110 protein-coding genes, 1 tRNA gene and 2 pseudogenes (2 of these 113 only partly in view) are annotated in these 115343 nt (G+C 37.2%); 60 read left to right on the top strand and 53 right to left on the bottom strand.

Annotated features, from left to right (window positions below):
* Nucleotides 1-477, bottom strand: the 5' portion of a protein-coding gene (locus FORMB_RS03995; RefSeq protein WP_069676225.1) for a hypothetical protein. Its footprint begins 279 nt before the window's first position; the window shows 477 of its 756 coding nt (coding positions 1-477); its start codon is at nucleotides 475-477; the stop codon falls past the left edge of the window.
* 81 nt (nucleotides 478-558) lie between these two features.
* On the opposite strand from FORMB_RS03995, the gene FORMB_RS13330 reads away from it, so the two are divergent.
* The 3 genes from FORMB_RS13330 to FORMB_RS03985 are packed head-to-tail and all read left to right on the top strand — an operon-like array spanning nucleotide 559 to nucleotide 1430.
* The gene (locus tag FORMB_RS13330) at nucleotides 559-690 is read left to right on the top strand and encodes a plasmid mobilization protein (RefSeq protein ID WP_442856529.1); all 132 of its coding nucleotides are present in this window, start codon (nucleotides 559-561) and stop codon (nucleotides 688-690) included.
* Nucleotides 683-883, top strand: coding sequence for a hypothetical protein (locus tag FORMB_RS03990; RefSeq protein WP_069676224.1), 201 nt, complete (start codon nucleotides 683-685; stop codon nucleotides 881-883). The genes FORMB_RS13330 and FORMB_RS03990 overlap by 8 nt, the downstream gene beginning before the upstream one ends.
* A 1-nt stretch (nucleotide 884) precedes the next feature.
* Nucleotides 885-1430, top strand: a complete 546-nt coding sequence (locus tag FORMB_RS03985; RefSeq protein ID WP_069676223.1) for a hypothetical protein — start codon at nucleotides 885-887, stop codon at nucleotides 1428-1430.
* A 1-nt stretch (nucleotide 1431) separates the two neighbouring features.
* Here FORMB_RS03985 and FORMB_RS03980 read toward each other — a convergent pair whose 3' ends face one another.
* On the bottom strand, nucleotides 1432-1707 hold the full coding sequence (locus tag FORMB_RS03980; protein ID WP_069676222.1) for a hypothetical protein: 276 nt from the start codon (nucleotides 1705-1707) through the stop codon (nucleotides 1432-1434).
* A gap of 54 nt (nucleotides 1708-1761) precedes the next feature.
* Between FORMB_RS03980 and FORMB_RS03975 the strand changes: the two genes are divergently transcribed.
* Complete coding sequence (locus tag FORMB_RS03975) at nucleotides 1762-2097, top strand: hypothetical protein (RefSeq protein ID WP_069676221.1); 336 nt, start codon at nucleotides 1762-1764, stop codon at nucleotides 2095-2097.
* A gap of 156 nt (nucleotides 2098-2253) precedes the next feature.
* Here FORMB_RS03975 and FORMB_RS03970 read toward each other — a convergent pair.
* Nucleotides 2254-2335 (bottom strand) — tRNA-Leu (locus FORMB_RS03970).
* Nucleotides 2336-2577: 242 nt separating this feature from the next.
* Between FORMB_RS03970 and FORMB_RS03965 the strand changes: the two genes are divergently transcribed.
* From FORMB_RS03965 to FORMB_RS03900, 14 genes are all read left to right on the top strand, one after another.
* On the top strand, nucleotides 2578-3519 hold the full coding sequence (locus tag FORMB_RS03965) for a ribose-phosphate pyrophosphokinase (protein WP_069676220.1): 942 nt from the start codon (nucleotides 2578-2580) through the stop codon (nucleotides 3517-3519).
* A gap of 24 nt (nucleotides 3520-3543) precedes the next feature.
* Nucleotides 3544-4179 (top strand): 50S ribosomal protein L25/general stress protein Ctc, encoded by a 636-nt coding sequence (locus FORMB_RS03960; protein WP_069676219.1) that lies wholly within the window; start codon nucleotides 3544-3546, stop codon nucleotides 4177-4179.
* A gap of 72 nt (nucleotides 4180-4251) precedes the next feature.
* Nucleotides 4252-4878, top strand: a complete 627-nt coding sequence (gene pth / locus FORMB_RS03955) for an aminoacyl-tRNA hydrolase (RefSeq protein WP_083243972.1) — start codon at nucleotides 4252-4254, stop codon at nucleotides 4876-4878.
* A 147-nt stretch (nucleotides 4879-5025) separates the two neighbouring features.
* Nucleotides 5026-7029 (top strand): T9SS type A sorting domain-containing protein, encoded by a 2004-nt coding sequence (locus FORMB_RS03950; protein ID WP_069676218.1) that lies wholly within the window; start codon nucleotides 5026-5028, stop codon nucleotides 7027-7029.
* A gap of 254 nt (nucleotides 7030-7283) precedes the next feature.
* The gene (locus tag FORMB_RS03945) at nucleotides 7284-8222 is read left to right on the top strand and encodes a bifunctional riboflavin kinase/FAD synthetase (RefSeq protein ID WP_335583327.1); all 939 of its coding nucleotides are present in this window, start codon (nucleotides 7284-7286) and stop codon (nucleotides 8220-8222) included.
* A gap of 70 nt (nucleotides 8223-8292) precedes the next feature.
* Nucleotides 8293-9564 carry a serine--tRNA ligase gene (gene serS, locus FORMB_RS03940; RefSeq protein ID WP_069676216.1) on the top strand — a complete coding sequence of 424 codons (1272 nt, stop codon included), beginning with the start codon at nucleotides 8293-8295 and terminating at the stop codon, nucleotides 9562-9564.
* A 53-nt stretch (nucleotides 9565-9617) separates the two neighbouring features.
* On the top strand, nucleotides 9618-11399 hold the full coding sequence (locus tag FORMB_RS03935; RefSeq protein WP_069677887.1) for a tetratricopeptide repeat protein: 1782 nt from the start codon (nucleotides 9618-9620) through the stop codon (nucleotides 11397-11399).
* 17 nt (nucleotides 11400-11416) lie between these two features.
* Complete coding sequence (locus tag FORMB_RS03930; RefSeq protein ID WP_069676215.1) at nucleotides 11417-11740, top strand: DUF4286 family protein; 324 nt, start codon at nucleotides 11417-11419, stop codon at nucleotides 11738-11740.
* The gene (gene rsmA, locus FORMB_RS03925; protein ID WP_069676214.1) at nucleotides 11741-12523 is read left to right on the top strand and encodes a 16S rRNA (adenine(1518)-N(6)/adenine(1519)-N(6))-dimethyltransferase RsmA; all 783 of its coding nucleotides are present in this window, start codon (nucleotides 11741-11743) and stop codon (nucleotides 12521-12523) included.
* A 2-nt stretch (nucleotides 12524-12525) separates the two neighbouring features.
* Nucleotides 12526-13896, top strand: coding sequence for a magnesium transporter (gene mgtE / locus FORMB_RS03920; protein WP_231925565.1), 1371 nt, complete (start codon nucleotides 12526-12528; stop codon nucleotides 13894-13896).
* Between the two features lies 1 nt (nucleotide 13897).
* Entirely contained in the window at nucleotides 13898-14833 is a 936-nt protein-coding gene (locus FORMB_RS03915) for a 2-hydroxyacid dehydrogenase (protein WP_069676213.1), read from the top strand.
* A gap of 26 nt (nucleotides 14834-14859) precedes the next feature.
* The gene (locus tag FORMB_RS03910; RefSeq protein ID WP_069676212.1) at nucleotides 14860-15321 is read left to right on the top strand and encodes a DUF1801 domain-containing protein; all 462 of its coding nucleotides are present in this window, start codon (nucleotides 14860-14862) and stop codon (nucleotides 15319-15321) included.
* A gap of 2 nt (nucleotides 15322-15323) precedes the next feature.
* Nucleotides 15324-15707, top strand: a complete 384-nt coding sequence (locus tag FORMB_RS03905; protein WP_069676211.1) for a VOC family protein — start codon at nucleotides 15324-15326, stop codon at nucleotides 15705-15707.
* Between the two features lie 18 nt (nucleotides 15708-15725).
* Nucleotides 15726-16142 carry an arsenate reductase ArsC gene (locus FORMB_RS03900; RefSeq protein WP_069676210.1) on the top strand — a complete coding sequence of 139 codons (417 nt, stop codon included), beginning with the start codon at nucleotides 15726-15728 and terminating at the stop codon, nucleotides 16140-16142.
* Here the strand turns inward: FORMB_RS03900 and FORMB_RS03895 are convergent.
* Nucleotides 16139-17218 (bottom strand): Fic family protein, encoded by a 1080-nt coding sequence (locus FORMB_RS03895; RefSeq protein WP_069676209.1) that lies wholly within the window; start codon nucleotides 17216-17218, stop codon nucleotides 16139-16141. The genes FORMB_RS03900 and FORMB_RS03895 overlap by 4 nt on opposite strands.
* A 95-nt stretch (nucleotides 17219-17313) precedes the next feature.
* Nucleotides 17314-19467: a peptidase domain-containing ABC transporter gene (locus FORMB_RS03890; protein ID WP_069677885.1), complete on the bottom strand. Its 2154-nt coding sequence runs from the start codon at nucleotides 19465-19467 to the stop codon at nucleotides 17314-17316.
* Nucleotides 19468-19731: 264 nt separating this feature from the next.
* Between FORMB_RS03890 and FORMB_RS03885 the strand changes: the two genes are divergently transcribed.
* Nucleotides 19732-21051 carry an ATP-binding protein gene (locus FORMB_RS03885; protein ID WP_069676208.1) on the top strand — a complete coding sequence of 440 codons (1320 nt, stop codon included), beginning with the start codon at nucleotides 19732-19734 and terminating at the stop codon, nucleotides 21049-21051.
* Nucleotides 21052-21453: 402 nt separating this feature from the next.
* Here FORMB_RS03885 and FORMB_RS03880 read toward each other — a convergent pair whose 3' ends face one another.
* From FORMB_RS03880 to FORMB_RS03850, 9 genes and pseudogenes are all read right to left on the bottom strand, one after another.
* The gene (locus tag FORMB_RS03880; RefSeq protein WP_069676207.1) at nucleotides 21454-21756 is read right to left on the bottom strand and encodes a hypothetical protein; all 303 of its coding nucleotides are present in this window, start codon (nucleotides 21754-21756) and stop codon (nucleotides 21454-21456) included.
* A 128-nt stretch (nucleotides 21757-21884) separates the two neighbouring features.
* Nucleotides 21885-22202, bottom strand: a pseudogene (locus tag FORMB_RS13325) (CPBP family glutamic-type intramembrane protease); the annotation flags it as partial.
* 209 nt (nucleotides 22203-22411) lie between these two features.
* Nucleotides 22412-22576, bottom strand: a complete 165-nt coding sequence (locus tag FORMB_RS12970) for a hypothetical protein (RefSeq protein ID WP_157498071.1) — start codon at nucleotides 22574-22576, stop codon at nucleotides 22412-22414.
* Nucleotides 22577-22698: 122 nt separating this feature from the next.
* Entirely contained in the window at nucleotides 22699-22884 is a 186-nt protein-coding gene (locus FORMB_RS03875; protein WP_069676206.1) for a hypothetical protein, read from the bottom strand.
* Nucleotides 22885-22999: 115 nt separating this feature from the next.
* The gene (locus FORMB_RS03870; RefSeq protein ID WP_069676205.1) at nucleotides 23000-23317 is read right to left on the bottom strand and encodes a DNA-binding protein; all 318 of its coding nucleotides are present in this window, start codon (nucleotides 23315-23317) and stop codon (nucleotides 23000-23002) included.
* 12 nt (nucleotides 23318-23329) lie between these two features.
* On the bottom strand, nucleotides 23330-24493 hold the full coding sequence (locus FORMB_RS03865) for an HlyD family secretion protein (RefSeq protein WP_069676204.1): 1164 nt from the start codon (nucleotides 24491-24493) through the stop codon (nucleotides 23330-23332).
* A gap of 71 nt (nucleotides 24494-24564) precedes the next feature.
* A complete protein-coding gene (locus FORMB_RS03860; RefSeq protein WP_069676203.1) occupies nucleotides 24565-26373 on the bottom strand; it encodes a GNAT family N-acyltransferase in 1809 nt (602 codons plus the stop codon).
* A 50-nt stretch (nucleotides 26374-26423) separates the two neighbouring features.
* On the bottom strand, nucleotides 26424-27674 hold the full coding sequence (locus tag FORMB_RS03855; protein ID WP_069676202.1) for an aspartate kinase: 1251 nt from the start codon (nucleotides 27672-27674) through the stop codon (nucleotides 26424-26426).
* On the bottom strand, nucleotides 27674-28156 hold the full coding sequence (locus tag FORMB_RS03850; RefSeq protein WP_069676201.1) for a GNAT family N-acetyltransferase: 483 nt from the start codon (nucleotides 28154-28156) through the stop codon (nucleotides 27674-27676). Before FORMB_RS03850 ends, FORMB_RS03855 begins: the two co-directional genes overlap by 1 nt.
* Before the next feature lie 118 nt (nucleotides 28157-28274).
* Between FORMB_RS03850 and fbp the strand changes: the two genes are divergently transcribed.
* Both fbp and era read left to right on the top strand, forming a co-directional pair.
* Nucleotides 28275-29288 (top strand): class 1 fructose-bisphosphatase, encoded by a 1014-nt coding sequence (fbp, locus tag FORMB_RS03845; protein WP_069676200.1) that lies wholly within the window; start codon nucleotides 28275-28277, stop codon nucleotides 29286-29288.
* A 60-nt stretch (nucleotides 29289-29348) separates the two neighbouring features.
* Nucleotides 29349-30230 carry a GTPase Era gene (gene era, locus FORMB_RS03840; RefSeq protein WP_069676199.1) on the top strand — a complete coding sequence of 294 codons (882 nt, stop codon included), beginning with the start codon at nucleotides 29349-29351 and terminating at the stop codon, nucleotides 30228-30230.
* 26 nt (nucleotides 30231-30256) lie between these two features.
* Here era and FORMB_RS03835 read toward each other — a convergent pair whose 3' ends face one another.
* The 13 genes from FORMB_RS03835 to FORMB_RS03780 all read right to left on the bottom strand — a co-directional run bounded on the left by FORMB_RS03835 (nucleotide 30257) and on the right by FORMB_RS03780 (nucleotide 41463).
* Complete coding sequence (locus FORMB_RS03835) at nucleotides 30257-30673, bottom strand: type II toxin-antitoxin system VapC family toxin (RefSeq protein WP_069676198.1); 417 nt, start codon at nucleotides 30671-30673, stop codon at nucleotides 30257-30259.
* Nucleotides 30670-30915: a DUF6364 family protein gene (locus FORMB_RS03830; protein WP_069676197.1), complete on the bottom strand. Its 246-nt coding sequence runs from the start codon at nucleotides 30913-30915 to the stop codon at nucleotides 30670-30672. Before FORMB_RS03830 ends, FORMB_RS03835 begins: the two co-directional genes overlap by 4 nt.
* A gap of 88 nt (nucleotides 30916-31003) precedes the next feature.
* Nucleotides 31004-31864 (bottom strand): hypothetical protein, encoded by an 861-nt coding sequence (locus FORMB_RS03825; RefSeq protein ID WP_069676196.1) that lies wholly within the window; start codon nucleotides 31862-31864, stop codon nucleotides 31004-31006.
* A gap of 53 nt (nucleotides 31865-31917) precedes the next feature.
* The gene (locus tag FORMB_RS03820) at nucleotides 31918-32340 is read right to left on the bottom strand and encodes a hypothetical protein (protein WP_069676195.1); all 423 of its coding nucleotides are present in this window, start codon (nucleotides 32338-32340) and stop codon (nucleotides 31918-31920) included.
* 184 nt (nucleotides 32341-32524) lie between these two features.
* Nucleotides 32525-35017, bottom strand: coding sequence for a GEVED domain-containing protein (locus FORMB_RS03815; RefSeq protein ID WP_083243903.1), 2493 nt, complete (start codon nucleotides 35015-35017; stop codon nucleotides 32525-32527).
* 746 nt (nucleotides 35018-35763) lie between these two features.
* Entirely contained in the window at nucleotides 35764-36612 is an 849-nt protein-coding gene (locus FORMB_RS03810; RefSeq protein ID WP_069676193.1) for a head GIN domain-containing protein, read from the bottom strand.
* Nucleotides 36613-36689: 77 nt separating this feature from the next.
* Entirely contained in the window at nucleotides 36690-37496 is an 807-nt protein-coding gene (locus tag FORMB_RS03805; RefSeq protein ID WP_069676192.1) for a hypothetical protein, read from the bottom strand.
* Between the two features lie 241 nt (nucleotides 37497-37737).
* Nucleotides 37738-37890: a hypothetical protein gene (locus tag FORMB_RS13105; protein ID WP_197493492.1), complete on the bottom strand. Its 153-nt coding sequence runs from the start codon at nucleotides 37888-37890 to the stop codon at nucleotides 37738-37740.
* Nucleotides 37874-38461, bottom strand: coding sequence for a zeta toxin family protein (locus FORMB_RS03800; RefSeq protein ID WP_069676191.1), 588 nt, complete (start codon nucleotides 38459-38461; stop codon nucleotides 37874-37876). The genes FORMB_RS13105 and FORMB_RS03800 overlap by 17 nt, the downstream gene beginning before the upstream one ends.
* Before the next feature lie 364 nt (nucleotides 38462-38825).
* Nucleotides 38826-39368, bottom strand: a complete 543-nt coding sequence (locus FORMB_RS03795) for an SRPBCC family protein (RefSeq protein WP_069676190.1) — start codon at nucleotides 39366-39368, stop codon at nucleotides 38826-38828.
* A 36-nt stretch (nucleotides 39369-39404) separates the two neighbouring features.
* Nucleotides 39405-39905, bottom strand: a complete 501-nt coding sequence (locus FORMB_RS03790) for a hypothetical protein (RefSeq protein WP_069676189.1) — start codon at nucleotides 39903-39905, stop codon at nucleotides 39405-39407.
* Nucleotides 39906-40139: 234 nt separating this feature from the next.
* The gene (locus tag FORMB_RS03785; protein ID WP_069676188.1) at nucleotides 40140-40781 is read right to left on the bottom strand and encodes a TRADD-N-associated membrane domain-containing protein; all 642 of its coding nucleotides are present in this window, start codon (nucleotides 40779-40781) and stop codon (nucleotides 40140-40142) included.
* Nucleotides 40782-40962: 181 nt separating this feature from the next.
* Nucleotides 40963-41463 carry a GTP-binding protein gene (locus FORMB_RS03780; RefSeq protein WP_083243902.1) on the bottom strand — a complete coding sequence of 167 codons (501 nt, stop codon included), beginning with the start codon at nucleotides 41461-41463 and terminating at the stop codon, nucleotides 40963-40965.
* Between the two features lie 116 nt (nucleotides 41464-41579).
* Here FORMB_RS03780 and der point away from each other — a divergent pair, with 116 nt between their 5' ends.
* The gene (gene der, locus FORMB_RS03775) at nucleotides 41580-42884 is read left to right on the top strand and encodes a ribosome biogenesis GTPase Der (RefSeq protein ID WP_069676186.1); all 1305 of its coding nucleotides are present in this window, start codon (nucleotides 41580-41582) and stop codon (nucleotides 42882-42884) included.
* A 2-nt stretch (nucleotides 42885-42886) separates the two neighbouring features.
* Here der and FORMB_RS03770 read toward each other — a convergent pair whose 3' ends face one another.
* From FORMB_RS03770 to FORMB_RS03750, 5 genes are read right to left on the bottom strand one after another with little or no spacing between them, the layout of a single operon-like run.
* Nucleotides 42887-43684, bottom strand: coding sequence for a TPM domain-containing protein (locus FORMB_RS03770; RefSeq protein ID WP_069676185.1), 798 nt, complete (start codon nucleotides 43682-43684; stop codon nucleotides 42887-42889).
* Nucleotides 43681-44127: a TPM domain-containing protein gene (locus tag FORMB_RS03765; RefSeq protein WP_069676184.1), complete on the bottom strand. Its 447-nt coding sequence runs from the start codon at nucleotides 44125-44127 to the stop codon at nucleotides 43681-43683. The genes FORMB_RS03770 and FORMB_RS03765 overlap by 4 nt, the downstream gene beginning before the upstream one ends.
* On the bottom strand, nucleotides 44127-44726 hold the full coding sequence (locus tag FORMB_RS03760; RefSeq protein WP_069676183.1) for a LemA family protein: 600 nt from the start codon (nucleotides 44724-44726) through the stop codon (nucleotides 44127-44129). Before FORMB_RS03760 ends, FORMB_RS03765 begins: the two co-directional genes overlap by 1 nt.
* Before the next feature lie 13 nt (nucleotides 44727-44739).
* Nucleotides 44740-45069, bottom strand: a complete 330-nt coding sequence (locus tag FORMB_RS03755; protein WP_069676182.1) for a MerR family transcriptional regulator — start codon at nucleotides 45067-45069, stop codon at nucleotides 44740-44742.
* Nucleotides 45069-46040: a M23 family metallopeptidase gene (locus FORMB_RS03750; RefSeq protein WP_069676181.1), complete on the bottom strand. Its 972-nt coding sequence runs from the start codon at nucleotides 46038-46040 to the stop codon at nucleotides 45069-45071. The genes FORMB_RS03755 and FORMB_RS03750 overlap by 1 nt, the downstream gene beginning before the upstream one ends.
* Before the next feature lie 128 nt (nucleotides 46041-46168).
* On the opposite strand from FORMB_RS03750, the gene alaS reads away from it, so the two are divergent.
* From alaS to FORMB_RS03730, 4 genes are read left to right on the top strand one after another with little or no spacing between them, the layout of a single operon-like run.
* Complete coding sequence (gene alaS, locus FORMB_RS03745) at nucleotides 46169-48781, top strand: alanine--tRNA ligase (protein WP_069676180.1); 2613 nt, start codon at nucleotides 46169-46171, stop codon at nucleotides 48779-48781.
* A 9-nt stretch (nucleotides 48782-48790) separates the two neighbouring features.
* Entirely contained in the window at nucleotides 48791-49738 is a 948-nt protein-coding gene (locus tag FORMB_RS03740; protein WP_069676179.1) for a GSCFA domain-containing protein, read from the top strand.
* 56 nt (nucleotides 49739-49794) lie between these two features.
* Complete coding sequence (locus FORMB_RS03735) at nucleotides 49795-50547, top strand: enoyl-CoA hydratase/isomerase family protein (RefSeq protein WP_069676178.1); 753 nt, start codon at nucleotides 49795-49797, stop codon at nucleotides 50545-50547.
* Nucleotides 50548-50585: 38 nt separating this feature from the next.
* Nucleotides 50586-51644, top strand: coding sequence for a branched-chain amino acid aminotransferase (locus tag FORMB_RS03730; protein WP_069676177.1), 1059 nt, complete (start codon nucleotides 50586-50588; stop codon nucleotides 51642-51644).
* Here FORMB_RS03730 and FORMB_RS03725 read toward each other — a convergent pair.
* The 4 genes from FORMB_RS03725 to gcvP are packed head-to-tail and all read right to left on the bottom strand — an operon-like array spanning nucleotide 51628 to nucleotide 56926.
* Nucleotides 51628-52485 carry a glycosyltransferase family 2 protein gene (locus FORMB_RS03725; RefSeq protein ID WP_069676176.1) on the bottom strand — a complete coding sequence of 286 codons (858 nt, stop codon included), beginning with the start codon at nucleotides 52483-52485 and terminating at the stop codon, nucleotides 51628-51630. The two genes, FORMB_RS03730 and FORMB_RS03725, sit on opposite strands and share 17 nt — an antisense overlap.
* Nucleotides 52482-53003, bottom strand: a complete 522-nt coding sequence (locus FORMB_RS03720; RefSeq protein ID WP_069676175.1) for a methyltransferase — start codon at nucleotides 53001-53003, stop codon at nucleotides 52482-52484. The genes FORMB_RS03725 and FORMB_RS03720 overlap by 4 nt, the downstream gene beginning before the upstream one ends.
* Before the next feature lies 1 nt (nucleotide 53004).
* Nucleotides 53005-54063 carry a 3-oxoacyl-ACP synthase III family protein gene (locus tag FORMB_RS03715; protein WP_069677884.1) on the bottom strand — a complete coding sequence of 353 codons (1059 nt, stop codon included), beginning with the start codon at nucleotides 54061-54063 and terminating at the stop codon, nucleotides 53005-53007.
* Between the two features lie 10 nt (nucleotides 54064-54073).
* On the bottom strand, nucleotides 54074-56926 hold the full coding sequence (gene gcvP / locus FORMB_RS03710) for an aminomethyl-transferring glycine dehydrogenase (RefSeq protein ID WP_069676174.1): 2853 nt from the start codon (nucleotides 56924-56926) through the stop codon (nucleotides 54074-54076).
* A gap of 118 nt (nucleotides 56927-57044) precedes the next feature.
* Between gcvP and FORMB_RS03705 the strand changes: the two genes are divergently transcribed.
* On the top strand, nucleotides 57045-57878 hold the full coding sequence (locus FORMB_RS03705; RefSeq protein ID WP_069676173.1) for a hypothetical protein: 834 nt from the start codon (nucleotides 57045-57047) through the stop codon (nucleotides 57876-57878).
* Here the strand turns inward: FORMB_RS03705 and FORMB_RS03700 are convergent.
* Genes FORMB_RS03700 through FORMB_RS03690 form a run of 3 tightly spaced genes read right to left on the bottom strand, consistent with a single transcriptional unit; the run spans nucleotide 57861 to nucleotide 61553 of the window.
* Nucleotides 57861-59891, bottom strand: a complete 2031-nt coding sequence (locus FORMB_RS03700; RefSeq protein ID WP_069676172.1) for a M3 family metallopeptidase — start codon at nucleotides 59889-59891, stop codon at nucleotides 57861-57863. The two genes, FORMB_RS03705 and FORMB_RS03700, sit on opposite strands and share 18 nt — an antisense overlap.
* Nucleotides 59892-59911: 20 nt before the next feature.
* Entirely contained in the window at nucleotides 59912-60397 is a 486-nt protein-coding gene (purE, locus tag FORMB_RS03695; protein WP_069676171.1) for a 5-(carboxyamino)imidazole ribonucleotide mutase, read from the bottom strand.
* Between the two features lies 1 nt (nucleotide 60398).
* Nucleotides 60399-61553, bottom strand: coding sequence for a 5-(carboxyamino)imidazole ribonucleotide synthase (locus tag FORMB_RS03690; protein WP_069676170.1), 1155 nt, complete (start codon nucleotides 61551-61553; stop codon nucleotides 60399-60401).
* A 182-nt stretch (nucleotides 61554-61735) separates the two neighbouring features.
* On the opposite strand from FORMB_RS03690, the pseudogene FORMB_RS03685 reads away from it, so the two are divergent.
* The 10 genes and pseudogenes from FORMB_RS03685 to FORMB_RS03640 all read left to right on the top strand — a co-directional run.
* Nucleotides 61736-62308: pseudogene (locus tag FORMB_RS03685) on the top strand (adenylate kinase); the annotation flags it as partial.
* Nucleotides 62309-62323: 15 nt separating this feature from the next.
* A complete protein-coding gene (gene obgE, locus FORMB_RS03680) occupies nucleotides 62324-63322 on the top strand; it encodes a GTPase ObgE (protein WP_069676168.1) in 999 nt (332 codons plus the stop codon).
* Between the two features lie 12 nt (nucleotides 63323-63334).
* Nucleotides 63335-64249: a hypothetical protein gene (locus FORMB_RS03675; protein ID WP_069676167.1), complete on the top strand. Its 915-nt coding sequence runs from the start codon at nucleotides 63335-63337 to the stop codon at nucleotides 64247-64249.
* 47 nt (nucleotides 64250-64296) lie between these two features.
* Nucleotides 64297-65661 carry a UDP-N-acetylmuramate--L-alanine ligase gene (locus FORMB_RS03670; protein ID WP_069676166.1) on the top strand — a complete coding sequence of 455 codons (1365 nt, stop codon included), beginning with the start codon at nucleotides 64297-64299 and terminating at the stop codon, nucleotides 65659-65661.
* Between the two features lie 35 nt (nucleotides 65662-65696).
* Entirely contained in the window at nucleotides 65697-66395 is a 699-nt protein-coding gene (gene radC / locus FORMB_RS03665) for a RadC family protein (RefSeq protein ID WP_069676165.1), read from the top strand.
* A complete protein-coding gene (locus tag FORMB_RS03660; protein WP_069676164.1) occupies nucleotides 66395-67702 on the top strand; it encodes a polysaccharide deacetylase family protein in 1308 nt (435 codons plus the stop codon). Before radC ends, FORMB_RS03660 begins: the two co-directional genes overlap by 1 nt.
* Nucleotides 67686-68375, top strand: coding sequence for a YjjG family noncanonical pyrimidine nucleotidase (locus FORMB_RS03655; protein WP_069676163.1), 690 nt, complete (start codon nucleotides 67686-67688; stop codon nucleotides 68373-68375). The genes FORMB_RS03660 and FORMB_RS03655 overlap by 17 nt, the downstream gene beginning before the upstream one ends.
* A gap of 54 nt (nucleotides 68376-68429) precedes the next feature.
* A complete protein-coding gene (locus tag FORMB_RS03650; protein ID WP_069676162.1) occupies nucleotides 68430-69002 on the top strand; it encodes a hypothetical protein in 573 nt (190 codons plus the stop codon).
* The gene (locus FORMB_RS03645) at nucleotides 68999-70402 is read left to right on the top strand and encodes a DUF5723 family protein (protein ID WP_069676161.1); all 1404 of its coding nucleotides are present in this window, start codon (nucleotides 68999-69001) and stop codon (nucleotides 70400-70402) included. The genes FORMB_RS03650 and FORMB_RS03645 overlap by 4 nt, the downstream gene beginning before the upstream one ends.
* Nucleotides 70392-71186, top strand: coding sequence for a hypothetical protein (locus FORMB_RS03640; RefSeq protein ID WP_069676160.1), 795 nt, complete (start codon nucleotides 70392-70394; stop codon nucleotides 71184-71186). Before FORMB_RS03645 ends, FORMB_RS03640 begins: the two co-directional genes overlap by 11 nt.
* On the opposite strand, the gene FORMB_RS03635 is transcribed toward FORMB_RS03640, so the two are convergent.
* Nucleotides 71183-72460 carry a replication-associated recombination protein A gene (locus tag FORMB_RS03635; RefSeq protein WP_069676159.1) on the bottom strand — a complete coding sequence of 426 codons (1278 nt, stop codon included), beginning with the start codon at nucleotides 72458-72460 and terminating at the stop codon, nucleotides 71183-71185. The genes FORMB_RS03640 and FORMB_RS03635 overlap by 4 nt on opposite strands.
* 97 nt (nucleotides 72461-72557) lie before the next feature.
* Between FORMB_RS03635 and FORMB_RS03630 the strand changes: the two genes are divergently transcribed.
* A complete protein-coding gene (locus tag FORMB_RS03630) occupies nucleotides 72558-73286 on the top strand; it encodes a rhomboid family intramembrane serine protease (RefSeq protein ID WP_069676158.1) in 729 nt (242 codons plus the stop codon).
* Here the strand turns inward: FORMB_RS03630 and rlmB are convergent.
* The 13 genes from rlmB to FORMB_RS03565 all read right to left on the bottom strand — a co-directional run bounded on the left by rlmB (nucleotide 73283) and on the right by FORMB_RS03565 (nucleotide 96606).
* Nucleotides 73283-74017, bottom strand: a complete 735-nt coding sequence (rlmB, locus tag FORMB_RS03625; RefSeq protein WP_069676157.1) for a 23S rRNA (guanosine(2251)-2'-O)-methyltransferase RlmB — start codon at nucleotides 74015-74017, stop codon at nucleotides 73283-73285. The genes FORMB_RS03630 and rlmB overlap by 4 nt on opposite strands.
* A 201-nt stretch (nucleotides 74018-74218) precedes the next feature.
* Nucleotides 74219-76171 (bottom strand): S8 family serine peptidase, encoded by a 1953-nt coding sequence (locus FORMB_RS03620; RefSeq protein ID WP_069676156.1) that lies wholly within the window; start codon nucleotides 76169-76171, stop codon nucleotides 74219-74221.
* Nucleotides 76172-76256: 85 nt separating this feature from the next.
* Nucleotides 76257-77168, bottom strand: a complete 912-nt coding sequence (locus FORMB_RS03615; protein ID WP_069676155.1) for a hypothetical protein — start codon at nucleotides 77166-77168, stop codon at nucleotides 76257-76259.
* 23 nt (nucleotides 77169-77191) lie between these two features.
* Nucleotides 77192-77947 (bottom strand): hypothetical protein, encoded by a 756-nt coding sequence (locus tag FORMB_RS03610; RefSeq protein WP_157498070.1) that lies wholly within the window; start codon nucleotides 77945-77947, stop codon nucleotides 77192-77194.
* Nucleotides 77948-77964: 17 nt separating this feature from the next.
* Complete coding sequence (locus tag FORMB_RS03605) at nucleotides 77965-79437, bottom strand: RagB/SusD family nutrient uptake outer membrane protein (protein ID WP_069676153.1); 1473 nt, start codon at nucleotides 79435-79437, stop codon at nucleotides 77965-77967.
* A gap of 25 nt (nucleotides 79438-79462) precedes the next feature.
* Nucleotides 79463-82495 carry a SusC/RagA family TonB-linked outer membrane protein gene (locus FORMB_RS03600; RefSeq protein ID WP_069676152.1) on the bottom strand — a complete coding sequence of 1011 codons (3033 nt, stop codon included), beginning with the start codon at nucleotides 82493-82495 and terminating at the stop codon, nucleotides 79463-79465.
* A 744-nt stretch (nucleotides 82496-83239) separates the two neighbouring features.
* A complete protein-coding gene (locus FORMB_RS03595) occupies nucleotides 83240-84121 on the bottom strand; it encodes a hypothetical protein (protein ID WP_069676151.1) in 882 nt (293 codons plus the stop codon).
* 20 nt (nucleotides 84122-84141) lie between these two features.
* On the bottom strand, nucleotides 84142-85068 hold the full coding sequence (locus FORMB_RS03590) for a hypothetical protein (RefSeq protein WP_069676150.1): 927 nt from the start codon (nucleotides 85066-85068) through the stop codon (nucleotides 84142-84144).
* Nucleotides 85069-85093: 25 nt separating this feature from the next.
* Nucleotides 85094-86536, bottom strand: a complete 1443-nt coding sequence (locus FORMB_RS03585) for a SusD/RagB family nutrient-binding outer membrane lipoprotein (protein WP_069676149.1) — start codon at nucleotides 86534-86536, stop codon at nucleotides 85094-85096.
* Nucleotides 86537-86547: 11 nt separating this feature from the next.
* The gene (locus FORMB_RS03580; RefSeq protein WP_069676148.1) at nucleotides 86548-89670 is read right to left on the bottom strand and encodes a SusC/RagA family TonB-linked outer membrane protein; all 3123 of its coding nucleotides are present in this window, start codon (nucleotides 89668-89670) and stop codon (nucleotides 86548-86550) included.
* Between the two features lie 303 nt (nucleotides 89671-89973).
* Nucleotides 89974-91389, bottom strand: coding sequence for a SusD/RagB family nutrient-binding outer membrane lipoprotein (locus tag FORMB_RS03575; RefSeq protein WP_069677883.1), 1416 nt, complete (start codon nucleotides 91387-91389; stop codon nucleotides 89974-89976).
* A gap of 20 nt (nucleotides 91390-91409) precedes the next feature.
* Nucleotides 91410-94667, bottom strand: coding sequence for a SusC/RagA family TonB-linked outer membrane protein (locus FORMB_RS03570; RefSeq protein ID WP_069676147.1), 3258 nt, complete (start codon nucleotides 94665-94667; stop codon nucleotides 91410-91412).
* Between the two features lie 262 nt (nucleotides 94668-94929).
* Entirely contained in the window at nucleotides 94930-96606 is a 1677-nt protein-coding gene (locus FORMB_RS03565; protein WP_157498069.1) for a ShlB/FhaC/HecB family hemolysin secretion/activation protein, read from the bottom strand.
* Between the two features lie 181 nt (nucleotides 96607-96787).
* Between FORMB_RS03565 and rpsL the strand changes: the two genes are divergently transcribed.
* The 22 genes from rpsL to rpsH all read left to right on the top strand — a co-directional run.
* On the top strand, nucleotides 96788-97162 hold the full coding sequence (rpsL, locus tag FORMB_RS03560) for a 30S ribosomal protein S12 (protein WP_069676145.1): 375 nt from the start codon (nucleotides 96788-96790) through the stop codon (nucleotides 97160-97162).
* Nucleotides 97163-97182: 20 nt separating this feature from the next.
* Nucleotides 97183-97659: a 30S ribosomal protein S7 gene (gene rpsG / locus FORMB_RS03555; protein WP_069676144.1), complete on the top strand. Its 477-nt coding sequence runs from the start codon at nucleotides 97183-97185 to the stop codon at nucleotides 97657-97659.
* A gap of 6 nt (nucleotides 97660-97665) precedes the next feature.
* Complete coding sequence (fusA, locus tag FORMB_RS03550) at nucleotides 97666-99792, top strand: elongation factor G (protein WP_069676143.1); 2127 nt, start codon at nucleotides 97666-97668, stop codon at nucleotides 99790-99792.
* Nucleotides 99793-99803: 11 nt separating this feature from the next.
* Nucleotides 99804-100109, top strand: a complete 306-nt coding sequence (gene rpsJ, locus FORMB_RS03545) for a 30S ribosomal protein S10 (protein WP_069676142.1) — start codon at nucleotides 99804-99806, stop codon at nucleotides 100107-100109.
* A gap of 145 nt (nucleotides 100110-100254) precedes the next feature.
* The gene (locus tag FORMB_RS03540; RefSeq protein WP_069676141.1) at nucleotides 100255-101358 is read left to right on the top strand and encodes a glycoside hydrolase family 18 protein; all 1104 of its coding nucleotides are present in this window, start codon (nucleotides 100255-100257) and stop codon (nucleotides 101356-101358) included.
* Complete coding sequence (locus tag FORMB_RS03535) at nucleotides 101324-104713, top strand: glycosyl hydrolase family 18 protein (protein ID WP_083243900.1); 3390 nt, start codon at nucleotides 101324-101326, stop codon at nucleotides 104711-104713. The genes FORMB_RS03540 and FORMB_RS03535 overlap by 35 nt, the downstream gene beginning before the upstream one ends.
* A gap of 30 nt (nucleotides 104714-104743) precedes the next feature.
* A complete protein-coding gene (locus tag FORMB_RS03530; protein WP_069676139.1) occupies nucleotides 104744-108562 on the top strand; it encodes a hypothetical protein in 3819 nt (1272 codons plus the stop codon).
* Nucleotides 108563-108769: 207 nt separating this feature from the next.
* On the top strand, nucleotides 108770-109387 hold the full coding sequence (gene rplC / locus FORMB_RS03525) for a 50S ribosomal protein L3 (RefSeq protein WP_069676138.1): 618 nt from the start codon (nucleotides 108770-108772) through the stop codon (nucleotides 109385-109387).
* Nucleotides 109387-110016 carry a 50S ribosomal protein L4 gene (gene rplD, locus FORMB_RS03520; RefSeq protein ID WP_069676137.1) on the top strand — a complete coding sequence of 210 codons (630 nt, stop codon included), beginning with the start codon at nucleotides 109387-109389 and terminating at the stop codon, nucleotides 110014-110016. Before rplC ends, rplD begins: the two co-directional genes overlap by 1 nt.
* Nucleotides 110017-110023: 7 nt before the next feature.
* Nucleotides 110024-110314, top strand: a complete 291-nt coding sequence (gene rplW, locus FORMB_RS03515; RefSeq protein ID WP_069676136.1) for a 50S ribosomal protein L23 — start codon at nucleotides 110024-110026, stop codon at nucleotides 110312-110314.
* 10 nt (nucleotides 110315-110324) lie between these two features.
* The gene (rplB, locus tag FORMB_RS03510) at nucleotides 110325-111149 is read left to right on the top strand and encodes a 50S ribosomal protein L2 (RefSeq protein WP_069676135.1); all 825 of its coding nucleotides are present in this window, start codon (nucleotides 110325-110327) and stop codon (nucleotides 111147-111149) included.
* Between the two features lie 6 nt (nucleotides 111150-111155).
* Nucleotides 111156-111434: a 30S ribosomal protein S19 gene (rpsS, locus tag FORMB_RS03505; RefSeq protein ID WP_069676134.1), complete on the top strand. Its 279-nt coding sequence runs from the start codon at nucleotides 111156-111158 to the stop codon at nucleotides 111432-111434.
* 5 nt (nucleotides 111435-111439) lie between these two features.
* A complete protein-coding gene (rplV, locus tag FORMB_RS03500) occupies nucleotides 111440-111850 on the top strand; it encodes a 50S ribosomal protein L22 (RefSeq protein ID WP_069676133.1) in 411 nt (136 codons plus the stop codon).
* A gap of 3 nt (nucleotides 111851-111853) precedes the next feature.
* On the top strand, nucleotides 111854-112567 hold the full coding sequence (gene rpsC / locus FORMB_RS03495; protein WP_069676132.1) for a 30S ribosomal protein S3: 714 nt from the start codon (nucleotides 111854-111856) through the stop codon (nucleotides 112565-112567).
* 21 nt (nucleotides 112568-112588) lie between these two features.
* Nucleotides 112589-113008 carry a 50S ribosomal protein L16 gene (gene rplP / locus FORMB_RS03490; protein WP_069676131.1) on the top strand — a complete coding sequence of 140 codons (420 nt, stop codon included), beginning with the start codon at nucleotides 112589-112591 and terminating at the stop codon, nucleotides 113006-113008.
* 13 nt (nucleotides 113009-113021) lie between these two features.
* Complete coding sequence (rpmC, locus tag FORMB_RS03485) at nucleotides 113022-113213, top strand: 50S ribosomal protein L29 (RefSeq protein WP_069676130.1); 192 nt, start codon at nucleotides 113022-113024, stop codon at nucleotides 113211-113213.
* A 17-nt stretch (nucleotides 113214-113230) separates the two neighbouring features.
* A complete protein-coding gene (gene rpsQ, locus FORMB_RS03480; RefSeq protein WP_069676129.1) occupies nucleotides 113231-113488 on the top strand; it encodes a 30S ribosomal protein S17 in 258 nt (85 codons plus the stop codon).
* A gap of 2 nt (nucleotides 113489-113490) precedes the next feature.
* Nucleotides 113491-113859, top strand: a complete 369-nt coding sequence (gene rplN / locus FORMB_RS03475) for a 50S ribosomal protein L14 (protein WP_069676128.1) — start codon at nucleotides 113491-113493, stop codon at nucleotides 113857-113859.
* A gap of 10 nt (nucleotides 113860-113869) precedes the next feature.
* A complete protein-coding gene (gene rplX, locus FORMB_RS03470) occupies nucleotides 113870-114181 on the top strand; it encodes a 50S ribosomal protein L24 (protein WP_069676127.1) in 312 nt (103 codons plus the stop codon).
* A gap of 5 nt (nucleotides 114182-114186) precedes the next feature.
* Nucleotides 114187-114738 carry a 50S ribosomal protein L5 gene (gene rplE / locus FORMB_RS03465; protein WP_069676126.1) on the top strand — a complete coding sequence of 184 codons (552 nt, stop codon included), beginning with the start codon at nucleotides 114187-114189 and terminating at the stop codon, nucleotides 114736-114738.
* A 3-nt stretch (nucleotides 114739-114741) separates the two neighbouring features.
* Complete coding sequence (rpsN, locus tag FORMB_RS03460; RefSeq protein ID WP_069676125.1) at nucleotides 114742-115011, top strand: 30S ribosomal protein S14; 270 nt, start codon at nucleotides 114742-114744, stop codon at nucleotides 115009-115011.
* A 59-nt stretch (nucleotides 115012-115070) separates the two neighbouring features.
* Nucleotides 115071-115343, top strand: the 5' portion of a protein-coding gene (gene rpsH, locus FORMB_RS03455; RefSeq protein ID WP_069676124.1) for a 30S ribosomal protein S8. The gene runs 126 nt beyond the window's last position; the window shows 273 of its 399 coding nt (coding positions 1-273); the start codon lies at nucleotides 115071-115073; its stop codon lies off the right edge, out of view.

The raw sequence follows: 115343 nt of genomic DNA, 5'->3' as shown, positions 1-115343 counted from the left end.
ATCAACAGTTAAAATGTCAGTGCAATTTTCATCATCACTAAAAATATGTATTTCATTTTCTTGAGGATAATCTATGGAAAATGTTTCTATTGAAGAACTTTCATCACTGTAATTTTCTTGATACGAAATAATCTCAACCAACACGTTTGAACTATTATAAATATAATCGAATTTAAATGTACCAACTAGTTCTTGATTATAATATTCATCAATCTCTATCTTATTAATCATACCCTCTTCGTTATAGGAGTAATTAACCCCAGAATTGGATTCATCATCTGAACCAGTTATAGAAATTAAGTTATTCTCATTATATAAATAATTAGATTGGGATGTTAACTCACCGTTAGAATAGAGATTTATAGTTTTAGGGATTAAACCATAGTTTGTAGAGGTATTGTCATTTGTATCAGAGCTATCGTCATCGCTGCAAGAAAATAGTGCAAAAGCTAAAAATAAGTAAAGTATGTTTTTCATAGTTAAATTGGTTTATACTTCAAAAATACAAAATAATATTACATTCTTTATATATTAATATACTAATGTAAACTTTAATATATGAATGAAATAGTGCCAATTAGAATGTCAACAAAGGACAAAGCCAAACTTCAAGAAAAGGCTAAACAAAACCGATTAAAACTATCTTCTTACTTGCGATACGAATTAACAAAAAATCTTTCAAATGAGTAGAAAACATTACTACACACAATTATCTAATTCACACCCAGAAATGATTGAGGTAAAACTTAAACTAACCCCAGATGAATTAATAACACTTAGAAAATTAACTGATAGTAGAGCATCGGACACATTTGCGCAGATTATTAGAAATTTAATAAATCAGAAAGCTGGGAAGTCAACAGTAAAAGTAATAAAAGGATAATATGGCATTTAAAAAGAAAGTAATAACGATTAGCAACGAAGGGTTAAAGCAAGCTGAAAAGGTCGCAGAGGCTAAAATCACTTTACTACAAACAGCAATAGATGAGGCTAAAAAACACGTCACTATTGATGATTTAAAAGCGTTTAGCGAGGACTTCATCTCTTACACTACTAAGAAGATAATAGATAAAAATAAAAGCCTTAAATCGCTGAATTTGTCACCAAATAAAATATTGAATTTACTTGAGATTGACCTCAATAAATTATATAATATTCAAGTCGAGTTTGAAGAGAACAAAACTCAATTATTATTTGATAAGGAAGGCTCTCCTTTTACTAAAGTAGATAAAGAACAATTCATTAAATACACCAAGAATGAAGAAGAAAACAAGCGTTTAGAAGCGTTTCAGTATCTCATCGTTAGTCTTGAAAAAATAGAAAAGCACACCCACGTTTACAAGGGCGAAGTAGCAAGATTAACCTCTAATGCAGTAGCGTATGATTTACGATTGAACAAGTGGCGTATTAACCCAATATATTTTAGGTAAGTCATTTTACTTCTACCATTATTGTGTAACTCTTCGCTTTTATATCTTCAACTTCTCCTTTTTTATTTAATTCAATGAATTGACCGTCATATTTTCTAACTTCTCCACTTACCTTGTTAAATAAATAAGTGCCATTGCCATTAAACATTTCCCAAACGTGACTTTCGGGGGTAGTGGGGTTTGGTGAAGTTGACTGATTTGAAGCTGAAATAAATAACGATGCAGTTCCAATTATTGCAAGTGAATAGAGTAAAATGTCTTTTAGTTTAGTTGTCATAATATTTGATTTAAAAGTTAAGCATCTAAAATAATAAAATAACGTAAAATAACGATGAGATTTGATAGTAAAAGTGGTAAAGAGGCTGGCAAGATATCTAAAAGGGGGACTGCAATTGGCGTGGAATTGCGTGGTAGCCTGCACGAATTAGTGGATAAAATTTTAAATGACTTAAACTATGAGAGCCTAAACGCATCACAGAAAATTAAACTTTTAGATTTGGCTCTTAAATATTCTTTACCTCGTTTATCAATCGAAAAATCAATAGAACAAATCGAAGAGCCTAGAAAATTTGAAATAACTGTAATAGATGATAACGGTAATTCAGAAATACACTCAACTTTACTAGACGAAAACTTCACTTTAAAAAAAGCCTTTGGTTGTGAATAGAAGCGATTTAAATATTGATTGAAATCAAAAGAAACAATAAGCTAATAACTACAGTAAATTAATACATAAAATAGTAAATTCGTACAAAATTCGTACAAATATTAAACTAAAAAATCCGTAACACTCTATAAATAAAGTAATTACGGATAAATTTTGTACTCAAGGCGGGAATCGAACCCGCACGTCTTGCGACATTGGATTTTGAATCCAACGTGTCTACCAATTCCACCACTTGAGCAATTTATTTGGAGTCGCGCAAATATCGTAATTTTTCTTTACCTATACCCGATTTCCAATAGTTTTCTCTATTTCTTGCTTCTAGTCTGCCTTTTTAGTTTTTAATGGATTTCAGAACAATATAATTATTTCTTTAATCCTATTAAAAATAGTTACTTATATCCTTTAAGAGTTCAAATAAATTTCTAAATTTGCAGCTCGTTTAAAAAAACAGTTTAAAGCTCTCAAAAACAGAACGCTATCATGTCTAACGTCATTCCAGAACCAAAAATATTCGCCTGTACCAATACCATGGTACTCGGTAAAAAAATAGCGGCTTCCTACGGAATCCCTCTGGGAAATGTCATTACATCCACCTATAGTGATGGTGAATTTCAACCCTCTTTTGAAGAATCTATCCGTGGAACACGGGTGTTCTTGATTGGTTCTACCAATCCAGGACCAGAGAATTTAATGGAGTTATTGTTGATGCTGGATGCCGCCAAACGCGCGTCTGCCAGACATATTACGGCTGTCATCCCGTACTTTGGATGGGCACGACAAGACCGAAAAGACAAACCAAGAGTGCCCATTGCGGCTAAATTAGTCGCTAAAATGCTGGAAACAGCCGGAGCCACTCGTATTATAACCATGGACCTACATGCCGATCAAATTCAAGGATTTTTTGAAAAACCGGTCGATCATATGTTTGCATCCACCATATTTTTACCGTACTTAAGAAATTTAAACTTAGACAACCTCACCATAGCATCTCCCGATATGGGCGGTTCTAAACGTGCCTATGCCTATTCAAAAGCATTGGGAAGCGATGTTGTCATCTGTTATAAGCAACGTGCCAAGGCCAATATCATTTCGCATATGGAACTCATTGGCGATGTGACCGGTAAAAATGTAGTATTGGTCGATGATATGGTTGACACTGCTGGAACCCTCACAAAAGCTGCCGACCTGATGATGGAACGTGGGGCTTTGAGTGTAAGAGCCATTTGTACGCACCCTATTTTATCTGGGAATGCTTACGAACGTCTTGAAAACTCAAAACTAGAAGAACTCATCGTTACAGATTCTATTCCGGTGTCTCAAGAGAGCCCGAAAATTAGAGTCTTGAGCTGTGCAGATTTATTTGCCGATGTGATGACTAAAGTGCATCAAAATGAGTCTATTAGCTCAAAATTTATAATGTAATCAATTAAATAACAAATAAATAAAATGAAATCAATTACAATTAACGGATCGAAAAGAGAAAGCGTAGGCAAGAAACCAACTCAAGCCTTACGTAATGCTGGACACGTGCCTTGCGTATTATACGGAGGAGACAACCCAGTACACTTCTCAGCAGAAGAATTGGCATTCTCTAAACTAGTATACACACCAAATGCACATACAGTTGTGATTGCTTTAGGAAGTGAGACTTTAAATGCAGTGCTACAGGACATTCAATTTCACCCTGTAACAGACCGCATTTTACACATCGATTTTTATCAATTATTTGACGATAAAGAAATCGCTATGGACATTCCAGTACATATCTTAGGAAAATCTTTAGGGGTTGCCAATGGTGGATCTTTACGAAGAAACAAACGTAAACTAAGAGTGAAAGCGTTGCCAACAAACTTGCCAGATTTTATTGAGGCCGACATAACGCCACTTAAAATTGGTGGAAAGCTTACGGTTGCCGAATTAGCAAACGATGCTTATAAATTTTTACACCCAGACAACACTGTTGTTTGTCAAGTGAAACGTTCTAGAGTTTCTATCGATGAAGAAGAAGAAGAAGAAGAAGGAGGAGAAGAAGGTGCGGAAGCAGCTGCTCCAGCGGAAGGTGCTGCACCAGCAGACGCTTAAATCGTTTCCTTTTAAATCATTATTTACAAAAGCATTCTGTTATTCAGAATGCTTTTTTTATTTTTACACACTATGAACGTATTTAAATGGTTCTTTAAAAATAAAACCAATACAAACACTGCTGCAGAGATGTCAAAAAAATATTTGATTGTTGGATTGGGAAATATTGGTGCCGACTATGTCAACACCCGTCACAACATTGGGTTTAAGGTTGTTGAAAAATTTGCGCAGCTCAATGACGCTATTTTTGAAACCAAAAAACTTGGCGACTTGGCAAGCTTTAAATTTAAAGGCCGCACCTTTTTACTTCTAAAACCAAACACCTATATGAACCTAAGCGGCAAAGCCGTAAAGTATTGGTTAGAAAAAGAATCCATTCCACCCGAAAACCTATTGGTCATTACAGACGATTTAAACTTACCGTTTGGAACCCTTCGTCTTAAAATGAAAGGCAGTGCTGGCGGACATAATGGGCTCAAAGATTTACAAGACAAGCTGAATACCTCCCAGTACAACAGACTTCGTTTTGGGATCAGTGATGAATTTGCAAAGGGAAGACAAGTAGATTATGTACTTGGAAACTGGACGGACGAAGAGGCTGACAAACTGAAAGAACGTTTGGAACACTGCAGCGAATTTATCAAAAGTTTTGTGATGGCTGGTGTACAAAATGCCATGAATACCTTTAACGGCACCTAATCTTTAAGTCCGTTTTATGACTTGCTATTAACTTCTAATTCTCCATAATCAGATGCTAAGAGCAACTAAGGTGGTTAATTATTGCCTGTTTCATTTTATTGAATTGTTTTTTGTAGTTTTACAAGAACCAATTTAACAAAATTAATAATGAAAAAAATCACTTTAAAAGTCATTTTAATGGCTTTAATGTCTACAACCGCTATTTCTTTTGCTCAAACAAGTACAAACACCCAGACTTTATTTGGTCAGGAACTCACCGATGCCAACATTAAAAGTCTTGACGAATCGGGCGTTATTCGATGTGCATCCGTTGAGTACGAACAATACCTTAAAGCATTATATCCAGAACGGGCTACAAACGCAGAATTTGAAAGCTGGTTAGCACCAAAGGTTGAAGCGGTTAAAGCGCAAAGATCCAATGGTGTTTCTATTATAACGACACTACCAGTGGTATTTCATATTTTAACCGATGAAGTTGGGAATGAGAACCTGTCCGAGGCTGTCATTCAAGCACAAATAGATCAATTAAATTTAGATTTTGGCAATGGTGCAGGCAGTTCTTACACAGTCGCTACAGATACAGAGGTACGGTTTTGCTTAGCACAACAAAACGAGACCGAAGTGACCATGTTTGAACCAGGAATCAATAGAATTACAGATTATGATGACGGACCTTTCTCAATGTCAGATTTCGAAAACACAATAAAACCAGCAACGCAATGGGATCCAACCCGTTATTTGAATATTTGGTTGGCTAACTTAGAAAGTCCTCTTTTAGGGTATGCTCAATTCCCTGTTAGCTCAGGGTTGTCAGGCCTAAACTTCCCCCCTGAACCAGCAAACACAGATGGAGTAGTTATTTTGTCCTCCTCAGTAGGTTCTGTTGCGAGTCCAAATCCCCTAGGTGGTAGTTATGGATTAGGAAGAACCTTGACACACGAACTAGGGCACTGGTTCGGCTTGAGACATATTTGGGGCGATTCTGGAAACTGTTCCAATGACGATTTTTGTGCAGATACCCCAGATGCTACAACTTCTAATGGGGGATGTCCAACGGTAGACTCTTGTCCTTCGGATGGTTTGGGAGCTGATATGGTTGAAAACTATATGGACTACACAAATGATGCTTGTATGGACACCTTTACGGCAGACCAAAAAACAAGGATTCAAGCCGTTTTAGCCAACTCGCCAAGACGTATGGAACTCGGCGCTTCAACAGTCTGTTCGCCAGCCATTGTATATGAGATTGATGGGGCCATAGAACTAGACAATTTAAACCTTGTGGACTGCGCAACAACATTTGCGCCAACAGTGGTTGTGACTAATAATGGAACTACAACCTTAACCTCTGCTGTGATCAGTTACGCAATAGACGAGGACACTGCAGCCACACAGTCTTGGAGTGGATTTCTATTCCAAAACCAAAGTGATACCGTCACGCTTCCTACGATGAATGTTTCTGGAGGCAGTCATACATTAGTAGTAGAATTATTAAGTCCAAATGGATTCACAGATGAAAACACAGTTGATAATACAGTGGTCTCTACTGCATTCACTGTCTTTGTTGACACGGCTACTGTGAACCTGACATTATTGACCGATGAATATGGAGACGAAACATCGTGGGATTTTAAAGACAGTAATGATACCATTTTATACTCAGGAGAAATAAATGTATATGGTAATGAAACCACTTACAATCACACCTTTGATGTCCCTACAGGAGGATGTTACTCTTTTACAATTTATGATTCTGAGGGTGATGGTATATGTTGTGGTTGGGGAGCGGGCAGCTACACACTAACAGACAGTAATTCAAATGTCATTGCGACCGGTGGAGAATTTGGAGCTCAAGAAAGTGTTTCCTTCACAACCGTAAACACACTGGGTACTGAAAATTATTTATTGGACCGCAAAATTACGCTCTATCCAAATCCAGCAACAAACGTGCTTTACATCAAAGTAGGCGCTTCAAACAGCTTACCTGATACGTATAAGGTTTATAATATGTTAGGTCAAATTGTTCTTCAACAATCTATTGGAGAACTCAACGATTTAGCTGTGAATACTTCTAGCCTAAGTAAGGGGATGTATTTCATTAAAATAGCAACAGACAATGCATCCATTTCTTTGCCATTTATTAAGAACTAAATCACTTAAAATAACATCATAAAAAAAGGAGTCATTTGGCTCCTTTTTTATGTTTAATAGATATTGGTATGAGAAATCTGTTTCTTGTCAAGCTGAACTCGTTTCAGCTTCTCAAAATAGTAATTTTCAATATTTAACGAATATGAAAAATACCAGAAAACAATTCACACTTAAAAAAAACAAAAGTGAATGCGCTTAAAATGACGTCCTTTTTTTATCTTCGTACTTTATTTTTCCAATTCAAAAACTAGCTGTTGAAAATTAAATCTGCCGCCGATTACGATCAAATAAAAGACTCTGTTGTCACTATTGGCACATTTGACGGCGTGCACATTGGGCATCAAAAAATCATCAAACGCCTCGTTGCTATTGCCCAAACCGAACAATTGCAAGCGTTGGTATTGACCTTTTTTCCGCACCCTCGAATGGTGGTTCAAAAAGATACCTCCATAAAACTCATCAATACGATTGACGAGAAAGCTGATTTAATTCAAGATTTAGGTGTCGATCATTTAGTCGTCAAAGCCTTCACAAAAGATTTTTCAAGATTAACTTCTCTTGAATATGTACGCGATGTGTTGGTCAATAAGCTGCATGTAAAACACATTATTGTGGGATACGACCATCATTTTGGTCGAAACCGCACCGCCAATATCAAAGACCTCAAAGAATTTGGGGCCTTTTACGGATTCAAAGTCACCGAAATTAGTGCACAAGAAGTCGGAGATGTGGCAGTCAGCTCCACCAAAATAAGAACCGCATTAGACCAAGGTGCGATTAAAGTTGCCAATCAATTTTTGGGGTATAACTTCATGCTCAACGGAACGGTGATTAAAGGAAAAGGCTTGGGGAAAACCATTCAGTTTCCGACCGCCAATTTAAAAATAGAAGAATCCTATAAACTCATTCCCAAAAAAGGAGTGTATCTCGTACAATCCATCATTGACACCAAATTGGTCTATGGAATGCTCAACATCGGAACCAACCCGACAGTCAGTGATGCCAACGAACTTTCTGTAGAAGTCTTCTTTTTTAATTTCAATCAAACCCTCTACGGAACATCTCTTAACATTCAGTTTCTAGATCGGATTAGAGATGAAATTAAATTCTCTGGACTGGAGGCTTTAAAAGCACAATTGGAACAAGATCAACAGGCTGCTTTTGCCAAAATCGCCCTGCTCACAAAAAACTAATTCAATTTAGACCTAAAACCAATTCTTGTTTTATTCTAAATGATTAAATTTGCTTCTTAAAATATGAGCCATGTTACAAGTATCCTATATAAGAGAGCACCAAGCGGAAGTCATCGAACGTTTAAGCAAACGTACAAATGAGGCCAAGTCGCTCATCGATGAAGTGATCAAATTGGACGAATCTCGTAGAGGGCTTCAAACACAAGTGGATACAATTTCTTCGGAGCTGAACGTCCTTTCCAAAGAAATAGGGGAGTTGTTTAAATCTGGACAAGCCCAAAAGGCAAACGAGTCCAAACAGAAAACAGCAGAACTAAAAGACGCCAAAGTTGTACTTTCTGAGGAGTTGAATACCACAGCCGAAGCGCTCCAAACCCTGTTATATAAAATACCCAACCTTCCAAATCCGATTGTTCCTGTGGGAACTACTGAGGAGGATAACGAAGAAATATTTCAGGCAGGTACCATCCCAACCCTCTCTGAAAATGCAGTGCCCCATTGGGAACTGGCAAAAAAATACGACATTATTGATTTTGAATTGGGAAACAAAATCACGGGGGCTGGCTTTCCTGTTTATAAAGGAAAAGGCGCCCGTTTACAACGTGCTTTAATTAATTATTTTTTAGATAAAAACACCGCAGCTGGTTATGACGAAATTCAAGTGCCGCACTTGGTCAACGAAGCCTCTGGCTTTGGAACCGGTCAATTGCCAGATAAAGAAGGGCAAATGTACCATGTGACCGCCGATGATTTATATTTGATTCCAACCGCCGAAGTACCAGCCACCAATATTTTTAGAGATGTTTTATTGCAAGAAAGCGATCTCCCAAAAACATTGACCGCCTATACCCCTTGTTTTCGTAGAGAAGCAGGAAGTTATGGCGCCCACGTTCGAGGATTGAATCGTTTGCACCAATTTGATAAAGTAGAGATCCTTCGTGTGGAACACCCTTCTAAATCCTATGAAGCCCTTGATGGAATGGTGGAACATGTCAAGTCTATTTTAGAAGAATTAAAATTACCTTACCGTATTTTGAAACTTTGTGCAGGCGATTTAGGATTTACCGCCGCATTGACCTATGATTTTGAAGTCTTTTCAACCGCTCAAGACCGTTGGTTGGAAATTTCTTCCATCTCAAATTTTGAAACCTTTCAGGCAAATCGATTGAAATTGCGTTTCAAAAACAGCGAAGGAAAATCGGAATTAGCACACACATTGAACGGAAGTTCGTTAGCATTGCCGCGTGTATTGGCGGGTATATTGGAAAATTACCAAACCGATGCAGGCATTCAAATCCCTGAGGCTTTAATACCTTACACAGGGTTTGCGATGATTGATTAGTGACCGCCTCGATTCAGTTCTGGGCATTTAATTACAGTTACAAAAACACCTTGATGAAATCGATAAGAATTCTTTTTTTTAGTATGTTTTGCTTCCTCGCATCGGCTCAGGTCGACCCGGGATTGGCCAAAGATTACTTTGAAAAAGGAGACTTTGAAAAGGCAGTATCGCTGTACCAAAAACTACTCGTTAATCAACGTACCAATTCCTATTATGCCCTTAAAGTGATTGAATGCCATCAGCAACTCAGTCAGTACACAGCCGCTCAAAAAGAGATTGAAATCCAAATAAAACGTTCTAACAACCCACAGTATTTTGTGGAGTTGGGGTACAATTATCAACTTCAGAATCAATTGACAGAGGCGGAAGTATATTATGAAAAAGCAGTGCAGAGCATTGAAATCCAACCCAATTATGTCTATGTCGTTGCCCAGCGTTTTGAAATCCATTCATTGATTGATTATGCAATTCAGGCGTATGAACTCGGATTAAAAAACGTGCCCAATACGGCTTTTTATTACCAATTGGCAGGCTTATACGCCACCCAACAAAACATTGAAAAAATGATGGAGCGGTATCTGGACTATGTCGAAACAAGCCCGCCCTACATCAACCAAGTCATGCGCTTGCTCACAGAATACATTTCAGAAGATGCCACTCAGCCCTACAATCAACTGTTTAAAAATGTATTACTTAAAAAATTACAATCCAAACCCAACCCGCTTTGGAACCAATGGTTGAGTTGGCTGTATGTACAACAAAAAGATTTTAAAAAAGCATTTACTCAGGAGAAAGCCGTCTATAGACGTACGCCAGAATCTTTACAAGGATTGATCAATTTGGCACTTGCAGCACAAGAAGCACAGTCAAATGAAGTCGCACTGGGTATTTTTGAGTTTATCATTCAAAATGCGAAAGACACACGCTTGCGTATTCAAGCCAATTGCAGCCGTTTGGAGCTTCAATTGCAATTGTCTCAACCCAGTGATTATAAGGCGATCAAAGAGGGGTATGAAGCCTTGTTAGAAACCTATAAATTAGGCGTTGAAACAGTCCAATTGCAATTGTCTTACGCAGAGTTTTTAGCCTTTTACGATCAAAATTCGGAGGCTGCAATCGCATTTTTAAAAACAGCTTTAAAAGCAAATTTAACAGACCTGGCGTCTTCAGAATTAAAAATGAAACTCGCAGATATTTTAGTGACGCAAAACAAATTCAACCAAGCACTGATTTATTATACCCAAATTCAGATGCGGGTTAAAAACAGCATATTGTCTCAGGAAGCCCGTTTTAAAGCCGCTAAAACAAGTTATTATAAAGGCGATTTTGACTGGGCAGAAACACAACTAAAAGTACTAAAATCGTCTACCTCTCAACTGACGGCAAACGATGCTTTGGATCTGCAACTTTTGATTTCTGACCACAAAGGGAGCGACTCGCTTCATACCGCCTTAAAGCTCTATGCCAAAGCAGAATTGTTAAGGATTCAAAAGAAACCAACTGAAGCCCTTGAGGTTTTAGAGTCCATTCTTGAGAATCATAAAACAGATCCTATTATCGATCAAACTTTATTAGTACAAGCGCAATTATACGAGGCGCAAAAAGAGTTTGCCAAAGCAGAGGTAAATTACTTGAGAATTATAACAGATTACAAAGACGATATTCTGGTGGACGACGCTTATTTTTTCCTTGCGGAATTATACAGAACGAAGCTCCTGCAAACAGAGAAAGCAAAGCTTAATTATGAAACCATTATCTTTAACCACGAAGATAGTATTCATTTTGTAGAAGCTCGAAAGCAGTACCGCATCCTAAGAGGGGATACACTCAATTAATGACAACAAATTAACCAATGATAATTTACAACGTAACCGCCAATATTGAGGACAGCATTCATGAAGAATGGTTGTTGTGGATCAAGGAACACATTCCAAAAGTACTGGCGACTGGATTCTTTTTAAAAGCAACGTTTACAAAAGTTTTGGTCGAAGAATCTATGGGGGGATTGACCTATTCAATTCAGTATTTAGCCCACTCAAAAGAAGCTTTGGAATCGTATCACGAACAGTATGCAGCTGATTTTCAAGCGGAAGGATTGCAGAAGTTTGGAGATAAAATGTTAGCCTTTAGAACGGAATTAGAATGGATTGATGAATATACTGTAAGCACGCACTAAATGATCGTAAAACCAAAAAAACACTTAGGACAACACTTTCTTAACGATGAAATGATCGCGCAGCAAATTGCCGATGCTTTAACGTTGGAGGGGTATAAAGATGTTTTGGAAATAGGGCCTGGAATGGGCGTCTTGACCAAGTATATTTTAAAGAAACCAATCACCACCTATGCGATTGAAATTGATCCAGAATCGGTAGAATACCTACAAGCAAATTTCTTGAATTTAGCCCCTCGAATCATTCAAGAAAATGTTTTGAAGTACGATTTTAGCAGTGTTTTTGGAACGCGTCCTTTTGCGATTATTGGAAATTTCCCCTATAATATTTCGACACAAATTGTGTTCAAAACTTTAGAGAATAGAGATCAAGTTCCTGAATTTGCAGGGATGTTTCAAAAAGAAGTGGCACAGCGCATTTGCGAAAAAGAAGGCAGTAAAGTATATGGCATCTTATCCGTATTGGTACAGGCATTTTACGAAGCAGAATATTTATTTACGGTGCCGCCATCGGTGTTTGTTCCCCCACCAAAAGTGGAGTCTGGAGTTTTAAGATTGACAAGAAAAGCAGACTATTCTTTGCCTTGTGACGAGAAATTATTTTTTAGAGTGGTCAAATCTGCGTTTCAACAACGTCGTAAAACCTTGAGAAATAGTTTAAAAACCTATAATTTATCGGATAATTTAAAAGCAAATACTATCTTTGACAAGCGTCCTGAACAACTGAGTGTACAGGCGTTTATAGAATTGACATTAGCAATAGAAACCGATCAACAACCCATTTAATTTTGGAAGAAAACAAGGAACATATCCCTTTTGAGATCACCGAGGCCTTAATCGATGTCCTTAATGGACTCATTGATTCGAAGGATGATAAAGCCATTTTGGAGCAATTACAAGATGTACATTATGCGGATATTGCTGAAATTCTAGACGATCTAAATTTAGATCAAGCCACCTATATCATTAAACTTTTAGACAGCGAAACAACTGCAGATGTTTTAGCAGAATTGGAAGATGATGTTCGTGAAAAAGTACTTCAAAATCTTTCGATTAAAGAAATTGTTGAAGAAATTCAAGAGCTAGATTCTGATGATGCCGCCGATTTATTGGCCGATTTATCTCCTGAACGTAAGCGAAAAGTAATCGCCCAAATGGACGACAAGGAGCTGGTTGCGAATCTTCAAGAATTATTGACTTATGATGAGGATACTGCGGGTGGACTGATGGCAAAAGAACTGGTGAAGGTTTATGAAACTTGGACGGTCGCAGGCTGTTTACGTAAAATCAGAGCTCAAGCCAAAGAAGTCAAGCGGGTGCATTCTATTTATGTGGTTTCAAAAGAAGAAAAACTGATGGGGCGCTTATCGCTCAAAGACCTTTTGATTGCCGATAACGAAACCAAAATAAAAGATATTTATATTCCAAAGGTAGATTCAGTTCACCTGGATGAAGATGCCGAAGAAGTTGCCAAATTAATGGCCAAATACGATTTAGAAGCCGTCCCCGTCATCAACGATGAAAATGTCCTTTTAGGGCGTATTACCATTGATGATATTGTCGATGTTATTATTGAAGAAGCGGAGAAAGATTACCAGCTTGCTGCAGGTATTATACAAGATGTGGATGCGGAAGATAGTATTCTCGATCTCACCCGTGCGCGCTTGCCATGGTTGTTTTTAGGTCTTTTGGGAGGCGTTGGAGCCGCCATCATCATGGGTGGATTTGAAACCATCATTGATGATTTCCCCTTGATTTTATTATTTACGCCCCTCATTGCCGCCATGGCAGGGAATGTAGGTGTTCAATCGTCTGCGATTATTGTGCAAGGTTTGGCGAATGATGAGGTGAGAGGAAGTGTCAATCACCGTCTTATAAAAGAAATGTTTTTAGCCGCCCTAAATGGGGTCATTTTAGCCCTGTTTTTATTTTTCTTTGTATGGGTTTGGAAACAAGATGTGCGCACCGCTTTAGCAATCTCCTCATCCCTAGTGGTTGTCATTATTGTCGCTGGAATTATAGGAACCTTTATTCCGTTATTTCTTCACAAAAAAGGAATTGACCCTGCGATTGCAACAGGCCCGTTTATCACAACGAGCAATGATATTTTTGGAATACTGATTTACTTTTCGATCGCTAAACTCATCCTAAATATTTAAGATGAACATCTTACATCTTGACTCCAATCATCCCTTATTAATAGAACAGTTAACCGCTTTAGGACATACCAATCACGAAGATTACTCCAGCTCAAAAGAAGCCATTGAAGCTAAAATACACACCTATGACGGTCTCATTATAAGAAGCCGGTTTCGAATTGATGCGCCTTTTTTAGACAAAGCCACCAACCTTAAATTTATAGGTCGGTTAGGCGCCGGATTGGAAAATATTGACACAGACTACGCAGAAACCAAAGGCATTCATTTAATAGCCGCCCCTGAAGGCAATCAAAATGCTGTTGGAGAGCATGCGCTTGGGATGTTGTTGGCGTTGTTTAATAAACTACACACAGCAGATCGCGATGTACGAGATGGCAAATGGCAACGCGAAGCCAATCGAGGTCTTGAACTCGATGGGAAAACCGTTGGGATTATTGGGTATGGACATATGGGCAAAGCATTTGCTAAAAAACTGCGCGGTTTTGAGGTTGAGGTTCTTTGTTACGATCTCAAACCCACTGTTGGTGATGAAAATGCACAACAAGTTTCATTGGAAACGCTTCAAGAAAAATCCCAAATCATTAGCCTTCATGTTCCTCATACCGAGTTGACATATCAAATGATCGACGCAAATTTCATCCGCAAATTTAAGCAACCGTTTTGGCTCCTCAATTCCGCTCGCGGCAGTTGTGTGGTCACTGAAGACTTGGTAGCTGCGTTGGAGTCTAAAACCATATTAGGTGCAGGATTGGATGTTTTGGAATATGAGAAATCATCATTTGAAAATCTGTTTTCAAACACCCCACCTCCTGCGTTGGATTATCTACTAAAAGCTGACAATGTACTGTTGTCGCCACATGTGGCTGGATGGACGGTAGAGAGTCACCAAAAATTAGCCCAAACCATCGTTGATAAAATTGTCAACTATTTTCATTAAATTTAGACCTTTAAACGTTCTAAATTATGAAATCTACAGCATTAATTCCTTCCGAATACATCGCTCAATTGCCCGAAGATCGGAAAGCACCGATTCAAAAATTAAGACAAACCATTTTGGAGCGCTTAGACCCAAAATTTCAGGAATGTATCAACTATGGGATGTTAGGATATGTGGTGCCATTTACGATATATCCAGATGGTTACCATTGCAATCCCAAGTTGCCGTTGCCCTTTATGAACCTCGCCTCTCAGAAAAATTTTATAGCCGTGTATCACTTAGGAATGTACGCTAAAAAAGAGATTTTAGATTGGTTTGTAGCGGAATATCCGAAGCATTGCAAGACAAAACTAGACATGGGAAAAAGCTGTATTCGCTTTAAAAAAATGGAGGACATCCCTTATGAACTTATTGGACAGCTCGCCACTAAACTATCCGTTGATGAATGGATTGCTATTTATGAATCTCAAATAAAAAAAGAAAAATAGATATGAAAAAACGTGTCACAGGTCTCGGTGGAATATTTTTTAAAACCAAGGATTCAAAAGCTACAAAAGCATGGTATGGCAAGCACCTCGGATTGCCCGTTGACGATTATGGATGTACCTTTTGGTGGAAGGATGAAGAAGGAAAAAAAGCATCTACACAGTGGTCCCCATTTAAGGAGGACACGACCTATTTTGAGCCCAGTAAACAACCCTTTATGGTGAATTTTCGAGTTGAAAATCTTAACAATTTGATAACGGTTCTTAGATCAGAAGGTGTTACTATTGTAGGCGATATACAAACGTTTGACTATGGGAAATTTGCTTGGATCTTAGACCCTGAGGGGAATAAAATTGAGCTCTGGGAACCCATTGACAGTGCGCTATAACACTTATAAAATTAAGAAATGAAGAATATATTAGTCCTTTGTACAGGAAATTCGTGTCGCAGTCAGATGGCTCACGGCTACTTAAATCAATTTGCAGCCAATCGCGCCACCATTTACAGTGCGGGCATTGAAACACACGGTATCAATCCGGGTGCTGCGGCGATTATGAAAGAAGATGGGATAGACATCTCGCAACATACCTCCAACCATGTGGATGAATATGCAGACGTTGATTTTGATTACATCATCACCGTTTGTGACCATGCCAATGAAAACTGTCCATTCATTCCAAGCACCAATGCTCTGCGTTTGCATCATAATTTTTATGATCCTTCTAAATTGATTGGTGCCGACCAAGAAAAGCACGCTGCATTCTTAAAAGCACGTACCGAAATTAAGGATTATATGAAAGCATTTGTAGCGGAGCGGTTTTAAAATAATTGTTCCCATTTGTGGTTGAGTCGATACGATCGTGCTCTATTGGAAGGATTTCCAATTATAAGGAATTCGTTTTCCAACCATTTTTTTAGCAGAGTGGCAGCACTCCTTTTAGAAATACCTAGGTGCTGTGCTAAATCAGTATTCGTAATTTCTTTTTGGTTTACAAATAGATCCAAAGCCATGCGTTGCTTGGCAGATAACTCTCTTAATGTTTTGCTGTTGTCTTGTAGTGATGGGCTGCTATTTTCTTTTGATGATGCCACAATGTTCGTAAAAGAAATCGCCATTCCTTTCATAAAATATTCCAGAAAATTTGTAAGATCCGCTTCCGCTCTTCCCATATAATAATTGGGAATATCGTCAACAGCCAAAGCATCGTAATAGCCCTGTAAGTTTTTTGCATAATAAGCTTCCAAAGAATAGATGCCCTTCAGTCCATAGCCCCCATAATGTAAAATATAGTTGGTAATCAAGCGAGCTGTTCTTCCGTTTCCATCATAGTAGGGATGTATGCTCGCAAATTGATAATGTGCCAATGCAGCTATAATAGGGACCGGAATTTTTCCCTTTTTTAAAGAGATGTCAATCCAAGAAACAAGTGCTTTCATCAAACCACTCACTTCTGAAGCTTCGGGGGGCATATAAACAATAGCGCCCGACAATCCATCTTTAATTACGTTTTGACCTTCTCTATACGCGCTTGCGCTCTTTCTACCACTTAAAACCCATCCATGTATAGTTTGAATGGTTGTTTCGGTTAATGGCTTGTTATTTTTTGTTTCAAGATATTCTAACGCTTTGTAATAATTGACCACCTCTTTTTCATCGCGTTCCCGTCCAGGAAATCCCTCTGCTTTTTTTGAAACAACATCTGTAACTTGCTCCATCGTTAAACGGTTTCCTTCTATTTGAGTGGAGTAGTGCGTCGAGGCCAATCGTGCGGATTTACGTAGCGAGCTTAAGAGCATCGCGTTCATAGGAATCGATTCAAATTGTTTTTTACCAGTTTCAATGGCCACTAAATTTTGTGCAATAGCAACTGTAATCGTGTAATTGGGTGAAAAAGGCATCCGTATGTGTTTTTACGAAAGTACGATAAAATGTAATTAAAATGTAAATAAATTGTAATTAAAGTGTGAATAAAAGCCTGATCAAAAATTAGGTATTAAAGCAATGGGCTTTGCGCCTGCCACAATTCATAATACCGCCCTTTTTGTTTGTACAGGTCTGTGTGTGTGCCACTTTCAACTACGGTTCCTTTATCTAAAACAATAATTTTGTCAGCATTCACAATTGTACTTAATCGGTGCGCAATAATGACCACTGTCTTGTGTTTCTCTCGCATAGATAGAATTGTCTTTTGAATATAATTTTCTGATTTGCTATCTAGTGAAGATGTTGCTTCGTCCAAGATTAAAATCTCGGGATTTTTATATAATGCTCTTGCGATAGCGATACGTTGTTTTTGACCGCCAGAAAGTGAGGCCCCATTCTCGCCTAGATATGTTTCAAATCCATTTGGAAGATTTTCAACAAAATCTAAAATCCCTATTGACTTACAAATTCCTAAGATGTGTTCCATATTTGGGTTAAAGTCACCAACGGCAATATTCTCAATGACATTTCCGGCAAACAAATCAATTTTTTGAGGTACTACGCTTATGATGTTTCTTAAACTGTTTGTGTCTATATAATTGATATCTAAACCTCCGATGCTAATTTGTCCTTTTTGAATTTTATAAACGTTTTGCAGTAACGCCATAAGAGTTGATTTTCCAGAACCACTTTCTCCTATAATCGCGGTTATTTCACCCTTTGAAATTTTGAGATTAAAATTTTCAAAAACTTGTACTCTCGTTCCATACCTGAAACTGACATTGTTGAAGTTTATATCCCCAATTTTTTCATGCGTTAGCGAAATTTTGTTTTCTGAGCTTTCCCGTTCCAAATCCATAATTTCAAACAGTCGATCTGCAGCAATAAGAGCGTTTTGAATTTGTTTATTGGCTCCAATAAGGCTTGCTGCGGGCCCTGTGAAGTAACCGATTATCGCATAAAAAGACAATAACTCTCCAGCTGTAATTTCTCTGTCTATTACAAAATAGGATCCTGTCCATAACAAAATGATAGTGAATAGTTGCGCTACAAATGATGAACTTGTGCCTGAAAACACAGAGTTCAAAGCAGATTTATACCCAATTTTAAGTAAATTGATAAACTTGGTTTCCGTTTTTATATTAGCAAAGTCTTCCAATCCAAAACGCTTGATAGTACTTACGGCATTAAGCGATTCCACGAGTTGACTTTCTAACTCTGCGCCCTGTTCCATTAGTTTCCGTTCTACTTTTTTGTTTAAGCGGTTGATGATAAAATAGATCATTGCATATACAGGAATGACGAGCAACATGATAAGCGCTAGTTTCCAATAATAGAAAAACATCAGCCCAAATGAAAATAAGAGAATGAGAACATTCACGGTCAGGGATAAGGAAACGCCATTGATAAAAGTTCTAATTTTCACTGCATCATTGATCCGTGAAATGATTTCTCCAACACGCATGGTATCAAAAAAGGACTGTGGCAATTTGAGAAGGTGTTTGTAGTAACCTAATATGAGTCGGGCGTCAATTTGTTGTCCTGTTTTGATGAGAAAAACATCTTTGTAGATGCCAATAACAAATTGGAGCAGCAGTAACCCTAACATGATAACACCCAATAAATTCAGTAATTTTGTGTTTCCACTGACGAGCACAAAATCCGTTATTTTTTGAATGTATATAGAAGTAGAAAACCCCAATAAGGTATATACGATGGCGCCAAAAAAGGCTTGTGCCAACACAAATTTATGAGGTTTGAGTAAAAACCAAAATCGCTTGTAAACAGAGATTTTGTCATTTCCTTTCTTAAAGGTTTCATTAGGTTGTAAAATGACGAGTACCCCTGTCCATTCTTCAAGAAATGCCTCATGTGTTTTTTTGTCTATCTTTCCAGTACCAGGATCCATAACCGTGATGTGGCTTTTGGAAACACCATAAATGACTACATAATGGTGCAGTTTCTTTTTTACAATAATATGAGCGATGGCTGGTTTGGGAATTTTAAAAAGACTGTCTAAAACACCTTTGACCCCTTTGGCCTCAAACCCTAGTTTTTCTGCGGCTTCTATGAGTCCAAGAACGTTAGTCCCTTTTTTGTCAGTGCCTGCATATTGACGAATACGCGCAATGGGCAGCTCTAGATGGTAGTGCGCAGCAATAGAGGCAAGGCAGGCGGCACCACAATCGGTAATGTCGTGTTGTTTTATTTTTATGGAAGCCATGATAAATGCGTTTACAAGCAATAGTAATCGACTTCACTGCAAAAAAAGTGCACTGTAGGTTTTTTTAGAGATTAAATTCCTAATCCTTCTTTGAAACAGTCCCACTAGAATGATAATATATTTTAGATTTTAGTTTTCATGATATTTACGTTTTCTCTGGTAATAAATAAAGACACTCAAGATTAAAATAATTATTGAACTAAATAAACCTACATTTATTTAATTACCATACCTTTAATTTTAAGATATTTGTTATATAATAATATGCCCGAACAACAAAACATAGAATGGAAACAATCTTGGCGAGATGAATATCTGCAATGGATTAGTGGATTTGCCAATTCCAACGGAGGTGTCTTGTATATTGGAAAAGATGATATTGGAAATGTAGTGGGGGTCGATAAGTATACAAAACTCATGGACGAGTTGCCGAATAAAATTTCTAGTAAACTTGGCGTGCTTTGTGATGTTAATTTACATGAGGAAAACGACTTATACTATATAGAGATTATTACCAAACCCTATAATAATGGTATTTCATATAACGGAAAATATTATTACCGTTCTGGCAGTACCAATCAAGAACTTCGAGGAAATGAACTGACTGAATTTTTGTTAAGAAAAACGGGGAGGACTTGGGATAGTATTGAAGAAGAAAATGCATCTTTTGACGATATTAATGAAGCTACGGTAAAACGATTTGTTAAGTCTGGTATTGCTTCCAAAAGGCTACCGCTTGAAACAGTGAACCTTGATTCAAAAACTATTTTTCAGAATTTATTGATAATGAATGAAGGGAAATTAACTAGGTCAGCAATCTTGCTATTTGGGATACAACCTTTGAGGTTTTATGTGAGTTCCTTTCTTAAGATTGGAAAATTTGGAAAATCAAGTTCAGAATTACTTTCTCAAGAAGTTGTGGAAGAAGGAAATCTCTTTGAACAACTTGATGAAACACTTAAAATTCTATTTACAAGATTTATAGACAGCTCTATTAGTTACAAGGGAATTCAAAGAATTGAAACCTATGAATATCCATACGAAGCAGTTCGAGAAATATTACTAAATGCGTTTACCCATAGAACTTATGAAAATTCTCCAATACAAATTAGTGTTTATCCTGACCGAATTATGTTTTGGAATCAGGGAGAGCTATTAAATCCATTAACTCCTGAAAAATTAAAAGTAGACCATAAATCTATGACTAGAAACCCAATTATTGCAAGAACATTTTTTAGAGCAGGCTTTGTAGAATCTTGGGGGCGTGGAACAATTAAAATTATTGAAGAATGTGAAAAAGCAGGATTACTTGAACCTAAAATTGAAGAGTTGACAGGTGGTGTTGCTATTACTTTATATAAAAACAGAACCAGTCCAGAGTTCTTATCATCTTTATTTTTGAATGAAAGACAATTAAAAGCAATTGAATATTTAAAAGAGAATAACCAAATTACAACTGGAGTATATCAAAACCTATTTGAAATAACAGATAGAACCGCTTTGAGAGATTTAAATGAATTGATTGAATATAGAGTTATAAAGAAGGTTGGCGAGAAAAAAGGAACAAAGTATTTATTGATTTAAATGTCGGATATCGATACTAAATGTCGGATAAATGTCGGATATAATATCCGATAAAAAGAGAAACCAATAATAATTGGGTTGTCTAAAACTACATATTGAAACTGTACAAAATTTAAGGTTGGCATACTCAAAAAAATAGATAAAGCCCCTAAAAAAGACGGGGGACTACTATCCCTTGTATTTTCAATCGTAAAATCCACTCGAACTGACGAATTTCATTAAAATGCACAACGAGTTTATGTAATTAATGTGTAAATAAAGACAGTGCTAGAGAATGCGTAATTTCTAAATTCCTAATCCTTCTTTGAAACAGTCCCAATGAGAAAATAAATAGCTAAAGAACAGAAACGTTAATGCAATAATGAAGATGTTTTTTTTGTATGGTTTTTTCATAATATTTTTTTAAAATAATAATTCTTTTATGCGGTCATAGTACCCGAGTAATCCAAAAAGGAATAGGGATAGAACTAGATAAATGATGTTTTTTTTGGTGTTTTTATGTTTCAATAATTCTTTTACATTGAAGATGACGAGCGGTACTCCTATGACTAATTTTACAAGAATAAATATATTTTTTGTGGTTTTCCAACCAAAAAAAAGTTCATAGTCTTTGGGTTCATCAATACAAATCAAGGGTGTTAAGGCACTTTTTATGTAAATTAGACCTAAAGCAATAAAAAAACTTGAGAATATTTTTTTCTTCATGATTTGTTGTTTCGTGTTTACCCTAATGCATCCAACATATAGGAAACGAATGCCCGTCCTAAAGTAAATCCAATGACTAAAAGTACAATACCAGCTAGAATGATAAGAGTTTTTTTATTTTTCATGTTTTAAATATTTCTGCAAAACCAAACAAACAAATTCCAAAAAGCATGTGTTGTTGAAATATAAATAATGGTTATCATAAGTTTTTTTTTGTTCAATGTTTTAAGATAAAAAAGCATGAAAATCACCCCCATTATTGTTGCTTTTATAATGTGAACAATCGAATAGTTATGAGTTAAGCCAAATAACACTCCAGAAATAATAGAGTAATAAATAATTTTATTTTGGATGCTTCGTAAAGATGTGAAGTCTAGTAAATATTTAATTAAAACTTGAAAGACAAGTGTTTCAACGATAGGAGCTATAATTATTATAGAAAATAAAAAAAAGCAGTTTTTTCGTTTCCATAAAACGAAGTTTTTTTTATATCAAATATTTCATATAAGTAATCCCAAAGGGGATTAAAGCCAAATTCAAATATTAGTAAAAGAACAATTACTGAAATGAAGTTAATTAGTAATCTCAATTTAATTAATTTTTTAATATAAAGCGACAACAAGATAATTCTAGCCATCGCTTTATGTTTTTTTAATTAGGGATGTGTAGTCCACCAAGGATGATCTCCAAAGAAAAACTCTCCTAAAGCCTCGTCAATTGCATTTAGACCAGCTCCAATATAATATCCTATCCCATATGCTGGTTCATCACCTCCGTTAATGTTTAGTAATTCATTCTTATTTAATTCTATTAGTTCCATGATAAATAATTTAAAATTTTAATAAATGACTCTTTTAATTTGTCATAATTGGATAAAAAACCAAAAAGAAAAATTAAAATTAAAATATATAATATATTTTTTCTTCTAACTTTCATAAAGTTTTAAGGACAGGGATTATAATCGTAGTCGTTACCATTAATTCCATCATTAAATCCAGCAGAAATGTCATCCCATTCTGACATGACATACAAAGCCCCTGCGACTACATACTGCCAAAACCCACCCTCAGTAGATTTGAGTTCTTCAGTGTTCAACGCTTGAACACCATAATTTTCTAATTGTTTCATAATTTTTAAAATTTGAGTTTATATTAATTTTTTTGGTTGTAAACTTTTTACAATCCGTATCAAAACGCTACCATATGCATCTAATATTGTTTTGATATTCCAAATATAAACGTGTTCACTGCAACTTCCTTGCAAGGTGCAAATTTTCTCCTAAAAAATAACTGCCACCAAAAATTTCGGTAACCTCATCTCCGTTTAGTACGGTTACAGAAATAGCCACTTGTAAATCAAAGGCGTTCGTGTAGTAATAGGTTTCTTTATTCCTACTGTAGCTAATTTCTGCATTGTAATCCTTTAGCTTATTCATTAGTATATACACAGAGCGCTGACTAATTTGCATTAAGTCTGCTAATTGTTTTGGTGCCCCTGTATTTTCGTTTTTAATTCTTAAATGCAATTGCTGTAAGCGTTCCAGTGTTTTTAGGTTTTTCATAATTTTCAGGGTTTAGAGCTTAGCGGTTTGATTTTGTCCTGGGTTGATCCAATCGTCCACTTTGTCGTATAATAAGTCAAATAAACTTCGGTTGGCTAATTTGAATTTTGCGGTCAGTGTCATCCCTTTTTTCAAAGGGCCTACATAGCCATTTTTGAGAGCTAGTTGGGCGTCGTTGATGCTGCAATACACTTTAAAAACCGCTTTGTTATCAACGAATTCAATATCTTTTGCAATGTCTGTGATACGTCCACTGGACATGCCCCATTGGTTGTAATTATAGGCATCTATCTGGAAATTTACATCGGAATGGACTTTTAATAAACCAATGTCATAGGGGCTTACATAACATTCTATTCGCAATTCCGTGTCAGGAGATAGCTCGGCAATGGTTTGCCCAGCAGCCAAATAGCTGTTTTGTCCCGTACTCACACTGCTTACCAAAGTCCCCGAAATAGGGGCTGTCACGGTATATAAGTTTCTGTTTTGTTGGGTTTGGTAGGCGTTACTTTCAAGCTCTACTAATTTGGTTTTATAGTCCGTAAGTGCCGCTTGCCATGCATTGTATTGCTGCTCGTGCAATTGGTGAATGTTGCTTTTTATAAGGTCGTACTCAAGTGTTTTGTTTTCGTGCTCCACCTTTGCAATGACGCCTTTGTCGAATAGTTTTTTAGAACGATTAAAGTCCCGTTTTAATTTTTTAAACTTCGTTTGAAGTTCGTATTCTTTTTGTTTAAAAAGAAGAGCCTCATTTTGGAATTTAGGAGATTTTAGCTGTTTGAGGTCTATTTTTTTAGCCCCTACCATATAAGATAAATCTTGAATAAATAGGGTCGTTTCTTCAATTTGACGCTTTGATAAACTCAATTTTTCAACAATTATAGAGGCATCAAAAGACACTAAAGTATCTCCTTTTTTCACAAACATATTATTGTTTAAATACGAGGTATTAATTTTTCCAGAAATGGGTGCCGTGATCGTAATACGTTCTTTATCAGGTTTGATAATCCCGCGGGAGGTTGAATAAATATCAATATTGGTAAAGGGGAGTAGGGCTAAAGCAGTCATAACAGAAAGTAAAATAATAAGGTATATAACTTTACTTTTAGTGCTATGTCGAAACATGTGAGTTTCAACAGTGCTTTCAATGATTTCCTTGGGGAAAACTTGTTTCATAATTTTAGGTTAAGTATTAAGGCAGTCTAAAACTACAAAAAGAATTGATAAAAATCTAAAAACAAGAAAATTTATTCATCTTCCGAAGGTCCATACTTGCGTTCCAGTTCTGCTTGAAATTCTTCCATCACAGGACGCACGGTACTATCGGGAAGGTCTGCAATACGAATGTACATCAGTCCATCGACGGCATTGTTAAAAAGGGGGTCTTCATTAAAAGCGATCAGATGGGCATTCTGTTTGATGTATTTTTTGAGGAGCACGGGCATTCGCAACGCTCCTGGCTCAATTTCATCAATAATTTTATCAAACTTATTCAAATCAGCTGCCGTGGCATCAAATACAAAATCTTTGTCAGCATCTTTCAGCTTCACTTTAAACTCTTTCTTTGGGTGGATGTACTGCGCCAAATACGGATCGTAGTAATGCGATTTCATAAACTCAATCATCAAGGATTTTGAGAAATTTGAAAATTGATTACTGATACTTACGCCGCCAATTAAATATTTATGTTCTGGAAAGCGCAGTGTACTGTGCACAATTCCTTTCCAAAGTAAGAACAACGGCATTGGTTTTTGTTGGTAGCTTTTAATAATAAAGGCACGACCCAATTCAATAGACTGGCTCATCATGCTGTGGAGTTCCGGTTCAAAACGGAACAAGTCTTGTAGATAAAATCCATCAATGCCTTTAGCTTCAAAAATTTCACTTCCTAAGCCCATTCGGTATGCACCTGCAAGGCACTTTGCTTCTGCATCCCACAAAAACATGTGGTGGTAATAACTGTCAAAAGTGTCCAAGTCAATCGCCTTGTTGGTGCCCTCTCCAATTTCTCTAAACGTGATTTCACGCAAGCGTCCAATTTCGTGTAAGATGTTTGGGAGTTTAGCCGCAGGTGCCAAATACACTTCGTAGTTTTTACTCGTTAAAAGGCGGTGGTCTTCGGCTTTTAAGGTCGCGACTTCAGCACACATAACATCTGTTGGAACAGGCGTCACAATTTTTTTTGGAGACTTGGTCACTTTTAAACTCGAGGAAATATTTGTTAAGATTTTAGCCTTTTCAAAAGAGTTTGAAAGCATATAGGTTTTTCGTCTGACAAAGTCCGAAAAGGCATCTAAAGTCCCGTGCTCTTTTTGATCTTTGACACTAATCGGTTTTCCGATTCTCACTCGAATCACACGCTTCTTTTGGGTTAACAATTCAGAGGGAAGTTTGGCAGTTCTCAGTGAGGCACTCAGTCTTGAGAGGCGGTAAAACAAAGGACTGTTTTTTGCATGAAAATAAATGGGTACAATAGGCACTTCGGCACGTTGAATCAGTTTCATGGCGGCAGGTTCCCAAGGTTTATCAACCACTAATTTTCCATCTTTATAGGTAGAGACTTCACCCGCTGGAAATATTCCTAAGGGGTGACCGTTTTGTAAATGTAACAAGGAATTCTTAAATCCAGCGATGCTCGATTTGACATCTTTGTGATCCTCAAATGGATTTACCGGCATGATGTACGGGACTAAAGGTTCAATGCGGTGCAATAAAAAATTTGCGATGATTTTAAAATCGCTGCGTTGTTCAAGCATTAATTTTAACAATAAAATGCCATCTATTCCACCCAAGGGATGGTTGGAAACCGTGATGTATGCGCCGTCTTTTGGGAGTCGTTTTAAATCTTCTTCGGGAATTTCAAATCGAATTTGAAAATCGGATAAAAGGCCGTTTAAAAATTCAAGATCGCTTTTGTGCTTGTTCTGATTGTAGATTCTGTTAATCGTAGAAATCTTCAATACCTTCATCAAGATCCAGCCTAAAAAAGTACCGATAAATCCATAGGTATCAACTTTAATGGCCTTCGCAATTTCTTTGGGGGTTACGATACTCATATTTTGGGGGTCTGATACAAATTTAATCATTTTTAGGATTAAATAGTTACTTACTTGGTTATAATCTGTACGATCTCGGGAGTGATTTGCTTTAAAAGAATTTCTTTTTCGGCTTCCATGTCGTGGATTGCTTGTTGGTTGTAATGTCTAATAGTATAGAGATTAACCGCTTTGTGCGACGACACTTTATACTTTGCCTTTAAATGTAATAACAAGCGTTCCAGATTGTCATAGTTATTTTCTATACACACTGAAAAGCTAATCGCTGAATTTTGAATCATGCTGACTTTCATCTTGTAATCGTGTAGTAAACTAAAGATATGGCTAATATTATCTTCGACGATGTATGAGAAATCAAGTGATGAAAGTGAAATTAAAACTTGATTATTTTTTAAAATATAACAAGGCACTTTTGGGTTCAGAGTCAAATCTTTTCCAACGGTAGTACCTTCATTCTCTGGGTTTAAAAAGGACTTGACATGCAAAGGAATCTCTTTGCGCTGTAGGGGTTGCAGCGTTTTGGGGTGAATTACAGACGCGCCATAATAAGAAAGCTCAATAGCTTCAGTATAGGAAATCTGATGCAATAACTCTGCATTCTCAAAATAACGAGGATCGGCATTGAGAACCCCTGGGACATCTTTCCAAATGGTCACTGTATTCGCATTTAAACAATAAGCAAACACTGCGGCGGTATAATCGCTCCCCTCACGCCCAAGAGTGGTTGTAAAGTTGTTAGAATCACTTCCCAGAAATCCTTGAGTGATGTTTAATTTTGAAGTGTCCACATGGGTTGAAATTAACTCTTGTGTTTGGTTCCAATGCACTTTGGCATTTCGATAATAATTGTCGGTTTTTATAAACGTCCTTACATCCAACCAAGTATTTGTGATGCCAATTTTGTTTAAATAATGACTGATAATTGTGGTAGAAATCAACTCTCCAAACCCAATAACTTGGTCATATACGAAGTTGTAGTTGGGCGATTTGTTGTGGTCAAAAAATAGCACAATTTCTTGAAATAAGTTGTCAACCGTTTCAAATACGGGGTGTTGTTCATTCTCAAATAAATCGAGGAGAATATTGTTGTGGAATTTTTTAATGTCTTGTAAGGAGCTTTGCAATTGGTGTTTGGCATCAAAATAATTTGCAATCACCGTTTCCATGGCATTGGTCGTTTTTCCCATGGCCGAAACCACAATCAGTGTATTGCTGTAGCCAACAGTCGATAAGACATGGGCTAAATTTTTGACTCCTTCTGCATCCTTTACGGAAGCACCACCAAATTTAAATAACTGCATCAGTTTATGTTTGAGATATAATTTTTAATTCCTTGAGCGTCTAACTGCACAACATTCCAGTCGCGCATCACACGGGCGCCCTTGTGCTCATAAAAATCAATGGCTGGGGTATTCCAATCAATGACTTCCCAACAGACGCGCTTGACGCCTTTTTCATTTCCATAAATAATCACTTGATCTAAGAGAGCCGATCCAACGCCGTGACCCCGTACGCTTTCCGAAACAATCAAATCTTCTAAGTGCAACACGGTGCCTTTCCATGTTGAAAACCGGGTATAAACCAACGCAATCCCAATTACTTTTTGATCGGATTCTGCCACAAAACAATCAAACTCGGGACTGTCTCCAAATCCTTTGGCGATTAAGTCCGCTTCTGTGACTTCAACGGCATCGGGTTCTTTTTCAAAAATGGCGAGTTCTGTAATCAAGTCTAAAACTTGTTTCATATCGCTTGTTACTGCTTTTCTAATGTGATAGTTCATTGTTTGTATTTGCAAATTCAAAGATACTCAAAAGCGTTTTAAAATTATCTAATAAAATAGCAACGAAAACGTTGTAGTTGTCTAAAAATTCAGATATTTGTAAAAACATTAGACTCGAATGTCCCAAAAACACCAAACTCTAGGCGAATTTATAATAGAACACCAATCCTCTTTCAAATACACTTCTGGCGAATTATCACGACTGATCAACTCCATCCGACTGGCTGCTAAGGTGGTCAATTACGAGGTAAATAAAGCTGGATTAGTCGATATTTTAGGCACTGCTGGCGATACCAATGTGCAAGGAGAGGACCAACAAAAATTGGATGTATATGCCAATGAGAAATTTATTCAAACCCTTGTCAATCGAAACATCGTGTGTGGCATTGCAAGTGAAGAGGAAGACAGTTTTATTGCGATTAACAGCAACGATCAAAATCATCAAAATAAATACATCGTATTGATGGACCCTTTAGATGGGTCGTCCAATATTGATGTAAATGTATCTGTGGGAACAATTTTCTCTATTTACCGACGTGTGACGCCTGTAGGAACCCCTGTTCAAGAAGAGGATTTTTTACAAAAAGGAAGCGAACAAGTAGCGGCAGGTTATATTATTTATGGTACTTCTACAATGTTGGTGTACACCACGGGCGATGGGGTCAATGGGTTTACTCTTAACCCCGCAATTGGGACGTTTTATTTGTCGCATCCGCGAATGCAGTTTCCGGAGCATGGCACAATTTACTCGGTTAATGAAGGGAATTATATTCACTTTCCACAGGGCATTAAAAATTATCTTAAATATTGTCAAATGGAAGAGGGAGACCGTCCTTATACCTCGCGGTATATAGGATCGTTGGTGTCCGATTTTCATCGAAATATGATCAAAGGTGGGATTTACTTATACCCCACAAGTTCCAAAAACCCCAATGGAAAATTACGCTTGCTTTATGAGTGTAATCCAATGGCGTTCATCGCCGAGCAAGCCAATGGTAAAGCCAGTGATGGATTTTCAAGAATTATGGACATCACTCCAACAGAGTTGCATCAACGGGTGCCGTTCATTTGTGGCAGCAGTGCCATGGTGGACAAAGCCGAAGATTTTATGCGCGACTCCCAAAGTTCTTAAGTATTTAATTCTTAGATAGTCTAAAAGGAAGGTTGTAACTTTGTGGAAATTTAAAAGTAAATGCACAAAGCAGGTTTTGTTAATATCATCGGAAATCCCAACGTCGGAAAATCAACCTTGATGAATGCCTTTGTAGGCGAAAAATTATCCATTATTACATCGAAGGCGCAAACAACGCGCCACCGAATTTTAGGGATTGTGAATGGCGATGATTTTCAGGTGATTCTTTCGGATACGCCTGGGATTATTAAGCCTGCCTATGAATTGCAAAGTTCAATGATGGACTTTGTGAAGTCTGCTTTTGAAGATGCCGATATTTTAATTTATATGGTTGAAATTGGCGAAAGAGAGTTAAAGGATGAAGCTTTTTTTAATAGAATTACGGCTTCTAAGAAACCCGTTTTATTGCTGTTAAATAAAATTGATACTTCTAACCAAGAACAATTGGAAGCCCAAGCGCAGCTATGGCAACAGAAAGTTCCGAATGCAGAATTTATTGCGATCTCAGCACTGGAAGGTTTTAATGTAAAAAATGTGTTTGACCGTATTTTGGAGTTATTGCCAGAATCACCCGCCTATTATCCGAAAGATCAATTGACGGACAAACCCGAACGGTTTTTTGTGAATGAAAAAATCCGTGAAAAGATTTTGATCCATTATAAGAAAGAGATTCCTTATGCGGTGGAGGTGGATACCGAAGAGTTTTTTGAAGAGGAAGACATCATCCGCATGCGTTCTGTGATTATGGTAGAGCGCGAAACACAAAAAGGGATTGTGATTGGTCATAAGGGAATCGCTCTTAAACGTGTAGGCGTGGAGGCTAGAAAAGATTTAGAGAAATTTTTTGGCAAACAAGTGCACTTAGAATTGTATGTGAAAGTGAATAAAAACTGGCGTTCCAACCAAAACCAACTGAAGCGTTTTGGGTATAATAATTCTTAAAAAACAGATTTTTACCCACTAGCGAGCTATGTGATAGAAATCAAATATTCCTCTGCAGTCATCACTGGGATTTTAGCATTTTTAAAGCCTTTTAAATCTCGTGTAATGATAATATTTTGTTTAACCTCTAGAGCCGTGTAATACTGAAGCCCGTCTTCAAAATCCTTGAATGCCTCGTCATTTAAGGCAAGATCAACAATTTTATCATTAAGAGGCAAGACTTTAACAAGGACCTTAAATCTTCTTAAGATTTCTCGTGCTTCCTTTACGGACTTAAGTTTGGATAAAATGTAGTTTGTATTTGCAAAGGTAAGAGCGCTCACGGATAACTTCAGTTTATGGTTATCTGCAAACGAGAATATCTGAGCAGCACTCTCGTAAAATGGTGTTCGTTTTGAAAGCAAATCCAAGACAATATTTGTGTCAATAAATAATTTACTCATTTGTATTTTTCAATTAAGAAATTTGTGTAATCTTCTTTGAAATCAAAATTTGGTTCTAAATCAATCACCCCACTCAGACTTTCTACTAGGGGTGTGATTTCAATTCTCTTACTGCTTTTCGAAACTATTGCAGCTAAATAAGATTCTATCAAATGAGACAAACTCACCTTATGAGATTTAGCATATACTTTTGCCTTTTCAATGATGGTTTTATCTACGTTAAGCGTTAATTTGGTGTCCATATCATAGTGTTACACGTGTAAAATTAAATATTAATTACGTAAAACACAAATTTTTAAAGTAGTTTCAAAATGGGTCTTAAGATATCAGTTATTTCTCCAGTTCTTTATTAAACCCAAGCTTGATGTAATCTTTTTCTTTTTGGTTTAAATCCCGCCCTTTGAATTCTTCATAAATTTTATAAGAATCCTCCAATGTATTTACGCCATTTTCAAATGTTGCACGCCCCCATTTATAAAGAGCAATTCCTAATTTTGTACTGAATACTCTGGGTTTAATTTGTATTGCGTCATTCTCTTTTCCTTTTATTTCAGTAAAGTAATCAAGTTGCCCTCCTTTTTTTGTTTCAATTAATATTATATTTTTCAATTCTTCCTGAAATGGAATTTTTATTTCTGAAGGATTAGTTTCACTTATTCCCTTTCTATTTATTAATGACAAAACTGCTTTGTTAAGATCTTCGTTGGGGATGATTTTAAATTTTTTATTATTGAAATACAGTTCCCCTTTTTTGATTTTAGCATTAGGATCATATTTAGCTTTAATGATTTCATTCGCACGGTTTTCTGTTATATCGCCTCTAAGTCTAAAATCGTATTCAGATTGTTTGTTAGACGTCATATTTATAACAACAAAAGTCATTTGTGGTTCGTTAACTATTAAAATCATATTAGATATTTGTTGATTTTTAGTTATAATAAAAAAGTCAGAAGGTAATTCCGTAGCAGATTTTTCAATTTCGTTAAGAGAAGGTTTTTTAGAAATATAAACTGATGAATTCTTGTTTGTAATATTGTTTTCAAGCGTGTAATAATTAGAAATTAAATTAAATTTCTCAAATGCTTGTTCGTTTGTAATGATTGAATTAAAAACAGGATTTCCATTTTCATCAGTTTGGGGGTAAACATTTCCAAAGGCTAGTATTGTAAATATTATGATTAAGTTCTTCATTTTTTTATTTAATTAGTTACGTGTTTTAAACATACAATTTAGAAAATTTTATTTTAAAACATCCATTTCAAAAAAGTAACCAACCCCACAAATGTTAAAATTAGAGCAAAAACAACAGCTGTTCCACATCCAATACTATAAAGTTTGTTTTTCCAATTTTCCTTTTCTAATTGGTTCTCAGGATTAATTTCTTTAAGCAGCTTCTTGGTGATTTTTATATACCTAAATGGATTACTGTCAATTCCCTTTATCCATTTAAAGTCAGGATTGTACACTTCCATATCTCCCTGTTCAAATTTCCTTTTGTCAATTTCTCTAGCCGCTTTTAAAAATTCTTTAGCGTAAAGTAATAGTCCGAATTTATTTCCTTTAGCAATTCCAAAGTCAGTGTTGAATTCAGAATTAAAATATGCTTCAGATTCCGAACAATTTTGTTCAACTTTTTCAATGAATTTATTTAAATCTTCGTCGGTCATTATCTACAGCTCATTTCAGTGCAAACACTACGTTTGTACCAGCACCCTTAACTCTAAAATAATCGCTTTCGTTCGATTCTATTGATTATGAAGATTGCGATTTGGGGGTCTAAATCTTGGTTCAATGTATAAACTTATACAATAGTTTCAAAATCGCGATCTTGAAATCATATGATTAGTTACACTATAGCTTAATAAATTTTTGAGTTATTATCTTTTCATCAACTGCAAATTCAATGATATAAAGCTCACTTGATAATTTACTCACATCAATCTTATGACTACTATCTAAAGTTCCAGACATCACTGTTTGTCCCTTTAAATTCGTAATTCTATAATCCTTCATTCTCGCTCCATCAAATTTAACTATTAAACGATCTACTGCTGGATTTGGATATACAACAATACCATCTGAAGGGTCACCTTCTATTGTTTTGTCATCTTCTTTTGAGATATCAATATTTTCATTTGATCGAGACCAAAACCAAAAATGCTGTTGCGGAATGATGTTTACTGTATAGTCTTCAACTTCTCCATAAGTAAAAGATTCACAAGAATTTGGTATCCATCCGTATTTCATTGAAACCCGAATTCTTGTTGAACCTAGATGCGCATAGTAAGGAATTGTAAATTTTCCATTAACAATGTTGCTTGCTGTTGGGTATTTCATGAATACTAATTCTCCTGTGTCCTCAAAATCTCCGTCATTATTGTAGTCAATCCAAGCGGCATAGGCTTCATGATATACATAACCAGTCCAACGTGGTGTAATAGTAATTACATACTGCTCACCTTGTTGTAAATCAGTTGAAATTGCAGTATAATCAGTATATCCACTTGGTGTACCTGAAGCATTATCTATTGTATTTAGTTGAACTCTATAGATGTATTCTTCTGTGGGATTATTCCCTTGTGATGAACAATAAGTTGGACCACCTATCGAAATGATGATGCTTTCTGAATGGGCCAAATAATTATTTGTGGCATATACATATGCAGTAACTTCAGCTTCCCCTTCTCCTAAAACAGTTATTTGTCCGTTATTATTAATACTTATTACATTTGTGTCACTAGAAGTTAACTTGTATGTAATTTCAGAATCAGAGTTTGTACTTGCGTTAATTTGAGCATCAGTATTTGGCTCACCGAAGACAAAAGTTTGATCATTGAAATTATTAAAAACAGCATTGGCTCTTGTATCATAAGTTTCTCCTAGGCTTTCTCTATAGTTTATAGTTTTGTGTATTACATCCCATTGAAAACCATAAATTAATTGATAAGTACGCGAAGTTTTCATGAGATTAAAATTATCATAAGGAACAGGAATACTATTGCTATTATAACGAGAATAATGGGATAAACCAAAATTGTGCCCTATCTCATGAGCCAATGTATTGCCTAAGTTTGACTCATTATCAAATAAATGTATGGTAACAAGTCCATACCTAGGCGGAGCATCCTTTTTACCAAGTCCTCTAGATGTTCCTCCTCCATTACTCCCTCCAACATAAGAATCATTTTTATTTTGCCTCAAGAGTACAAAGTTTGTGAAAAAGTTAGTGGCGTTTGGAGTCTGATCCATCGTTGTGTTTGTTTCTATGCCAGTTGGTGTCCAACTATAGCCATCACCATTTAAATCCCATTCATATTCAATAACCCCTTGATCTGTAAATTCTATATGAACATTTACGGATTCATAAATCTCACTAATTTTTTCACTAACTCCTCCAAATACGGATAATAAACTATGATTAGATTCACCTGGATATTTAAAGTATTGATAGGATGTGTTAATAATTTTCTTATCTGTTACTTTTACATTAAAGTGGCTTATAGTATCATTTTGATGCAAAACATAAATGATTGCTTCTCCAACAGAAAGCCCCATTAACTCAATATTATCTTTTATGCCAACTTGTTGACTATTTAAAGTTGGTTTAACAATAGAATCATCTGATGAAATATAGGTAAGGGTACCAGCTAATGGAGTCTTTATCCATAAATTTTCTGGTTCGTATTTATTCAGTAATTTATCAGCAAAAAAATTGGAATATGTATCAAGTTGATATCCCAAGTCACTTTCTTTGGTAATATTAATTGTAGTATTTGTAGCAGATCCTACTTCCCCGAATAATTTAAACCATAAATCTCTATTACCAACATTACAAGTTCCTAGATTAGTTTCAGTTGTATATATACCATAGTCGTTAATACCATTATTTGGCAATACAAATTCCACAACATAGCTTTTGTTTGTTTTCAATGTAATATTTTGAGTTAAAGGATATACTCCTGGCACCGTATTACTTCCTTCTGGAGAAACAAAACCTATTCTTACGTCTAATGTTTCATTAATAAGATCTTGGGTATGAATAAGAGGACCAAGGTTCCCTATATCTCCTTCATAAAAATTTAATGTAACCACTACACCAGAACCAGGCCAAAAATAGGTATATAAGAACAAATGTGATATTCTAGCCTCATTCGCATTAACATCATCCATATTCAAACGGAATGATTGCTGAAGGGTGTTGGTGGTGGTAAAGTCATATTTTATGCCAAGATCAAGATCATTCTCCATATTAACTATATACTGGGAGTTATATGTAGTTTGGCAAAATAAGTTAGTGGTAAATAAAATTGTTGCAAAAAAAACAAGAATAGAGGTAGGTTTCATAATTTAAAATTTAGGGCGTTTACAATGGGGTGATTTCTTATATAGGACTCATAATTAGTTAAATATATAGTAAAATATTGAAGTTTACTCGAAATTTCAGAACAAATACCTAAAACTATAAATATTCCAACTACTTAAAAAGGTTAAGTGCCTGGTAGGTAGGTAATTAATATTTTATAATAAAAAAATTAACCAAATTAAAAACCTGACAATCAATAAATTAACAAATAGTTAAAATGTTTAAACAAAATATAAAGACCAGTTAAAGAGGGGTTTACGGAATAAGTTGCTATTAAACAGTATTCAAGCTTCCATTTCTTGGCCTTTTTAAAAATGATTTAGGTATGACTGTCAATTAGTTATAGTTTTGTCCTCGAATGTTTTTAGGGGTAACAAACGAGAGTGAAAACAGGATCATTGCCAATAAAAAAACGCCGTTTTATGACAAGTTTTTCTTTTTGGGAAAATAATTTTGTTTACTATTTTGTCTTCATTGTCAAAACTATTACTATTTAACTTTAAATCATCCATGATATAGAAATGTTTGTAGTTCATAATGAATGTTTTGTTTTTAGGGCTGAGAACGAGTGTAAAATACTCCCAAACTGTAGTACTCCAGCTATTTTACTTTGTGTGTTTTGGCTATGTATATTTTGTGTCTGTTCTGTTTTTAGATCTTAATTTAAAACGATATTCCATTACTCAGTTTTTCATCACCCATTTTTCTTTTAACTAAGTTAGTAATCCTAATGCCTTTTTATTTTTCCAGAACCATTTGTTTTACTGTTTACATTTTCTGGATTGCCTTTATAAACAATCGTGCCAGAGCCGTTAACGCTCGCTTTTAAAGATTCATTCGCAACCACTTTTGCCTGTCCGGATCCTGCAACTTTGACGTCAGTGTCATTAGAACCCAACTCCAAGCCTTTAAAGCTTCCACTACCGATCACTTCGATTTCTAACGTTGAGGTGGTCCCTGAAATCTTCGCATTTCCAGAGCCTGCAATCTTAACTTCGGTGCTTTGTGAGGTCATTCCAGTTCCAACAAAATTGCCACTGCCTGTTAAATCCAGCTTGAGGTTGCCGTAGGTGCCAGAGAGCGAAATAGTTCCAGACCCTGTGATCTCTGTTTTAACTTTAGAGGCATTCACATCTAAAACAACGTCGCCTGATCCACTCATTGATACTTTGAATTCATCGGTTGTAATGGGGTCTTTTGAGTCCATGTCTCCAGACCCTGTTAAGGTCACTTTTGAAAGCTTTTCAAAGGGAACGCTAATGTGAAACCCTTTTTTAGTTTTTAGGTTAATGTTGTCTTTTATTTTTATAATTAAAGTATTGTTTTCTACTTTAATATCGAGGTACGCGTGTAGATTTTCATCTGTTGTGACTGCGATTGAACCTTCTGTTCCTTTTATGAGATGGATGTCTGCAGAACCTACACTTTTGATGTGATCATAATCTCCAGTCGAAACCGTTTTTGTGGTGACATTTCCATTGCCAACAACTTTTTTGCCGAACCAAGATTGTGCGTGTCCAATGGTGAAGCTGAACATTAGCAAAAGCACTACTGATGTGTTGATTGATTTTTTCATGTGATTTGGGTTTTATTGATTTTCTATTTATTTTATATGTTTTGATACTGGCATTCCTCTAATCATCAAGTTCTTCTTTACTCTTCAATCACTTTCGATTTACTAAATAGTTTATATGTAAGTCCAAATTGAGTTGAATTTATCGAGCCAGCACTATGTTCATTCATCAAACTAATTGTGAAATCTTTGTAATTGTATTTTAAAATAAAGCCATTGTAGGAAGCGCTTTTATTTTGGGTTTCTTGGCGATCTAAAAACAAAACACTTCCAAAAAATATTCCATACCCAATATTGTTATTTTTATTTATTCTGAACGTAATTTCAGTGTTTAAATTAAAAGCAAAAATGGATTTCTTGCCTAGTACAACTACATCTGATATTTCAGGTAAATCGTTTAATTTATCAATGTAAGGGCCAAATTCGTTCACGTAAATAAATTCTAAACCAATAATACTATATTCAAACCGTTCCCAAGTTTTTGTAAAGTTAATTCCTGTTTTTAAATTAATGTTGTAAAAATTTAATGCATCATTTTTATCAATATATCGTGTTGAATTATCGGAGTCAGTTAAGTCGCTTTTAAATTGATACCTTCCGAATCCTCCTCCCAATCCATAGTAATAATTCAATCGTTTATCGGTTGTTGCTCTGTAAATAGAGAAATTTCCGGCAGTTACTTTATCAGCATCCTCATTGTGTTGTGGGTGTTTAGGATTGCTAAACGATCCCGAAATGTAGGTTGCTGTTTCTTTCTCCCCGTTGTTAATAGGTTTTTCTGTATAGGATTTTAAAGAACCATAACTAGCACTTGTATATATTCTTCGAGCTCCACAAGAGTTGAGCACTGTCAATGCGAGACTAAATAATACTATTTTTTTCAACATCTTATTTTTAGAAGATCAACAAAACACCACCAACTGGCCAAGTATCCCTACTTGCGTCTATTGCTTTTTGAAATAACATCCCTCCTTACTAAACGATTAGTTGTGAAGATTGCGATTTGGGGGTCTAAATCTTGGTTCAATGTATAAACTTTTACAAGAGTTTCAAAATAGGGTTTATTAAACTAGCTAAGTTTTATCTTTTGAGTACTTGTGCAACGATTACCGTTGTTAGAGATAGTGATTATTTGGGCTTGATTTTCACAATTTTATCCCCTTCCATAATTACTAATTCACTGTTTTTTTCTTTTTTGAATTCAAGAAGTTTTTCGTAAACTTTTTCAAGTCCTTTTAAAACGTTGTCTCTTAATTCTATTTGTTTATCCTTTGCTGTCATAGATACCTTTTAGTTTGTTAAATTTATTTTTGTCAAAAACCAGTAGGTCTTCTTCTATAAATTTCTGTGCAATCAATTCGTGTCTTCCAAAAGAATTGTCGAAAATTAATACCCCATCAACTATAGGAATGAATATATCAAATAAATTATATATTCCTTTAAAATATCTTCTTTCAATTGCGTTTTCGGGAATATTATGCCCTCCTTCCAATACTCTTGTTTTCACACGTTCTTTTGCCAATTCTATATTGTTTAACCAAAAGAACAATAATGTAATGTTGTACCCTTGTTTTTTTGCTTTTAAAACCTTGTGCTTATAACTTCTAGTCGATAATGTCGTCTCAAAAGCAAAGCTTTGATTTTCTTTTATAAGTTCATTGATTCTGTTAATCATTATTCTTCCAGCCTCAAAAGACACTTTGTCTGGTTGAAACGGCGAGAGTCCCTTCGCTATTTCATCGGCATTTACAAACTCCTTACATTCAATTATTTCAGGGAGTATAGTGTATGAAGCTGTTGTTTTTCCTGCTCCGTTACATCCAGCAATTATGTAAAGATTCTTGACGTCCATTTTCACAAATTTAACGGTTTTTAAATAAAGGCTAATTGAAAATAGATTTTTTTTACATTATATATAATCAGAAATTTCTCAATACCCCTCCTCTTTTAGCATAAGTGCCTTGCTTATACTAGTGCCCCCTTAACTGTAAAATAATCTTCTGGTTTATAGAATTGATAATTTCTACTCATATTGTTTTTCCAGTTTATAACATAACTTTAATAACGTTGCCACACGAAAGGATTTATGCAGCGACGCGGGAATAATTTCCATTTAAACTCCTTTCGGATTTACATCCAAAAACCATAAAAATCAATATTAGCCCACTGTTTTTTGTCGTTTTCAAAGAACTAAATACGTCTTAAGTTAGATGAAACTAGTTTTCAATAAGTGAATAATTTTTTGAATTTTCTTCAATAGTTTTCTTAAGATTAGAAAGGTTTGTTTCTTCTTGATCTTTGATGGAATTTCCCATCACAGCTAATAAGGACTTTGAAAACATTCCATTTCCAATGCATGTTGTGCTTGTGCTTATTTTTGTTTTTCCATTAATAGACTTCATCGTGAGTTTGTAATCCATATCCATAAAGTCAGATGTAAACGTCATTGATACAGATTGGTTTGGAACGATTTCAGTAATGGTTTCTCGAATGGTCATTTCCTGTCCATCATTAGTAAAATATACATCTGATACTGCACCTACAGTTCCAGGTGATCCGCTCACATATTCAATTTTTTGAAATCCATCTAACCAGTCTGCCATTTTACCTTCGTCCTGACTCACAGCCCAGGATTCAGTTAATGACCTGTCGACCATTATTTCGCAATTATAAGATAATTCATTTTTGATCAATCCTGTAAGTAAAAACCCAATAACCAAGATTGCTAAAACTCCAAGGGTGTATTTTAAATATTTCATAAGTTTGATTTTGTTTTTCTGTTTTCAAAATTATTTTTATTGCACTAGAAAGGTAACCCATTCATTGTCATTATTGCTGAACGAAGTCAGTATTACGATACCATCTTTACTACAGTCGGAATGTTCATTTGATGAGATTTCAGAGATTTTCATTCTATATTCGCCAGCCTCTAGAAGTTTTATCCCAATATTTGATTGAAAATTTGTATCACTTCTTTCATAACTAAATTGATTGCAATTCAACAATTCGCCTTTTACTATTTCAATCGTATCTTCATTAACACACAAATACATTTCAGAATTATATATCGATATCCTGTCAAAGTTAAATTTGAAAATTAATTCGCTGTAATCAAATAAGTCAATAGTTTCATTTGGAGTGTCGAAATTAATATTTCTATCCAAATCGGATTTTATCCACAGTACATCCCCAACCTGATAAGTAGTTTGTGAATTCTCAATAGTAAGCAAGTTTTGTTTTGTTTTTATAAGTGTTTCTGAAGTGCATTCTATGTCATCTTCACACTGGGTAGCCATTAGCACTGGCACTATTAAAAAAACAATTAATCCCTTTTTCACGTTTGCTATATTTTTACTATTTACTTTTCTAAATTAGAAATCAGCATTCACACTACTTGTAATTGCCCCCTTAACTATAAAAAATCACTTTCGTTCGGTTCTATTGCTTGTGAAGATTACGACTTGGGGTCTAAAATATGAGTTAAGCGATTTGCATTCTTAAGACAGTACTTATAAAAAGTCACTCCTATTTTATTTATTCTTTAAAGTTTTTTTAATAGCACTTTGTATCGCTTCATTAATGGAAGAAGTGTCATTCTGTATTCCCGAGTAATATAAGGCGAGTTGAATTTTTAAGGTATCTTTAAGTATTGAGCCCTCAATGGATTCTACTAATTCCCTACTAATACCTTGTTGTCTGTCTTTACGTAACTTACTAAAAAATGTTCCCATTTCTTTTCGAGCTTTGTTTGACCTTGAAAAAAACAACATAGCAACCCCTTCAATAATTGCAGTAGAAATCAATAAAATAGTAATTTTAGAGGGATTCATATATGTATTAGAGAATATTATAATGAGTAAAATAGAGAATCCGAAAAAGGCAAAAATAATACCAAACCAAAAACTAATTTTTGTTTGCTCTGAAATTTGTATATAGTATTTAACAAGTTGTTCAACCCCAGGTTTAATGTTCTTGCTGCCCTCTTTTTTTATGGAGTCAATGATTTCGGAATAGTTTTCTTCATCAACTAAATTTCTCTCAATTTCTAAATTAAAAAGTTTCACTTTTTTAGAGGTTACTGTTTTGATGAACCAAAACAATGCACCGATTGCTCCAAGTACTCCCAAGCTAATTCCAATGTAGCTTATAATGTTTTCTAATTGTGTTGTCATTTGTTTAAATGTGCTATATAACGGGTTATATTGAAAGTTAATTGCTGATTATCTCCAATAAAGGAAAGACATCGGGCAAAAGTTCAATGTTATTTACAATAAATAATAGCTTATACTAAGAGTTTAATTGGTTATGTAGATTTAGATTTGAGGTCAAAATCAATGCCAAATATAAAGGTTTTTATAACGCTTTCAAAACGGTGCTCATAAAATCATGTAATTCGTGCATTTGTGTGTGTCCTTTTTGTTTACCGAGGCGTCCGCTAAGGTATAAGGAAATCCACACAACCACCATCAGAAACATCAAAAGCAGTGGAGCTATAAAAGGAGTGCCCAATGACCAGCTGGAATACGTCCAAACTCCAAAGCCCAAAAACAAACTACCCGTCACAAAATGAAAAAACATAAACAGCGTCCAAACCGTAGGGCTGGGGCCAAATAAACCTTTGACCGTACAGCAGGTTTGGGTGGTTTCTAAAACTTCTAAATGGAGTTGGGGCGACCAAAAGTGTTGTTCTGCCGAATGAATTTTTAAAAACACATGGGCATCTAAGATGTTTATTTTGATAGCATTTTGATTCTTTTTTGATTCTTCAAACGCTTCTAAAACTTGGTTTTTTGCTGCGTTGAGGTCCAATGAAAAACGCGGTCTTAAGACAATTTTGTTACTAATTTGCATCATAACGGATTTTAGGGAATTGGAAAGATATTAAATTGTATTTATATATTTTTTAAACTTCCATAAAAAAGAGCTTACCAAAAGGATATTTCCTATTTTTGCAGCAATTTTATAAGCATATGAGCAATATTGTAGCGATAGTAGGACGTCCAAATGTTGGGAAATCCACCTTTTTTAATAGGTTGATCCAAAGGCGAGAAGCCATTGTAGATGCCGTAAGTGGTGTCACTCGTGACCGTCACTATGGTAAGAGTGATTGGAATGGGAAAGAATTTTCGTTAATTGATACGGGCGGATATGTTCTTGGAAGTGACGATGTATTTGAAGCCGAAATCGATAAACAAGTTGAGTTAGCCATTGAAGAAGCAGATGCCATTATTTTTATGGTCGATGTAGAATCAGGTGTAACTGGCATGGATGAAGATGTTGCAAAATTGCTTAGAAAAGTTAAAAAACCAGTTTTTTTAGTCATCAATAAGGTCGATAACGCCATGCGTGAGCAAGATGCAGTTGAGTTTTATGCCTTAGGACTAGGAGAATTTTTTACCATTGCTAGCATCAATGGAAGTGGTACCGGTGATTTGCTAGATGCCTTAGTCAAAGCCTTGCCAGAAGTAGAAGAAGTAGAAGAAGTCACCTTACCACGTTTTGCAGTGGTAGGACGTCCCAATGCGGGCAAATCTTCTTTTATCAATGCATTGATTGGTGAAGATCGTTATATTGTGACCGATATTGCTGGAACCACTCGTGATTCAATCGATACAAAATACAACCGATTTGGGTTTGAGTTTAACCTAGTCGATACGGCTGGAATTCGTCGAAAAGCGAAGGTGAAGGAAGATTTAGAATTTTATTCGGTCATGCGCTCCGTCCGTGCCATTGAACATGCGGATGTATGTCTATTGGTCTGTGATGCCCAACGTGGGTTTGATGGACAAGTTCAAAATATTTTTTGGCTCGCACAACGCAACCATAAAGGAATTGTAATTTTAGTGAATAAATGGGATTTAGTTGAGAAAGATACCAAAACCACCAAAGCATTTGAAACACACATTCGAGAACAAATACAACCTTTTACAGATGTGCCTATTGTGTTTATATCCGCGCTCTCAAAACAGCGTATTTACAAAGCTATGGAAACCGCTTTGGAAGTCTATAAAAACCGTACCAAGCGTCTTAAAACAAGTGTGCTGAATGATGATTTGTTACCTATTATCGAAAACAATCCACCACCAGCATTGAAAGGTAAATTTGTGAAAATAAAATACATTATGCAGCTGCCAACGCCGCAGCCGCAATTTGCATTTTTCTGTAATTTACCACAATACGTAAAGGAGCCTTACAAACGATTTTTAGAAAATAAACTAAGAGCTTTGTATGATTTTAAGGGCGTGCCGATTACAATCTATATGCGTAAGAAGTAGGGTTACCAACCTCCTGAAGCACCACCACCACCGAAACCGCCGCCGCCGAAGCCACCGCCAAAACCGCCACTTCCAAAGTTGCCGCCGGAACTAGAGCCACCACTGAAACTGCCACGACCCAAACTACTCAGTAGGATGACGTCCAGGAGACTGGTTGTTCGATGGTTGCCGCCACTGTTGTTGCCGTTGTTTTTTTTAGATTTTGATAAGATAATTATAACGATAAAGAAGATGAAAATTAGAAACAGAATAGTTTCAAATTTAATTCCTTTTTGACGCACCTGAGGACTTGATTTAAATTCACCTGTTAAGACTTTAAAAACCTGTGAACTCCCAGCCTCTAAGCCGCCATAGTAATCGTTTTTCTTAAAAAAAGGAATGATAGATTCTTGAATGACTCGGCTACACATTTTATCGGTCAGCAAATGCTCCACTCCGTAACCAGTACTGATATTTATTTTTCGATCGTTTTTGGCTAATAAAATAAAAACGCCATTATCTTTTTTTGCATCTCCAATACCCCATTCTTGTGCCCAATTGGTTGCCAGATAGTTGATGTATTCCCCTTCAGTAGAATCTATAATTGCCACTACAATTTGAGTGGAAGTACTGTCAGAATAACGAATAAGCTTTTGCTCTAAATTAGAAGCTTCTTGCGCGCTTAAAAGGTTGCTGTAATCATATACACTCGTTTGAATCGTAGGTTTCGCGGGAATGCTATATTGTGCATGTGCTAGGACTGAGATAAACATCAGTACCACCACTACTAGCGATCTGCTTTTTTGAAATCGTATGTTCATAAATCTGAGCCTTTTGAAATTGAATCCGATAATTCATTAGTATCGTTTGATTCCCAAGGAAAGTAAACTTCAAGTGCTTTACTTGCCGTCTGAATTCCTTGTACAATTCCCTCTTTAAATTGACCGTCTTTAAATAAATTACCCATCACATCTCGGGTATCATCCCAAAACGTTGAATTTACTTTTGTATCGATACCTTTATCTCCAAAAATCCCAAATTGATGATTCGCAACCGCAATGTAAATAAGAACCCCATTTTGAAGTTTGGTGCGGTCCATTTTTAAATGATGAAACACCTCTTTGGCACGTTCTTCAATAGATAAAGAAGTGCTATTTTCGATGTGCACACGAATCTCACCAGACGTATTTTGTTCTGCTTGGCGAATGGATTCGACAATTTGATTTTCTTCCTCAGTACTTAAGAAATTTTCTAGAGCAGCCATTAGTTAAAATCGAAGTCAATATCTGGTGCATTTTCAGAACCCGCATTCGCTTTGTATCGTGCCATTTCATCAAACCCGAACCAACCGGCTAAGACGGAGTTGGGGAATTTTTTAGTGAAAATATCATAGGTGTTTACAGATTCGTTAAACCGATCTCTGGCCACATTAATTCTGTTTTCCGTCCCTTCCAACTGATTTTGTAAGTCTAAAAAGTTTTGATTCGCTTTCAATTCTGGATAGCGTTCTACAGTCACCAATAGCTTAGACAACGCTCCACTAAGTCCGCTTTGCGCTTGCTGAAAGGCTGCTAAATTTTCGGGTGTAATGTTTGTTGGATCAATGGTAACAGAAGTAGCTTTGGCACGTGCCTCGATAACTTCTGTAAGCGTATTTCTTTCAAAATCGGCAGCACCTTGAACTGTTTTAACAAGGTTTCCAATCAAATCGTTTCGTCGTTGGTAAGAGCTTTCCACGTTAGACCAGGCAGTTTTTGCAGTTGCTTCATATTCTACGGCCGTATTATTGAATCCAACCGCCCGGTTATAAATTCCATAGACGATTAAAGCAATAATTATTAAAGGGATGAACCATTTTTTCATAATAGGTAGATTCTTAGAGTTGATTTTTTATTTTTAGCAATTCATTCTTCACGTGCTCTAATTTCGTGATAATCTCAAAATTATCAAGTGATTTTTGATCTTGTTCTTTCAGATACGTTTTAGCACCTTCAAGCGTGTAGCCACGTTCTTTCACCAAATTGAAAATTAATTTCAAATTTTGAACATCCTCCGGCGTAAACCGACGGTTGCCTTTCGCATTCTTTTTAGGTTTAAGAGCCTCAAACTCTTTATCCCAAAACCGAATCAAAGAAGCATTCACGTCAAATGCTTTCGCAATTTCTCCAATACTATAATAGCGTTTTGTAGGAAGGTCTAAATGCATTAATCTAAGGATTGATTTTCAAGCGATGCAATGGCCAGTAACGTATTAAATTCTTCTGGACTCAGATTTCCATAATAAAAATTAATAGGATTGATTCGTTTCTTATCCTTAAAAACTTCATAATGCAAGTGGGGTGCTTGGGAGCGCCCCGTACTTCCCACATAACCAATCAGGTCGCCTCGTTTTACTTTCTGACCTCTTTTGACATTGTATTTATAAAGGTGTGCATACAAACTTAGATACCCATAGCCATGATCAATTCGGATATGACGCCCATAGCCAGAAGAGCGGCCGTCTGCACGTTTAATCACGCCATCACCTGTCGCATAGATAGGCGTCCCTCGTGGGGCCGTAAAATCCATTCCATAATGAAATTTACGCACCTTTGTAAACGGATCACTTCGATACCCATAGCCAGAAGCCATGCGAGTCAAGTCTTCATTTTTGATCGGTTGAATGGCAGGAATTTTAGCCAAAAAACTTTCTTTATCTTTTGCCAACTCTGTGATCTCATCAAGGGATTTGGACTGAACAATGATTCGTTTTTGAAGGATGTCAATACGTTTGTTTGCATCGATGATTAACTCCGAATTATTGAAGCCATCGTATTTTTTGTAGCGGTTAACGCCACCGAGTCCTTGCTTGCGTTGGGCTTCCGGAATGGGATTGGCTTCAAAATAAAGCCGGTAAATGGCGTTATCCCTATCTTCAATATTTGTTAAAACAGCTTCCACTTCTTCCATTTTTTTATTGAGAAGATTGTAGTGGAAATCTAGATTTTTAAACTCTCTATTTAGCGCTTTTTCTCTCGGAGATTCAAAATATTGGGCCCCAACTAAAACGAATAAAAAACCAACAATACTAGCCGCCAATAAAAACACTATTGAGCGCTTAAAAGTCGTTCTTTTTTTTCGAATGATCTGACGATACGTAAGCGTTTCGGGATCGTAATAATATTTTACATTAGACATTGCCTAAAAAGTTCTATTTTTGTTGGATAATAGACCGTCTTTAAATTAAATAAAGAAGACCTTTTGAACAAATATATAAATTGTTTCGAATTAAAAACAAATTATTACACTAAGCTTAACATTTTTGCATGAAATCTCAAGATATAAGATCTCAATTTTTAGCCTTTTTTGAATCCAAAAAACACCAGGTTTTACAATCGGCACCAATGGTCGTTAAAGACGATCCTTCTCTGTTATTTGTCAATTCGGGGATGGCACCATTCAAAGCATTTTTTCTCGGGCAAGGAACTCCACCAAAGAATCGAATTACCGACACTCAAAAATGTTTAAGAGTTTCAGGAAAACACAATGATTTGGAAGAAGTGGGGTATGACACCTACCACCACACTCTTTTTGAAATGTTAGGAAACTGGAGTTTTGGAGATTATTTCAAAAAAGAAGCCATAGAATGGGCGTGGGAATTATTGACCGAGGTCTATAAAATAGATAAAGAAATTCTGTACGTGACCGTATTTGAAGGCAGTAAAGACGATGGCACTACGCTTGATTCTGAAGCCTACGATTTATGGAAAGCATTGATTCCTGAGGATCGTATTTTGATGGGAAACAAAAACGATAATTTTTGGGAAATGGGCGAACAAGGGCCTTGTGGACCTTGTAGCGAAATTCATGTGGACATTCGTTCTAAAGAAGAAAAAGCGAAAACTCCAGGTCAAGAATTAATCAATAAAGACCATCCTCAAGTGGTAGAGATTTGGAACCTCGTTTTTATGGAATTTAACCGTAAAGCAAACGGAAGTTTAGAACCGTTGCCTCATAAACATATCGATACAGGGATGGGTTTTGAACGCCTTTGTATGGTGCTTCAAAATGTAACGTCCAATTATGACACCGATGTTTTTACTCCTATTATTCGAGAGATTGAAACCATTTCTGGAAATGATTACGGAAAACAACTCAAACAAGATATTGCCATTCGTGTGATTTCTGACCATGTCAGAGCAGTTGCTTTTTCAATCGCAGATGGACAATTACCAAGCAATACTGGAGCAGGTTATGTGATTCGTAGAATCTTGAGACGTGCCGTCCGTTATGGGTTTACATTTTTGGACCTTAAAGAGCCATTTATGTACCGTTTGGTTTCCGTATTAACCAAACAAATGGGAACCGTTTTCCCAGAACTTTTGGCTCAAAAACAATTAATACAAAACGTGATTAAAGAAGAGGAAGCATCTTTTTTAAGAACGCTTGACCAAGGGTTGGTATTGTTAGACCGTATTATAGAAACCACCAAAGGCGCGCATGTTTCTGGCGATAAAGCCTTTGAATTGTACGATACTTATGGGTTTCCTGTAGATTTAACTGCACTGATTCTGAGTGAAAAAAATAGGACCTTGGATACGGTTGGTTTTGAAGAAGAACTTCAAAAACAAAAAACCCGTTCCAGAGCAGCGAGTGAAGTTTCTACGGAAGATTGGACCGTCCTCCTAGACGATGATGTACAAGAATTTGTAGGCTATGATGTATTAAAAACCTCCGTTAAACTCACAAAATACAGAAAAGTAACCTCTGTGAAAGATGGCGAACAATACCAGTTAGTATTTAATCTCACGCCGTTCTACTCAGAAAGTGGTGGACAGGTTGGAGATAAAGGCTATTTAGAAGCCGCGAACGGAGATGTTGTTTATATTCTTGATACCAAGAAAGAAAACAATGTAGCCATTCATATCGCAAAGCATTTACCTAAAAACCTTACAGATACGTTTACGGCAGTGGTGGATACAAATCAACGATTCCGTACCGAATGTAACCATACAGCAACTCATTTACTACACCAGGCTTTGAGAGAAGTTTTAGGAACACATGTGGAACAAAAAGGATCGGCAGTGCATTCGAAATATCTGCGATTTGATTTTTCTCATTTTGCAAAAATAACGACTGAGGAATTAAAAGATATTGAAAGTTTTGTGAATGCCCGAATTGAAGGAAAATTAGATTTAGAAGAACGTCGTGCAGTACCAATGGAACAAGCAGTTTCCGAAGGTGCCATGGCACTTTTTGGTGAAAAATATGGCGATGTAGTTCGCACCATTCGTTTTGGGAATTCGATCGAATTATGTGGAGGAACCCATGTTAAAAATACCGCAGATATATGGCATTTTAAAATCAAATCCGAAGGAGCTGTAGCCTCTGGAATTCGTCGTATTGAAGCCATCACTAATGATGCTGCAAAAGAATTTTATGTTCGAAGTAATGCAAGCTTTGATCAAATCAAATTAGCACTTAACAATTCGAGTGATCCCGTTAAATCTTTGGGCGATTTAAAATCTGAAAATTCTAAACTCAAAAAACAAATTGAATCCCTTTTGAAAGACAAGGCAGCGTCTATGAAAGGAAATTTAAAAGATGAAATAGAAACGATCAATGGGATTCAGTTTTTAGCGAAATTGGTAGATTTAGACGCTACAGGCATCAAAGATTTGTCATTTGAAATAGGGCAGGAGTTTGATAATTGCGTCTTGATTTTTGGTACAGAAAACCAAGGAAAAGCCTTGTTGTCTTGTTATGTTTCAAAAGGATTGGTAACGTCTAAAGGGCTGAATGCAGGCACCATTGTGCGCGAACTTGGAAAATACATTCAAGGCGGCGGCGGCGGACAACCGTTTTATGCAACTGCAGGAGGAAAGAACCCAGCGGGACTTCCTGAGGCTTTAGAAAAAGCCAAATCCTACATCCTATAATCTAAGCAGGTGAAACTTCAAACGCAACTCCCTCTAGAGAAACAAGCATCCGCCATTGATTACCATTCAAAATTGGTTTTGTTGGGATCCTGTTTCGCTGAAAATATAGCGGAGAAGTTTTCCTATTATAAATTTCAAAATGAGGTGAATCCCTTAGGTGTGTTGTTTCATCCTGTTGCGATTTTAGATTTACTTACGAGGGCACATCAAAATACTCCTTACACTGAAAACGATGTTTTTTTTAGTAACGGCTGTTGGCAAAGCTTTCGAGCGCATTCGCGATTGAATTCAACGTCTCAAGCTGAAATTTTAGAGCGATTAAATACGGCTTTGAAATTAACTCAAAACCAATTAAAAAGTGCGTCGCATGTCATTCTAACTTTTGGAACAGCATGGATTTATGAACACATTGAGTCAAAAACCACTGTAGCAAACTGTCATAAACAACCTCAAAAAGAATTTAAAAAATCTATTTTAAGCGTCGATCAACTTCAAGATACTTTTGAATCTATTATTTCAACACTAAAATCGTTTCACCCTCATGTGTCATTAGTGTTTTCAATTTCTCCCGTTCGACACCTCAAAGACGGTTTTGTAGAAAACAATCAAAGTAAAGCTCATCTGATGGCGGCACTTCATTCTGTGATCAACCCATCTAAAAATACACATTACTTCCCTTCCTATGAGTTGCTAATGGACGAGCTTCGAGATTACCGCTTTTACAAAGAAGACATGGTACATCCGAATCCTATCGCCATCAATTATATTTGGAAAAAATTTCAATCCATTTGGATAGACGCGGAGGCAACTCCCATAATGCAAGACGTGAATCAACTACAAAAAGGTCTTGCTCACAAACCATTTAACCCATCCGCAACAGAGCATAAGTTATTTTTATCAACTTTAACTAAGAAGGCGCAAGCCTTAGAGTCTCGGTTTCCATTTATGAAGTTTTAGGGAGATAGATAAAACCCTAAAATTCTAGTATATTAGCCTAAACAAATTCAGCGAATATGTCAACTTCTTACGTACACTTAAAGGTCGAAAATAAAGTCGGTTATATTGAATTTTATAACCCGCCTCACAATGCTTTGCCATCAGAAATGTTAGCAAGGCTTATGGAATTAATCGAAACGGCCGGTGCAGATCCATCCGTTGCAGTGATTGTTCTTAAAAGTGGAGGTGATCGCACCTTTTGTGCAGGTGCAAGTTTTGAAGAATTGATTGCAATTTCAAACCCCCACCAAGGAGCGGAATTCTTTGAAGGCTTTGCCAATGTGATTAATGCCCTTCGTAACTGTCCTAAAATCACAATTGGTCGTGTGCAAGGAAAAGCAGTTGGCGGTGGAGTTGGATTGGCAGCAGCAACCGATTATTGTATGGCAACGACCCATTCAGAAATAAAACTAAGTGAACTCACTATTGGTATTGGTCCATTTGTGATTGAACCCGCAGTCACCCGTAAAATAGGATTGAGTGCCATGTCTCAATTAAGTTTGGAAGCTTCTAGATTTTTCTCGGCGCAATGGGCGCAGGAAAAAGGATTGTTCATGAAAGTTTGTCCTTCCATAGGTGCTTTAGATACCGAAGTAAGTTTGCTAGCAGCACAACTGTGCGCATACAATCCGGAGGCCCTTCAAAAATTAAAAAAAACTTTTTGGGAAGGTACCGAACATTGGGGTGAATTATTAAACGAACGCGCCTCCGTAAGTGGTCGCTTGGTGTTAAGTGATTTTACAAAAACACAATTAAAAAAGTATAAATAAGTTCATAGTTTAACCTCATTTTAAAACGCATCAAATCCATGTCAAATACAATTTCAATCACCACAGTTAAGGAGTCAAAAGTCGATACGCTTGATTTTGATACGATCGCCTTAGGGCGTACGTTTACAGATCATATGTTTGTGTGTGACTATAAAGACGGACAATGGGAAAACCCCAGAATCACCCCAATGGAAGTGATTCCAATGCATCCCGCCTGTATGGCATTGCATTATGGACAGGCCTTATTTGAAGGCATGAAAGCAACACTCGGTACTACAGGAGCACCCTTATTATTTCGTCCCGAAAAAAATGCCGAACGTCTTAATTTTAGTGCCCGCCGTTTGGGGATGCCTGAGTTTTCTGAAACACTGTTTGTAGATGCCTTGAAACAATTGGTGCATCTAGATCAAAAATGGATTCCACCACACGAAGGAAGCGCCTTGTATCTGCGTCCTTTTATGTTTGCCGATGAAGCCTTTATTGGGATGCGCGCTGCCAATTCTTATAAATTTATTGTGATGGCATCCCCATCGAAGCCTATCTACACCAACCGCGTCCGTTTGTATGCGGAGACCACTTATATCCGTGCAGCACATGGCGGGACAGGAGAAGCCAAAGCAGCAGGAAATTATGCCGCTGCCGTGCTTCCTACTGAAATTGCTAAATCCAAAGGATTTGACCAAGTACTTTGGTTAGATGCCAACGAATTTAAGTACATTCAAGAAGTAGGAACCATGAACATTTTTTTTAAGATTAATGGCGCATTTGTCACCCCTTCTTTAGATGGCTCGATTTTAGCAGGCATTACACGTATGAGTGTCATTGATTTTTTACGTCATAAAGGCTATGAAGTGGTTGAACGTCCCATTACGATTGATGAGGTGATTGAAGCCTCTAGCAACGGTGAATTAGAAGAAGCATTTGGATCAGGCACGGCCGTTGGTATTGCAATGATTCAAGAAATTGGATATAAAGATACCTTGATTCATGTGTCTGATACAAGTCCTGTGGGACAATTGGTTTTGGATACGATTAACGGCGTTCGAATTGGAACACTCCCCGACGAATTGAATTGGATGGTTAGCGTAGAAGCTTAAACTTTCGTTTGATATTTTTCCAGCGATACCCTCTTACAAAAGCCCCTTGATCTGCATCAATCAAAAAAGGTTCTTTCTGATTAGCTGCTTTAATATACCCTGCGATATAATCCCAAAAAAGATGGATGCGTCGTTTTTTGTAAGCTAATTTGAGAGCGGATAAAAACGCCAAAGTAAATCCGTAGCGCATTTTATACAGAGCAGTTCCCTGCAAATGTTTAGCACTTTTGTTATAATTAGCTCCTGTTGGTTTGAGATGTTTTACGTGCAAAGAGGCGTCCGTTTCAAACTCCCAGTTGTAGTAAAGTGCCAACAATTCATCAATGGTGTCCCAACCCATCGATTTTTTGAGGCCTCCAATATCTGAAAAACACGCTTTTCTATAGGCTTTCAGTCCTCCTCGAATGTGATCTTTGGAAGTTAGATCTTCCAACACCCAAATTCCATTTTGTTCTATATAACAATGCCCTGCGACCATGCCCAAATGCGAATTTTTTTGGTAATGCTTTGCGAGGGTTTCTAAATAATTTTCAGGGAATATCACATCTGCATCGAATTTACAAATGACATCGTATTCTGAATCCAATGAGTCATACCCTTTATAAAAAGCATTGATGATTTTCTCACCGGGTAAGTGTGCTTCCGATGAGGTGTTTGAAACCAACGAAATCCAAGGGTGTTGTTTGGATAAATTAGTTACAATGGCCGCTGTGTCATCTGTTGAGTTGTCGTCCACCACCACAATTTTGGCAGGGCATAAACTTTGGTTTATAAGCGATTGGAGGGTTTTACCAATAAAATCAGCTTCATTATGGGCCGGTATGACGATGTAAAACTTCAAATTCTTTCAGCGTAAACAATATAATATCGAGGTGTAAACCAACGGAGTAAAGGTCGAAATCCAATTTTCTTGGTGGGGTTGGTCCATTTTTCCGTCGCGATAATTTTCCAGCCAGCTTTTTCTAACAACCAGTCAAACTGCCAAGATTCAAACTCATGAAAATGACGGTCTCTCGGATCGGTTTTACTGCGGTAGGCAGTTGCAAACCACAATCGGAGTGGAATACTGGCGACTAATTTTTCTGCCTTGATATTTTTTAAAACTGTAAAAGGCGATACTAAATGTTCAAAAATTTCAAAGGCGGTCACCACATCGGAAGTATCCGTTTCGAGTGTGTTCGTATTGACATCCAAATCTTCCCCAGAAGTATTACTCACTGTATAGCCTTCCGTTTTCAGAAGTTCAGACAATGGGTTTTCAACCCCTAAATCCAAAATGGTTTCTGTTGGTGCTATGTGTTGTTTAAGAAAATCGAGCGTGTGCTTGTAGCGTTTCTTAGGAAAATTATTGGCGTACATATTAGTATTTATAAGTGATAGCGTTGATGTGCATTCCTGCACCGACGCTAGCAAATATAACAATATCTCCTTTATTAAGTTCGTGTCCTTCCATTTGACCACTTTTGATGAGGTCCAATAAGGTCGGCACCGTTGCGACCGAACTGTTTCCTAATTTATGAATACTCATCGGCATGATGCCTTCTGGAACAGGGGTTTTATAAAGTCTATAGAAACGATTTACAATCGCCTCGTCCATTTTTTCATTTGCTTGGTGAATCAATATTTTCTTCACATCCTTGATGTCCATACCACTGTTGTCCAAACAGGTTTTCATGGCGGCAGGAACATTTGATAAAGCGAATTCATAAATTTTACGACCGTACATTTTTATGAAACGGTTGCCATCTTCTAAGGACTTGTTATTTGAACAACCGAAGAATAAATGATACACTTCGTCATGTGTGTAAGAAGCCGATTCATGAGATAATATTCCGCCGTCTTCTTCTGCTAATTCGATGATCGTAGCACCTGCGCCATCTGAATAAATCATAGAATCCCGGTCGTGTGGATCGACCACTCTTGAGAGTGTTTCTGCGCCGATGACCAAGCATCGTTTTGCCATCCCCGCTTTGATAAAAGCTTGCGCTTGAATGACGCCTTCAATCCAACCCGGACATCCAAAAAGAATATCATAAGCCACACATTTTGGATTTTTTATTTTTAAACTGTTTTTGACACGCGCCGCTAAACAGGGTAAAATATCACTTTGAATGGAACCCGATTTGACATCTCCAAAATTATGCGCAAGTATGATGTAGTCCAAGGTTTCTGGGTCAATGCCTGCATCTGCAATGGCTTTTTCAGCGGCCAACGCTCCAAGGTCAGAAGCCGTTAGATGGTCTTCTGCATAGCGGCGTTCGGAAATACCGGTGATGGCTTTAAATTTCTCTACAATGACCTCATTAGAGGAGTGGATTTCAGATCCATCAATGTTTAAAAATGAATGGTCTTTAAATGCCTCATTTTTCTGTACTATTTTTGGAATGTAACTCCCGACTCCTGTAATTCTGATATTCATAAGGTGTGTATTAAGCTTCTTCATATGCCTCAATTGGCGCACATGTACATATTAAATTTCGATCGCCATAAGCGTCATCTACACGACGGACAGACGGCCAAAATTTATCTTCTTTTATATAATTTAATGGGAATGCGGCAACGGCTCTGCTGTAAGGAAATTCCCAAACATCCTTGGTGAGCATTTCTTGTGTGTGCGGTGCATTTTTTAGGGGATTGTTGGGCTGGTCTTTACTCGCTGCTTCAATCTCTTTTCTAATGGCAATCATAGCGTCACAAAAACGATCCATTTCCGCTTTGCCTTCACTTTCTGTAGGCTCAATCATCATAGTGCCAGCAACTGGAAAAGATACTGTAGGCGCATGAAATCCGAAGTCCATAAGTCGTTTGGCGATGTCCACCACTTCAATACCGTTGGCTTTAAAATCACGACAATCAATAATCATTTCGTGAGCTGCACGTCCGCGTTCACCAGAGTATAAAGTATCGTAATGTCCCTGAAGCCGTTCTTTGATATAGTTGGCATTTAGGATGGCAATTTCCGTAGAATCGGTCAATCCTTTAGCACCTAACATTTTGATGTATCCATAAGAAATCAAACAGGCTAAGGACGATCCAAAGGGGGCTCCAGAAATGGAGTCAATGGCGTCTGTTCCTCCCGTTTCAATCAATGGATTTCCGGGTAAAAAGGGTGTTAATTGTTTGGCAACACAGATGGGACCAACTCCAGGACCGCCACCACCATGTGGAATGGCAAAGGTTTTATGAAGGTTCAAATGGCATACATCGGCACCAATATTCCCAGGATTCGTCAAACCTACTTGCGCATTCATATTGGCACCATCCATATAAACCTGTCCACCATTATCGTGAATGATTTGAGTAATTTCTTTAATCGCAGATTCATACACCCCGTGGGTTGATGGATACGTGACCATCAAAGCGGCTAAATTATCTTTATGAAGCGTTGCTTTTTCTCTTAAATCCTCTACATCAATATTTCCGTTTTCAGATGATTTTGTCACGACGACTTTCATTCCTGCCATCACAGCACTTGCGGGATTGGTTCCGTGTGCAGACGATGGAATGATGCAGATTTTTCGGTGTGCATCGCCTCTCGATTTATGATAAGCTCTGATCACCATCAGTCCAGCAAATTCTCCTTGGGCTCCAGAATTGGGTTGAAGGGACGTCCCTGCAAATCCTGTAATCTCGGTGAGTTGTTCTTCGAGTTTGGCGAGCATGGTTCGGTAGCCTTCCACTTGATTTAGTGGGGCAAATGGGTGGATATTCCCCCAATTTGGCCAGCTCAAAGGCAACATTTCTACAGCAGCATTGAGTTTCATTGTACAAGATCCCAATGAAATCATAGAGAAATTTAAAGATAAATCTTTGCGTTCCAAACGTTTTATATAACGCATCAATTCCGTTTCTGAATGGTGACTGTTAAAAATCACATTTGTCATGAAATCAGAATGACGTTGTGCCGCTTCTGGAATTCTTATGTTTGAACTCAGTGTTTCAATTTGAGTTGTTTCTTTGCTGTAAACCTCTGCAAAAATGGAGAGTATCAGATTAAGATCTGAAAGTGTGGTTGTTTCATTGATTGAGATAGAAACGGTTGTTGCATCGGGGTAATAAAAATTAACTTCTTTTTGTTCTGCTTTAGTTTTAAGATCTATGTTCTCAGGAATCCTAACTTGAATGGTGTCAAAAAAGGAGTTGTGCACTAAGTTAAATTCTAAATTCTCCAAAGCATCTGCTAATGTGGTAGCTGTATTATGAACTTTATTCGCAATATATTTCAGGCCTTTAGGTCCGTGATATACGGCATACATTCCTGCCATGACGGCAAGCAATACTTGTGCAGTACAGATATTGGAAGTAGCTCGGTCTCTTTTGATGTGTTGTTCGCGGGTTTGAAGCGCCATTCGCATGGCACGATTGCCATCCATATCTTTGGTGACCCCTATAATTCTTCCGGGGATAAAACGTTTATACGCTTCTTTTGTGGCAAAATAGGCGGCGTGTGGTCCACCATACCCCATAGGAATTCCAAAACGTTGTGTGGTTCCCACCACCACATCTGCACCAAATTTACCTGGAGCTTCTAAAGCAACCAAGCTAAGGATATCTGCTGCAACGGCTACTTTTATATCGTTTTCATTCGCCTTAGAAATAAAAGGCTGCAATTCCATAATGACCCCTGATTTCCCAGGGTATTGAAGCAATGCACCAAAAAATTCGGATGAAAAATCAAAATCGTCAACAGCACCTAACACCAATTCAATTCCAATTGGAGTTGCGCGTGTTTTTAAGACGGAGAGCGTTTGAGGCAATACCTCGTCAGAAACAAAAAACTTTACAGTCCCTGCTTTTGCTTGTGGCTTTGGACGCACTGCAAACAACAGAGCCATGGCTTCGGCAGCAGCTGTACTTTCATCCAATAAAGAGGCATTGGCGAGTTCCATTCCCGTCAAGTCAGAAATCATGGTTTGGTAATTCAATAATGCTTCTAAACGGCCTTGAGCAATCTCAGCTTGGTAAGGCGTATAAGCCGTGTACCATCCTGGATTTTCTAAAATATTTCGTTGAATCACCGCAGGAAGGTTGGAAGGGTAGTAGCCCATTCCAATATAAGATTTAAAAACCTTATTTTTCGAAGCCAGTTGATGAATGTGTTCAAGGTATTCTTGCTCACTTAAAGGCGCTTCCAAATTTAGAGGCGACTGAAGTCGAATGTTATCAGGAACGGTTTCGCTGATCAATGCTTCAATAGAAGTTGCACCAACAACCTGTAACATTTCGTTACAGTGTGCTTCTCTTGGTCCAATATGTCTTAGGGCAAATACATCTGTTTTCATCTTGTAGGGATCTTAAATAAAGAACAAAACTAAGGAATTTAAAAAGGTTTTAAATCACTTAAAATGAAAGTTATCAAACAAATAAAAGGGTTATTAACAGTTTGCCTATTTTTGTGCCATGACTTTGTTCAAACGCTTCCTAGATTTCTATATAAATAGCAGTATGCATGTGGCACTCGCCGTGCTTTCATTTTGCATTTTAACGGCGTGTGAGTTGGGTTTAGAGATCTCTATAAATTTTTATACTGCTGTTTTTTTCGCTTCTGTTGCAGGGTATAATTTTGTCAAGTATTTTGGGCTTACAAAGTTTTATTACCGCTCTCTTACCACCAAATTAAAATACATTCAATTGGTGTCTGTGTTGAGTTTGATCGGATTTGCATCTATTTTTTTTCTACTTCAGCTAAGCAGTCAAATTCTCTTTGTAATTTTGGGGTTGATTACTTTTTTATATGCGATTCCAATGGGTGTCAAAACACCTAAAAACTTAAGGTCTATTGGAGGGGTTAAAATTTATATTATTGCATTGGTTTGGGCGATGGCTACGGTGGTATTACCTGTTTTAGAGTCCCAACAAACATTCGTTTTTGATCATTGGATTTTGGGGGTGCAGCGCACGTTTATTGTCATTATACTGATGCTTCCTTTTGAGATTCGCGATTTGGATACAGACCAACTTCATCTATCCACTATTCCACAAAAAATTGGAATTCCATACACTAAAATTATTGGCTATGCCATGTTGGGAGATACGATTTTGCTAGAGTTTTTCAAACATGAATTTAACCAAAATAATTTTTTAATATTGATTTCCTCAGTCGCTCTATTGGCAGTGTTTTTAGCGAAAAGCACCAAGAAAAAAAGCCGCTATTACACCGCTTTTTGGGTGGAATCTGTTCCGATTCTAGTGCTTATTTTTGTGGTTGTTTTGACCCTAATTCAAAAGACCTGACCGTTTTAGCAAGGCTTCTGCTTTTGGTTTCTGACCACGAAATTTTACATACAATTCTAAAGGGTCTTGCGTTCCACCTTTACTCAATACATGTGTTTTGAAAGCGGCTGCAATTTCAGGATCAAAAAGATCATTTTCTTTAAAATATTCAAAGGCATCGGCATCTAAAACTTCTGCCCATTTGTAGCTGTAATATCCTGAGGAGTATCCCCCTTGAAAGATATGTGCAAAAGCTGTTGACATGCAATTTTCTGCCACATCTGGAAACAACTGCGTTTCTAGGAACGCTGCGGTTTCATGCTGCTTTACATTCGTTATTTCGGTTGGATCAACTCCGTGCCAGCTCATGTCTAATAAGCCAAAACTCAACTGTCTTAAGGTTTGCATTCCTTGTTGAAATGTTGAAGCCGCCTTGATCTTATCAATAAGTTCCATAGGGATGCTCTCGCCCGTTTTATAGTGCTTAGCAAAGAGCGCCAAGGCCTCTTTTTCATAACACCAATTTTCCATGATTTGACTCGGCAATTCTACAAAATCCCATGCTACACTAGTGCCGGATAAACTCGGATATATGGTGTCTGCTAACATTCCGTGAAGGGCGTGTCCAAATTCATGGAACAGTGTCGTCACTTCGTTAAAGGTGAGTAAAGATGGTTTTGTCGAAGTCGGTTTTGTGAAATTACAAACGATAGATACGTGAGGTCTTTCGTTTTTAGTGTTTTTTACATATTGAGATTTATAGGAGGTCATCCAAGCGCCATTGCGTTTCCCTGCTCTCGGGAAAAAATCTGCATAAAAAATGGCGACTAAATTTTGTTTTGAATCTTCTACTTTATAGGTCATCACATCTTTGTGATAGGTGTCAATAGTGTCCGTTTGTACAAACTGTAATCCAAATAATTTTTGTGCGACTGTAAAAGCCCCTTCAATCACATTTTCTAATTTGAAGTAAGGCTTCAGTTGTTCGTCATCAAAGTTGAAGCGTTCTTGCTTTAATTTTTCAGAGTAATAGGCACTGTCCCATTTTTCTAAACGATCAATGTTGTCTAAATTTTTGGCGAAATTTTCCAGTTCTTCAAACTCTTTTTTGGCTGCCGGCTGTGCTTTTTCCAAAAGGTCTTCTAAAAAAGTGCGCACCGTTTCAGGGGTTTTAGCCATCCGCTCTTCTAACACAAAATGCGCATGGGTTTCATATCCTAAAAGTTGAGCTCTTTTGTAACGTAATTGTGTAATTTTTAAAACAATGTCTTGGTTGTCTAAATTATCATTTTGGAATCCTTTTTGACCAAAGGCAAGGGCAAGTTGTTTTCTTAAGTTTCTATTTTTTGCGTAGGTCATAAAAGGCACATAGCTGGGATAATCGAGGGTGAGTAACCATCCTTTTTTATCTTTTTCTTCTGCCATTTGCTTGGCAGCTTCAATCGCGCCTTCTGGCAGTCCCTCTAAATCCGACACTTCCGTAATTAGAAGTTCATAGCGGTTGGTTTCTGCTAAAATATTTTCACCAAAGGTGAGTTGGAGTTGGCTTTGCTCTTTGTCAATCACGCGCAAAATTTCTTTTTGATCGGCGTTGAGGTTGGCACCATTTCTAGAAAAACCTTTGTATTTTTTATCTAAAAGTGTTTTTTGCTCTTCGGTTAATGAAAGTGATGCTTTGGTGTTGTAAACGGATTTCACCCGTTCAAAAAGAGCCGTATTTAAAGCGACATCATTTGAAAACTCCGTTAATAAAGGAGAGACTTCTTGAGCAATTTTTTGAATATCTTCGTTGGTTTCAGCGGCATTCAAATTAAAGAAAATGCTTGAAATTCGATCGAGTTGTTCGCCCGTATAGTCCAAGGCTTCAATTGTATTTTCAAACGTAGGGGCCGCTTTATTTTCAACAATTTGATCAATTTCTTTTTTAGCCGTTTCAATTGCTTTTACAAATGAAGGTAAAAATGCATCTGTTTTAATTTTCGAAAAAGGTGCGGTATTGTAAGGCGTGTCAAAACGCGAATCGAGTATGTTCATGTGAATTGTTTAGGGGAAACTTAGGATTTAATGTTCTTAGATGCTTCTAGGACTTTTAATTTCAAACCTTCTTTATATATTAAGATTTTGTCTAAAACACATGTGTCTGATGCTCCAATAATTTGTGCTGCTAAGATGCCTGCATTTTTAGCGCCATTTAGGGCGACAGTTGCTACAGGAACTCCTCCGGGCATTTGTAAAATGGATAGTATAGAATCCCATCCATCGATAGAATTGCTCGATTTTACGGGAACCCCAATAACGGGTAATGGACTTAACGAGGCAATCATTCCAGGTAAATGTGCAGCACCACCAGCGCCAGCAATGATGACTTTCAATCCACGCTGATGCGCTTTGGATCCGTAGTCAAATAACTTCTCGGGCGTACGGTGTGCGGAAACGATGTCCACTTCTACTTGGATGTCAAATCCTTCAAGAATTGCAATTGCTTCTTTCATGACAGGCATGTCGCTGTCGCTTCCCATAATGATTCCTACTTGTGCCATATTATTTACTTATTACTTTGATTGACTGTTTGACTTGTTGTGCGATTTCACGTGCAGTTTCGATATTTGGATGAACGATGGTCACATGTCCCATTTTCCGAAAAGGTCGTGTTTCTTTCTTCCCATAGATGTGTGGCGTGACGCCATCCATCTCCATCAATTTTTCTATATTTTCATAGACCACTTCTCCAGTGTGCCCTTCTGCTCCGACCAGATTAACCATCACACCACTGAGTTTATTTTCAGTGCTTCCCATTGGCAAGCCTAAAATCGCTCTAATGTGTTGTTCAAATTGAGAGGTATAACTGGCTTCAATGGTTTGGTGTCCTGAATTATGAGGTCTTGGTGCGACTTCGTTTATAATAATTTTATCGTCTTGTGTCAAAAATAGTTCGACGGCCAAAAGTCCTACGTGCTCAAATGCTGCGGATGTTTTTAAGGCGATTAGTTCTGCTTTGGCTGCGATTTCTTTAGAAATTCTAGCAGGGCATAACACATATTCGACTTGGTTGGCCTCTGGATGAAACTCCATTTCTACCACAGGATACACTTTCACATCCCCCTTTTCATTTCTTGCAACAATCACTGCCAATTCACTTTTGAATGGTATTAAATCTTCTGTAATGCACTCGACATTTGGCAATCCTTTCAAATCCTCTACGGAGCGCACAATTTTCACGCCAGTGCCGTCATATCCAAATTGAGCACTTTTCCACACAAATGGAAACTCAATACTGCTGTGCTCTAAGGATGTGGAAATTTCATCGGTATAAGCAAACCTTTTAAAAGGTGCTGTGGGTAAATTATGATCGATATAAAACAATTTTTGTTTTGCTTTATTCTGAATGGTTTCTAAGGTTTTTGAAGAAGGAAATACATTGACTCCTTCTTTTTCAAGTGCTTTGAGGGCATCAACATTGATATTTTCAATTTCGATGGTGAGGGTGTTTACTTTTTTGCCAAAATTATAAACGGTGCCATAATCCATCAAATCCCCTTGAAAGAATTCGTTACAGGCAAGTTTGCTTGGTGCTTCTGGGCTGGGATCTAAAACACAGGTATGAATGTCAAATTTTCGAGTGGTGTAAAGTAACATTTTCCCGAGCTGACCGCCACCTAAAATACCAAGTTTGAAGTTTGATGAGAAATACTCCATAGTATGATTTTCTTGAACGAATTTATAAATACACTACAAAAATACACTTAAATATGAAATCGAACACTAAAATCGGTCATCAAAACGAATCAAAACCTTTACAATTGATTATCTTTGCAGCCTGATTTTAGTTACTCACAACGACTCTTTTTAGATGTCAGCATTTTAAAGTTTGAATAAAAATGAAAAATTTAGTATTATTTGGCCCTCCGGGTGCTGGTAAAGGAACGCAAGCCGCTTTTTTAAAAGAGACCTATGGCTTGATTCATATTTCTACTGGAGATGTGTTTCGTTTTAATATTAAAAATGAAACCGAATTAGGAACCTTGGCCAAGTCTTTTATGGATAAAGGGGAGTTGGTTCCAGATCAAGTAACCATTGATATGCTCAGTGCAGAAGTGGCTAAAAACTTGGATTCAAAGGGGTTTATTTTTGATGGATTCCCTAGAAATGTTTTGCAAGCAGAAGCTTTAGATGCACTTTTAAAATCCTACGACACTCAAATTAGCGCAATGATTGCTTTGGAAGTGGATGATGAGGTTTTGGTGGGACGTCTTCTTAAACGTGGCGAAACAAGTGGGAGACCCGATGATGCCAACGATACAGTCGTAAGAAATAGAATAAAAATATATTACGCAGAAACAGCAATCTTGAAGTCGTACTATGCGGCGAAGGATCAATATTTTGGCGTGGATGGCGTAGGGTCTGTAGAAGACATCACGGTTCGATTGAATACAGTGATTAATACGCTGTAATATAACACTCATTAGATGACGGAAGGTAATTTTGTAGATTATGTAAAAATGTTTGCTTGCTCTGGTAGCGGAGGAAAAGGATCTGTACACCTTCATCGCGAGAAATTTATTACAAAAGGAGGTCCTGACGGAGGAGATGGTGGTCGTGGTGGCCATGTGATTGTTCGAGGAAACGAACATCTTTGGACGTTACATCACTTGAAATTCAAACGTCACTTTAGAGCTGGTCACGGGGGCAGTGGAAGTAAAAGTCGTAGTACGGGAGCCGATGGAGAAGATGTGTATGTTGATGTGCCTTTAGGAACCGTTCTTCGAGATACAGACACCAATGAAGTTCTTTTTGAAATTACAGAAAATCATGAAGAAGTCATCCTTTGTCAAGGCGGTAAAGGGGGTTTAGGAAATTGGAATTTTAGATCGTCCACCAACCAAACGCCACGCTACGCACAGCCTGGACTTCCGATGGAAGAAAAATATGTGACCATCGAACTCAAAATTTTAGCAGATGTGGGATTGGTTGGATTTCCAAATGCTGGAAAATCAACCTTATTATCTGTAGTCACTTCGGCGAAGCCAAAAATTGCCGATTATGAATTTACAACCTTAAAACCAAATTTAGGGATTGTCGAATATAGAGACTACCAATCATTTGTGATGGCTGACATTCCTGGAATTATAGAGGGTGCCGCCGAAGGAAAAGGATTGGGGCATTATTTTTTACGACATATCGAACGAAACTCCATTCTTTTGTTTTTGATCCCTGCCGATGCGGATGACATCAAAAAACAATACGATATTCTCTTAGATGAGTTGCGTCGTTACAATCCGGAGATGCTTGATAAAGACCGTCTGATTGCCATTTCAAAAAGTGACATGCTGGATGATGAATTAAAGGCAGAATTGACTGAAGAGTTGGAGGCAGAATTACCTATTGATTATTTGTTTATTTCATCGGTAGCACAAACAGGAATTGTTCAACTCAAAGATAGTTTGTGGGCAATGTTAAATCGTTAAAAAGTTTTAGGCATGAAGAAATTCTTACTGATTTTGTTATGTCCATGCCTCTTAATAGGTCAAAACTACACTCAAGAATTTGATTCCTTATTTGAAACCAAAAACTACACTCAAGCCGTTCAAAAGCTAGAGGTTTATTTAGACAAAACCCCTCAAGATTTAGAGTTGCTAGAATTGATGGGGGATGCTTACGGTTTTCAAAGCAACTGGGACAAAGCAGCAATCTACTACAAACAACTTCGTGATTTAGATGTTAGAAATGCGACCTATCACTATAAATATGGGGGCGTCTTAGGGAAACTCGCCAAAGAGGGTTCTAAATTAAAGGCACTCGGTCTCATTTCTAAAGTAAAATCGTCGTTTCTTAAAGCCGCAGAATTAGATCCGAAGTCTATAAATATTCGTTGGGCTTTGGTGGAATTATACACACAATTGCCTGGGTTCTTAGGAGGAAGTTATAACAAGGCAATGGTCTATGCCAGTGAATTAGAGCAGCTCTCCAAACCGAATGGGTATTTTGCCAAAGCGTATATTTATGAAAATTCAGATCGAGAGGCGTTAGCAAAGACTTTTTATAAAAAAGGGTTAGATACCATAGAGGAATTACAGTGTTTTCAACCCGAAGTATCAAATGCCGCGCATTTAAATACACATAACAATTCAGTGCATTTTCTTGTGGCTACCGCTTGCGTGCTTCATAACACACAACTCTCTATTGGACAAAATTATATCCAATTTTATATAGATGTGTTTTCTTCTAAAGACCGCGAGCCCTTAGAAGCTGCTTATGTACTTCAAGTACAGTTGTTCAAACTTCAAAACAAAATTCCTGAGGCAAGTGCTTCCATTGATAAAGCCCTCTCAATAAATCCCGATTTCAAACCCGCATTGAAAGAAAAGCAATTAATTTTATTGTTAAAGCCTTAAGAAAATCTAACCTCAATCCGTATATTTACCTCTCATAAACTCATACTATGAATGTACATTTTATTGCTATAGGAGGTGCTGCGATGCACAATTTAGCCTTGGCGCTTCACTACAAAGGGATGCAAGTTACGGGCAGTGACGACACCATTTTTGAGCCTTCTAAATCGCGATTAAACGCAGCGGGACTGTTGCCAACTAGTTTTGGTTGGTTCTCTGAAAAAATCACTAAAACCTTGGATGCGGTAGTACTTGGAATGCATGCCAAAGAAGACAATCCCGAACTTTTGAAAGCGCAGGAACTGGGACTAAAAATATATTCATATCCAGAGTTTTTATACGAACAATCCAAACACAAAACACGGGTAGTGATTGGCGGGAGTCATGGAAAGACGACCATTACAGCCATGATATTACACGTCTTAAATTACCACGATATTGAAGTGGATTATATGGTAGGCGCACAGTTGGAAGGGTTTGATGTGATGGTAAAACTGACCGATGGTGCCGATTTTATGGTGCTTGAAGGTGATGAATATTTAAGTTCGCCAATTGATCGCCGTCCAAAATTTCATTTATACCAACCTAATATTGCACTCTTAAGTGGGATTGCATGGGATCATATCAATGTGTTTCCGACCTTTGAAAATTACTTAGAACAGTTTAAAATTTTCGTCAATAGCATTACGGTTGGCGGAAGTATTTCTTACAATACCGAGGATCTTAATGTGAAAACAATCGTTGAAGAAAGTGACAATCAAATTCGTAAATTTCCGTACCAAACTCCTGAGCATACCATCGAAGATGGGGTTACTTATCTGGAGACGGAAGAAGGTCCACTTCCGCTCGAAATTTTTGGAGCACATAACCTAAATAATCTTGCAGGCTCTAAATGGATTTGCCAACAAATGGGTGTGGATCAAGATGATTTTTACGAAGCGATCTCCAGTTTTTCGGGAGCAAGTAAGCGCTTAGAAAAGGTGGCTGAAAATACCAATTGTGTGGTGTATAAAGATTTTGCTCATTCCCCAAGTAAGGTGAAAGCCACCACGGAAGCCGTCAAGTCACAATACCCAAAACGCCCATTGGTTGCCTGTTTAGAATTGCATACCTACAGCAGTTTAAATGCAGGATTTCTAGAACACTATAAAGGGACTCTGGATGCAGCAGATACAGCGGTGGTGTTTTATTCGCCTCAAGCCGTTGAAATAAAAAAATTAGAGTCCGTAAGTAAAACTCAAATTGAAACCGCTTTTGAGCGTGACGACTTGATTATTTACACAGATTCTCAGCTTTTTAAAAACTATATTACTACCTTAGAATTTGCTCAAAAAACAGTGTTGCTCATGAGTTCTGGAAGTTATGGAGGCTTGGATTTTGAAGCTCTTAAAAATAAAGTATCTGACCCAAGTTGATTTTTTAAAATGATATAAAATAACCTCAAAAATTTATGACAATGTCCCCCAAATCATTCCCCATAAAAAACTGGTCTCAAGACGACCAACCTCGCGAAAAACTAAGAGATAAAGGGCCCCTTTCCTTGAGCGATTCAGAATTGATTGCTATATTAATTGGCTCTGGATGGGTGCAAGAAAGTGCTGTGGATTTATCCAAACGGATCTTAGCGAGTGTGGATCATGATTTACAAAATTTAGGGAAATTGTCAACGGTTCATCTAATGACGTTTAAAGGGATAGGAGAGGCAAAAGCCATTAAAATTGCGGCAGCTATGGAGCTCAGTCGTCGCCGTCGCGAAACAGATCCAAAAAAATTAGATAAAATCAATACCAGTCGTTCCGTGTTTGAGATTATGAACCCGCTTTTGGGACATCTTTCTCATGAAGAATTTTGGGTTTTATATCTCAATAATTCCAACAAAATACTAGCAAAAACACAGATGAGTAAAGGAGGGATGACGAGCACGACTGTAGATGTTCGCATTGTGATGAAGCAAGCCTTGGAGCATTCAGCCACCGCGATTGTTCTGGTGCATAACCACCCATCTGGGTCGCTTCATCCAAGTAAATCTGACACCCAATTAACTGAGAAATTTAAATTAGCAGCGGAAAGTTTAGATATTAAAGTCTTAGACCATATAATTGTCACAGAAAAGAACTATTTTAGTTTTGCCGATGAAAGCTTATTATAATGCTGTTAGTTTATACTTCTAAAATCACCCCGAGACTCCGATTTGTTTTTAAACAAATCTGTACGCGAATTCTCAATATCCCTGTTTCTTTTACGAGTGTAATTGAAGAATTTATTGCGCACGACCGTCTCAAAATGTCTTACGGTTCACAACCTTTAGGAAGCGAGTTTTTTATAAGAAGTAATGGGCTTTTATTAGAACAAGGCTTGTCAGATTTAGAGCTGAATGTTCAGCCATGGGAGGATACCAAATGTTTTTTTAGTAGTGGAGAAAAAAGTCACATCCCTTTTGACATTTTCTCTGCCGCTTTTTATTTGTTAAGTCGATATGAAGAGTATTTGCCACACGTTAAAGATAATTATGGGCGTTTTACCAAAGAAGAAAGTTTGGCTTTTCAATCGGGCTTTTTACACCAACCCGTAATTGATATTTGGGCTTATAAATTTAAAGCAGCCTTACAAGTACAGTATCCCAACCAAGAATTTGAGTCTCGCCAGTTTTCAATCAATCCCGTGATTGATGTGCCTGTAGCCTATTATTTTAAAAACAAAGGATTTTTAAGAACGATAGGAGGGATCGGATCTGATTTGTTTCGGTTTCGGTTTAAGTTTTTATACGATCGTTTTCCTGTGTTGTTTGGATTTAAAAAAGATCCGTACGACAATTTTAAATGGATCATTAACCGTCAAAAAACAACGCAAACAAAGTTTAATGTGTTTTTCTTAATTGGTAATTTAACCACTTACGATAAAAATAATAGCATCAATAAAAAGGAGTTTGTATCCTTAATTAAATCGGTAGCTGATTACTGTAATGTGGGTATCAAAGCTTCGTATATGGCGTTAGATTCAATGGCGGTTTTAAAATCCGAAAAACGACAAATGGATGCGGTGGTCAATTCCGTTACAACCTCGGCACGTTCTTCGTTTTCTAAAGTTAATTTACCATCGACTTATCGAAATTATATTGATCTGGAAATTAATTCAGATTATACGATGGGGTATCCAGAATCAATTGGATTTAGGGCGGGTACTTGTACGCCGTTTTTATTTTATGATTTAGATTATGAAATTCAAACTCCCCTTATGATTCACCCGTTTCAACTGATGGATTTCGTACTGCTTAAACATTCCTCATTTTTAGACAAAAAAGAAACCTTACTCAAAGCGATTTCCGAAGTTAAAAAGGTAAACGGTAGGTTTACATTTATCTTTCATAACTATGCGTTTAGTCCAACGAAGCGTTGGTCCGATTTCAAATCATTATTTAATATTATACTCGATTCCACGAATGACATTTCATCATAAAAAACATATATTTTTCGACCTCGACCATACGCTTTGGGATTTTGATAAAAACTCCGCATTGACCTTTGAGAAGGTATTTAAATTAAACAATTTAGATATAGACTTGAATACCTTTTTGGAGGTGTATGTCCCCATCAATTTACAGTATTGGAAGTTGTATCGAGAAGAAAAAATTGATAAAAAGAATTTAAAATTTGCGCGACTCAATGATGCCTTTAAGGCACTAAAAATAGATATTCCAACAAGAATCATCCATAAATTGTCGGATGATTATATCACACACCTTTGTACGTTTAATCACCTGTTTCCAGGAACGATTGAGCTTTTGGATTATTTACAACCGAACTATCAACTTCACATCATCACCAATGGGTTTAAAGAAGTTCAGCATGGGAAATTAAATCAATCTAATATTGACCATTATTTTCAGACGGTGACCAACTCCGAAATGGTGGGCGTCAAGAAACCAAACCCTAGAATTTTCAATCATGCGCTTCAAATGGCAAAAGCATCCAAAGAAGAAAGTTTGATGATTGGAGACAACCTTGAAGCGGATATTATGGGGGCGCTCAATTTTGGAATGGAAGCGATTTGTTATAATTTTCACAAGGAAGCTTTAGCGGCGGATATTATTGGCGTGGATCATTTATTAGAATTAAAAAATTATATTTAGAACATAAAGTTGTAATTTGTTCGTTTATTATAATAATTAAATCCCAGTTTTATTATGAAAAATTGTCCTTTTTTTAAAAATCCCTTAGCCCTAATTATTGTTTTAGGTGTTTGTTTCTCTTGTATTAAGGATACGGATTTTGATCAAGCGACTCCCATTACTCTCACTCCAATAATGGACGTTAATTTTATGGAGTTTCAAGAAACGTCCTCTTCTTTTCTTGATGCGTCGGGAACAGAAATGCCATTCATTTCTGATCTCATTGTTTTAGAAGTGCTCTCTTCTGACTTTATCCATGACCATCTTACAAAAGCAGAATTAGTATTTGAAGTTACAAACAGTCTTAATAAAGCTTTCCAAATTAAAATGGATTTTTATGATCCAGAGGATATACTTCAGCATTCGTTTTCGATAGATATAGACAATTCTCCTTCTCATATTCCTCTTGTAACTGAACACACAGAGGTTTTTGAAGCGATGAGTTTGCAAGCTTTGAAAACGAGTTTTAAATTAGAGATTACAATCACGTTGGTGTCCAACGCTACGGGTTCCGTTTTAACTCCTGATTCTGAAGGAAATCTTGACTTAATATCCAATGGGATTTTATATTTAGAATACACTCAATGAGGTGGCTAATATTTTTGGGAGTCTTTGTATCCCTACATGCGCAAAACAAGCAACTCTTATATGGTTTTAAAGATGTTCCACAACAAATTCTTTTAAACCCAGGGGCTCAAGTCGATCATCGAGGGTATATAGGGGTGCCCTTACTCTCTCATATTCATTTTAATGCAGGCATCACTGGATTTTCTGCATTTGATGTTTTTGCCGATGATGGAAAAGATTTCAATCAAAAAATTAGAGACGTAGTTTATAAAATGGATGCCAAGGATTTTTTCGGATTCAATCAACAATTAGAATTCTTTTCGGCGGGACTTAGCTTACAGACGTCTTTAGATAAATTTGTTTACATTTCATTTGGTATGTATCAAGAATCAGATCTATTTTCCTACTTTCCAGAAGATTTAGCTATTCTGGCTTATGAAGGAAATCATAATAACTTAAATAGGCGTTTTGATTTAGGACAACTGAATGTAAGTGCTGAGGTGTTATCCGTTTTTCATTTGGGTATTAATAAAAAAATCAATTCTAAATGGACCGTAGGCCTCAGAGGTAAAATATATTCGAGCATTGCACAGGCGTCATCAACAGAGAATAATGGGTCTTTTAGGACGGTACAGGGGGCGGATAATTCCCTGAATCATATTTTTGATCTTGACATCAAATTACAAACTTCGGGGCTTTCCTTTTTGGAAGAACCCAATGCCAACGAGGGATTGGCTATTTTAAAAAAACGGCTGTTATTTGGTGGAAATTTAGGGTTGGGTATCGATTTAGGGTTCACCTACCAACCCTCCCCAGAATGGACGATAGATGCAAGTCTTCAAGATATTGGTTTTATCAATTATTCTAAGGATGTTAAGAATTACGCTCTGGAGGGGTATTTAGAATATGACGGTATTCAAGCGCTGTTTCCAGAGGTTGTCACAGACCAAACGGCACAAGATTATTGGGATGAGGTTTCAACAGTGTTTGATGAGTTATTTGAAATTGACAGTACCACAACTGCGTACACCAAGTGGAGACCAATAAAACTCAACAGTTCTGTCAGTTATAATTTTGGAAAAAAAACAGATCAAGAATGCAATTGTCTTGACAAGTCAGATCCAACTTTTCAAAATAGAGTAGGGGCACATCTGTTTGCCATGAAACGTCCCAATCATTTACAGTGGGCACTGTCGGCATTTTATTATCGTAAATTCTTCAAAGGTCTGCAGTTCAAAACAACCTATACTGTGGATGCATATTCATTTACAAACGTTGGACTTGGGATGTCTGCCGCCGTAGGAGCCGTACAATTTTACATCATGGCCGATAATTTATTGGATTATCAAAACTTGGCTAAATCACAAAGTGTATCTTTACAATTAGGTTTTAACTATATATTTAAAAACAATGAAAACTAAAATTTATATTTTTCTTCTAGCATTAAGTGTCAACATGAGTTCATGGGCTCAAATGAGTCTCAACGATTACAAGTACGTTTCAGTCCCTGAAAAATTTGATTTTTTAAAATCAAACGATCAATATCAATTGAATTCGCTAACATTTTTTTTACTTAAAAAAAAGGGGTTTACGGTCTTGAATAAATCGGATAACTACCCAATGGATTTAGCTCAAAACAACTGTCTGATGTTAAATGCAAATGTGGTTAGGCTTAAAGGCTTGTTAACAACGAAACTCCAATTGGTATTGACCAATTGTAAAAACACGGTTGTTTTCTCTTCGGAGATTGGAAAATCAAAATTGAAAGAATATCAAAAAGCGTATCATGAAGCACTTCGTGACGCTTTTGAATTAAGCGAGTTTAATTATGCATATAATGGTTCTAACGCTTCAACGGTGATACCAATCCCAAAAACAACAACACCAGAGCCAATGATTGTTGAACCTGCTTCTGTAATCGTCACCGAAGTCATAGAAGAAAAAGTAGCAGCTCAAGAAGTTATGGAGTCTGTCCCAGCTATTGAGCAGGCAACGGGGTTGCTCATAAAGCAAACCAATTCGGGTTATGATTTCATAGATGGCGTTTCAAAAACTGTTAAATACTCCGCGCATGCAACGCTGTTTGAGAATGTTTACATCATTGACGGGCAAGAAGGTATTATTTATAAACGTGGACAAAACTGGGTTCGTGAATATGTCGAAAATGGAAAGACTTCGATTGAAGCCTTGAACATCCAACGCTAGGAATTATACTTGTCTTTCCAACGTTTTTTTAAAAATTCTTGTTGTGTATTTTCGCGTGCATTGTTTCCAGGTTTATAGAATTGTGTACTCTCGATGCCTTCAGGTAAAAACTCTTGCTCCACAAAATTCAGATCGTAATTATGGGCGTATTTATAAGACTCACCATAGCCTAAATCTTTCATTAGTTTCGTAGGTGCATTCCGAATGTCCAAGGGCACTGCCAGATTCCCTGTATTTTTCACCACATCAATCGCTTGGTTGATGGCGGCATAGGCCGCATTACTTTTTGGTGAACAGGCCAAGTAAGTGGCGCATTGACTTAGGATGATCCGACTTTCGGGCATTCCAATGGCGGCAACAGATTGAAAGGTGCTATTTGCCAAAACCAAAGCGGTTGGGTTGGCGTTTCCAATATCTTCACTTGCTAAAATAAGCAGACGGCGTGCAATGAATTTCACATCTTCGCCACCTTCCAACATACGGGCTAACCAATAAACAGCGCCGTTTGGGTCGCTTCCACGAATGGATTTAATAAAGGCCGAAATGATATCGTAATGCTGATCGCCTGTTTTGTCATATAAGACCGTACTGTTCTGAACTTTGTCTAAAACCAATTGGTTGGTAATGGTCACCTTGGTAGCAGTCTCCGAATTGACAATCAATTCAAAGATATTCAATAATTTCCGAGCATCGCCACCTGACAATCGTAGCAAGGCTTCGGTTTCTAGAAGTTTAATTTTCTTTTGTGAAAGGAGTTCATCCGTTTCAATTGCACGTTTTAAAAGAGCGTCTAAATCGTTGGTGTCAAATGGTTTTAAGGTATAGACCTGACAACGAGAGAGCAGGGCAGAGATAACCTCAAAACTTGGGTTTTCCGTAGTCGCTCCAATCAGCGTTACCCAGCCTTTTTCAACGGCTTGCAGCAGTGAATCTTGTTGGGATTTGCTAAAACGATGGATCTCATCTATAAATAAAATGGGATTTTTGGTGGTAAATAACCCGCCACTTTGTTTTGCTTTTTCAATGACTTCCCGTACATCTTTAACACCCGAACTGATGGCACTTAAGGTGTAAAACGGTCGATCGGATTCGGTGGCAATAATGGTGGCAAGGGTTGTTTTTCCAATGCCTGGTGGACCCCAAAAAATCATAGACGGAATCAATCCTTGCTTTAAAGCTTGGGTCAATGCCCCATTGGGTCCAATAAGGTGTGATTGACTGATGTAATCGGTCAATTTCTTCGGACGTAAGCGTTCTGCCAAGGGTGCATTCATGCTACAAAACTAAAGATTTTTTTGATATAAAGGTGACATTCTAACATATTGCCTTTTTTTGGCGGGTTATTTGCTAGTGTTTCCTAAATTTATAACCATGAACGCACAACAACCGTTTCGATTTTCTACAGGTGTGATCGGCTATCCGATCGCATTTGTCTTGTTGATTTGGATTGTGTTTTGGTTTGAAGTTCGGTTTGGGTATCGGTTTAATTATCTGGGGGTATATCCACGAACATTATCAGGTCTGAGAGGCGTTGTTTTCAGTCCTTTTATCCATGGGAGCTTGGAACATTTATACCATAATTCTACGCCTTTATTGGTGTTGTCCACAGCCTTGTTTTATTTTTACCGCCCGATTGCGTGGAAGGTTATTTTATTAGGTATTTTATTTTCAGGACTTTCTACTTGGGTGATTGGAAGTTCTGCCTATCATATTGGAGCGAGTGGACTGATTTATGTATTGATGAGTTTTATGCTCTTTAAAGGTATTTTTTCTAAACACTACCGCTTGACAGCACTTTCGTTTGTCGTCATTTTTTTATATGGCAGTATGTTGTGGTATGTGTTTCCTGTTAAAGAAAATATGTCGTGGGAAGGACATTTGTCTGGATTGGTGGTTGGGTTTATTTTTGCCCTTATTTTTAAGACGGCTATTGCGAAACCTCCCAAATATGTTTGGGAAGATGAAGATTATGACGAATCCCAAGACCCTTTTTTACAACAGTTTGATGCGGAGGGGAATTTTATAGAAACTCCGGAAGAAAATCACACAGCGGATTCTTCTTTAGAAATCCATTATAACTTCAAAGAAAAGGACGTTTAGAGACGCTGTCTGACGGCTTCGTAAAGAAAAGCACCACATGCTACAGAAACATTTAAAGAGGCGATGCTGCCGTACATAGGGAGTTTTGCTTTGTCGTCCACCAATTTTAAAATAGAGGGGTTGATGCCTCGGTCTTCAGATCCCATAATGATGGCACATCCTTGTTTAAAATCGATATCGAAAATGGTGTTGTCTGTTTTTTCGGTGGCTGCAACGACTTTTATGTCGGAGGCTTGTAAATAAAACATAGCATCTTTGATGTGATCTACTTTACAGATGGGAATGTTAAATACGGCACCTGCACTTGTTTTAACGGTGTCTCCGTTTATGGGAGCCCCGCCACTTTTTTGAATGATGATGCCATCCACGCCTGTACATTCGGCAGTTCTGATGATGGCTCCAAAATTACGAACATCACTGAGCTGATCGAGGAGGAGAAACAATGGGTTTTCTTTGGTTTCTTTGACAGCGGTGATCAATTCTTCCAAATCATAAAACGCGATGGGCGACATGCTGGCGACTGCCCCTTGATGGTTGTGCTGTGTCAAACGGTTTAGTTTTTCAACTGGCACATACGAAAAGTTGATGTTCTGCTTTCGCAATAGTTTTTCTAACTCTGTGTACAATTCGCCACTGAGTCCTTTTTGTAAAAAAACCTTGTCTATGGTGTTTTCAGCTTCCACGGCTTCAATGATGGCACGAAGGCCGTATATTTTGGTTTCTTTCTCCATGCCGCAAAAGTACACATTACTTTTAATTAATAAACTATAAAAGAAGCTATCTAAAAAGCAGAAAATCTGTCATTCTGAATTTATTTTAGAATCTCAATTAACTGAAATCCAATTTGTTTTAGAATCTGAAACGAGTTCAGATTGACAAAACAAATCATTTTTAGATAGCTTCTTTTAAATGTACTTGTAAAAAATGATTATTTATTGAATGACCACTTTTTTGAAGGTGTTTTTAGAGCCTTGTTTTAAGGTTAAAAAATAAACTCCTTTTGCGTAATTGCTGGTATTTAATTGTCCTTTAATTACAGCTGTTCCTCCCAACATATTTTCTGTATAGACCGTTCTTCCTTGAAGGTCCACAAGTTGCACTAAACAAGAGGCATCTGATGTGGATGCAAATTTGAAGTTCAGTGATTCCTTAGCAGGGTTTGGCCATATATTCAATACATTTTCTGTGATTGAATTTGTGCTTAACACAAATCCAGCACTAGAGATGATTAATGAATAATCTTGTGCGTCATTGGTTAATAGCCCTTGGTGGCTCACTGTAAGGGTATAGGTTCCAGCGATTGGTGTATCAATGTCAATGTTTTCAACCGTATCTACATCATTTACAGCATCTCTTAGAGCATTTCCTGTTGGACTTGCTGGATTTAACCTCCATGGATAGTAAATGTTTCCATCGGGCCCCGTAATTGATACATCTAAATTATTCACTAAAGCGGGCAGTGTACTGTTTATAGATCCTGCTTGGTTAATTCCTGCGGGATCCGTCCAACATAAGGTTGCGCTGACAGCTGAGGAGGCTCCAGCTTCAAAAGTTGTAGTGTAAGTATCTCCATTGACTAAAGTTCCTTCTAAAATCTTTGCGCCATTATAAAAATCATCATTTATTACATAGGCTGCTTCTAAACAATTCAAAAGCCCCCACCCATATACGGGATCTGGACCAATTTTGACAAAATCATCATCGGCTGTGTGGCATACCAATCCTTTTAAGGTTGCAGATTTCATAAATTCTCCGTTGTTTAAATCTGAGTAGAACTGCTGTAACAACAGTACTGATCCCGCTACGTTAGGAGCTGCCATTGAAGTTCCTGTAGAATTTGCATAAGCGTCTGTTGCATTATTATAAGGAGATATCAATCCAGTTCCATTGCCAGTAATGTCTGGCTTAATCCGATTGTCATCCGAAGGACCTTGACTGCTGCTTGAATTGATACTGATTGCAGTTAATACGTAGTTTCCATCCATTGTAGGGTCTTGCGCATTGGCAACAACTAAATTGTTTTTTGAATTTTTTTCTCCTGTGAGCTTGTCATACCCATCGGTACTCGCATTGCTATTTGGACTGTTCCCATTATTTCCTGCAGAAACTACTTGTAAATAGTAGGGGTTGTTAAAGTGAATTTCATCCCATACTTCGGCCGCTCCAATATAGCATCCCATATAATAGGCATCTAAGTATTCATTTCCATCGGCATCTACGGCTGGTACCCCGTAAGAATGATTGGAAATCAAGAGTCCATTTGTTGTTACTTCATTTAAAGCTTCCGCTTCGTCAGTATCCCAAGTGTAAGACACAATCGTGGATTTCGGCGCCATTCCTTTTGCATCTGACCAGACGCCTTTAGCAGCGATGGTTCCAGCAACATGTGTTCCATGGCCGCCATAGGTTTGGTTTATACTATAATCTGGTGTGGTGACTCTAGGAATTGAAGCAGTTGGAAAATGCCCTGCAAATTCTATATGGTCCACCAATACATTATCTTCATCCCAGACGCCAACAGTCATCCCTTGACCTTCAATATCAACACCTGCTCCACCTCCATTGTGTAAAAGATTTGCTCTTGTTGCTATGGCTGCATCAGAGTTATGTGTTGTGATGGCGATGGGTGTTCCATTGATGACATCCACAATGGTGTATTTTTTATCTCCGACAAAGTAGTTGCGTTCTTTTCCTGGGTTTTGACTTAAATAGGCATCGATACGAATTGTCTTTTCGTTGTTGCTTTCATTTATTTTCTCGAGGAGTGCTGCATTTTTTTCTTTTAAACTTGCACTTATAATTGTCTCAATTTGTTCCTTGCTTTGTCCGTAAGACGTATTCAAGCAAGCGACGAGTACTATAATAACTAAAATGTATTTTTTCATTTTTTTATATATTAAAAAAAAGCCTGTGAGAGTCACAGGCTTTTTTGTTATTATAATTTAATTTTTTACAACTAAAGCAATAGAATTATTGTTTTGTAAATGTTGTTTGGTAAGGACCAAAATTATTTGGTGATCCAAAATCTCCACTTGCTGTGATGACACCTGTCGTATAATCGTACGATGTCGTATCCACAAAGTGGTAGTTAAAGCCACCTACATAAGGAATGTTCAAATTGTAACTGTCATCTATATCCAAAGTTCCATCTAGATAAAATGTCATTACAGTTCCTTCTAAATAATAAGTATCAAATCCAGTTGAGTTTGATATCAACATAGTGGAAGCAGTTGTGTCTCCTTCTATCAATGATAATTCAACTTGGTAGCTTTCCCCAAAGGCAACAGCTAATTGTAAACCGGCATTGGTACCGTCAGTGAATATTTCATCAACCGAATAAGTACCTACAAAGGCACCTAGAGAAGGATTGATTACAATTCTCTGAGTTACAGGGAATGTTTCGCCTGTTAATCCAGCTGTAACATCTGATGAGCTTGTACCTGTAAGTACCACATCAAATACCATTGGCTCAGTAAGTGTTGTTCCTTCTAAATCTGCAAGATCTAAAGAGATCATACTTAGGTAAGAATAGTCAAATCCAGTTCCGTTGTCAGGACCTGCATAACTTGTTTTTCCAGCAGGTGCTACTACAGCCCCAGAGTTAGAAAACACAGCACTTGGATCTGCACCAGATACACTTTGTAAAGCATAGTTGATTGTCAAATCAGAACTTGTTGTTGGTACCTGGATATTCACGTCTAAGTCAATCGTTCCTGTAGCTCCTTGGAATACTCCAATGACAGCATCGTTAGTTGTCAGAAACTGAACCCAGCCACTTTCTTCTTGAGCTGCGTAGCCCAAATCTTCACTACTATCGCTGTCACAAGACACGGTTAGTGCAAGGACGAATAGTAAGCTAATTGATTTTATTATATTTTTCATATTTTTTTATTTAATTAGTTAGTTTACGGGTTGACACAAAAGTCTGTAGCTTCTGAACCACCCCAGTTTCCTTCGCCATTGGCAACATTAATAATAGAACAGTCTAAAGAGTAGTTACCAGTAGTTACACCATCATACTGACCGTCAGAATAAGCATCAAAGATTGTAAATGTATAACATCCATCCGCTAAGGTCATGGTTTCAACAATTAGCTGGCCGCCTGATATATAAGAATAGCCATCCCCAGATTCTACAACGACTCCTGCCGTATCTGTAACTTCCCAACTGCGCTCATCTGCATAAGAGTCTTCATTCATTGTCAATACAAAATCGTTACAAATCAAGTATTTGTTATAGTTAATCGTAGCGGTTTTAGAGCCTACAACAGCAACTCCTGCTGGTAAGTCTAAGTCTAGGACTAACGTATAAGCGACACCTTCCGCAAGGTTGGTATCTACAAAGCTCACAGCGAGTGTTCCGTCGTAAGAATCTGCTGGTATTGTAACAGTTCCTACTGTGTAATCACCAATAGCCCCTGTAGATGTTGCATCTACTACTACATCATAACTTCTTGCTGTTGCTGAAGTTGTTGTTGCTTGTACAACTAAAGTTGCTGTTGCACCTTCTGGACGTACTGCGACAGAAGCAGAGGATGCTGTAAAGCCAACTCCAGTTTGTCCAGAGTTGTCATACACATTGTCTATGATTGCATCGTTTTGCTCGCAAGCCATGAAGCTTCCAAAGACAAAAAGAGCACTTAATATTCTAAATTTTTTCATAATTATATAATTTTTAATTAATAGTCTCTGTTTTGTTCAACTCCACTGTTAGCAGTTGTTTCGCTTAAAGGAATTGGTAACGTAAATCTGTAATCAGAGTTTGGTAAAGAACATCCAGCTAAGTTTTCACATTCTTTAGCATCTCTATCGATGGCTCTGTTTCCTCTGTTTCCTAAACGTTTTAAATCTACCCATCTGTGACCTTCGTATAAAAGCTCTAAACGTCTTTCGTCAAGAATAGCTCCAAACGCTTCTGTTTCATTTGCAAAAACTTGAAGATCTTGAGCGGCACCATATCGTGCATCTCTTAATTCTTTCAGTAAAGTTGCAGCAGCAGTTAGATTTCCAGCATCGGCAGCAGCTTCAGCTCTAATAAATAACATTTCAGAAGCTCTGAATACTTTAAGATCATTTAATAATGGCTGTGTTCCACCAGGATATTTGAATACTAATAATACATCATCATTAATAGAGTTATCGTTGGTTTGATACGTAGGGTCTACAGTAGATTCTGCAACGTTTAAATTTCTTGTTAAACGTACATCGTCTGTTCCAGCTAAGATGTTATAAACGGAACGGCTCATTTCCATAAATGGACCTCCACTAGCAGAGGCATCGATGAAAGCAAATAAGCTTCCAGCCCATCCACCACCAGAAAGACCTTGACCATCGTAAGAATCTCCAATAGATCTTTCGAGGCTAAAAATCACTTCTGTGAAATCCGCATCTTCAAACATTGCTGCATATTCAGTTTGGTCAGCAATAGAGTAGTCCGCTAACAAAGATGCTGCATAGCCATCAGCCATTACATACTGTCCTCTGTAGGCAGCGATTCTTGCTTTTAAAGCAGTTACAAAATCAGCACCCATAAAAGTAACTCCTTCAGAAGCATTGATTAAATCTGTAGCCATTGCTAAATCTGCACTGATTGCCGTGTAGAATTCACCATTGGTAGCTCTTGGTCTCGCTTCAAATATGTCTTCTGCAGGACTTGTTACAAGAATTCCAGCAAGTGCAGAATCGTCTGTATAGTCAGGTGAGAAGTAAGTAAGTATTTGGAAATGTGCAAATGCTCTAATGGCATGTGCTTGACCTAATACGTTGTCATAATCTTCTTGATCTTCAGTAGCATCAATAGAAGGCGCAGCTTGTATCACTCTGTTTGCCATTCCGATTGCACCATAATAAGATGTCCAGATACCAAAAGCATATCCGTTAGAACTGTTAATGTTAAAGTTCTGTTCGTCATTGTTCTGACCTCCGTTGTCTCTTCCTTTAAAAGTTTCATCCGTCATTGCTGCTGTGAGTCCAATTTCATTAGTGGTATCTAAGAAATTGTAAGCACCTAATAGACCAGCTCTTAAGTCTGAAACACTCTGAAAGGCATTTTCTGCGCCCAATCGACCCGGTTGTTCGATTTCAATGGCATCATTACAGCTTACGATTGATAGCATCAAACAAGCATAAACGATTTTAAATATATTTTTCATGTTTTTATGTTTTTAAGTTATATTATTAAAATCCAAATTCAAGTCCGATAGAAAATGTCTTTGGTGTTGGATATCCATTTTGAGATGATCCTGTACCTTCAGCATCAAATCCTCTCCATTTTGAGAACGTTACTAAGTTTTCTCCTCCAACAAACGCACGGATGTATGAGAATCCTGTTTTGTCAAGGATGACTTTAGGAATGTTGTATCCAAACTGGATAAAACGAAGTCTTAAATAATCCGCTTCTCTTAAATCTCTATCAGAGAATGATTGATCGGCAAAGTTAGTTGCATTAAGTGACGGTACGTTTGTAATGTCACCTGGCTGTTGCCATGCATTTAAGATGTCTCTAGAGTGTCTGAATTGACCAATTGAAGTTGGATCCATAAATCCGTTGTAATTAAAGTCATATCGATCTACTCCAATAGCGTAGTTAAATTGTGTTGTTATGAAGAAGTTTTTAAAGTCTGCATCAAACCCAAAACTACCTTGGTAATCTGGATAGATATTTAATCCTGTTGCTCTTTGATCTGCTTCTACTAAGTTCTCAGTAATGTCTCCATTAAGGTTTTCGAACAATAAGTTTCCGTTTGCAGGATTCACCCCTACAAATGGTGCAGCATAGTATTCACCAATTACACCACCAACTCTAAGTCCATAAGGAATATCTCCACCTGAACCAAGACTGATTACTTCTTGTTTGTTATAGTTTCCTACAAGGTTCAGTGTTACATTAAGACCGTCTTGCTTTGAAGCTTTTACGATGTCATAGTGTAATTCTAAATCAAAACCACTGTTTTGTAACTCTCCTACGTTTGCGCTAATGGATGTTTGAGCTCCATTAAGTGCTGGAGAGATTGGTGTAGGGAAGAATAAATCTTCTGTATTTTTCTTATATACATCAAAACTTCCACGAAGTCTGTTGAATAAAGAAAAGTCAATTCCTACGTTTGCTTGTACTACTGTTTCCCATTTCAATAAATTGTTTCCAATTTGTCCAAATGAAAGTCCGTTGACTCCTCCGTACTGACCACCAGTCACGAATAAATCTCTTGTTAAATCAGCAGCTCCAAAGGGAGCGAATGTTCCACCTGAATCCACAATACGTTGGTTACCAGCAGTTCCGTAAGAGGCTCTAAGTTTTAGGCTGTTTACAAAAGTTAAGTTTTGCATGAAGCTTTCGTTAGAAACATTCCATCGTCCAGAAACGGACCAGAATGTACCCCATTTGTTCGAGTCTGCAAATCTGTAAGAAGCATCGCGTCTAACTGTTGCAGATACACCATAAGTTTTGTCATAATCATAATCAGCATAAGCGAAGTATGAGAACAAACCTGCATTTTGAATGTTTGCAAAAGCAGTATCCACAAAGTTGTCATTGGCAGCATTGTCATCTACGAAAGCCGAACCATCACCAGGATAAAAGGTTGCTGGGTCAAATCCTTCTTGTGTAACTCCAAAGCTTCTCCAGTGTGCTTTAAAGTATTCTGTGAAGACAGATACTTCTAAGCTGTGTTTTTCAGCAAATGTATTAGTGTAGCTTAACGAGTTGTTAAAGTTTAGGAAGATAGATCGATCTGAATTTTGAACTGAAAATCCAGGAGTTACGTTTCCTGTCTGAGCAAATAACTGAGAGTTAAAAGATGTTGGTGCTTCTACTCTTAGCAGTTGTTCGTCTGTGAAATCTGCTCCAAATCTACTGTTGAACGTAAGATTGTCTGTAATGTCATAGCTCGCTTTAAGACTTGCGATGACTTTAATTTCATCTTCACGTCTTGTGTAAGTTTCCAAACGGTCTAATAACATTAAAGGAGTGTTTGCGAAATTTACAGGGATGTTACTTCCTTCACCAGATACATAAGAACTAGGAGAGATGTACGTTACACCTTGGTTTGCACCAATCGCAAAGTTTCTGTTAATAGCTCCAGAACCAATACTGTTTGCTTCGTCACTTTCAGAGTAGTTGAGAGATAAAGAGGTACTGTATCTGAATTTCCCACTATTTGATTTTCCGTTGATGTTGTTTCTAAAGTTGAAACGTTTCAATGTACTTGCTCTTTTCAAAATACCTTCTTGATCTTGAAATCCTAACGATGTAAATGAATTCAGGTTTTTACCACCTGATGATAAACTTAGATTGTGACTTTTTGTAAGTCCCGTTCCAAAGAATACATCTAACCAGTCTGTGTTGACTAGTCTTGCACGCTCTTCTAACTCAACGTCAGAAAGTGTGGCTCCAAAACCAGCACCGAAATCTTTTTCTAATTGCAGTTGCTCTCTAGAGTTCATTAAGTCATAATCGTTCCCTTGTAGGTTTGAGAAACTTGTTAAGCCACTGTACGTCACTTTTAGTCCAGTTTCATACGATCCAACTTTAGTTTCAATGATGATTACACCATTTGCACCTCTGTTACCATAAATGGCTGTTGCACCTGCATCCTTAAGAACGGATAGAGAAGCAATGTCATTTGGATTTAAACTTCTAAAGTTGTCTTCATCTACTGGTACACCATCAATAATAAATAATGGTTCTGTATTACCAGAGATAGAGGAGACTCCTCTTAAGTTAATTAAACTGTTTCCACCAGGTTGTCCATTACCTGTTGTAATGTTCAAACCTGCCACTTGTCCTTGTAGTGTTTGAACAAAAGAAGCATTTGGTCTAGACTCAATGGTTTGAGCAGTTACTGTAGTCGAAGCAATGTTAGAAGTTGCTTTAGAAGTTGTTCTAAAAGCTTGTACTACTACCTCGTCTAAGTTAGTGTCTGTAGCTAAAACTACATTAATTGTATTACTTGCTCCAACAGTTTGTGATTGGTTTGCATATCCGATGTAACTATAAGCGAGTACGTCACCTACTTTAGCGTTAATAGAATAATTACCATCAAAATCAGTTGAAACTCCAGATGTAGTTCCATCTATAACAACAGTTGCACCAGGTAATGGTAGTCCGTTATTATCAGAAACAGTTCCTGAAACTTTCTTTTCTTGTGCAAATGAAATTTGCACAACTAACGCTAACATGAGCATTAGAATTCCACTAAACTTTGTTTTCATTTTTGTTATGTATTTAAATTAGTCATCGCAAAAGTGACGATTATAAGTCAAATATCCAACATTTTGTTTATAAATATTTAATATTAATTAAACATTATAAGATATATATAGTCATATTAGCGGGTTATGTTCATTTATTTTATTTAAATAGTAAACTAAACTTCAATCTATTTTATGTGACATTCATTTAGAATTCTATTGAAATCAAAAGAGGCCGTCCGGAGTCTTTTTTTGTCAAGCTGAGCTTGTTTCACATTCTAAAAAAAACTGAAATTTAGTTAATTGAGATTCTGAAGTCAGAATGAAAGATTTTCTACTTTTTAGACGGTCTCAGAGTCTATTATTACTTGTTTTGTGATGGGGGTGGGGAAGAGTTGCAGTTGCTTTTAAGTTGGTAGTTTGAGTGGCTTCGATTTAGCGCATAAAAAATCCACCCGATTGGATGGTTTGGAATGATGTGTCGTTTGTTTTGTGGGGTTAGGAGTGGAGTGGCCCTAAGCTTTTCTACTGTTGCAGTTGCTTTTAAGTTGGTAGTTTGAGTGGCTTCGATTTAGCGCATAAAAAAACCACCCGATTGGGTGGTTTGGAATGATGTGTCGTTTGTTTTGTGGGGTTAGGAGTGGAGTGGCCCTAAGCTTTTCTACTGTTGCAGTTGCTTTTAAGTTGGTAGTTTGAGAGGTTTGGGTTTAAGGCATAAAAAAACCACCCGATTGGGTGGTTTTGGAATTAAGATATTATGTGGTGTTAAGGTATCGGGATAATTGTATAATTATAACCTCCTACAACATCTAATGTTGCAATTGCTTGTAATCCACTACTAGTATCTGTGGTGTATCCATTAAAAACAATTTCTGTTTCCGTGTCTGGGAAATACTCTTGACTTACGTTTAGTGTAATTGGCATTGGTTGCCCAGTGTTTAACCCAGAAAATGGGTTGTCATAAAGATCTGCTACAAGAAAGTAACTGCCATCCGCAAGACCACTTAACTGATCTTCTTCAGGACAATCAGCAGTTCCAAGAACATAGCCAACGTAAGCACCGGCAGCAGTGAATAGAATTAGGTCAAAATCTGCTGAACAATAGTCTATAGTTACATCGATTGCCCCACCTCCTAAGCTATAGGAGTATGAGCCTGCCCAGTCCATGGTAAAATCTAGGACGTCGTTGATGTGGTCATTTGTAATGGTCACACTGTGTGAAAATGGTGTGACGTCAAAGTTAGCTTTTGATGTTCCTCCAATATATAGTGTTTCTTCACCTTCAATATCACCCGTTTTTAAAATTTTCACGGTTGCACTTCCAGTCGTTTCACCTATTGGAATGTGAATAGTTCCTGCCTCAAAATCATTAGCATCTGCAGTTCCGCCAACTTGAGCTAAATCAATAACTGCTTCAATTGGTTGCGGCGAATCTAATGTTGCTGTAATTGTTATTTGATAGGTACTTGCGACATTACTGTTAATTGCACTTTCATCAAAATTGTTTGGTGAAGTAGATGATAAAGTCACATTTGTTCTCGTAAATTTATTTGTAGAATAATCTGTCGCATTTTCTTTTTTGCTACATGCTGTAGCAAAAAGGATCGCACATATTACTAAACCTATTTTTGAAATTTTATTTTTCATATTTTTATTTTTAGTGTTAATTAATCAACTTTTTTAACCAATTTCTCAAAAAATTCTCTTGTTTGTCCTATACCTCTAAAGTATCCAACAGTAAAATTCAATTCATCTTGACCATTATTTGTGTTGTCAGGGACGGCTACAGATGTGGTGGCATTACAAGGTATTGATTCAAATGCGTAACCTCCAGCACCTTCACAGGTCATGACTGGTGAGCCATTTAGTAATAGAGCATTGCCTTCTAAGTCAACATCTAACACTGTGATTTTCCCTGTAGCGTTGTCGACGGTGAAGTAAAATTCATTATCATCCCAGTAAGCTAAGCCTACATGTCTGTAAACAGATGAATTAACGGATTCAATGATTCTGTCGGTTCCGTTCCAGTCTCCGCCAATAAAGTTTCCAGAGTTCCAATAGGCACTTTCTGCTACATTGTAAACACCTGCATACCTGGTTCCTACGGCTACTTTGGTAGTGCTTGAATTGTTGTGCGAACTATTTTCAGAAGTTTTAGAAACATATTCTAAGATCCAGAAGTCACCTATGTTAAGCCCAGCATCATCAGGAGGTAAAGGTGCTCCATTTAATTGAATATTTGCAATGAGTTCTGCATAATCAAAAGATACTTGAAAATTACTAGTATTTCCAATGGTTGTATTTTGAATGTCAATAGTTTTTAGTAAAACTCGATTACTTACATCTTTTGTAACAGAGTTTGTAAAAGAGTTATATATGTCAACTGAAGTCGTCTGAACGGCTCCTTGGTAAATTGCACCATTTGCTGTATAAGTATTGCCACTTCCTACAACGTAGCTAATTAATGGATTATTCACATTAACAAGACCTCCCCTTTTACTATTACCAGTTAATTCATCATTGTCATCATCTATACAGGATGTGAAAGCAAAAACTGCAATTAATGGGAGGATTAAATATTTTATTTTTTTCATAGTTATGTTTTTTAGATTAATTTTTTTATTGCCAGAATAAAGAAGATGTTAATAAGTCACCACCAATACTAGAAGACGCCGCTTGATAATTTGCATTATTCAAAGAAGGTTCATTTGTTGGGTAATATAATCTAGATGGTATTTGATTGATGTCTGCTTCAGCTGCAGGCGTTAACACGGGGAGTTTTGTTCGTCTCCACTCAATCAATGTTTCAAAGCCTTGACCAAATAAAGCAATCCATTCTTGGGTTGCTATTTTAGCAGTACCATCAGATTGTGATGTGATAGCAAAACCAGGTTGTCCTAAATAGTTAGTTGCATTTAGGCCATTAAATTCAAAACTAGCACTGATTCCTTGATTGTAATAAGTGTTTACAGCGGCTAAGCCACCAGAAATATACCCTTTATTGGCCGCTTCAGCCATTAAAAAGTTTAATTGAGAATACGACATCACCACACCTGGCAGTTCTGGATTTAGGTAGAAACTCCCCAATCCTGAGATGTTAGCATAGGTATAGCCTAAAGCTTCGTTAGGAAGTGGTGTTTGAAGACCAAATCCTGGGGGCTTTCCTCTAATGACGCCATCTGACTCTGCAGGAGAAGCATATACTGCCAAACGAGGGTCATTAAGACTCGTTAATAAATCAACTAACACAGAGCTCACTTTGTACTCTGGTCTTGAGCCGTCCACAATTGTTTCCCAGATGGGGTTGGCATCAGGCGATACTGCTAAGTACGACAGTTGTGCATTGTCTTCGTTTCCACCAAATAAATTTCCTGAATTCACAATGGCTTGTAATTCTGCTCCTACACTTCTTGTGGAAGAAATTCGCATGAGCGCTCTAAACTTTAACGTATTTGTGAGTTTCAGCCATTTGCTAGTATCACCCCCATAAAATAAATCTGAAGTAGCAACCACATCACCAGATCCACTAGATAAAAGAGCTGCCGCATCGGTTAGCATTTGAATGACGCCTTCAAAAACAACGCTTTCGTCGTCAAAAGCGGGCTGAATATTTCCAAGGTTTAATGCCTCTGTAAATGGGACTGGACCGTATAACTCCGCAAGCGTCTGGTATCCAATTGCTTGCATGACCAACGCAATTCCTTGCAAGTTTGTGTTTTCATTTAGAACTGCCAAGTCATACATTGCTTTAGCCTCAGAAAGGGTTAAGGTGTAGATGTTCCTCCAAATGTTATTAATATTTCCTCTTCTCGGTATATACCGCGCTTCACTGTTGTATTGGACTTTGGACCACTGTTGTGCCCAACATGCCCCCATGTCTCCGCCATATTGCATCGTATAGAGGGTGTTTACAAAATTCCTTTGCGTATATCCCAATAGCAGGTGTCCTGGAATTTCGGATGATCTGTTAGGGTTTTCATTTAGCTTTTCATAATCTTCTGTACAACTTGTTGTGAGTACAAAACTTAAAAAAGCATAGAGTATTATTTTTATGTTTTTCATAATATTTTTTTTTAGAATTTTAAGTTTATGTTAAAACCGATGGTTCTGGCAGAAGGGTACTGGCCAAATTCCTGTCCTTGATTTCCGTTCGCACTACTGAAGCCTGTTTCAGGGTCAATGTGTGGTGCTACTTTATAAAGTAAGGCTAAGTTTCTTCCTACTAATGATATTTTTAAAGATTCAAAAGGAAGTTTTTTCGTTACACTTGAAGGGAATGTATATCCTAAAGTGACTTGTCTTAGTTTCACATAGCTCGCGTCAAAGATCGCACTGGACTCCACATCATTACTGTAAGCACTTTGGTTAAATACCTTAGCTGATACAACAACATCGTTTGGTACGTAACCGCCGTTTCCATTAGATTTTACGCCGTTTCCAACGACACCCGTTTCACGACCAACCAGCGATTCTTCGAGCGTTCCTGCATAACGACCCCAAGCGTAGGTCATACTGTGGACATCTCCACCTACTTTAGCATCCACAAGGGCGGCAAAACTTAAGTTTTTATATCTGACACTAAAATTAGCACCTCCAGTCCAATCTGGGGCAATGTTTCCAAGTACTTTTTGAGCTGGATCAATTACAGGGATTCCATTATCGTAAATAACTTGTCCATTGTCCGTTCGTGAGAAATCGCGTCCCACTAAAGAACCGTAAGGAAGTCCTGGGCGTGCTTCTAATGAAAGTCCCCATTGACCTCCAAGGCGATAGGAATCTACAATACCAAGTGAAGATATCATATTATCATTTTTAGCATAGTTTAAATCTACATCAAAAGAAAAGTTTTCATTTTCTATGATGGTACCGCCTAATTGTATTTCAAGCCCTTTATTGCTCAAAGAAGCAGGATTACTCCATAAGCTTCCAAAGCCAACTGCTGGAGGTATACCTATAGGTATAAGTAAATCCTCACTTTGTTGATCGTAATATGTCGCACTTAATCTCAATCGGTTTGCGAACAATTTAGCATCCAATCCATATTCAATCCCTATTACCTTTTCGGCGACTAGATTCGGATTGAACTGAGTATTTGGCAAAAAGGCTTGGTTTCCAAAACCAGAATTTGATAATCCAAAAGTAGGACGTGTATTGTATTCTAGTAATGCCCCAGTACTCCCTACTTCAGACCAACCTCCTCTTACTTTTAAAAAGTCAATTTTTGCTGCAGAAAGATCAAATATTTTAGATAATAATACGGATCCTGCTACAGAAGGATAAAAGAACGAATTGTTTTTGACGGGTAAGATACTTGCCCAGTCATTTCGTGCAGTGAAATCTACAAAGAGCATTTCTTTATAAGAAAATTGTCCAAAAGCATACACACTGCTAATTTTTTGGTTATTAATAGTACTACCTAATACGGCCGTTGATCCTGTTTGAAGGTTAGAGAGATTGTATAGGTTTGGTAACTCTAATCCTGGGAGGAATCCCGATGTTCCGTGGTACTGTCGAACCATATTATTAGTTCCTAAGTTTAGCGAGAATCCAATGTCGTCTGAAATCGCCTTATTGATGCTTAATAAAAAAGTGGTATTAAGCTCTTCAAAACGTCTTTGAACTTCAAAATAACTTCCGTTTTGAGCGTTATTACTTCCAATGGCCTGTCGAGAAGTTTCCAATTGATTAAATGAGTCTAACCCTATTTTGGCACTGAACGTTAACCAATCTGTAAATTCATAAGTCAGGTCTATGTTTCCAACGAGACGGTCTTTTTCATAAGTGTTTCGGTTGGTTTCTAAAATCCAATATGGATTGTTTTGGAAATTATGATTCCAGCTTAAAGGCGTGCCTTCAGCAGCCGTTCCTACGGGGGCAAGTGGAAAGTTTCTCCAATCTCTAAGTTGCTGGAAGTCAACTTGCCTTGCAGACCATATAAACTGTTGAAATGGATTTTCGTTGTTGTATCCTGAGATAGGTAAGTTTCCACTGTCAATATTGAAATAGTTTAAAGAGACACTCGCTGTCAAACGTTTCCCTAATTTTAAGGACCCATTAAAACCTACAGTTACTTTTTTTAGTTCAGTATTTGGAACCATCCCTTGTTCTTCGGATTTACCAACAGATAATCGTAAGTCTTCATTTGATAAAGAGACATTATGAGAAGTGTTTAAACCAGTATCTAAGAAATCTCTTACGTTATTAGGATGAGATATCCATGGTAATGGGCGATCTCCGTTCAGTTGAGAGTTCCACTGAATGAATTCTAAACCAATATCCAAAGGGGGACCCCAACTTTCATCGACACCATCACCAACACCACCACTCGAACCGTTTACATATTCAAAGTAAGACGGGTCGCCACCTTGTCCATAAGAGTTTTGATAGCTTGGGAGTATTAATGGGTTTGAAAAAGTAACATTACTATTTACAGAAACACTGAATTTCTTGCCAGCAGTTCCTCTTTTTGTTGTAATCACAATAACTCCGTTCCCTGCTCTTAATCCGTATAGTGCAGCGGCATTAGGACCTTTAAGCACTGTTATAGATTCAATGTCGTCTGGGTTGATGTCTGCAGCTCCGTTCGGTAAATCTACTCCACCAAAAGAACCTGCGTTTCCAAAACTACGGTTGTCAATTGGAACACCATCTACTACGTATAAGGGTTCGTTATTACCCGTAATAGAGGAGTTTCCTCTCAATACGATTCTTGAGGAAGCCCCAACACTACCAGAGGTTCCGGTAACTTGTACCCCAGCAATCTTACCACTTAATGCATTTGAGATATTACTCTCTCTAGCTTCCGTCATAGCCTCTCCTTTTAAACTTTGAACAGAGTACCCTAAAGCTTTCTCTTCTCGTTTAATTCCCAAAGCCGTCACAATCACCTCATCCAAGGTATTGTCAGGTTCGAGTGCCAAGCTAATCGTATTAGATGCACCTACAGTAGCCTCTTTGTTTTTATAGCCTACATAACTAAAAATTAACACATCACCTGCGTTGGCATTAATCTTGTAATTGCCATCAAAATCTGTTGTTGTTCCGGAGGAGGTTCCTGAGATGACAACGGTGGCACCTATGAGGGGCAAGCCATTTTCATCTGAAACCGTACCGGAAACTGTTTTCTGCTGCGCAAAGGTTGTTTGCACAATTAACGCCATAAACAGCGTTAAGATCATTGTAAATTTGGTTTTCATTCTTTCATTGTTTTGAATTAGTCTACCCCAAAAGTCTTAATAATAAGTTAATAAAAATAAAAATACCCTTAATTTTAACACTTCTTTAACATTTGAGAAGTATATAAATACAAAAATTATAAATCTGCCGAGCAGCAAATGTGGGTTTTGAAATCAGAAAACTCGAAGAGTTGTGCTTTCTAATTGTTGTTAGAGTAGGGTACAAGAGTTGTATACACCTGAGTAGCGATTCTAACAAAAAAAGGAGTCACCTGAATTTAAAATTCAGAGGACTCCTTTAGGTACTAATAAAAAGAGTTAAACTTAATTAACGTCCCAAAATATTTTTGTTGTTTTTGTGTCACCTCCAATAGCTGAAGCTGCACTGTCATACTGAGAACCGTTTAACGTAGCCTCAGAAGTAGGGTAAAGGAATCTTGTTGGAATGTCCAAAGTGACTCCATCAACTACGGGACCGTTTAAACCTAAGTCTAATAACCTCCAAGCAGTCCATCCTTCAAAACCATTGTTAAACATTGCAACCCATTTCTGAGATCCAATCTTTTGTTTCCAGTCTCCAGCAGCTGTTGCATAAGCAACTTCTGTTAAAGCTAAATAAGCAGCAGTATCCGTAGCACTTACGCCCCATTCATCCATAGAAACTCCAATTGCAGAGTTGTAGTATGCTTCAGCAGTTCCGCCTACAGAGTAACCTCTCGCAGCAGCTTCTGATAATAAGAAGTGTACTTCAGCAGCTGTAATCAAATCTCCTTTTAAATCTGGTGTTTTCATATAGTCAGATAAATTTGAATTGCTACCTGCTCCATTTGCATTCCCATAATCTCCACCTACGTATGCACCTTCGTACATTTTAAAGTAAGATGCAAGTCTTGGGTCATTTGTAGGATTCATTGAATCTACTAAAGTATTGGCTGCAACGAAATCGTTACGTCCACTCTGTACAAGAGATACCCATAATGGATTTGTGTTTGGTGCTGAAGCTAAATAGTTAATTCCAAAATTATCAGCATTTGCTACGATAGGTCCTGCTAAAAATGCAGCCTCTGCCATTGCTTGTGATACTGAAGGATTAGAATCCGCTAAACGCATTGCCATTCTTAATTTTAAAGATACAGCCGCTTGTCTCCATTGTGCAACGTTTCCTCCGTAAGCGATGTCTTGACTTGCGTCAAATCCAGCACCACTACTTAAGCCACTAATTGCTTCGTCTAAGTGAGAAGCTAAGGCAGTATAGATAGTCGCAGCATCATCATACTTAGGAGATGGGTTCAAAGGATCTAATGCTTCTGTAAAAGGAACATCACCAAAAGTGTCAACCAAAATAGAATATGCATATACTTCCATAAACTTAATGATTGCTAGTTGTGCTTGACTTGGAGCTTCTCCATTAGAAACAAGCTCTTTAGCACCTTGCAAATCTTTAAGAACATCTCTGTACATGTTAGTCCACATACTTCCACCAATATTTCTTGTTACTTGGTTGTATTGGCTTTCATCTGGATACGTAGTTTGTGCCCAGTATTGTGCATATAGTCTAAAGACATTTTCATTAACACTACAGGAGTTCATCTGATCTCCTAGGTTTTTCAAAGCATTTGTGAAAAGACCCCCAGCTGGTACTTCGCTTGGGTTTTTTTGGTCAATGTTTAAACTCTCGTCAACTCCACACGAAGTAAGAACGACAGTAACACACAATAAGCTTAATAAGTAATTTTTCATTTTTCTCATCTTTTATATTGTTAAAATTCTAAATTTAAATTAAGTCCTACTGTTCTTAGAGTAGGGAAAGATCCTGAAAGGTATCCTTGAGCGTTTCCAGCTCCTAAACCAGATTCTGGATCTGCAAAAGGAACGTTTTTATCAATAATCCAAAGGTTTCTTCCGATTAGCGTTAAGCTACCTTTAGCAATTGATCCTTTAGTCCACTTACTAACTGGAAGTTCATAACTAAGTGTTAATTCTCTCAATTTGATGTAAGATGCGTCATATACAGTCAGTTCAGCTGGGTTTCTTGAAGAGTTACCCCAATACCAAATTCCACCATAATAATCTGTTCTTGCTCTTGTAGTGTTTGGAGCTCCATCTGCAGTTACACCAGGAAGAATAACACCACCACCATTTGCGAGTGTGTTTCTAATTGGGTTTCCAAGATCGTTAGTTCCTGTTGTAAAGTCTGGTAAACCAGTACCTTGTCCGTAGTGCATGTCTAAAGAGTATACATCACCACCTTGTTGAATATCAATCAAGAAAGATAATTTGAAGTCTTTATACTTGAATGTATTTGTGATACCACCATTCCATTCAGGATTTACATCCCCAATGATTTGATCCGCAACTGCTTCATAGTATCCACTAGAGTTTACGATTCTTTCACCATTTTCATGCATGTTGAATCCTGTTCCTCTAATCGTACCGTAAGGTTGTCCAACGGTAGCATTGATTGAAATTCCACCTTGAAAACTGTTTAATTGTAAGTTCTCTTGGTCTCCATATAAATCAACGACTAAACTTTCATTTTTAGCCCAGTTAACAGTGACGTCCCAGCTAAAGTTGTCATTTTCAAATGGAGTTGCATAAGCGCCAATTTCAACACCTTTATTTTGGATTTCTCCAGCATTTACCCATCTGTTTGAAAACCCAGTAGAAGTTGTTACGGATGCAGGCATCAATTGGTCTTCAGTGTTTTTCTTATACCAAGATAAGTCAAACCCAACTTTGTTATTAAACATTTTTGCTTCTAAACCAACTTCAATTTCCCTTGTTCTTTCAGGCTTTAAAGTTGCGTTGTTTTTTGTGGAACCATAAGAGAACAAACTTGCATTTCCGAAATTATTCAGAGTAGAGTAAGTATCATTTACGTTTCCAGCTGGTAAATCATTACCTACCTCTGCATAACCTGCTCTTAATTTACCAAAGTTTAACCATTCAACATCCACTAATTTAGAGAATATTAAACTTGAACTTGCAGCATAATAGTTGTAGCTGTTATTTTCAGATGGAAGTGCTGAAGATACATCAATACGATCTGTAAGATCTAGATATAAGATGTTCTTATATCCCAAAGATGCTTGAGCGTAATATCCGTTCACTTGCTTTTCTCTTAAGCTTTCAATCGGTTTTGGATTTGAACTTAAAGAATTAGAAAGTGCAAAGATGTTAGGAATTGCCAAGCCACCAGCAGTTGAATTTCTTAAGTAGCTATAGCTTTCTTTTCTAACATTAATTCCAAATACACCGTCTAAACTTAAATCATCAGTTAACTGCTTGTTAACGTTGAACATTAAATCATAGTTATACTCAGAGAAAAGGATGTCTACTCTATCGTATCCTGATCCTTCATCATCACCTAAAATACCAAACTGAGTTGCAACAGAACCAATAGCTCTACGCTCTTCTCTCAATTCATTATAAGTATCAACAGCTCCTTTAGCAGTTACGCTTAACCAGTCGTTAATTTCAAGTGTTGCAAAAACATTTCCAAAGAAACGATTTCTTTCATCTGACTGGAAGTTTTTGTAACGAGTCCAGTAAGGGTTATCCCAGTAATGTGGTACAAGTTCGCCACCTGAACCAGGTCCTGTAAGTGCACCTTCGTTATTCCAAGAGTAGTTTTTTCCTGTCTTGTTAAAGATATCTTCTTGATCTTTAAGGTCAACATTTACTTGCCACCATTGTCTAAACTGAGCCATTAAGTTATCACCATATCCTGTAGAATTTCTTCCGACAGTTTGCTGAACTAAATAGTTAGCAGAAGAACCAACAGTGATTTTGTCATTCACTTTTAAGGTTCCACTAAAGTTTAAACTGTTTTTGTTTAATTTAGAATTTGGCATGTACCCACTAATTTCAGAATTGGTATACCCTAATCTGTAACTCGTTTTGTCATCTCCACCAGAGATACTCACAGAGTTGTTAAATTGAGTTGCTGTTTCGAAAAAATCTACTGGAGTCGTTTGTCCAGCAACGTAAGGAGTCGCTTTTCCAAAGTTTCTGTGTTCAGGAACAAAAGAATCCCATTGGTAAACGAGTGAACCATCTAAAGGCGCTCCAAAAGAAGCATCATCGTAAGTTGGTACGACTAAGTTGTCATTTCCGTCGCCAGTCATATCCCAGTCTTCGAAATATCCTGTTGAACCGTAATACGTACCATATCCTGCTCCATACTGATCTTGGTACTTAATAAAAGTACTTTTGTCAATAGAACCAATCTGTGCACTAGAAGTTACAGTAACTTTCGTTTTCCCTTGTCCTCCCTTTTTAGTTGTAATAATAACAACACCATTGGCTCCACGTGAACCGTAAATTGCAGATGCAGCAGCACCTTTCAAGATGTTGATAGAATCTACGTCATCTGGATTGATGTCCATTGCAGCATTTCCATAATCATACCCTTTACGACCGCCTGTTTGTTGGGCTGAATTGTTAAGGTTGTTAGATATTGGAATTCCATCGACAACAAATAAAGGTTGGTTGTTTCCTGTTAAAGAACTAACCCCTCTAATTAGAAAGTTTGCAGATCCACCAAAGTTGTTATTGGTTTTGATTTGCACACCACTAATTTTTCCAGAAAGTGAGCTCGCAATGTTATCTACTTTAACAGTAGATACTGCATCACCACCTATTTGTTGAGAAGCATAACCAACAGACTTTTTGTCTCTTGAAATTCCAAGAGCTGTGACTACAACTTCATCAAGTTGAGAGTCATCTTCTTGCATGACAACAGCTATACTGCTTGTGTCATTGACGGCTACAACCTGATCGGTATAACCTAGATAACTGATGGTTAAAGTATCACCAACTGAAGAGCTGATACTGAATTTCCCATCAAAATCTGTTGTTGTTCCTGAAGAAGTTCCTGAAATAATAACAGTGGCGCCTATTAAGGGCATACCGTCAGTATCAGTAACTGTTCCTGAAACATCCTTTTGCTGTGCAAAAGAAATTTGAATTACAAACGCCAGTAACAGCGAGAGCATTACATTAAATTTTGTTTTCATTTTAGTTTGTTTTAATTTGATATCCGCAAACTTGATGATAAAAGTGTTAAAATCCTAAATTTTGTTTAACAAAATTTTAATTAAAATAAACAAATATGCTTTTGATTGAATATTTCACAAAAAAATTGTTTAGTATAATATTTAATTGTATATTAATATATTAAATTGAACTTAAAGTTGTATTTGTGGACTAAAAAAGCTTTAATCTCAGTTATTTTTTTGCTGTTTTAACACAACAAAAAATGTCACTCTAAGAAGTTGTTTAGAAAGTAGCTGTTAAGCTTAGGTGTATTTTAGAATCCGAGAACTTGAAGTTTTGTTCTTCTGTTTTCCCATTGGCTAAGTTGAATCTCAAGAGACCCGCTTCTGTAAGGAGTCCAAATCCAAACCCAAACCCATAGAGTTTTTGATTCGATTGTGTAGGTGTTTCAAAATAGGCGGCATCTATGACAGAGTGTATATAAAGACTAGAGCTTAGTTGGTAACGGTATTCGGAAGCCAAAACCCCTAAATTTGTAGCATTGATGCTATTTTCTTCAAATCCTCTGACGGAGTTGATGCCTCCAAACCGGATGAGTTCGTTTAATAAATAGTTTTCTGAATCAATGCCCTGCACCTGAAGTCGCAGATAAAAACTATTCTTACGATTCAGGTTAAAAATTTTAGAAGCCTTTAAAAAATACGCTATTTGATTCGTTTTTGTGTCTATAGTTTTTCGATTAGATTTAGACAAACGAAACTCTAATGCGTTGCTTAGAGGAAATAGCAAATTTTGGGGTGTGAGTTCTTGGTAGGTGTATTTGAGTTCGTATGCACTCGTTTTATAGTCACGTACATCGCTAATCGTTTCTGGCAATAAAGCATTCGACTGCGTGGACCGAATCCCCAAAAAGACTTTCTGTTTTGGGTTGAGTTGGTAATACAGACTGGCCGCTTGTTCGGCTGTGGTGAAGGTGCTGTCTTTTTTAAATATATTTAATTCTAGCTCACTACCGATGGGGGTTTTAAATAAGTAGGGGAGGGTGAGTTGTGCCTCAAATGTTTTCAGGTCATTTTCATCACTCCTATAATTAAGACGAAAAGATTCTCCAAAATTTAAATTGTTTACTAAGTTTAGATTGAGGTAGCCATTGAGATCTAAATTTCCGGTCGTCTCATCTGAACCAAATCCCAAAAACCCATCAAAACGATTGCTTTTTATTTTTTCTAAATATAAATAGACACGCGTCGTATCCTGTGTAAATAGTACTTCTGCGGGTCGAAGTTGTTTGGTGAACCGAAGCTGGTTCAGTGCTTCGGTTTTAGTTTGAATCGCTTTAAGGTCAAAAGGCGTATTTTTTTTAATGCCTAAGTAGTGTTTGATAAATGAACGGGGGAATTTCTCATACCCTTTAATCTCCACAGATTGAAGTTGTCGGGACTGTTTTGTTTCTACATATAAATCTGCTCTGAGTGTGGACTTGCCAATAGGCTTTATCTTTTTCAATGAAACGGAAGCAAAGGGATAGCTTTTTGCGGTTAAAAACTCAGTGAGTGAATTGAGGAGTGTTTCGAGCGCTGAAACTTCTACAATATAATAAGGAGTACTTTCAAGATTCTTGACACCTTCCAATTCTAAAAACTCAAAAAGGGTTTTATCGGCATAGAGTCTAATAGATTCGTATTTTGGACCAAGGGATAGCTTGGCAATGATTAAAGGTGGGGTTTGAGAAATCTCAAAAACGCGCGCTTCGATATAACCGCGTTTGTACAATTGGTCTTTAAAGGATTCAACTTGAGCTTCTAGTGCCGCGAAGTTTTCAAAAGTTTTCGGATACCCTATAGTGTTGATTGTGTTTGTTTCAATAGAGTCATTGCTGATCATTTTTAATTGAAGCTGCTGTGCAGTACTCCAACTAAAAACTCCAAAAACACATAAAATCCTAACTAATAATTTCAATTGACGCGTCACATTTATAATTTCAATGTAAATCTAACGTAAAAAGGTTTCTAAATATTTAATCAGCAAAAAAAAACGTAAATATTTTAAAATTATAGGGTTATGATTTGAATAATTCATTTTAATGTGTACCTTTGCAGCCCTCTAAGAAGAGGATTTTAAAAAAAACAGTATATAGAATATGCCAACAATTTCACAATTAGTAAGAAAAGGAAGAGCCAAAATAACTAAGAAGAGTAAATCGGCTGCTTTAAATTCTTGTCCTCAGCGACGTGGTGTGTGTACTCGTGTTTACACGACGACTCCAAAAAAACCAAATTCAGCAATGCGTAAAGTTGCAAGAGTTAGGTTGACAAATGGAAACGAAGTCAACGCATACATCGGTGGTGAAGGACATAATTTACAAGAGCACTCGATAGTATTAGTTAGAGGTGGAAGGGTAAAAGATTTACCAGGAGTTAGATACCACATTGTACGTGGGGCTTTAGACACCGCAGGTGTTTCAGGTCGTACACAACGTAGATCTAAGTATGGTGCAAAACGCCCTAAGAAATAATTATTTTTAATTAAGAAGACATGAGAAAAAAACAAGCGAAAAAAAGACCGCTGTTGCCAGATCCGAAATTTAACGATCAATTGGTAACACGTTTCGTTAACATGATGATGTGGGATGGCAAAAAGTCAACCGCATTCAAAATTTTTTATGATGCGATTGAAATCGTTGACGAAAAGAAAACTGACGAAGAAAAAACAGCTTTAGAAATCTGGAAAGATGCTCTATCTAATGTGATGCCACACGTAGAAGTACGTAGCCGTCGTGTTGGAGGTGCCACCTTCCAAATTCCAATGCAAATACGACCAGATCGTAAAATATCAACTGCGATGAAGTGGTTGATTAGTTTTTCAAGAAAACGTAATGAAAAATCTATGGCTTTAAAGTTAGCCTCTGAAGTTTTAGCTGCGGCTAAAGAAGAAGGTGCTGCTGTTAAAAAACGTACAGACACTCACAAGATGGCTGAAGCGAATAAAGCATTCTCACACTTTAGATTTTAATTAGAGATGGCAAGAGATTTAAGATTCACAAGAAATATTGGGATTGCTGCGCACATTGATGCAGGAAAAACCACTACAACGGAGCGTATTCTTTATTATACAGGAGTTTCTCACAAAATTGGTGAAGTACATGATGGTGCTGCAACAATGGACTGGATGGAACAAGAGCAAGAACGTGGTATTACTATTACGTCTGCTGCAACCACCTGTGAATGGGAATTCCCTACAGAAAATGGCAAGCCTACGGAAGATGCGAAGGACTACCATTTTAATATTATTGATACTCCAGGCCACGTTGATTTTACTGTTGAAGTAAATCGATCTTTACGTGTGCTTGATGGTTTAGTATTCTTGTTTAGTGCAGTTGATGGTGTTGAGCCTCAATCTGAAACAAACTGGAGACTGGCCGACAACTATAAAGTGCCAAGAATTGGTTTCGTCAATAAAATGGACCGTCAAGGATCTGATTTTATGATGGTTTGTAGCCAAGTAAAAGAAATGTTAGGCTCTAATGCAGTGCCTATTGTTTTGAATATTGGTGATGAAGAAGATTTTAAAGGTATTGTAGATTTAGTTAAGAACCGTGCTATTATCTGGCATGAAGAAGGAATGGGAGCAACTTTTGATGTTGTTGATATTCCTGATGATCTTAAAGAAGAAGCAAAAATCCTTCGTGCGAAGCTAATTGAAGAAGTAGCAAGTTACGATGAAGATCTTTTAGAGAAATTCATGGAAGATGAAGATTCTATTACAGAAGAAGAAGTGCACAATGCATTGAGAGCTGCTGTTATGGACATGGCCATCATTCCTATGATCTGTGGTTCCGCATTTAAAAATAAAGGAGTTCAGTTTCTTTTAGATGCTGTATGTCGTTATTTACCTGCTCCAACAGACAAAGAAGGTATTGTGGGTATGAATCCAGATACTGAATTAGAAGAAATACGCAAGCCAGATGTAAAAGAGCCGTTTGCGGCACTAGCATTTAAAATTGCAACCGATCCTTTCGTAGGACGTTTAGCTTTTTTCCGTGTTTATTCTGGTCGTTTAGATGCAGGGTCGTATGTGTTAAATAACCGTTCTGGTAAAAAAGAACGTATTTCACGTATCTACCAAATGCATGCAAACAAGCAAAATGCAATTGACTATATCGAAGCTGGAGATATTGGAGCTGCTGTTGGATTTAAATCCATCAAAACAGGAGATACATTATCAGCTGAAAAACATCCTATTGTTTTAGAATCTATGGACTTCCCGGATCCCGTAATTGGTATCGCAGTGGAACCAAAGACCAAAGCAGATGTTGATAAACTAGGTATCGGTCTTGGTAAATTAGCTGAAGAAGATCCAACGTTTACAGTTCGTTCTGACGAAGCTTCAGGGCAAACGATTATTTCAGGAATGGGTGAATTGCACTTAGATGTCATTGTAGATCGTTTACGTCGTGAATTTAAAGTAGAAGTAAATCAAGGTCAACCACAAGTTGAATTTAAAGAAGCAATTACACAATCGGCTAATCACAGAGAAGTTTACAAGAAACAATCTGGTGGTCGTGGAAAATTTGCGGACATCGTATTTACAATTGAGCCAGCAGACGAAGGTGTTGTAGGACTTCAGTTTGTATCTGCGATCAAGGGTGGAAATGTACCTAAAGAATTTATTCCTTCTATTGAAAAAGGATTCAAAATGGCAATGGTCAATGGGCCGCTTGCTGGTTACGAAGTGGATGCTGTAAAAGTGACTTTAAAAGATGGATCTTACCACGATGTGGATTCGGATCAACTCTCTTTTGAATTAGCCGCGAAGCTTGGATTTAAAAATTCAGCCAAAGCAGCCAAAGCAGTGATCATGGAACCAATCATGAAATTAGAAGTTATTACTCCTGAGGAAAATATGGGAGATATTGTAGGAGACCTTAACCGTCGTCGTGGACAAGTAAGTGACATGGGCGATAGAGCAGGAGCAAAAACTGTAAAAGCTACAGTGCCTCTTTCAGAAATGTTTGGTTATGTAACCACCTTAAGAACGCTATCATCTGGTCGTGCAACTTCCACTATGGAATTTTCACACTATGCTGAAACACCTTCAAACATCTCAGAAGAAGTTATTAAAGAAGCTAAAGGAATCCAATCTTAAAAGTTAAGAACATGAGTCAAAAAATCAGAATAAAATTAAAGTCTTACGATCATAACTTAGTAGACAAGTCTGCTGATAAGATTGTAAAAACCGTAAAAAGTACAGGTGCTATCGTAACGGGTCCAATCCCATTACCAACCCACAAAAAACTTTTCACTGTATTACGTTCTCCACACGTTAACAAAAAATCGAGAGAACAATTTCAATTAAGCTCTTACAAAAGACTACTAGATATTTATAGTTCTTCATCCAAAACAATTGATGCTTTGATGAAACTTGAATTACCGAGTGGTGTAGAAGTAGAAATTAAAGTATAATTACGACAGGTGTCGATTTTGAAACTAACACCTACATTTTTGAATAAAAAAAACAGTGCTAAATTTTATATTTGGCACTGTTTTTGTATATTATGCCACAATATATTACTAACCACAGTTCTCCCCAGAACTAAAAAACCTGCTTATGAAACATTTTACCTTATGTGTTATTTTGTTGCTTTCAGTAACGAGTATAACTTCTTTTCAGAACAATGACAACACCCCTTCTTCAGCCGATTTTTTAAATTATCAAACAACAGGTCCAAAACACTCCAAAATAGTGATTGGCTACTTTGCTCAATGGGCCATTTATGCGCGTGATTTTAATGTTATAGATGTAGAAGCTGATAAACTTACGCATGTACTATATGCTTTTTACAATCCAGTTTATGACACTTCCAACGATTCAGCTTCTATACAAAGTTTAGATCCTTGGGCGGATACTGGGCATGATGAAAATAACTTGCTTTCAAATGCTGCTGTAAAAGGAAATATTGGAGAGTTAAAAATATTAAAAGAGAGGAATCCGCATTTAAAAATTCTAATTTCTGTAGGGGGGTGGACAAAGTCTCAACATTTTCCTGAAATAGCGGCGAGCCAAAATGCAAGAACAACTTTCGCACAAAGCATGGTTGATTTCATGACTTTGTATCCTTGGATTGATGGTTTTGATCTTGATTGGGAATTCCCAATTACGGGAGGTACCGAAGGCCAAGAAAAAGTTAATGGTTTAGTAATTCCTGCACAACCACACACAACCAATGACCATAAAAACCTTGTTTTCCTATTGAAAGATATAAGAGCTGCTTTTGACTCGAACGGTATGCAAGCCAAAGAGCTTTCTATTGCGATGGGGAACAATGTAACAAATGCTGCAAGTCAGTTTATAGGGCCTAATAATCAAGCAGCAAACAACATGACAACCAACATCATGGATTACTGTAATTTCGTTACTTGTTTTGGCTATGACTTTGGAGGGAATTGGTATGATAAAACATGTTTTAATGCGCCATTGTTTGGGGGCGATAATGTAAATGATCCCTTACACAATCCATCTGGAAGAAATCAAGTATTAGATGAATTAATAAAGCTATACCTAATAGAAGTTGGCATCCCAGCCAATAAGTTTGTCATGGGAGTTCCGTTTTATGGAAAAATATTTGAAGGTGTTGCGGCAACTGGAGTAGATCCCAATAATCCTGGGCTCTACGAAAGTGAGTGCCCCAAGAACAACGAATCCAGCGTGTAGTTTGCCGGAGCCTCCAGTAGGAACTTGGGATGATATTGCTAATTATAATTGTGAAACAACGGGAGCTATCGATTTTTGTGATTTATTTCAAGGAAGAGCAACGAATCCACATCATTTTCTAGACCCAACAAATCCACTTGCAGTTTCAACTGCTGCCGCTATAGCTGGTTGGGAACGACGTTGGCATGTTGATGCTCTTGTTCCTTACCTTTATAACCCCACTCAACAAAAGTTTATCAGCTATGAAGATACTCAATCCATAGATTTAAAAGTTAAGTATGCATTGTCACAAAACTTGGGGGGTGTTATGATATGGGAGCTTTCTCAAGATGCTCGAAACTCTACCAACGGTCTTTTAGATACTGTAGAATCTACCCTCGTAAACTCAGAATTCAGCATTACATTGAATTTTAAGAATCCAACCGCTGTGCCTATACAAGGAATTAGAGTAGAATTACGAGATGTCGGTGGTACAGTATTAGAATCTCAAACTACAGCTGCAAATGGCCAAGTAATTTTTAACAACAAAACAGGCTTTTTAGCTTACACTATAAATTATTCTTATAATAGCTATGCTTTTTTACCTAGTGATGTGAGTTATGCCCTTTTAGAGTTTGACGGGGATAAAACTATAAATGTTATAGGTTCAGATCAAACGTCTATGATACAAGGAAGTGTTAAGGAAAATGGACAGCTACTAGCCAATGTTGATGTTGTCTTAAATAATAGTAGTAATGTCGAATTAGAACGCCTTACTTCAGCCGATGGGAATTTTAATTTGAGTTCTGTAATAGACAACCTCGACTATTCTCTAACTGCAGAAAAAGATTTTTATTCCTTTACTGCGTTGACATATACCAACTTTAACTCTGACCAGACAAATCAAGAAATAGTAGCTACACGAAATTCTCATACAATTTCAGGAATTGTAACCTCCGCAAATACAGGGATGTCAGGGGTGAGCTTACAGCTCACAGGAAACAGTCAAACTTATAATTCTATGACGGATTCTAGTGGAAATTATACTTTTAACAATGTTCCAGCAGGATATGATTATGTAGTGACGCCTAGCTTAAACAACATCGTATTTAAACCTACAAGCATCAGCTTTAGTATGCTAAATGCAAATGGCATTGCCAATTTTGAGGAAAATAAAGGCCTCATATATGGTACGGTAAAAAACGGGATAACCCCGGTAGCTGGTGCCAAGTTGAATTTAATATTACCATGGACCGACAGTACTCATGGCTATAAACAAATACCTAAAACTGCAAATGCTAATGGAGAGTATTTCTTTACCGAAACGGAGTTAGATGGTTATAATATTATTAATTCATTAAAATTAAATGATTATGATAATAATAATACGGTTTTCTACCCTATAAGTGTAGCGAACATAGCAATTACCACAATGGCCCAAGAATATAATTTCAATGCGCAACTTGTAAAGCCAGAGGTCACTATAAATGCGCCCAATCAAGCTACTTTAGCGAATGCTTATGGAACCAATGTAAACTTAGAAGCTATGGTGGGCTTAAGTTTTGACGATGGCTCTACAACAATAAACAGCGTTACTTTTCAAATAGATAATACCACCATTGCAAACACAAACAATCAAAATATATATTCAGCAAATTGGGCTCCACAAGACTCAGATTACAATGCCTCACACACCTTAAAGGTGACTGCTCAAAGCTCTAATAATGAAACTGCCACAGAGACGTTTCAATTTACTTTAAATTGTACGGGAACCAATTGCCCCAATGTATTGCCAACGATTGTATGGGACACTCCTGTAAATACGAATATTAGTCAAAATTCAGGCTTCCAACCCATAGCAATACAGACTACCGTGACAGACACAGACGGAACGATAGCTTCCGTTTCAATTACAATTGATGGCACAACGACAAGTATGTCATCTGGAGCCAACAATACATTTACATATAGTTTTACGCCCACCAATCACCAAGCATATCCACTTACAATTACGGCTACAGATAATGATGGGGGGGCAGTGAGTCTTGTCAAGACCCTAAATATTATCGATTCTCCATTTGTGCCGCTACCTAGTGGGAATATTATTTTAGGCTATGCTCACTCTTGGGAAAATACAGCAGCACCATTCTTGTATTTTAGGGATATGTTAACTTCAAAGTATAATGTAGTGATGTATTCATTTATAGAAACAGTTGGTCAAAATGGGTACACGCCTCAGTTAACAATTAACTCACCCAGATATCTAACGAATGGGGTTTATGATAAACAGCTGCTTAAGGATGACATTAATAGTTTGAGAAGTCAAGGTATCCCTGTAATTGTATCCATAGGAGGGCAAAATGGTCATGTAGAGTTAAGTACTGTTGCACAAAAAAATGAATTTGTTCAAGGGCTGAAAGACATTATTGATGAATATGGTTTTGATGGTATTGACTTAGATTTTGAAGGAGGTTCTATGGATTTCGGGGCTGGCGCCTTAACCGATTTTTCATATACAGGAATCTCTGCGTTTCCAAAACTTAAAAATGTAGTAGATGCTTTTAAAGAACTAAAGGCACATTATGGAGCTAATCTTATTTTAACATGTGCTCCTGAAACCTTTTACGTTCAGGTTGGGGGCTCAACATATACCAATACGGCTGGAGCTTTTTTACCAGTGATTCATAACTTGCGTTCTGAATTAGATTTAGTGATGGTGCAACTTTATAATACGGGATCTGTCACTGCATTAGATGGACAAGCGTATTCTCAAGCAACCCCCGATTTTCTAACGTCTATGTCAGATATGTTAATCACAGGTTTTAATGTAGCTTCAACAGGATTTAATTTTCCGGGATTACCAGCCTCAAAAATTATGGTTGGTATTCCAGCGTGCCCAGCAGCGGCACCTGCCGGAGGATATTTACAACCTTCAGAGACGATCAAAGCCTTGGGTTATTTGAGGTTTGGAACAACCTTTTCAGGGAGGAGTTACACATTGCAAAATGGCCCACATCCAGGTTTAAGAGGGGTGATGACATGGTCTGTTAACTGGGATGCGGCAGCCAATTGTGCCTCTGCGTATGAATTCTCTACAGATTATTTCAATTATTTTAGTTCAACGTTCAGTGTTGATGACCAAGTTAAGAGTGAAGTGCCAAAAGTCTATCCAAACCCTTTAGAACACAGTATAACAATTAAATCTCCACACAAAATCAACGAAATAAATATTTTCGATATCAAAGGTAATAGGTTATATCATAAATTAAACCCCGACACTTCTAGTATCGATTTAAGTGCCTTTGAAAGTACCCTTTATATAATGGAACTAAAAACGGAGTCTGGTATATTTTATAAAAAAATCCTTAAAAAGTAACCCCAAACCTAACCCTCAATTTCTTCTAAAATGAAAACATCTTTTATCTCTTTGGTATTTCTGTTTGTGAGTTATTTTACATTTGCCCAATTTGGAAATGATTGCGGAGTCCCTGTCTGGGATGCAACCAGAAACTATTCGATCGGATATCATGTATATCATACTAATAACGTTTACAGAAACGCAGGGTATGTGAACGCTAATACTGCCGCACCAGATGTAAATCCTGCTTGGACGTTACTAGGGGCTTGTACCAGCAGTGTTGTCCCTGTTGCTTCGGATGCAGATTGTGCGTCTGCGACCGCTTGGGTTACACAACCTGGTGCCACAACCGGCTTTCCAACAGATGCCCTGGTAAGTTATAATAATGGGTTATATAAAGCTAAATATTATATTAATATAGATGTGAGACCAGATTCACATGATGCGTATACTTTTGAAGGTGTTTGTGTGAAGCCACCAACAGTCACATCAAATATCTCGGCCTCACAAAACTATACGATGGATCCGCTTCAAAATATTTTAGCAACTGCTACAGTTCAAGATTTCGGGGTTGATATTACAGAGGTCTTAATTACAATTCAAAAAGACGGAGTGGATGTTGTAAGTACAGTACTTTCCGAATCAACAGTTACAGCTGGTACTTATGATTATAATTGGCTTCCTACAACCTATGGCGCATACACCTTAGTTTTTAAAGCGACCAATCAATCTAATAAAGAGGGGTTTTATAATGCTTCAATTATTATTAACAGACAAGTGCCACCCTCTATTAGTTTGGTTTCTCCAGCAGATGGAAGTCTCTCCTACTATACAGCGAGCCAACCCATCAGTTTAGTTTTTAATGCCCAAGTAAACGGGAATTTACCACCAAAAAAGGTCTATTATAAAACAACAGCTAATTCACAAGCTGTATATGCGAGCTATGTCAATAATAACTATAGAGCCTCTTGGACGCCAGCTCTAGATGGAATCACCACAATTACGGCTTTTGTTGAAGATGAAAACGCTAATATAGCAACTGTCGTTTTTAGCCTCGAAGCCTATAATTCAAATTGTGCGGCGCCAAATTGGTATAGTACAAGAAACTACCCATTTACCTCAGGGACTCCTAGCACAGTTTATTATAATGGATTTATATACGAAAACACAGCCTATGTAACTAGTGGCGGAAATCCACCCAACACAAATGCTTTATGGACAAATATAGGTACTTGTGTCCCAGCCAATTTAACAATTCAAACCAATTGTGATGACTTTATAGATTGGGTGTCCAAACCGGATAATTATGTAGGAAATGTAAATGTAGTGTATAATGAAGGCTTGTATAGAACATCCTACCCTATTGTTGGAACTGTGACTCCAGACCAATCTGATGCCTATGTTTTTTTAGGAATTTGTGTAAAACCACCAGTATTAACCTCAAGTTTTGAAGGTGCTAAAACTTTTATACAACCCACTCTGCAGACCATCAATATTTTAGCCACAATTGTAGATGTTGATTTTCCAATTAGCACTACAAAAGTATTCATCAAAAAATTTAGCCAAAGCACATTTCAGTCTTTTGACATGACCCTTGGTGCAAATAATCAATACACCTACGATTTTATACCAGATGCTTACACAGACTACAATATTAGAATAGAAGGTACAAATAGTATTAATTTAAGTTCCGAACTTATAGGAGCTATTAAAGTGGCGAAGAACCAGCCTCCAAACATTGCATTAACAACTCCAGAATCTGATTCAAGGTTTTTTCAATTAAATTTTACCCCCATAGTCATTCATTTTACAGCCAGCCAAACAGATCGACCGATACAAAGCATATCCTTATACGATGAATTCACAACGATCACATCTTCTGCTAGCGCCACGGCAACCTCTATTTCTTGGACGCCTTCTCAATATGGAATCACTAATTTAAGATTAGGAATTACAGATGATATGGGGACTTCTAATTATGTGTATTTAAAATATGAAATAATAGACCCTTCTAAAGAGTCGATTCTATTTGCCAATTTGCCCTATCAACTTAAAGGTTTAGAAGGTGTTACCAAAGTTTTTACTTTTGATAAAACCATTACAAGTGTCAAATCACGGGATTTAACACTGACTCAGTTTTCTTTTGCAAATTCTAAACTAACCGTCAACTCCAATAATCCAGGGAGAACCGGTCTAGAAATCACAACATCCGATGGCGACAAGTATTACATCGGACTCCGAATTGATAATGCAGATGGCACCGTGCCTAGATACCCCACTCATATTTCTATAGGCTCTGTCTCTGAAGATATCCCCGACGATGTAAACTTCTTTAATAACGGCATCAACAACACTAATTTAATGCTCAACAATCGAATGGACGTTCGATATACGTATATAAATGGAGGGCCATTAATCGGTTGGAACACATGGCAACCAGATAGAGTCATGAAGTTTGCAAGAAACAGTCTAAAGATGGGGCTGATGCCTGTTTTTATATTTTATAACATCCCTGATGGAGGAGAATCATACACTACAAATCTAGAACACATTCAGTCTCCTACCTATATGACAGCCTATTTTGAGAACTTAGAGCTGTTTTTAAATCAAGTAAGAGACATTGTAGGCGATGAGTTTTTTGGAGTCATTTTTGAGCCCGATTTCTTAGGGTATATGCAACAAAATTCAGAACCTGAAACCTTGGCAACTGCTGTAGGTGCAACAACGATTGGAACCAATGCTGGAACCCTTAAATCGCTTGTAGAACGCATCAACTTTGAAATCAATAAAAAACGAATTGATGATAATTTGAATTTAGAATTTGGGTGGCAAATGAACTTATGGGCAAAGCCGAATGTTGCAGGAGTCCGCGGAATTATTAGAGAAACAGACAATGTTAGCGGAGTTGGAGGTGGTGATTTTCAAACGCAGCTACAAAAGATAAAACAGACCGCAATTGATATTTATCGTTATAGTGAAAGAATGGGGATCATGAGCCATAATGCAGATTTTATTTCCATAGATAAATATGGTCTCGATGCGTTGGGTTATAGCAATGCAAGCGACCCTGCCGATCCATCTTCTTGGACTTGGTTTTGGAATAATGACCACTGGCTCAATTACTTCGCTTTTGTCAGGGCTTTATTTGAAGAAGCTGGGGTTCATGTTATATTATGGCAAATTACCGTAGGACACATAAACGGCTCTACAACTATTAATGAGTACACCGGCACCAACTTTGCAACACTCCCAAATACTTCAAAATATTATGAAGATTCTGCATCCCCTTTTTTCTTTGGCGATGAAATCGATTTTTCAAATGATCAAGCACGGTTTGATTATTTTTCTCAAAACAAACATAACGATCCAAAGTTAATTTCTAACCCCACTAGTAAACATGTCACTTTCGGAAATCATTTTGAAGAACTCAATGATATAGGTGTGAAACTAGTGCTTATGGGAGCTGGTGTAGGAGACAGTACCGATGGAATTGGAGATCCAGTGGCTCCTGGAGCGACATTGACAGACGATCATTTTTGGATTCAAAAAGTGCAAGATTACTATATAAACCACCTTATAACAAGTACCCTTGGATTTGAGCCTTCTGATATTTCAGACCTAACACCCGACTTTACTGTTTTGATCGACAATCAACAACTTATAATTAAAAATATTTCAAAGGCTCCAAAAAATACCGATGTTTATCTTTTTGATCTTACCGGAAAACGCCTCATCGATAAACCAAATCAACAGATTGGAACGAGTGAAACCATTCGCCTAAGTCATACAATTCCATCCAACACCTTTTATATCTGTATTCTCAAAACAGAAGGAAGTGTAGGCGCATTTAAAATAATTTCTAAATAATTTAGGTGAATAGATTAAATTTATCTAAATTTGCAGCTCGAAAAACATAGGTCACCACCTTAATTTTTGATATAATTGCTGAAAATCAGCGATTTACATGTCCCAAGCTGAGTGCAAGGGAAAAACGGAAAAAATACAATTCAGGGTTGAAACGTATTTTGACCCTTTGTTTTGGAATAAAAAGAGTTAATTAATAAATATATAAATATGTCTGGGTTAATAGGAAAAAAAATCGGAATGACCAGCATCTTCGACGCGAATGGTAAAAATATGCCATGTACCGTTATAGAAGTTGGGCCATGCGTTGTTACCCAAGTCAGAACCGAAGAAGTTGATGGCTATTCAGCCCTTCAGCTTGGTTTCGATGACAAGACAGAGAAAAGTGCTACGAAAGCTGACTTAGGTCACGCCAAAAAAGCAGGTACTTCTGTTAAGAGAAAAGTCGCGGAATTTAAAGGATTTGATGAGGAGTACAAATTAGGAGACACCATAACAGTAGAGCATTTTGCCGAAGGCGAATTTGTTGATGTTTCTGGAACTTCAAAAGGTAAAGGATTTCAAGGGGTTGTAAAACGTCATGGATTTGCAGGTGTGGGTCAAGCGACTCACGGACAGCACAACCGTTTACGTGCACCAGGATCTATTGGTGCGGCTTCGTATCCAGCTAGAGTTTTCAAAGGAATGAAAATGGCAGGACGTATGGGAACCGACACAGTTAAAGTTCAAAATTTAAGAGTTTTAAAAGTAGTAACTGAAAAAAATCTACTTGTGATCAAAGGATGTGTTCCTGGTCCTAAAAACGCTTATTTAATCATTCAGAAATAATGAAAGTAGCAGTTTTAGATTTAAACGGAAAAGATACAGGTAGAAAGGCAGACCTTTCTAACGATGTATTTGCTATAGAGCCAAACAATCATGCGGTTTACCTAGATGTTAAGCAATATCTTGCTAACCAACGTCAAGGAACGCACAAGTCAAAAGAAAGAGCTGAGATTTCGGGAAGTACTCGAAAGATCAAGAAGCAAAAAGGAACTGGTACAGCCCGTGCGGGAAGTATCAAGTCTGGTGTTTTTAGAGGTGGTGGTCGCATGTTCGGTCCAAGACCTAGAAACTACAGCTTCAAGTTAAATAAAAATGTAAAGCGTTTAGCACGAAAGTCGGCCTTTACAATAAAAGCTTCTGAAAAATCAATTACGGTTATAGAAGACTTTACATTTGACACTCCAAAAACAAAGAACTTTACAGCTGTATTAAAGGCCTTAAACCTTGATAGCAAAAAGTCTTTATTTGTCTTGGGTGGCTCAAATAATAATGTATATTTGTCCTCGCGGAATTTAAAGGGCTCTGAAGTTTTAATAGACTCAGAAATAAGTACTTATAAAATATTAAACGCGAATCAAGTAGTGCTTTTTGAAAGCGCTTTAAAGAATATTGAAACGAATTTAAGTAAATAAGAAAACCATGAGTATCTTAATTAAACCAATAATCACAGAGAAAGCATCACAAGCGAGTGAGTTGAGAAACTGCTTCAGCTTTCAAGTGAATACGAAGGCGAACAAGGTAGAAATCAAAAAAGCAGTGGAAGCTGCTTACGGTGTTTCTGTTGAAAAAGTTCGTACAATAAATGTCCGTCCAGATCGAAAAACCAAGTTTACAAAAACGGGGATTCAACATGGTAAAACAAATGCTGTTAAAAAAGCACTTGTACAACTGGCGGAAGGTGAAACGATTGATTTATACGCTAATATCTAATTAGACAAACATGTCAGTAAGAAAATTAAAACCAATCACCCCAGGACAGCGATTTAGAGTAGTAAACGGCTATGATGCCATTACTACTGATAAGCCGGAGAAGAGTTTATTAGCTCCGAAAAAACGTTCAGGTGGTAGAAACAGTCAAGGAAAAATGACCATGCGCTATATCGGTGGAGGTCATAAGAAAAGATATCGTATCATCGATTTCAAAAGAGAAAAAGCTGGGATTCCAGCCGAAGTGAAATCTATTGAATACGATCCAAACAGAACTGCATTTATTGCGCTTCTGAATTACCAAGATGGTGAAAAACGCTATATCATTGCACAAAACGGTCTTCAAGTAGGTCAAAAGTTGGTGTCAGGTGTAGATGTTGTTCCAGAGGTTGGGAATTCAATGCCTTTAAGTCAAATTCCATTAGGAACCATCATCTCTTGTATCGAACTACGTCCGGGACAAGGAGCTGTTATGGCACGTAGTGCTGGTGCATTTGCACAATTAATGGCAAGAGACGGTAAATTTGCTACGGTAAAATTACCATCTGGTGAAACGCGTTTACTATTGCTAGGATGTAACGCCACTATCGGAGTTGTATCTAACTCGGATCACCAATTATTGGTGTCAGGTAAAGCAGGTAGAAGCCGTTGGTTAGGAAGACGTCCAAGAACAAGACCAGTTGTTATGAATCCAGTCGATCACCCAATGGGTGGTGGTGAAGGAAAATCATCAGGTGGACATCCACGTTCAAGAAACGGTATTCCTGCTAAAGGATTTAGAACCCGTTCTAAGACCAAAGCAAGTAATAAGTATATTATAGAACGTAGAAAGAAATAATAAGACATGGCAAGATCATTAAAAAAAGGACCTTTCGTTCATTATAAGTTAGAGAAAAAAGTCGCTGCTAATGTAGACGCTAACAAAAAAACAGTTATCAAAACTTGGTCTAGAGCCAGTATGATTACACCGGATTTTGTTGGACAAACAATTGCAGTACACAACGGCCGCCAATTTGTACCAGTATATGTTACTGAAAACATGGTAGGTCATAAACTAGGAGAATTTTCACCAACACGTTCATTCCGTGGACATGCAGGTGCTAAAAATAAAGGTAAAAAATAAGAGCTATGGGAAGTCGTAAAAAACAAATGGCAGACGCTATTAAAGCTGGAAAAAAGCAAATCGCTTTTGCAAAGCTTAATAACTGTCCTACGTCACCAAGAAAAATGCGCTTAGTAGCTGATTTAGTAAGAGGCGAAAAGGTAGAAAAGGCACTTAACGTTTTGAGATTTAGTTCAAAAGAAGCATCACGTCGTTTAGAAAAATTAGTTCTATCGGCTGTCGCTAACTGGCAATCTAAAAACGAAGATGCAAACATTGAAGATGCGGATCTTTTTGTAAAAGAAATCACAGTAGATGGAGGTTCCATGTTAAAGAGACTTCGTCCAGCACCTCAAGGTCGTGCACACAGAATTAGAAAAAGATCCAATCACGTTACAGTCGTACTTGGAGCTAAAAATAACACACAAAGCAATTAATAAATGGGACAGAAGACAAATCCAATAGGAAATCGCCTTGGAATCATCAGAGGATGGGAATCTAACTGGTACGGAGGTAACGATTACGGAGACAAGCTTGCTGAGGATGATAAAATCAGAAAGTACATCTTTGTTCGTTTAGTAAAAGCTAGTGTATCTAGAGTGATTATCGAAAGAACTCTTAAACTTGTAACCGTTACTATCACAACGGCTCGACCTGGAATCATTATTGGTAAAGGCGGTCAAGAGGTAGACAAGTTGAAAGAAGAATTAAGAAAACTCACAAATAAAGAAGTTCAATTAAACATCTTTGAGATTAAGCGTCCTGAACTAGATGCGTTTTTAGTAGCAACGAGTGTCGCTCGTCAAATTGAAAATCGTATTTCTTACAAACGTGCAATCAAAATGGCCATTCAAGCCACGATGCGAATGAACTCTGAAGGAATAAAGATTCAAATTAGTGGTCGTCTCAATGGTGCTGAAATGGCACGTAGCGAACATTATAAAGATGGAAGAATTCCTTTATCAACATTTAGAGCTGACATAGACTATGCTTTAGTTGAAGCCCATACTACTTATGGTAGATTAGGGATCAAAGTATGGATTATGAAAGGTGAAGTATATGGGAAACGTGAATTATCTCCTTTAGTAGGTCTTTCAAAAGGACAAGACAAAGGAAACCGTTCATCGAACTCGAAACCTCGCCGTAGAAAGTAATTTTTTATAAATTAAAAGAAAATGTTACAACCAAAAAGAACAAAATTTCGTAAAGTCCAGAAAGGACGAATGAAAGGAAACTCCGAGAGAGGACATCAACTTTCTAACGGAATGTTTGGTATAAAATCACTCGATTCAAATTTTTTAACTTCACGTCAAATTGAAGCTGCTCGTATCGCTGCAACACGCCATATGAAAAGAGAAGGTCAGTTATGGATAAAAATATTTCCAGACAAGCCAATCACAAAAAAGCCGCTTGAAGTAAGGATGGGTAAAGGAAAAGGTGCCGTTGAATATTGGGCAGCTGTTGTGAAACCAGGAAGAATATTATTTGAAGTTGGTGGTGTGCCACTTGACGTTGCTAAAGAAGCATTGCGTTTAGCAGCTCAAAAATTACCAGTTAAAACCAAATTTGTAATCGCTAGAGACTACGAAGCTTAATTTTATTGATATTATGAAACAATCTGAAATTAAAGAACTATCGACAGCTGAGTTACAAGAGAAACTTAGTGATACGAAAAAGACTTACGCGGATCTGAAAATGACCCACGCAATATCACCACTCGAAAATCCAATCCAATTACGATCTGTAAGACGATCTGTAGCACGGTTGGCAACGGAGTTAACAAATAGAGAAGTGCAATAATTGTATTCTGCTGAAAGATGGAAAAAAGAAATTTAAGAAAAGAACGTGTAGGCGTTGTTACAAGTAACAAAATGATGAAATCAATAGTGGTTTCTGAAGTGAAAAAAGTAAAACATCCTATGTACGGAAAGTTCGTGCTAAAGACTAAAAAGTACGTAGCACACGACGAGCAAAACGACTGCAACGAAGGTGATACTGTAAGGATCATGGAAACAAGACCCTTAAGTAAATCTAAATGTTGGAGACTAGTAGAAATCATTGATAGAGCTAAATAATTATGGTACAACAAGAATCAAGATTAAAAGTAGCTGATAACACTGGAGCAAAAGAGGTATTAACCATTCGTGTTCTAGGTGGTACAAAACGTAGATATGCATCCCTTGGTGACAAAATTGTTGTTACTATTAAAGATGCGACTCCTAACGGAACCATCAAAAAAGGAGCAGTTTCAACAGCCGTAGTGGTACGAACTGCAAAAGAAGTAAGACGTCCAGACGGATCTTATATAAGATTTGACGACAACGCCTGTGTTCTTTTGAATCCTACTGGTGAAATGAGAGGAACACGTGTTTTTGGACCAGTAGCAAGAGAACTTCGTGATAAGCAATTCATGAAAATTGTATCATTAGCACCAGAAGTGCTTTAATTTAAGAAACATGGGAAAGCTCAAAATAAAATCAGGAGATACCGTAAGGGTTATTGCTGGAGACCATAAAGGTTCTGAAGGTAAAATTGTGAAAGTATTAATAGAAAAAAATAAAGTGATCGTTGAAGGGGTAAACATGGTGAAAAAACACATGAAGCCTAGTGCTCAAAGCCCTCAAGGTGGTATCGTTGAAAAAGAAGCGTCAATCCAAATATCAAACTTATCTTTGTTAACTGCAAAAGGTGAAACAACGAGAGTTGGGTTTAAAATGGAAGACGGTAAGAAAGTAAGATTTTCAAAGAAATCTAACGAAGTAATTTAAGAATTATGGGATACATTCCAAGATTAAAACAAGAGTATAAAGACAGAGTAATGTCGGCTCTTACAGAAGAATTCGGATATAAAAATGTAATGCAAGTTCCAAAACTGCAAAAGATAGTGATATCTAAAGGTGTTGGTGCGGCTGTTTCAGACAAGAAGTTAATCGACTATGCAATAGAAGAGGTCACTAAAATTTCTGGACAAAAAGCAATTGCAACAATATCTAAAAAAGATGTTGCAACTTTTAAACTACGTAAAGGAATGCCAATTGGTGTTAAAGTAACCTTACGTGGCGAAAAAATGTATGAGTTTTTAGATCGTTTAGTAACATCTGCGCTTCCACGTGTTAGAGATTTCAACGGAATCAAAGCAAATGGATTTGACGGTAGAGGTAACTACAATTTAGGAGTTACGGAACAAATTATTTTTCCTGAAATAAATATTGATAAAGTCAATAAAATCTCGGGAATGGACATTACATTTGTAACCGACGCCGATACCGATAAAGAAGCGAAATCATTATTAACAGAATTAGGGGTCCCTTTTAAAAAGAATTAAGCTATGGCTAAAGAATCAATGAAAGCCCGTGAGGTAAAAAGAGCAAAAGTAGTTGCAAAATATGCGGACAGACGTAAAGCGTTAAAAGAAGCAGGCGATTACCAAGGATTGCAAAAATTACCTGTAAATGCATCACCAGTTCGTATGCACAACAGATGTAAACTAACGGGTCGTCCAAAAGGATATATGCGTCAGTTTGGACTCTCAAGAGTTATGTTCAGAGAAATGGCAAACAATGGATTAATACCCGGCGTTAGAAAAGCAAGTTGGTAAAATTATAAATTGGTTTCAGGTTCTAATAATAGAAAACCAAAACCGCAAATTAATACACTATGTATACAGATCCAATAGCGGATTACTTAACAAGAATTAGAAACGCAGTTCGTGCAAATCACAGAGTTGTAGAGATTCCTGCATCTAATTTAAAGAAAGAGATTACAAAAATATTATTCGATCAAGGATATGTTTTAAGTTACAAATTTGATGACACTACTGTACAAGGTACTATCAAGATAGCACTCAAGTACAATAAGGAAACCAAAGAACCTGTAATCAAAAAAATCCAAAGAATAAGTAAACCAGGTTTACGTAAATACTCAGGATCT

Source organism: Formosa sp. Hel1_33_131 (genome assembly GCF_001735745.1).
Classification (GTDB): Bacteria; Bacteroidota; Bacteroidia; order Flavobacteriales; family Flavobacteriaceae; genus Hel1-33-131.
This window is presented reverse-complemented; position numbering and strand designations above follow the sequence as displayed.

Bases quoted from the DNA above. Each gene is read 5' to 3' on its own strand.
- FORMB_RS13330 (WP_442856529.1), top strand. From the start codon at position 559: ATGAATGAAATAGTGCCAATTAGAATGTCAACAAAGGACAAAGCCAAA.
- FORMB_RS03990 (WP_069676224.1), top strand. From the start codon at position 683: ATGAGTAGAAAACATTACTACACACAATTATCTAATTCACACCCAGAA.
- FORMB_RS03985 (WP_069676223.1), top strand. From the start codon at position 885: ATGGCATTTAAAAAGAAAGTAATAACGATTAGCAACGAAGGGTTAAAG.
- FORMB_RS03980 (WP_069676222.1), bottom strand. From the start codon at position 1,707: ATGACAACTAAACTAAAAGACATTTTACTCTATTCACTTGCAATAATT.
- FORMB_RS03975 (WP_069676221.1), top strand. From the start codon at position 1,762: ATGAGATTTGATAGTAAAAGTGGTAAAGAGGCTGGCAAGATATCTAAA.
- FORMB_RS03965 (WP_069676220.1), top strand. From the start codon at position 2,578: ATGTCTAACGTCATTCCAGAACCAAAAATATTCGCCTGTACCAATACC.
- FORMB_RS03960 (WP_069676219.1), top strand. From the start codon at position 3,544: ATGAAATCAATTACAATTAACGGATCGAAAAGAGAAAGCGTAGGCAAG.
- pth (WP_083243972.1), top strand. From the start codon at position 4,252: ATGAACGTATTTAAATGGTTCTTTAAAAATAAAACCAATACAAACACT.
- FORMB_RS03950 (WP_069676218.1), top strand. From the start codon at position 5,026: ATGAAAAAAATCACTTTAAAAGTCATTTTAATGGCTTTAATGTCTACA.
- serS (WP_069676216.1), top strand. From the start codon at position 8,293: ATGTTACAAGTATCCTATATAAGAGAGCACCAAGCGGAAGTCATCGAA.
- FORMB_RS03935 (WP_069677887.1), top strand. From the start codon at position 9,618: ATGAAATCGATAAGAATTCTTTTTTTTAGTATGTTTTGCTTCCTCGCA.
- FORMB_RS03930 (WP_069676215.1), top strand. From the start codon at position 11,417: ATGATAATTTACAACGTAACCGCCAATATTGAGGACAGCATTCATGAA.
- rsmA (WP_069676214.1), top strand. From the start codon at position 11,741: ATGATCGTAAAACCAAAAAAACACTTAGGACAACACTTTCTTAACGAT.
- FORMB_RS03915 (WP_069676213.1), top strand. From the start codon at position 13,898: ATGAACATCTTACATCTTGACTCCAATCATCCCTTATTAATAGAACAG.
- FORMB_RS03910 (WP_069676212.1), top strand. From the start codon at position 14,860: ATGAAATCTACAGCATTAATTCCTTCCGAATACATCGCTCAATTGCCC.
- FORMB_RS03905 (WP_069676211.1), top strand. From the start codon at position 15,324: ATGAAAAAACGTGTCACAGGTCTCGGTGGAATATTTTTTAAAACCAAG.
- FORMB_RS03900 (WP_069676210.1), top strand. From the start codon at position 15,726: ATGAAGAATATATTAGTCCTTTGTACAGGAAATTCGTGTCGCAGTCAG.
- FORMB_RS03895 (WP_069676209.1), bottom strand. From the start codon at position 17,218: ATGCCTTTTTCACCCAATTACACGATTACAGTTGCTATTGCACAAAAT.
- FORMB_RS03890 (WP_069677885.1), bottom strand. From the start codon at position 19,467: ATGGCTTCCATAAAAATAAAACAACACGACATTACCGATTGTGGTGCC.
- FORMB_RS03885 (WP_069676208.1), top strand. From the start codon at position 19,732: ATGCCCGAACAACAAAACATAGAATGGAAACAATCTTGGCGAGATGAA.
- FORMB_RS03880 (WP_069676207.1), bottom strand. From the start codon at position 21,756: ATGAAGAAAAAAATATTCTCAAGTTTTTTTATTGCTTTAGGTCTAATT.
- FORMB_RS12970 (WP_157498071.1), bottom strand. From the start codon at position 22,576: ATGGAACTAATAGAATTAAATAAGAATGAATTACTAAACATTAACGGA.
- FORMB_RS03875 (WP_069676206.1), bottom strand. From the start codon at position 22,884: ATGAAACAATTAGAAAATTATGGTGTTCAAGCGTTGAACACTGAAGAA.
- FORMB_RS03870 (WP_069676205.1), bottom strand. From the start codon at position 23,317: ATGAAAAACCTAAAAACACTGGAACGCTTACAGCAATTGCATTTAAGA.
- FORMB_RS03865 (WP_069676204.1), bottom strand. From the start codon at position 24,493: ATGAAACAAGTTTTCCCCAAGGAAATCATTGAAAGCACTGTTGAAACT.
- FORMB_RS03860 (WP_069676203.1), bottom strand. From the start codon at position 26,373: ATGAGTATCGTAACCCCCAAAGAAATTGCGAAGGCCATTAAAGTTGAT.
- FORMB_RS03855 (WP_069676202.1), bottom strand. From the start codon at position 27,674: ATGCAGTTATTTAAATTTGGTGGTGCTTCCGTAAAGGATGCAGAAGGA.
- FORMB_RS03850 (WP_069676201.1), bottom strand. From the start codon at position 28,156: ATGAACTATCACATTAGAAAAGCAGTAACAAGCGATATGAAACAAGTT.
- fbp (WP_069676200.1), top strand. From the start codon at position 28,275: ATGTCCCAAAAACACCAAACTCTAGGCGAATTTATAATAGAACACCAA.
- era (WP_069676199.1), top strand. From the start codon at position 29,349: ATGCACAAAGCAGGTTTTGTTAATATCATCGGAAATCCCAACGTCGGA.
- FORMB_RS03835 (WP_069676198.1), bottom strand. From the start codon at position 30,673: ATGAGTAAATTATTTATTGACACAAATATTGTCTTGGATTTGCTTTCA.
- FORMB_RS03830 (WP_069676197.1), bottom strand. From the start codon at position 30,915: ATGGACACCAAATTAACGCTTAACGTAGATAAAACCATCATTGAAAAG.
- FORMB_RS03825 (WP_069676196.1), bottom strand. From the start codon at position 31,864: ATGAAGAACTTAATCATAATATTTACAATACTAGCCTTTGGAAATGTT.
- FORMB_RS03820 (WP_069676195.1), bottom strand. From the start codon at position 32,340: ATGACCGACGAAGATTTAAATAAATTCATTGAAAAAGTTGAACAAAAT.
- FORMB_RS03815 (WP_083243903.1), bottom strand. From the start codon at position 35,017: ATGAAACCTACCTCTATTCTTGTTTTTTTTGCAACAATTTTATTTACC.
- FORMB_RS03810 (WP_069676193.1), bottom strand. From the start codon at position 36,612: ATGAAAAAATCAATCAACACATCAGTAGTGCTTTTGCTAATGTTCAGC.
- FORMB_RS03805 (WP_069676192.1), bottom strand. From the start codon at position 37,496: ATGTTGAAAAAAATAGTATTATTTAGTCTCGCATTGACAGTGCTCAAC.
- FORMB_RS13105 (WP_197493492.1), bottom strand. From the start codon at position 37,890: ATGACAGCAAAGGATAAACAAATAGAATTAAGAGACAACGTTTTAAAA.
- FORMB_RS03800 (WP_069676191.1), bottom strand. From the start codon at position 38,461: ATGGACGTCAAGAATCTTTACATAATTGCTGGATGTAACGGAGCAGGA.
- FORMB_RS03795 (WP_069676190.1), bottom strand. From the start codon at position 39,368: ATGAAATATTTAAAATACACCCTTGGAGTTTTAGCAATCTTGGTTATT.
- FORMB_RS03790 (WP_069676189.1), bottom strand. From the start codon at position 39,905: ATGGCTACCCAGTGTGAAGATGACATAGAATGCACTTCAGAAACACTT.
- FORMB_RS03785 (WP_069676188.1), bottom strand. From the start codon at position 40,781: ATGACAACACAATTAGAAAACATTATAAGCTACATTGGAATTAGCTTG.
- FORMB_RS03780 (WP_083243902.1), bottom strand. From the start codon at position 41,463: ATGATGCAAATTAGTAACAAAATTGTCTTAAGACCGCGTTTTTCATTG.
- der (WP_069676186.1), top strand. From the start codon at position 41,580: ATGAGCAATATTGTAGCGATAGTAGGACGTCCAAATGTTGGGAAATCC.
- FORMB_RS03770 (WP_069676185.1), bottom strand. From the start codon at position 43,684: ATGAACATACGATTTCAAAAAAGCAGATCGCTAGTAGTGGTGGTACTG.
- FORMB_RS03765 (WP_069676184.1), bottom strand. From the start codon at position 44,127: ATGGCTGCTCTAGAAAATTTCTTAAGTACTGAGGAAGAAAATCAAATT.
- FORMB_RS03760 (WP_069676183.1), bottom strand. From the start codon at position 44,726: ATGAAAAAATGGTTCATCCCTTTAATAATTATTGCTTTAATCGTCTAT.
- FORMB_RS03755 (WP_069676182.1), bottom strand. From the start codon at position 45,069: ATGCATTTAGACCTTCCTACAAAACGCTATTATAGTATTGGAGAAATT.
- FORMB_RS03750 (WP_069676181.1), bottom strand. From the start codon at position 46,040: ATGTCTAATGTAAAATATTATTACGATCCCGAAACGCTTACGTATCGT.
- alaS (WP_069676180.1), top strand. From the start codon at position 46,169: ATGAAATCTCAAGATATAAGATCTCAATTTTTAGCCTTTTTTGAATCC.
- FORMB_RS03735 (WP_069676178.1), top strand. From the start codon at position 49,795: ATGTCAACTTCTTACGTACACTTAAAGGTCGAAAATAAAGTCGGTTAT.
- FORMB_RS03730 (WP_069676177.1), top strand. From the start codon at position 50,586: ATGTCAAATACAATTTCAATCACCACAGTTAAGGAGTCAAAAGTCGAT.
- FORMB_RS03720 (WP_069676175.1), bottom strand. From the start codon at position 53,003: ATGTACGCCAATAATTTTCCTAAGAAACGCTACAAGCACACGCTCGAT.
- FORMB_RS03715 (WP_069677884.1), bottom strand. From the start codon at position 54,063: ATGAATATCAGAATTACAGGAGTCGGGAGTTACATTCCAAAAATAGTA.
- gcvP (WP_069676174.1), bottom strand. From the start codon at position 56,926: ATGAAAACAGATGTATTTGCCCTAAGACATATTGGACCAAGAGAAGCA.
- FORMB_RS03705 (WP_069676173.1), top strand. From the start codon at position 57,045: ATGACTTTGTTCAAACGCTTCCTAGATTTCTATATAAATAGCAGTATG.
- FORMB_RS03700 (WP_069676172.1), bottom strand. From the start codon at position 59,891: ATGAACATACTCGATTCGCGTTTTGACACGCCTTACAATACCGCACCT.
- purE (WP_069676171.1), bottom strand. From the start codon at position 60,397: ATGGCACAAGTAGGAATCATTATGGGAAGCGACAGCGACATGCCTGTC.
- FORMB_RS03690 (WP_069676170.1), bottom strand. From the start codon at position 61,553: ATGGAGTATTTCTCATCAAACTTCAAACTTGGTATTTTAGGTGGCGGT.
- obgE (WP_069676168.1), top strand. From the start codon at position 62,324: ATGACGGAAGGTAATTTTGTAGATTATGTAAAAATGTTTGCTTGCTCT.
- FORMB_RS03675 (WP_069676167.1), top strand. From the start codon at position 63,335: ATGAAGAAATTCTTACTGATTTTGTTATGTCCATGCCTCTTAATAGGT.
- FORMB_RS03670 (WP_069676166.1), top strand. From the start codon at position 64,297: ATGAATGTACATTTTATTGCTATAGGAGGTGCTGCGATGCACAATTTA.
- radC (WP_069676165.1), top strand. From the start codon at position 65,697: ATGACAATGTCCCCCAAATCATTCCCCATAAAAAACTGGTCTCAAGAC.
- FORMB_RS03660 (WP_069676164.1), top strand. From the start codon at position 66,395: ATGCTGTTAGTTTATACTTCTAAAATCACCCCGAGACTCCGATTTGTT.
- FORMB_RS03655 (WP_069676163.1), top strand. From the start codon at position 67,686: ATGACATTTCATCATAAAAAACATATATTTTTCGACCTCGACCATACG.
- FORMB_RS03650 (WP_069676162.1), top strand. From the start codon at position 68,430: ATGAAAAATTGTCCTTTTTTTAAAAATCCCTTAGCCCTAATTATTGTT.
- FORMB_RS03645 (WP_069676161.1), top strand. From the start codon at position 68,999: ATGAGGTGGCTAATATTTTTGGGAGTCTTTGTATCCCTACATGCGCAA.
- FORMB_RS03640 (WP_069676160.1), top strand. From the start codon at position 70,392: ATGAAAACTAAAATTTATATTTTTCTTCTAGCATTAAGTGTCAACATG.
- FORMB_RS03635 (WP_069676159.1), bottom strand. From the start codon at position 72,460: ATGAATGCACCCTTGGCAGAACGCTTACGTCCGAAGAAATTGACCGAT.
- FORMB_RS03630 (WP_069676158.1), top strand. From the start codon at position 72,558: ATGAACGCACAACAACCGTTTCGATTTTCTACAGGTGTGATCGGCTAT.
- rlmB (WP_069676157.1), bottom strand. From the start codon at position 74,017: ATGGAGAAAGAAACCAAAATATACGGCCTTCGTGCCATCATTGAAGCC.
- FORMB_RS03620 (WP_069676156.1), bottom strand. From the start codon at position 76,171: ATGAAAAAATACATTTTAGTTATTATAGTACTCGTCGCTTGCTTGAAT.
- FORMB_RS03615 (WP_069676155.1), bottom strand. From the start codon at position 77,168: ATGAAAAATATAATAAAATCAATTAGCTTACTATTCGTCCTTGCACTA.
- FORMB_RS03610 (WP_157498070.1), bottom strand. From the start codon at position 77,947: ATGAAAAAATTTAGAATATTAAGTGCTCTTTTTGTCTTTGGAAGCTTC.
- FORMB_RS03605 (WP_069676153.1), bottom strand. From the start codon at position 79,437: ATGAAAAATATATTTAAAATCGTTTATGCTTGTTTGATGCTATCAATC.
- FORMB_RS03600 (WP_069676152.1), bottom strand. From the start codon at position 82,495: ATGAAAACAAAGTTTAGTGGAATTCTAATGCTCATGTTAGCGTTAGTT.
- FORMB_RS03595 (WP_069676151.1), bottom strand. From the start codon at position 84,121: ATGAAAAATAAAATTTCAAAAATAGGTTTAGTAATATGTGCGATCCTT.
- FORMB_RS03590 (WP_069676150.1), bottom strand. From the start codon at position 85,068: ATGAAAAAAATAAAATATTTAATCCTCCCATTAATTGCAGTTTTTGCT.
- FORMB_RS03585 (WP_069676149.1), bottom strand. From the start codon at position 86,536: ATGAAAAACATAAAAATAATACTCTATGCTTTTTTAAGTTTTGTACTC.
- FORMB_RS03580 (WP_069676148.1), bottom strand. From the start codon at position 89,670: ATGAAAACCAAATTTACAATGATCTTAACGCTGTTTATGGCGTTAATT.
- FORMB_RS03575 (WP_069677883.1), bottom strand. From the start codon at position 91,389: ATGAAAAATTACTTATTAAGCTTATTGTGTGTTACTGTCGTTCTTACT.
- FORMB_RS03570 (WP_069676147.1), bottom strand. From the start codon at position 94,667: ATGAAAACAAAATTTAATGTAATGCTCTCGCTGTTACTGGCGTTTGTA.
- rpsL (WP_069676145.1), top strand. From the start codon at position 96,788: ATGCCAACAATTTCACAATTAGTAAGAAAAGGAAGAGCCAAAATAACT.
- rpsG (WP_069676144.1), top strand. From the start codon at position 97,183: ATGAGAAAAAAACAAGCGAAAAAAAGACCGCTGTTGCCAGATCCGAAA.
- fusA (WP_069676143.1), top strand. From the start codon at position 97,666: ATGGCAAGAGATTTAAGATTCACAAGAAATATTGGGATTGCTGCGCAC.
- rpsJ (WP_069676142.1), top strand. From the start codon at position 99,804: ATGAGTCAAAAAATCAGAATAAAATTAAAGTCTTACGATCATAACTTA.
- FORMB_RS03540 (WP_069676141.1), top strand. From the start codon at position 100,255: ATGAAACATTTTACCTTATGTGTTATTTTGTTGCTTTCAGTAACGAGT.
- FORMB_RS03530 (WP_069676139.1), top strand. From the start codon at position 104,744: ATGAAAACATCTTTTATCTCTTTGGTATTTCTGTTTGTGAGTTATTTT.
- rplC (WP_069676138.1), top strand. From the start codon at position 108,770: ATGTCTGGGTTAATAGGAAAAAAAATCGGAATGACCAGCATCTTCGAC.
- rplD (WP_069676137.1), top strand. From the start codon at position 109,387: ATGAAAGTAGCAGTTTTAGATTTAAACGGAAAAGATACAGGTAGAAAG.
- rplW (WP_069676136.1), top strand. From the start codon at position 110,024: ATGAGTATCTTAATTAAACCAATAATCACAGAGAAAGCATCACAAGCG.
- rplB (WP_069676135.1), top strand. From the start codon at position 110,325: ATGTCAGTAAGAAAATTAAAACCAATCACCCCAGGACAGCGATTTAGA.
- rpsS (WP_069676134.1), top strand. From the start codon at position 111,156: ATGGCAAGATCATTAAAAAAAGGACCTTTCGTTCATTATAAGTTAGAG.
- rplV (WP_069676133.1), top strand. From the start codon at position 111,440: ATGGGAAGTCGTAAAAAACAAATGGCAGACGCTATTAAAGCTGGAAAA.
- rpsC (WP_069676132.1), top strand. From the start codon at position 111,854: ATGGGACAGAAGACAAATCCAATAGGAAATCGCCTTGGAATCATCAGA.
- rplP (WP_069676131.1), top strand. From the start codon at position 112,589: ATGTTACAACCAAAAAGAACAAAATTTCGTAAAGTCCAGAAAGGACGA.
- rpmC (WP_069676130.1), top strand. From the start codon at position 113,022: ATGAAACAATCTGAAATTAAAGAACTATCGACAGCTGAGTTACAAGAG.
- rpsQ (WP_069676129.1), top strand. From the start codon at position 113,231: ATGGAAAAAAGAAATTTAAGAAAAGAACGTGTAGGCGTTGTTACAAGT.
- rplN (WP_069676128.1), top strand. From the start codon at position 113,491: ATGGTACAACAAGAATCAAGATTAAAAGTAGCTGATAACACTGGAGCA.
- rplX (WP_069676127.1), top strand. From the start codon at position 113,870: ATGGGAAAGCTCAAAATAAAATCAGGAGATACCGTAAGGGTTATTGCT.
- rplE (WP_069676126.1), top strand. From the start codon at position 114,187: ATGGGATACATTCCAAGATTAAAACAAGAGTATAAAGACAGAGTAATG.
- rpsN (WP_069676125.1), top strand. From the start codon at position 114,742: ATGGCTAAAGAATCAATGAAAGCCCGTGAGGTAAAAAGAGCAAAAGTA.